Annotated in this window: 95 protein-coding genes, 2 tRNA genes and 3 pseudogenes (1 of these 100 only partly in view); 55 read left to right on the top strand and 45 right to left on the bottom strand. The window is 39.9% G+C overall.

What is annotated here, in order from left to right:
* Nucleotides 1-278 precede the first annotated feature (278 nt).
* The gene (proB, locus tag I2I13_RS09430; protein WP_195649312.1) at nt 279-1,361 is read right to left on the bottom strand and encodes a glutamate 5-kinase; all 1,083 of its coding nucleotides are present in this window, start codon (nt 1,359-1,361) and stop codon (nt 279-281) included.
* 105 nt (nt 1,362-1,466) lie between these two features.
* Between proB and I2I13_RS09425 the strand changes: the two genes are divergently transcribed.
* Nucleotides 1,467-2,615: a pyridoxal phosphate-dependent aminotransferase gene (locus I2I13_RS09425; protein ID WP_148363962.1), complete on the top strand. Its 1,149-nt coding sequence runs from the start codon at nt 1,467-1,469 to the stop codon at nt 2,613-2,615.
* Here I2I13_RS09425 and I2I13_RS09420 read toward each other — a convergent pair.
* The 8 genes from I2I13_RS09420 to ribD all read right to left on the bottom strand — a co-directional run bounded on the left by I2I13_RS09420 (nt 2,584) and on the right by ribD (nt 11,119).
* Nucleotides 2,584-2,817 carry a DUF2007-related protein gene (locus I2I13_RS09420; RefSeq protein WP_004299777.1) on the bottom strand — a complete coding sequence of 78 codons (234 nt, stop codon included), beginning with the start codon at nt 2,815-2,817 and terminating at the stop codon, nt 2,584-2,586. The two genes, I2I13_RS09425 and I2I13_RS09420, sit on opposite strands and share 32 nt — an antisense overlap.
* A gap of 76 nt (nt 2,818-2,893) precedes the next feature.
* Nucleotides 2,894-3,736, bottom strand: a complete 843-nt coding sequence (gene murI / locus I2I13_RS09415; RefSeq protein WP_148363961.1) for a glutamate racemase — start codon at nt 3,734-3,736, stop codon at nt 2,894-2,896.
* 108 nt (nt 3,737-3,844) lie between these two features.
* Nucleotides 3,845-4,360: an OmpH family outer membrane protein gene (locus tag I2I13_RS09410; protein ID WP_117935535.1), complete on the bottom strand. Its 516-nt coding sequence runs from the start codon at nt 4,358-4,360 to the stop codon at nt 3,845-3,847.
* Between the two features lie 56 nt (nt 4,361-4,416).
* Nucleotides 4,417-4,932 carry an OmpH family outer membrane protein gene (locus I2I13_RS09405; protein WP_074637331.1) on the bottom strand — a complete coding sequence of 172 codons (516 nt, stop codon included), beginning with the start codon at nt 4,930-4,932 and terminating at the stop codon, nt 4,417-4,419.
* A gap of 23 nt (nt 4,933-4,955) precedes the next feature.
* Nucleotides 4,956-7,610, bottom strand: a complete 2,655-nt coding sequence (bamA, locus tag I2I13_RS09400; protein WP_074556722.1) for an outer membrane protein assembly factor BamA — start codon at nt 7,608-7,610, stop codon at nt 4,956-4,958.
* A gap of 30 nt (nt 7,611-7,640) precedes the next feature.
* The gene (locus I2I13_RS09395) at nt 7,641-8,375 is read right to left on the bottom strand and encodes an isoprenyl transferase (protein ID WP_195649311.1); all 735 of its coding nucleotides are present in this window, start codon (nt 8,373-8,375) and stop codon (nt 7,641-7,643) included.
* Nucleotides 8,376-8,400: 25 nt separating this feature from the next.
* On the bottom strand, nt 8,401-9,921 hold the full coding sequence (locus I2I13_RS09390) for a DUF6242 domain-containing protein (RefSeq protein WP_195649310.1): 1,521 nt from the start codon (nt 9,919-9,921) through the stop codon (nt 8,401-8,403).
* Nucleotides 9,922-10,063: 142 nt separating this feature from the next.
* The gene (ribD, locus tag I2I13_RS09385) at nt 10,064-11,119 is read right to left on the bottom strand and encodes a bifunctional diaminohydroxyphosphoribosylaminopyrimidine deaminase/5-amino-6-(5-phosphoribosylamino)uracil reductase RibD (protein ID WP_195649309.1); all 1,056 of its coding nucleotides are present in this window, start codon (nt 11,117-11,119) and stop codon (nt 10,064-10,066) included.
* Between the two features lie 36 nt (nt 11,120-11,155).
* Here ribD and prmC point away from each other — a divergent pair, with 36 nt between their 5' ends.
* The 20 genes from prmC (at nt 11,156) to I2I13_RS09285 (ending at nt 35,015) form a co-directional block, all read left to right on the top strand.
* Nucleotides 11,156-11,992 carry a peptide chain release factor N(5)-glutamine methyltransferase gene (gene prmC / locus I2I13_RS09380; RefSeq protein WP_148363958.1) on the top strand — a complete coding sequence of 279 codons (837 nt, stop codon included), beginning with the start codon at nt 11,156-11,158 and terminating at the stop codon, nt 11,990-11,992.
* Nucleotides 11,989-12,471: a regulatory protein RecX gene (locus I2I13_RS09375; RefSeq protein WP_148363957.1), complete on the top strand. Its 483-nt coding sequence runs from the start codon at nt 11,989-11,991 to the stop codon at nt 12,469-12,471. The genes prmC and I2I13_RS09375 overlap by 4 nt, the downstream gene beginning before the upstream one ends.
* A gap of 78 nt (nt 12,472-12,549) precedes the next feature.
* A complete protein-coding gene (pyrE, locus tag I2I13_RS09370; protein ID WP_004299787.1) occupies nt 12,550-13,188 on the top strand; it encodes an orotate phosphoribosyltransferase in 639 nt (212 codons plus the stop codon).
* Between the two features lie 95 nt (nt 13,189-13,283).
* The gene (locus tag I2I13_RS09365; protein WP_148363956.1) at nt 13,284-13,694 is read left to right on the top strand and encodes an SRPBCC family protein; all 411 of its coding nucleotides are present in this window, start codon (nt 13,284-13,286) and stop codon (nt 13,692-13,694) included.
* A gap of 108 nt (nt 13,695-13,802) precedes the next feature.
* On the top strand, nt 13,803-15,143 hold the full coding sequence (gene argH, locus I2I13_RS09360) for an argininosuccinate lyase (RefSeq protein WP_148363955.1): 1,341 nt from the start codon (nt 13,803-13,805) through the stop codon (nt 15,141-15,143).
* A 93-nt stretch (nt 15,144-15,236) separates the two neighbouring features.
* A tRNA-Gly gene (locus tag I2I13_RS09355) sits at nt 15,237-15,309 on the top strand.
* 16 nt (nt 15,310-15,325) lie between these two features.
* A tRNA-Leu gene (locus I2I13_RS09350) sits at nt 15,326-15,409 on the top strand.
* A 277-nt stretch (nt 15,410-15,686) separates the two neighbouring features.
* Entirely contained in the window at nt 15,687-16,241 is a 555-nt protein-coding gene (locus tag I2I13_RS09345) for an RNA polymerase sigma-70 factor (protein WP_195649308.1), read from the top strand.
* A 57-nt stretch (nt 16,242-16,298) separates the two neighbouring features.
* The gene (locus tag I2I13_RS09340; RefSeq protein WP_195649307.1) at nt 16,299-17,285 is read left to right on the top strand and encodes a FecR family protein; all 987 of its coding nucleotides are present in this window, start codon (nt 16,299-16,301) and stop codon (nt 17,283-17,285) included.
* A gap of 163 nt (nt 17,286-17,448) precedes the next feature.
* On the top strand, nt 17,449-20,784 hold the full coding sequence (locus tag I2I13_RS09335; protein WP_195649306.1) for a TonB-dependent receptor: 3,336 nt from the start codon (nt 17,449-17,451) through the stop codon (nt 20,782-20,784).
* A 15-nt stretch (nt 20,785-20,799) separates the two neighbouring features.
* Complete coding sequence (locus tag I2I13_RS09330; protein WP_195649305.1) at nt 20,800-22,452, top strand: SusD/RagB family nutrient-binding outer membrane lipoprotein; 1,653 nt, start codon at nt 20,800-20,802, stop codon at nt 22,450-22,452.
* Nucleotides 22,453-22,519: 67 nt separating this feature from the next.
* Nucleotides 22,520-23,635 (top strand): glycoside hydrolase family 18, encoded by a 1,116-nt coding sequence (locus I2I13_RS09325; RefSeq protein ID WP_195649304.1) that lies wholly within the window; start codon nt 22,520-22,522, stop codon nt 23,633-23,635.
* A 29-nt stretch (nt 23,636-23,664) separates the two neighbouring features.
* The gene (locus tag I2I13_RS09320) at nt 23,665-24,798 is read left to right on the top strand and encodes a DUF1735 and LamG domain-containing protein (RefSeq protein ID WP_195649317.1); all 1,134 of its coding nucleotides are present in this window, start codon (nt 23,665-23,667) and stop codon (nt 24,796-24,798) included.
* A 353-nt stretch (nt 24,799-25,151) separates the two neighbouring features.
* The gene (locus I2I13_RS09315) at nt 25,152-25,694 is read left to right on the top strand and encodes an RNA polymerase sigma-70 factor (RefSeq protein ID WP_008997914.1); all 543 of its coding nucleotides are present in this window, start codon (nt 25,152-25,154) and stop codon (nt 25,692-25,694) included.
* A 149-nt stretch (nt 25,695-25,843) separates the two neighbouring features.
* Entirely contained in the window at nt 25,844-26,815 is a 972-nt protein-coding gene (locus tag I2I13_RS09310; protein ID WP_148363949.1) for a FecR family protein, read from the top strand.
* Nucleotides 26,816-27,077: 262 nt separating this feature from the next.
* Complete coding sequence (locus tag I2I13_RS09305; protein ID WP_229128600.1) at nt 27,078-30,332, top strand: SusC/RagA family TonB-linked outer membrane protein; 3,255 nt, start codon at nt 27,078-27,080, stop codon at nt 30,330-30,332.
* A 12-nt stretch (nt 30,333-30,344) separates the two neighbouring features.
* On the top strand, nt 30,345-31,910 hold the full coding sequence (locus I2I13_RS09300) for a SusD/RagB family nutrient-binding outer membrane lipoprotein (RefSeq protein ID WP_148363947.1): 1,566 nt from the start codon (nt 30,345-30,347) through the stop codon (nt 31,908-31,910).
* Between the two features lie 23 nt (nt 31,911-31,933).
* A complete protein-coding gene (locus tag I2I13_RS09295; protein ID WP_148363946.1) occupies nt 31,934-33,043 on the top strand; it encodes a glycoside hydrolase family 18 in 1,110 nt (369 codons plus the stop codon).
* Between the two features lie 23 nt (nt 33,044-33,066).
* Nucleotides 33,067-34,266, top strand: a complete 1,200-nt coding sequence (locus I2I13_RS09290; RefSeq protein ID WP_148363945.1) for a BT_3987 domain-containing protein — start codon at nt 33,067-33,069, stop codon at nt 34,264-34,266.
* A 104-nt stretch (nt 34,267-34,370) separates the two neighbouring features.
* Entirely contained in the window at nt 34,371-35,015 is a 645-nt protein-coding gene (locus tag I2I13_RS09285; protein ID WP_229128599.1) for a DUF3943 domain-containing protein, read from the top strand.
* 345 nt (nt 35,016-35,360) lie between these two features.
* Here the strand turns inward: I2I13_RS09285 and I2I13_RS09280 are convergent.
* The 5 genes and pseudogenes from I2I13_RS09280 to I2I13_RS09260 all read right to left on the bottom strand — a co-directional run.
* Nucleotides 35,361-36,110: pseudogene (locus I2I13_RS09280) on the bottom strand (VapE domain-containing protein); the annotation flags it as partial.
* Nucleotides 36,111-36,244: 134 nt separating this feature from the next.
* Nucleotides 36,245-36,898, bottom strand: coding sequence for a hypothetical protein (locus I2I13_RS09275; RefSeq protein ID WP_004321931.1), 654 nt, complete (start codon nt 36,896-36,898; stop codon nt 36,245-36,247).
* Between the two features lie 51 nt (nt 36,899-36,949).
* Nucleotides 36,950-37,243, bottom strand: coding sequence for a hypothetical protein (locus I2I13_RS09270; protein WP_004321934.1), 294 nt, complete (start codon nt 37,241-37,243; stop codon nt 36,950-36,952).
* A gap of 434 nt (nt 37,244-37,677) precedes the next feature.
* A complete protein-coding gene (locus tag I2I13_RS09265) occupies nt 37,678-38,376 on the bottom strand; it encodes a DUF4468 domain-containing protein (protein ID WP_229037622.1) in 699 nt (232 codons plus the stop codon).
* A gap of 377 nt (nt 38,377-38,753) precedes the next feature.
* Complete coding sequence (locus I2I13_RS09260) at nt 38,754-39,110, bottom strand: hypothetical protein (protein ID WP_002559021.1); 357 nt, start codon at nt 39,108-39,110, stop codon at nt 38,754-38,756.
* Nucleotides 39,111-39,322: 212 nt separating this feature from the next.
* Between I2I13_RS09260 and I2I13_RS09255 the strand changes: the two genes are divergently transcribed.
* Nucleotides 39,323-40,288 (top strand): IS110 family transposase, encoded by a 966-nt coding sequence (locus I2I13_RS09255; protein WP_032568652.1) that lies wholly within the window; start codon nt 39,323-39,325, stop codon nt 40,286-40,288.
* Between the two features lie 173 nt (nt 40,289-40,461).
* Here I2I13_RS09255 and I2I13_RS09250 read toward each other — a convergent pair whose 3' ends face one another.
* The 17 genes and pseudogenes from I2I13_RS09250 to I2I13_RS09175 form a co-directional block, all read right to left on the bottom strand.
* The gene (locus I2I13_RS09250; protein WP_002559020.1) at nt 40,462-40,758 is read right to left on the bottom strand and encodes a hypothetical protein; all 297 of its coding nucleotides are present in this window, start codon (nt 40,756-40,758) and stop codon (nt 40,462-40,464) included.
* Nucleotides 40,745-41,077, bottom strand: a complete 333-nt coding sequence (locus I2I13_RS09245; protein WP_002559019.1) for a hypothetical protein — start codon at nt 41,075-41,077, stop codon at nt 40,745-40,747. Before I2I13_RS09245 ends, I2I13_RS09250 begins: the two co-directional genes overlap by 14 nt.
* A 3-nt stretch (nt 41,078-41,080) precedes the next feature.
* Nucleotides 41,081-41,545, bottom strand: coding sequence for a hypothetical protein (locus I2I13_RS09240; protein WP_002559018.1), 465 nt, complete (start codon nt 41,543-41,545; stop codon nt 41,081-41,083).
* A 15-nt stretch (nt 41,546-41,560) separates the two neighbouring features.
* Entirely contained in the window at nt 41,561-41,920 is a 360-nt protein-coding gene (locus I2I13_RS09235) for a hypothetical protein (RefSeq protein ID WP_229128598.1), read from the bottom strand.
* A gap of 33 nt (nt 41,921-41,953) precedes the next feature.
* On the bottom strand, nt 41,954-42,166 hold the full coding sequence (locus I2I13_RS09230; protein WP_225483579.1) for a hypothetical protein: 213 nt from the start codon (nt 42,164-42,166) through the stop codon (nt 41,954-41,956).
* 455 nt (nt 42,167-42,621) lie between these two features.
* The gene (locus I2I13_RS09225; protein WP_004321943.1) at nt 42,622-43,296 is read right to left on the bottom strand and encodes a hypothetical protein; all 675 of its coding nucleotides are present in this window, start codon (nt 43,294-43,296) and stop codon (nt 42,622-42,624) included.
* Between the two features lie 25 nt (nt 43,297-43,321).
* Nucleotides 43,322-43,474 (bottom strand): hypothetical protein, encoded by a 153-nt coding sequence (locus I2I13_RS09220; RefSeq protein WP_004321945.1) that lies wholly within the window; start codon nt 43,472-43,474, stop codon nt 43,322-43,324.
* Nucleotides 43,475-43,483: 9 nt separating this feature from the next.
* On the bottom strand, nt 43,484-43,855 hold the full coding sequence (locus I2I13_RS09215; protein WP_004321947.1) for a hypothetical protein: 372 nt from the start codon (nt 43,853-43,855) through the stop codon (nt 43,484-43,486).
* A 12-nt stretch (nt 43,856-43,867) separates the two neighbouring features.
* Nucleotides 43,868-44,107: a hypothetical protein gene (locus I2I13_RS09210; RefSeq protein WP_004321949.1), complete on the bottom strand. Its 240-nt coding sequence runs from the start codon at nt 44,105-44,107 to the stop codon at nt 43,868-43,870.
* 12 nt (nt 44,108-44,119) lie between these two features.
* The gene (locus I2I13_RS09205) at nt 44,120-44,605 is read right to left on the bottom strand and encodes a hypothetical protein (protein WP_004321951.1); all 486 of its coding nucleotides are present in this window, start codon (nt 44,603-44,605) and stop codon (nt 44,120-44,122) included.
* A 576-nt stretch (nt 44,606-45,181) separates the two neighbouring features.
* The gene (locus I2I13_RS09200; protein ID WP_008777324.1) at nt 45,182-45,817 is read right to left on the bottom strand and encodes a recombinase family protein; all 636 of its coding nucleotides are present in this window, start codon (nt 45,815-45,817) and stop codon (nt 45,182-45,184) included.
* Nucleotides 45,818-46,109: 292 nt separating this feature from the next.
* Nucleotides 46,110-47,135 (bottom strand): DUF3871 family protein, encoded by a 1,026-nt coding sequence (locus tag I2I13_RS09195; RefSeq protein ID WP_195649302.1) that lies wholly within the window; start codon nt 47,133-47,135, stop codon nt 46,110-46,112.
* 999 nt (nt 47,136-48,134) lie between these two features.
* Nucleotides 48,135-48,761: a hypothetical protein gene (locus tag I2I13_RS09190; protein WP_195649301.1), complete on the bottom strand. Its 627-nt coding sequence runs from the start codon at nt 48,759-48,761 to the stop codon at nt 48,135-48,137.
* On the bottom strand, nt 48,700-48,900 hold the full coding sequence (locus I2I13_RS24470) for a hypothetical protein (RefSeq protein ID WP_008021249.1): 201 nt from the start codon (nt 48,898-48,900) through the stop codon (nt 48,700-48,702). The genes I2I13_RS09190 and I2I13_RS24470 overlap by 62 nt, the downstream gene beginning before the upstream one ends.
* Before the next feature lie 41 nt (nt 48,901-48,941).
* Nucleotides 48,942-49,106, bottom strand: a complete 165-nt coding sequence (locus I2I13_RS09185) for a hypothetical protein (protein WP_195649300.1) — start codon at nt 49,104-49,106, stop codon at nt 48,942-48,944.
* A gap of 214 nt (nt 49,107-49,320) precedes the next feature.
* Nucleotides 49,321-51,084 (bottom strand): recombinase family protein, encoded by a 1,764-nt coding sequence (locus tag I2I13_RS09180; protein ID WP_195649299.1) that lies wholly within the window; start codon nt 51,082-51,084, stop codon nt 49,321-49,323.
* Between the two features lie 29 nt (nt 51,085-51,113).
* Nucleotides 51,114-52,487, bottom strand: a pseudogene (locus I2I13_RS09175) (BT4734/BF3469 family protein); the annotation flags it as partial.
* A 787-nt stretch (nt 52,488-53,274) separates the two neighbouring features.
* Between I2I13_RS09175 and I2I13_RS09170 the strand changes: the two are divergent.
* The 8 genes from I2I13_RS09170 (at nt 53,275) to I2I13_RS09135 (ending at nt 66,318) form a co-directional block, all read left to right on the top strand.
* Nucleotides 53,275-53,844 carry an RNA polymerase sigma-70 factor gene (locus I2I13_RS09170; RefSeq protein ID WP_148363943.1) on the top strand — a complete coding sequence of 190 codons (570 nt, stop codon included), beginning with the start codon at nt 53,275-53,277 and terminating at the stop codon, nt 53,842-53,844.
* A 248-nt stretch (nt 53,845-54,092) separates the two neighbouring features.
* On the top strand, nt 54,093-55,199 hold the full coding sequence (locus I2I13_RS09165; protein ID WP_148363942.1) for a FecR family protein: 1,107 nt from the start codon (nt 54,093-54,095) through the stop codon (nt 55,197-55,199).
* A gap of 10 nt (nt 55,200-55,209) precedes the next feature.
* A complete protein-coding gene (locus I2I13_RS09160; RefSeq protein WP_195649297.1) occupies nt 55,210-58,614 on the top strand; it encodes a SusC/RagA family TonB-linked outer membrane protein in 3,405 nt (1,134 codons plus the stop codon).
* 22 nt (nt 58,615-58,636) lie between these two features.
* Nucleotides 58,637-60,151, top strand: coding sequence for a RagB/SusD family nutrient uptake outer membrane protein (locus tag I2I13_RS09155; protein WP_195649296.1), 1,515 nt, complete (start codon nt 58,637-58,639; stop codon nt 60,149-60,151).
* Between the two features lie 12 nt (nt 60,152-60,163).
* Nucleotides 60,164-60,967 carry a DUF4843 domain-containing protein gene (locus tag I2I13_RS09150; protein WP_148363939.1) on the top strand — a complete coding sequence of 268 codons (804 nt, stop codon included), beginning with the start codon at nt 60,164-60,166 and terminating at the stop codon, nt 60,965-60,967.
* Between the two features lie 31 nt (nt 60,968-60,998).
* A complete protein-coding gene (locus tag I2I13_RS09145) occupies nt 60,999-62,618 on the top strand; it encodes a PKD-like family lipoprotein (RefSeq protein ID WP_195649295.1) in 1,620 nt (539 codons plus the stop codon).
* Between the two features lie 21 nt (nt 62,619-62,639).
* Nucleotides 62,640-63,767: a thioredoxin family protein gene (locus I2I13_RS09140; protein ID WP_195649294.1), complete on the top strand. Its 1,128-nt coding sequence runs from the start codon at nt 62,640-62,642 to the stop codon at nt 63,765-63,767.
* A gap of 28 nt (nt 63,768-63,795) precedes the next feature.
* Nucleotides 63,796-66,318 (top strand): zinc-dependent metalloprotease, encoded by a 2,523-nt coding sequence (locus tag I2I13_RS09135; protein ID WP_148363936.1) that lies wholly within the window; start codon nt 63,796-63,798, stop codon nt 66,316-66,318.
* Nucleotides 66,319-66,408: 90 nt separating this feature from the next.
* On the opposite strand, the gene I2I13_RS09130 is transcribed toward I2I13_RS09135, so the two are convergent.
* From I2I13_RS09130 to I2I13_RS09070, 13 genes are all read right to left on the bottom strand, one after another.
* Complete coding sequence (locus I2I13_RS09130; RefSeq protein ID WP_195649293.1) at nt 66,409-68,064, bottom strand: AMP-binding protein; 1,656 nt, start codon at nt 68,062-68,064, stop codon at nt 66,409-66,411.
* Nucleotides 68,065-68,071: 7 nt separating this feature from the next.
* Nucleotides 68,072-68,626 (bottom strand): helix-turn-helix domain-containing protein, encoded by a 555-nt coding sequence (locus I2I13_RS09125; RefSeq protein ID WP_148363934.1) that lies wholly within the window; start codon nt 68,624-68,626, stop codon nt 68,072-68,074.
* 161 nt (nt 68,627-68,787) lie between these two features.
* Nucleotides 68,788-69,561, bottom strand: a complete 774-nt coding sequence (gene proC, locus I2I13_RS09120; protein WP_148363933.1) for a pyrroline-5-carboxylate reductase — start codon at nt 69,559-69,561, stop codon at nt 68,788-68,790.
* Between the two features lie 136 nt (nt 69,562-69,697).
* Entirely contained in the window at nt 69,698-70,819 is a 1,122-nt protein-coding gene (locus I2I13_RS09115) for an aspartate aminotransferase family protein (RefSeq protein WP_195649292.1), read from the bottom strand.
* Between the two features lie 14 nt (nt 70,820-70,833).
* The gene (gene argC / locus I2I13_RS09110; protein ID WP_195649291.1) at nt 70,834-71,802 is read right to left on the bottom strand and encodes an N-acetyl-gamma-glutamyl-phosphate reductase; all 969 of its coding nucleotides are present in this window, start codon (nt 71,800-71,802) and stop codon (nt 70,834-70,836) included.
* A complete protein-coding gene (locus I2I13_RS09105) occupies nt 71,799-73,007 on the bottom strand; it encodes an argininosuccinate synthase (RefSeq protein WP_004310468.1) in 1,209 nt (402 codons plus the stop codon). The genes argC and I2I13_RS09105 overlap by 4 nt, the downstream gene beginning before the upstream one ends.
* Before the next feature lie 13 nt (nt 73,008-73,020).
* Entirely contained in the window at nt 73,021-73,599 is a 579-nt protein-coding gene (locus I2I13_RS09100; RefSeq protein WP_143257045.1) for a GNAT family N-acetyltransferase, read from the bottom strand.
* A 27-nt stretch (nt 73,600-73,626) separates the two neighbouring features.
* The gene (locus I2I13_RS09095; protein WP_004299854.1) at nt 73,627-74,100 is read right to left on the bottom strand and encodes an arginine repressor; all 474 of its coding nucleotides are present in this window, start codon (nt 74,098-74,100) and stop codon (nt 73,627-73,629) included.
* Between the two features lie 616 nt (nt 74,101-74,716).
* Nucleotides 74,717-76,183 carry a thiol-activated cytolysin family protein gene (locus tag I2I13_RS09090; RefSeq protein ID WP_195649290.1) on the bottom strand — a complete coding sequence of 489 codons (1,467 nt, stop codon included), beginning with the start codon at nt 76,181-76,183 and terminating at the stop codon, nt 74,717-74,719.
* A 62-nt stretch (nt 76,184-76,245) separates the two neighbouring features.
* Nucleotides 76,246-77,304 carry a thiol-activated cytolysin family protein gene (locus I2I13_RS09085; protein WP_195649289.1) on the bottom strand — a complete coding sequence of 353 codons (1,059 nt, stop codon included), beginning with the start codon at nt 77,302-77,304 and terminating at the stop codon, nt 76,246-76,248.
* Between the two features lie 24 nt (nt 77,305-77,328).
* Nucleotides 77,329-78,576 (bottom strand): BACON domain-containing protein, encoded by a 1,248-nt coding sequence (locus I2I13_RS09080; RefSeq protein WP_195649288.1) that lies wholly within the window; start codon nt 78,574-78,576, stop codon nt 77,329-77,331.
* A 146-nt stretch (nt 78,577-78,722) separates the two neighbouring features.
* Complete coding sequence (locus tag I2I13_RS09075) at nt 78,723-79,103, bottom strand: DUF3244 domain-containing protein (RefSeq protein ID WP_195649287.1); 381 nt, start codon at nt 79,101-79,103, stop codon at nt 78,723-78,725.
* 133 nt (nt 79,104-79,236) lie between these two features.
* Nucleotides 79,237-81,144, bottom strand: a complete 1,908-nt coding sequence (locus I2I13_RS09070; protein WP_195649286.1) for a tetratricopeptide repeat protein — start codon at nt 81,142-81,144, stop codon at nt 79,237-79,239.
* Between the two features lie 357 nt (nt 81,145-81,501).
* Between I2I13_RS09070 and I2I13_RS24620 the strand changes: the two genes are divergently transcribed.
* The 19 genes from I2I13_RS24620 (at nt 81,502) to I2I13_RS08980 (ending at nt 111,310) form a co-directional block, all read left to right on the top strand.
* Nucleotides 81,502-81,636: a hypothetical protein gene (locus I2I13_RS24620; protein WP_255518808.1), complete on the top strand. Its 135-nt coding sequence runs from the start codon at nt 81,502-81,504 to the stop codon at nt 81,634-81,636.
* 274 nt (nt 81,637-81,910) lie between these two features.
* On the top strand, nt 81,911-82,195 hold the full coding sequence (locus tag I2I13_RS09065) for an AAA family ATPase (protein WP_229128597.1): 285 nt from the start codon (nt 81,911-81,913) through the stop codon (nt 82,193-82,195).
* Between the two features lie 165 nt (nt 82,196-82,360).
* Nucleotides 82,361-83,821: a rhamnulokinase gene (gene rhaB, locus I2I13_RS09060; protein WP_195649285.1), complete on the top strand. Its 1,461-nt coding sequence runs from the start codon at nt 82,361-82,363 to the stop codon at nt 83,819-83,821.
* A 46-nt stretch (nt 83,822-83,867) separates the two neighbouring features.
* On the top strand, nt 83,868-85,124 hold the full coding sequence (locus I2I13_RS09055) for an L-rhamnose isomerase (protein WP_195649284.1): 1,257 nt from the start codon (nt 83,868-83,870) through the stop codon (nt 85,122-85,124).
* Nucleotides 85,125-85,127: 3 nt separating this feature from the next.
* Complete coding sequence (gene rhaT, locus I2I13_RS09050; RefSeq protein WP_148363928.1) at nt 85,128-86,147, top strand: L-rhamnose/proton symporter RhaT; 1,020 nt, start codon at nt 85,128-85,130, stop codon at nt 86,145-86,147.
* A 94-nt stretch (nt 86,148-86,241) separates the two neighbouring features.
* Nucleotides 86,242-87,051 carry a rhamnulose-1-phosphate aldolase gene (rhaD, locus tag I2I13_RS09045; protein ID WP_195649283.1) on the top strand — a complete coding sequence of 270 codons (810 nt, stop codon included), beginning with the start codon at nt 86,242-86,244 and terminating at the stop codon, nt 87,049-87,051.
* Nucleotides 87,052-87,069: 18 nt separating this feature from the next.
* A complete protein-coding gene (gene fucO / locus I2I13_RS09040; protein ID WP_004304988.1) occupies nt 87,070-88,224 on the top strand; it encodes a lactaldehyde reductase in 1,155 nt (384 codons plus the stop codon).
* A 144-nt stretch (nt 88,225-88,368) separates the two neighbouring features.
* A complete protein-coding gene (locus tag I2I13_RS09035) occupies nt 88,369-89,268 on the top strand; it encodes an AraC family transcriptional regulator (protein WP_148363927.1) in 900 nt (299 codons plus the stop codon).
* Between the two features lie 111 nt (nt 89,269-89,379).
* A complete protein-coding gene (locus I2I13_RS09030; protein WP_195649282.1) occupies nt 89,380-93,405 on the top strand; it encodes a hybrid sensor histidine kinase/response regulator transcription factor in 4,026 nt (1,341 codons plus the stop codon).
* 335 nt (nt 93,406-93,740) lie between these two features.
* The gene (locus tag I2I13_RS09025; RefSeq protein WP_195649281.1) at nt 93,741-96,878 is read left to right on the top strand and encodes a TonB-dependent receptor; all 3,138 of its coding nucleotides are present in this window, start codon (nt 93,741-93,743) and stop codon (nt 96,876-96,878) included.
* A gap of 13 nt (nt 96,879-96,891) precedes the next feature.
* Nucleotides 96,892-98,361 carry a RagB/SusD family nutrient uptake outer membrane protein gene (locus tag I2I13_RS09020; RefSeq protein WP_195649280.1) on the top strand — a complete coding sequence of 490 codons (1,470 nt, stop codon included), beginning with the start codon at nt 96,892-96,894 and terminating at the stop codon, nt 98,359-98,361.
* A 13-nt stretch (nt 98,362-98,374) separates the two neighbouring features.
* Complete coding sequence (locus I2I13_RS09015) at nt 98,375-98,986, top strand: fasciclin domain-containing protein (protein WP_195649279.1); 612 nt, start codon at nt 98,375-98,377, stop codon at nt 98,984-98,986.
* 28 nt (nt 98,987-99,014) lie between these two features.
* Complete coding sequence (locus I2I13_RS09010) at nt 99,015-100,577, top strand: hypothetical protein (RefSeq protein ID WP_195649278.1); 1,563 nt, start codon at nt 99,015-99,017, stop codon at nt 100,575-100,577.
* 385 nt (nt 100,578-100,962) lie between these two features.
* Nucleotides 100,963-102,513, top strand: a complete 1,551-nt coding sequence (locus tag I2I13_RS09005) for a hypothetical protein (protein ID WP_195649277.1) — start codon at nt 100,963-100,965, stop codon at nt 102,511-102,513.
* A gap of 57 nt (nt 102,514-102,570) precedes the next feature.
* The gene (locus tag I2I13_RS09000) at nt 102,571-103,584 is read left to right on the top strand and encodes a DUF6528 family protein (RefSeq protein ID WP_195649276.1); all 1,014 of its coding nucleotides are present in this window, start codon (nt 102,571-102,573) and stop codon (nt 103,582-103,584) included.
* Between the two features lie 56 nt (nt 103,585-103,640).
* Nucleotides 103,641-105,434, top strand: a complete 1,794-nt coding sequence (locus I2I13_RS08995) for a glycoside hydrolase family 71/99-like protein (protein ID WP_148363919.1) — start codon at nt 103,641-103,643, stop codon at nt 105,432-105,434.
* An 8-nt stretch (nt 105,435-105,442) separates the two neighbouring features.
* The gene (locus tag I2I13_RS08990; protein ID WP_195649275.1) at nt 105,443-107,800 is read left to right on the top strand and encodes a TIM-barrel domain-containing protein; all 2,358 of its coding nucleotides are present in this window, start codon (nt 105,443-105,445) and stop codon (nt 107,798-107,800) included.
* 19 nt (nt 107,801-107,819) lie between these two features.
* On the top strand, nt 107,820-110,495 hold the full coding sequence (locus tag I2I13_RS08985; RefSeq protein ID WP_195649274.1) for a glycoside hydrolase family 2 TIM barrel-domain containing protein: 2,676 nt from the start codon (nt 107,820-107,822) through the stop codon (nt 110,493-110,495).
* Nucleotides 110,496-110,512: 17 nt separating this feature from the next.
* Complete coding sequence (locus tag I2I13_RS08980) at nt 110,513-111,310, top strand: sialate O-acetylesterase (protein ID WP_148363916.1); 798 nt, start codon at nt 110,513-110,515, stop codon at nt 111,308-111,310.
* A gap of 463 nt (nt 111,311-111,773) precedes the next feature.
* On the opposite strand, the gene I2I13_RS08975 is transcribed toward I2I13_RS08980, so the two are convergent.
* Nucleotides 111,774-112,151 (bottom strand): hypothetical protein, encoded by a 378-nt coding sequence (locus I2I13_RS08975; protein WP_055229973.1) that lies wholly within the window; start codon nt 112,149-112,151, stop codon nt 111,774-111,776.
* Between the two features lie 171 nt (nt 112,152-112,322).
* Between I2I13_RS08975 and I2I13_RS08970 the strand changes: the two genes are divergently transcribed.
* The 6 genes and pseudogenes from I2I13_RS08970 to I2I13_RS08945 form a co-directional block, all read left to right on the top strand.
* Complete coding sequence (locus I2I13_RS08970; protein WP_055229971.1) at nt 112,323-112,559, top strand: hypothetical protein; 237 nt, start codon at nt 112,323-112,325, stop codon at nt 112,557-112,559.
* Between the two features lie 3 nt (nt 112,560-112,562).
* Nucleotides 112,563-112,934 carry a hypothetical protein gene (locus tag I2I13_RS08965; protein ID WP_007209422.1) on the top strand — a complete coding sequence of 124 codons (372 nt, stop codon included), beginning with the start codon at nt 112,563-112,565 and terminating at the stop codon, nt 112,932-112,934.
* A 76-nt stretch (nt 112,935-113,010) separates the two neighbouring features.
* Nucleotides 113,011-113,090: pseudogene (locus I2I13_RS08960) on the top strand.
* Between the two features lie 100 nt (nt 113,091-113,190).
* A complete protein-coding gene (locus tag I2I13_RS08955; RefSeq protein WP_055229968.1) occupies nt 113,191-113,490 on the top strand; it encodes a hypothetical protein in 300 nt (99 codons plus the stop codon).
* Nucleotides 113,491-113,946: 456 nt separating this feature from the next.
* The gene (locus I2I13_RS08950) at nt 113,947-114,456 is read left to right on the top strand and encodes a hypothetical protein (RefSeq protein ID WP_055229966.1); all 510 of its coding nucleotides are present in this window, start codon (nt 113,947-113,949) and stop codon (nt 114,454-114,456) included.
* A gap of 14 nt (nt 114,457-114,470) precedes the next feature.
* On the top strand, nt 114,471-114,676 hold the 5' portion of the coding sequence (locus tag I2I13_RS08945) for a hypothetical protein (RefSeq protein WP_195649273.1). Its footprint extends 64 nt past the window's final position; the window shows 206 of its 270 coding nt (coding positions 1-206); it begins with the start codon at nt 114,471-114,473; the stop codon falls past the right edge of the window.

Raw genomic sequence — 114,676 nt, 5'->3', positions numbered from 1 at the left:
CTTATGCTTATTATAGAATATTTATACGGCTATTTTGTAGATGATAGATAACCCGTTTTTACTGGTAAAAGTATGATGGATACATTTTTTTAGAGCTATCTATCATACTTATTCTTTTGATAATTAGAATATTACTAAAATAAATGATAGCATGATAGATAGTTTTTTTATTATGTAATGTTTAGTTTAAACCCCTATACAATGAATTAGTTCAAATCCGTACAGAAACAAGCTAATTTTATTCTAAAATCGGATAAAACAGAAATTCTTATTATTAATTATTCAATGTATAGATAGTCATAATGTACTACTGGTTTCTTTCCATGCTTGCCAATCGCTTCTTGTGCCTGTTTCGAATCACAGTTCACTTTTCCAACACCGATCTGGTTTCCTTGAAAATCCATGATACGCACAATGTCATCTTTCTCAAATTCACCTTCAATATGAGTGATTCCGATTGGGAGGATGCTGACAGCTTTTTCAGAGTTTAGAACTTCTGTAGCGCATGCATTGATGTGAATTTCCCCTTTGGCAAAGCCTTCGCTATGGGCAATCCATTTTTTGACACTGGATACCGGTTCGTCTGATGGTATAAAACGTGTACAAAGAGTTTCTTCAGGATGCTGTAGCAAATCTACGAGAATATTATCCCGCTTCCCGTTGGCAATAATCACTGTAATTCCTTCATCGGCAACTTTACGGGCAATATTGGTTTTCGTCAACATCCCCCCCCGTCCGAAACTGGACTTAGTTGTCTGAATATAGTTGGATAAGTCTTTGCCGTGACCGATCTTCCGGATAACAGAAGAGTTAGGAACGGAAGGAGAACCATTGTAAATCCCGTCAATATTACTTAGGATAATGAGTGCCTGCGTATCCATCATCGAAGCGATGAGTCCGGACAACTCATCATTATCGGTGAACATCAGCTCACTGACGGAAATCGTATCGTTTTCGTTGACAATAGGAATGACATTATTTTCAAGCATTACCGTCATGCAATTTTTCTGATTCAGATAATGGCGGCGAGTTCCAAAACTTTCCTTCGTTGTCAGTACCTGGCCGACAGGGATATTGTGCTCACGGAAAAGTTCGTAGTAACGGTTGATTAGTTTGGCCTGACCCACAGCAGAAAATAACTGGCGCTGATCTACACTATCGAGTTTTTTCTGCGGATGCACTTCACTGCGTCCGGAAGCAACAGCTCCCGAAGAAATCAAAATGATTTCCACCCCGGACTTATGTAATTCCGCTATCTGGTCAACAAGTGCCGACATACGGGTAACGTCCAGCGTTCCGTCGCGGCGTGTCAATACATTGCTTCCTACTTTTACTGCGATTCGTGTAAATTCCTGTTTCATCCTTACTAACGATTTGAAAGCGCAAATATAGAGCTTTTTGCCGATATGTTACCAAAACAGGCTAAAAAGAATTATCTTTGCAGCCAGATAGAGAAAAGATTAACAATGAAACATACAAATCCACAAGTAGAACAGATGACCTCCTTCATTGTAATGGATGTGTTGGAGAGGGCAAACGAATTACAGAAACAAGGTGTTGATATTATTCATTTGGAAGTTGGTGAACCCGATTTTGATGTGCCGTCTTGTGTGTCGGAAGCAGCAAAAGCGGCTTATGATCGTCATCTTACTCACTATACGCATTCTTTGGGGGACCCGGAACTGCGGCGGGAAATTGCTGCTTTTTATCTACGGGAATATGGAGTGACGGTAGATCCGGATTGTATTGTAGTGACTTCCGGTTCTTCTCCATCCATTCTTCTTGCATTAATGTTGCTCTGCAATACGGATAGCGAAGTGATTCTTTCCAATCCGGGATATGCTTGTTACCGTAATTTTGTGTTGGCTACCCAGGCTAAACCCGTTTTGGTTCCTTTGTCTAAAGAATATCTGCAATACGACATAGAAGCTATTCGCAAATGTGTGAATCCACATACAGCGGCTATCTTTATCAATTCTCCGATGAATCCGACCGGAATGTTGCTGGATGAAAAATTCTTGAGAGAAGTGGCAGCACTGGGAGTTCCTGTTATTTCAGATGAGATTTATCACGGACTTGTCTATGAAGGACGTGCGCACAGCATTCTTGAATATACCGATCAGGCTTTTGTCCTGAACGGATTTTCTAAACGTTTTGCAATGACGGGTCTTCGGCTGGGTTATTTGATCGCACCTAAATCTTGTATGCGTTCTTTGCAGAAGTTGCAGCAGAATCTATTTATTTGTGCGTCCAGCGTTGCTCAACAGGCTGGGATTGCTGCATTACGGCAGGCTGATTCGGATGTGGAACGGATGAAGCAGATTTATGATGAGCGTCGCCGGTACATGATTGCTCGTCTTCGGGAAATGGGGTTTGAGATTAAAGTAGAACCTCAAGGAGCATTTTACATTTTTGCCAACGCACGTAAATTTACAACCGACTCTTATCGCTTTGCATTCGATGTACTCGAGCATGCGCATGTCGGCATTACTCCCGGGGTAGACTTTGGAACGGGAGGTGAAGGATATGTACGCTTCTCCTATGCAAACTCATTGGAGAATATCAAAGAAGGACTGGACCGTATCAATCGCTACCTTTCTCGTCCCGGCTTCTGATTAGCTCGGTGGCTGCTTCGTATTCTTCCTCTGTCACGAGGACGGATACGGAAGGAGCGATATAGGGTGCTAATGTCCCCATAATTCCATCTTTAATCACACAACGGATGTTGTTGCTTTCTAATAACCCTTTAATGATCTCGGCTTCCCAAGGGGATCCGGAGAATACTTCTATTGCCTTGCTGTAATCTTCTTCTTTCATGATCTTACTTATTAGGGGTTGTTATCTACAAATATAACAAAAAAGAGAGAGAAATAGTTATTTATTTTCTTAAAAATTATTCGAGTGTGATATGTTTTACGCTAATCTGCTGTTTCAGGAAAGTAGAGGCCGATTCTGAAAACTTTTCTTCCGCTTCGGTTGTGTAAAACTGGCAGTTGCCATTCTTGGTACATTTGGCATCCATTTCGGGATGTCTCTTCAGATAGTCTTTCAGGCTTTCTGCAACATACTCTCCTTGTGCAATTATACTGATATGATCCGGAATGTATTGCCGGATTTTAGGTAGGAGTATGGGGAAATGGGTACATCCGAGGATGACAGTATCTATTTGAGGATCCTTTGACAGTAATTGGTCGATGTACTTCCGGATAAAATAGTCGGCTCCTTCGTCTTGTGATTCGTTATTCTCAACTAAGGATACCCACATCGGACATGCCGTTCCACTTACCTGAATTTCAGGAAACAGTTTATGTATTTCTAATGGATACGATTCGGATTTGATGGTGCCTGCTGTTGCCAGTACACCGATATGCTGATTCTTGCTAATCTCTCCAATACATTCTACAGTGGGACGGATGACTCCGAGCACACGGCGGGCAGGATCGATTTGGGGTAAATCATTCATCTGAATGCTACGCAAAGCTTTGGCGGAAGCTGTATTGCAAGCTAATATAACCAGATGGCATCCCATATCAAACAGCTTGTTGACGGCTTGTCGGGTGAATTCGTATACGACTTCGAAAGAGCGCGTTCCGTAGGGGGCACGTGCATTATCTCCCAAATAGATATAATCATATTCCGGTAATACTTCTCTAATCTTGTCTAAGATGGTCAGACCTCCGTAGCCGGAGTCGAATACTCCGATTGGGCCGGGCGTATGGGATAGATGTTGCTTCATGACAAACCTGATTTATATATGCAAATGTACACCAAAAAAAGGGAAAGAGAAAGAAGATGATCCTTCTTTCTCTTTCCCTTTTGGTATTTCTTTATTCTTGGTCAGATCTTATTTGATACCAAGATTTGCTTTTACCTTGTTAGTCAAGTTGATGCTCTGTGATTCGTTCACGTAAGGAATCGAAGTTCTTGCCAGGTCGAAGATATAGATCACGCCTTCAGCAGCACCTACTGCTTTGATGGCATTGTCCAACTTCTGGTAGATAGGAGCCATTGCATCATTTTGGGCTTTCTGCATTTGTTGTTGAGCATCCTGTTGGAATTGCTCTTGTCTCTGCATCATATCCTGCAACTCTTTTTGTCTTCTTTCAGCGATGTTGGGAGGAAGAGAATCCTTAGCGATAGCTTGTTGGAATTCCTGATATTTCTTGTTGAATTCTTCCTGCGTTCTCTGTAGTTCGGCAGTAAGTTGTTTTTCTAAAGTCTGAATATCATTTTGGGCTTTGGTGAATTCCGGCATCACAGTGATGATTTCCTGTGCATTAATGTGGCCGAATTTCAGGTTCTGTGCAAATACACCCATTGGGAGTGCAAGCAACATTACAAGTGCAATTTTTTTTAGCATAGTTCTATAATTTATTTGAATGATTTTTAGTTATTTCCAGCTGCAAATGTATGAAATTAATTTGAATATCCTAATTTTCTTAGGATTTCATCACTAATATCTATGCGTGGATTTGCAAATATTATACCTGTAGCAGAGGCTCTGTCGATTACCAAATCATATCCATGTTGCTGTGATATAGCTTTTACAGCTTCATAGATATCGTCTTGGATCGGAGTAATCAACTTGTCTCTCATCTTGGCTAATTCGCCTTCCGGACCGAAGTAACTACGCTTCAGTTCGGCTGCTTCTTTTTCCTTTGCTACGATTGCATCTTCTGTCTTTGTTTTTTGTGTGGCAGAAAGAGTGGAAGATTTTGCCTGGTAATCCTGGAACATCTTCTGTGCTTCTTTAGCCAGAGCTTCTACTTCACTCTGGTATTTTTTCGTAGCTTCTTGCATTTGCTCATTAGCGCTTTGAGCTGCCGGAATATTCTTCATAATATATTCCGTATCGATCAGTGCAAATTTCTGTGCATTTGCTGCCATGCTGACAGTAAATAGCATCATAATTAATAGAACAGACTTTCTCATAACGTTTAGTTTTTGATGATACATTAGAATTCTTGTCCTAAGATAAAGTGGAACTGGCTTCCTCCATATTGTTTAGAACCAAATACTTTGTCGAAACCGTAACCCCAGTCAATACCCATCATACCAATCATCGGAAGGAAGATACGAACACCGACACCGGCAGAACGTTTCAACTCGAATGGATTGAATTTTTTGATATCATGCCATGCGTTACCTGCTTCAAGGAAACCTAACACATAAATGTTAGTACTTGTTTCCAGCATCAACGGATATCTTAATTCGATGCCGAGACGTGCATAGGCATAACCTTCAGAACCGTATGGTGTTAATGAGCTGTTTTCGTAACCACGCAAAGCGATACTTTCAGTTGCATAAGTTGAATAACCGGTCATACCGTCACCACCTACATCGAATGTACCGAACGGAGATTTCTTGTATTGGTTATAGTGACCCAACAGACCGAATTCCGTACGTGTCATTAATACCAGACATTTTGGATGAGCAACCGGATCCATCAGCGGAGTATATGTTTTGCCTTTGAATTTCCATTTGTGGTATTCTATCCATTTATGAAGTTTATTCATGTTGTCCTGGGTGATGCTACCTGTTTCAGGGTTGCTGTAATATCCCTTATAGTCTTTACCGTCCATCAACGAGTAAGGCGGTGTGAACTGAACTGACAGTGAGAAATCTGAACCCGAACGAGGGAAGATTGGGTTGTCAATAGAGTTACGAGCCAAAGTCAATGAAATGCTAAGGTCATTACATTTACCGTTGGTTACCGGGAAATACTGCCAGTCGCTCAAGTTATAGCGTTGGTAAGCTAATTCAGCGGAAAGAGTGAAGTAGTCATCCGGCCATTTCAGACGTTTACCCCAACCTACGGAAAGTCCCCACATCTTGATAGATTTATCCGGGTCATAATAGTTTTCGTAGTTGTTATAGTTACCATAGTTATACATACCATAACCACCGTAGCCGCTATACATACTGTTGTAGTAGTTGTTGAAGTAGCTGGAGTTATAGTAACGGCTGCTGATATCTGTTTGTACAGAGAAGAATGCCGATACGGAGAATGAGTTCGGACGTTTACCGCCAAACCATGGATCGAAGAATGAAATACTGTATGACTGGTAGTATTTAGCATTCGTCTGTCCGCTGATAGTCAATGTCTGACCGTCACCTTGTGGAAGGATACCACGGTAGTTTTCACCCGGGTGCAACAAGTTGGCTACGGAGAAGTTGGTGAACTTCAAGCTCAACTTACCGATAATACCTGTCTGTCCCCAACCAGCAGAGAATTCCACTTGGTCGTTGGCTTTGGAAGTCAAAGGCAAGCCTATGTCAACAGTTCCGTTCATCGGATCCGGTTGAATATCCGGTTGCAGCTTTTCCGGGTCAAAGTGTCCCATCTGCTGGATTTCACGCAAGGAACGCATCAAGTCTTCTTTGCTGAACAATTGTCCCGGACGAATACGAAGTTCCCGGCGAACAACGTTTTCATACAAACGGTCATTACCACTGATCTTGATCTTATTGATAGTAGCCTGACGGCCTTCATAGATTCTCATTTCGAGGTCGATAGAGTCGCCGACAATATTTACTTCTACCGGGTCGAGGTTATAGAACAGGTAGCCGTTGTTGTAATATAAGTTACCGATAGCGTCATCATCTGTAGAAACACGTTCGTTCAATAACTTCTGGTTGTATACGTCACCTTTCTTCATGCGAAGCAAGAAGTTCAACTGTTCTGACGGATAAAGAGTGTTACCCACCCATGTAACATTACGTAGATAATATTTCTGTCCTTCGTCTATATTCAAATAAACGTTTACAGTCTTTTCGTCATACTGTGAAACGCTGTCTTTTACAATCATTGCATCACGGTATCCCAACTCATTATACTTGTCGATAATCAGCTGCTTATCTGCTTCGAAGTTTTCCGGCACGAATTTTTTGGTGCGGAACAAATTGCGAAGTTTACCTTTCTCATTGGTTTTCTTCATTACTTTCTTCAGCTTGGAAGCCTTGATTGCATGATTACCAACGATTTGGATTTCGTGTACTTTGATTTTTTCTTTCTTGTCGATATCAATGTCAACGATCACCTGATTTTCGCTGGATGGATCGTCTTTCTGCGAGATAATAACTTCTGCATTTTTGAATCCTTTATCGTCGAAATAGCGTTTGATCAATGTCTTGGCACGGTCTACGGTATTCGGAGTGATTTGCATACCTTTTACCATCCCTAACTTGGCCTCAAGATCGGTGCGTTCCGACTTCTTCACACCGTGATAGCGCACATCTGCGATACGCGGGCGTTGTGTCAGACTGATTTTTAACCAGATTTTGTCGCCTTCAATTTTCTCGGCTGTGATTTGTACATTTGAGAACAAACCATGGCGCCAATAACGTTTGATTGCTCCAGTAATTTCGTCACCCGGCACAGTAATTGTTTGTCCTACCGATAGTCCGGATAGTCCAATCAATACATAGTCTTCATAATTCTTTACGCCTTCGACTTTAATATCTGCTATCTCATACTTTTTGGGTGTTCCAGAGTATAAGATGACAGGTTTCGAGTCTTCGTCAGTGTTAGCATTTTGCGCAATGCCTGTTGTCGCAAAGCAGCACAGGCAGACAAACGTTATGAATATAAAGGAAATACGATAATGCATTTATGTTATAATTTGATGTTTCGAGTTATATTAGCTGATCTGTTCACTGGTTTTGCCGAATCGGCGTTCCCTTTGTTGATATTCCCAAATGGCTTTGTAGAATTCTTCTTTGTCGAAGTCAGGCCAAAAAGTATCACAAAAATAAAGCTCCGAATAAGCGCATTGCCATAAGAGGTAATTGCTTAGCCGGATTTCTCCTCCCGTGCGGATCAGTAGATCCGGGTCGGGCATAAACTTAGTTTCCAGATGAGATGCGATGCATTCATCAGTTATTTGTTCGGGAGATATTTCTCCAGTTTTTATCAGTGTTGCTATTTGTCGTACAGCTTCGGTTATTTCCCAACGGGATGAATAACTAAGAGCTAATACCATACACATGCCACTATTTTGGGATGTGCGTTCTATGCATGATGCCAAACTTTTCTGAACTTCAACAGGTAACTTTTTGAAATCACCGATTACATTGAAGCGGATATTGTTTTTCATCAATGTCTCTTCTTCAATAGATTCTAGTAATAGATTCATCAGAGCCGCAATTTCGTCTTGCGGCCGATTCCAGTTCTCGGTTGAGAAGGTGTACAGTGTCAGGTACTTGATTCCCAAACGGGCGGCATCTTCGGTAATATTCTGTACCGTTTCTGCGCCAGCACGGTGACCATAAGTACGTTCTTCCCCTCGTTGTTTTGCCCATCGTCCGTTCCCATCCATAATGATGGCCACGTGTTGTGGTATCCGAGTTTTGTCTATTTGTTCTATATAGGACATCTTTTTATTTTAAACGTATACGTTTTTATTTGCCAGCTTTTGCCAAATCAAACCATAGCTGATTAAGACGGCCACGCCATACCTCTAAATCATGATTATAAGTACGTGTTTCAGTTGTAGTCGACTTAGTGCTTTCTTCTTTTTCTACCTCTTCTTTGAAGCTGGCACTTCCTTGACTAAATATAATCCATAGATTTTGAGTCGCAGGGTCTAGTACCATTGAGTAATTCGTTCTACCTCTGAATTCAGGATCTACGCTAGGGTTTGGAGTTCCTCCTTTGCTCCAATCTCTATGAGGGAATGCAAACTTGGGGTTAGCTTTTCTCCAGAATAATCCTTGATTGGAAACATAAATAGAACTGAAATTTTGGCCAAATATATATACTAAGTCATTGTAATATATGATAGATGGTTGAGTATATTTAGGACAGTATGCAACGGAGGAAGTTGTTGAGAACTCAACCCATTTACTTCCGTCATACGCCCATACAATGGTCGTTTCTAATTCGCTGTCATCAGCCAAAGTCACCGTCTCTGTATCTCCCACCAAAAGGACAGATTTGATATTTGTCGCAGACTTATATACTGTGTAGGATATATTTTTAGTTGGGAAATTAGCAGGTACTTTTCCTCCATTTTCTGCTTCATCCAAAGTCTCTTGTGGCATATCATTTGTTTGATAATAGAAATAGCGTTGGTTATCGGCTCCTTTCTTTGTATAACAAATTCTGCTGATATCGTTATTGGTCAATGTGGCTAGAAGTAACTCCACTCCTTCACCAAACATACTTGATTTACTCCAATTTATACCATCAGCAGATTCATATACATAACCATCACCTGCGGATGTAGCATATAACATAGGTAGGCTTCTGTTGAATTGGAATGTGACGATAGAAGTCGGAAGTTTGCCTTCCGGTAATCCCACAGTTTGTGCTTTGTCCCAGTTACCGAAGTTAGTTAAAGAATTCTTATGCCTATATAATTCTTTATTATCTTTATCTATAGAGTATGTAAAGACTTCATTACCAAAAATAATGGATTTTTGTTCTCCTGTAATTTGGATTTGGTTATTAATTTTATCCATATACTTCCATCTCAACGAATCAGGATCATGCCGATGTACATTTACCTTAATAGTATATTCCTTAGTCTGATTAGGAGATACTCCTGCTAAAGCTTCTGTCGACCATACCTTTATAATAAGTGGTTCTCGGAGATCAATAGAATCATTGATGTTTATGACAGAATCGTTACCGCTTTTGTCTTTCATTGTTACGACACCAGATGCCGTAGTTAATGTTTTGATTAAAATCTTGTCAATGATGGTGTCGGCATGAACAGGAAGAGAGTCTTCGTTATAAATTTCACGTGATAATTGATCAATAGTGAATTTATAACTCCCAAGGCCTGCTGTGTCAAGTTCAAACGCATGGATAGTTGCATCCGGGCTATATTCGATGTTATTATCGTCATCAAGACATGACGTTATAACAAATGACACCATGAAAAAACTCGCAATGAATGATAAAAACTTTATTCTCATTTGAAAGATTGTGTTTATTTACAAGTTGCAAAAATAGAAACATTTTTTCCGATAATGAACATTACAGGTAAGTTTTATATAAAATTATAGATAATAATACTGTTTTTATCGACGTAAAACCCCCTGAATAGAACTATCTTAGCTATATCCGGTGAACATAATGCCAAAATTGTCTTTCGAAGTGTTCTTCTATCGAATAACTATAATTATCGTTCATTTGGGGTGCTTTAACACCGGAATGTAGCCAGCTGGGGCACTTCTCGATATACGCCTCGTCCCATAGTTCATTATCGATGAATGATTGCAGCAATTGACTGCCTCCTTCTACCAGTAAGGATTGTATTTTCCGTTGATACAGTACCTCCATAATCTGCTCCAGTGGGTTATGATTGAAGTCGATGGAGATATATGTGATGTTGGTTCTTTCTGGCTGTTTCTTTTCAGTAAAGACTAATGTTGGCACATTTCCATCGAATATTTGTAAATCATTCGGAAGAGATAATGTGCGATCTAATACGATGCGTATTGGATGATGCCCATACCAGTTGCGTACCGTTAGCGACGGATTATCCAATAAAGCCGTTCGTCTGCCTACCATAATAGCATCGGCCTCCGCTCTTTTTTTATGTACTAGCATTGAAGTGAGAGGAGAGGAGAGTATCACAGGCATTCCACTTGTACGTTCTATGTCAATAAAATGATCGGCTGACTCTGCCCATTTTAACGTGATAAAAGGCCGATGAAGTGTATTGAAAGTAATAAAACGACGAATCAGCGATTGACATTCTTCCTCTAATATGCCGACTGTAACTTCCCGTCCGGCATCCAGTAATTTCTGAATTCCTCGTCCGGCTACTTCAGAAAAGGGGTCCTGACAGCCGATAACAATGCGTGGAATCTGTTTCTCTATAATCAGATCCGCACAAGGAGGCGTTTTCCCGTAGTGGGAGCAAGGTTCCAGACTGACATAAATCGTAGAATGTTTCAATAAAGACTCATCTTTGACAGAACGGATTGCATTGACCTCCGCATGTGCCTCTCCGCAACGAATGTGATAGCCTTCACCGATAATACGTCCGTTACATACGATAACAGCCCCTACCATCGGGTTTGGAGGCACATTGCATAACCCGTTCTTTGCAAGCTCAATGCAACGCCTCATGTATTTTTCTTCTTCCATTTTGGTGCTCTTCGCCATATTATTCTTACTTTTGCACTCCGAAATTGTGAAAATATGAATCGTATCACCGCTTACATTCGCCATTCTTTGCAGGAAATCTATCCGCCGGAAGAGATAAAAGCTCTTTCAATGCTGATTTGTTGCGACATGTTAGGCTTAGATGCGCTCGATATTTACATGGGCAAAGATATAATTTTATCCGAATGCAAACAGCGTGAATTAGAAAACATTATATTCCGTTTACAGAAAAATGAACCTATACAGTACATTCGCGGTTTTGCAGAGTTTTGTGGAAGGAATTTTAAGGTTGCTTCCGGCGTGTTAATCCCTCGGCCGGAGACCGCGGAACTCGTAGAGCTAATAGTAAAGGAGAACCCGAATGCACGTCGTTTGTTAGATATAGGTACAGGAAGCGGATGCATTGCGATCTCTCTGGATAAAAAACTTCCGGATGTAGCCGTAGAGGCTTGGGATATTTCGGAAGAAGCGTTGTCTATTGCCTGTAAAAACAATGAAAATTTAGAAGCCGGGGTGAGATTTCTGCAAAGAGATGTGCTGTCCGATGACTGGGAAAAAGTACCGTCTTTTGATGTGATCGTCAGTAATCCGCCTTATGTGACTGAAACGGAAAAGAACGAAATGGACGCTAATGTCCTTGAGTGGGAGCCGGGTTTGGCTTTGTTCGTTCCTGATGAGGACCCTTTACGGTTTTATAATCGTATAGCCTGTCTGGGAAGTGAATTGTTATTGCCGGGCGGAAAACTTTATTTTGAAATCAACCAGGCCTATGGCCGGGAAACAGCACACATACTTGAAATGAACCAATATCGTGATGTTCGTGTTATAAAAGACATATTTGGAAAAGATAGAATAGTTACAGCTAACCGATGAGTGCACAATTAACTGATGAAGAGGCTTTAAATCGCGTAGCCTCTTACTGCTCCACTGCCGAGCATTGCCGGGCAGAAATAAATGAGAAGTTACAACGTTGGGGGATTGCCTATGATACCATTGCGCGTATTCTTGACCGACTGGAATCAGAGAAGTTCATTGATGATGAACGTTTCTGCAGGGCTTTTGTGAATGACAAGTTCCGCTTTGCCAAGTGGGGGAAAATGAAAATAGCCCAAGGGCTTTACATGAAGAAAATCCCTTCTGATGTGGCATGGCGTTATCTGAATGAAATTGATGAAGAAGAATATCTTTCTATTCTGCGTGACTTGCTGACTTCCAAGCGGAAAAGTATCCATGCAGCAGACGATTACGAATTGAATGGAAAGCTGATGCGATTCGCTATGAGTCGTGGATTTGAATTGAAAGATATCAAGCGTTGTATTGACATTCCCGATGAAGAGGAACAAATTGACTGAAAAAATAAACGGATTCTTCTTTTTATTCTCATTCAATTTCTGTACTTTTGCGGCAAATAATTAATAGTTAGTTTAGTTATGAAAAACTTAGAGAGACTATTTGCGGAGAAACTGTTGAAGATTAAGGCTATTAAACTTCAACCCGCTAACCCTTTTACATGGGCTTCTGGATGGAAATCCCCCTTTTACTGTGACAACCGTAAAACTCTGTCCTATCCTTCTCTTCGTAATTTTGTGAAGATTGAAATTACACGTCTGATATTAGAACGATTCGGACAGGTGGATGCGATTGCTGGTGTGGCTACAGGCGCTATTCCGCAGGGAGCTTTGGTAGCTGATGCATTGAATCTGCCGTTCGTGTATGTTCGTTCTACCCCCAAAGATCATGGATTGGAAAACCTGATTGAAGGTGAACTTCGTCCGGGCATGAAAGTCGTAGTCGTAGAAGATTTGATTTCTACTGGTGGTAGTAGTTTGAAGGCTGTTGAAGCAATTCGTCGCGATGGTTGCGAAGTGATCGGTATGGTTGCAGCGTATACATACGGATTCCCGGTAGCTGAAGAGGCGTTCAAAAATGCGAAGGTGACTTTGGTAACATTGACCAATTATGAAGCAGTACTTGATGTCGCTCTTCGTACAGGCTATATTGAAGAAGAAGACATACAGACATTGAACGAATGGCGTAAAGACCCTGCTCATTGGGATGCTGGAAAATAAGATTCATTTTTTGATCAAACATATTTGGTAAAAAGAACTGTTCGGACAATACTTGGCCGGATTGTTCTTTTTTTGTTTTATACTAATAGAAATTTATGAGTAATTTTGAGAGTAGTGTCAAGGTAATACCTTACAGTCAGGAACGCGTATATAATAAACTTTCGGATTTGAGTAATCTGGAAGCTGTCAAAGATCGTTTACCGAAAGATAAGGTACAGGATTTGAGTTTTGATTCGGACACGTTAAGCTTTAGTGTCCCTCCTGTTGGGCAACTGACTTTGCAAATTGTAGAGCGTGATCCATGTAAATGTATAAAGTTGGCAACAACTAACTCTCCACTTCCCTTTAATATGTGGATTCAACTGGTTGAAACTGCAGAAGAAGAGTGCAAGGTGAAGGTGACTATCGGTATGGATCTTAATCCGTTTATGAAAGCAATGGTACAGAAACCTCTTCAGGAGGGTTTGGAGAAGATGGTTGATATGCTGGCAGTTATTGAATATTAAAAAACAAGTATTAAGTATTAGGTATTAAGTATTAACCGCAGTCACTTTGGCTCATGCTGTTGTGCTTAATACTTAATACTTAACACTTAATACTTAAACTTATTTTTTATGGCACAGAAACTTTGGGAGAAGTCCGTACAGGTGAATAAGGATATCGAACGTTTCACGGTAGGTCGTGATCGTGAGATGGATCTTTATTTGGCCAAGCATGATGTGCTCGGCTCTATGGCTCACATTACGATGCTTGAAAGTATCGGTTTGTTGACAAAAGAAGAACTGGAACAGTTGCTGGCAGAGTTGAAGAGTATTTATGCCTCGGCTGAAAAAGGTGAATTTATCATAGAAGACGGGGTGGAAGATGTACATTCACAGGTAGAACTGATGTTGACCCGTCGTTTGGGTGATATCGGAAAGAAAATACATAGTGGTCGTTCCAGAAATGATCAGGTCTTATTGGATTTGAAACTTTTTACCCGTACACAAATAAAAGAAGTTGCCGAAGCTGTAGAGCAACTTTTCCATGTACTGATTCGTCAGAGCGAACGATATAAAAACGTTTTGATGCCAGGGTATACCCACTTACAGATTGCAATGCCTTCTTCTTTTGGTTTGTGGTTTGGTGCCTATGCCGAGAGTCTCATGGACGATATGCTGTTTTTGCAGGCCGCATTTAAAATGTGTAATCGTAATCCATTAGGTTCTGCAGCAGGGTATGGTTCGTCCTTTCCTTTGAACCGGACAATGACAACCGACTTGCTTGGCTTTGATTCGATGAATTACAATGTTGTGTATGCTCAAATGGGGCGTGGGAAAATGGAACGTAATGTTGCTTTTGCATTGGCTACGATTGCCGGAACCATTTCCAAGTTAGCTTTTGATGCCTGCATGTTTAATAGCCAGAACTTTGGTTTCGTGAAATTGCCCGATGACTGTACCACGGGGTCCAGCATTATGCCCCATAAGAAGAATCCCGATGTTTTTGAACTGACACGTGCTAAATGTAATAAACTGCAATCGCTTCCTCAACAGATCATGATGATTGCGAATAATTTGCCTTCCGGCTATTTCCGTGATTTGCAGATTATAAAAGAAGTTTTCCTGCCTGCTTTTCAGGAATTGAAAGACTGTTTGCAGATGACAACTTACATCATGAATGAAATAAAGGTCAATGAGCATATCCTCGATGATGATAAATACCTCCTTATTTTTAGCGTGGAAGAAGTGAATCGTCTGGCACGTGAAGGTATGCCTTTCCGTGATGCATATAAGAAGGTTGGTTTGGATATTGAAGCTGGAAAATTCTCTCATACAAAAGAAGTACACCATACTCATGAAGGTAGTATTGGCAACCTTTGCAATGCGGAAATCTCAGCATTGATGCAGCAAGTGATCGATGGATTCAACTTTTGTGGAATGGAGAAAGCGGAGAAAGCACTGCTTGGAAGATAAAATAAACTTTCGGAGGATAGTTTTTTAAACTTTCCTCCGAAAAGATTTGGCAGAAACAAGTAAACTGCTTATCTTTGCACCCGTTGAAAAAACGCGGAAATAGCTCAGTTGGTAGAGCATAACCTTGCCAAGGTTAGGGTCGCGAGTTCGAGTCTCGTTTTCCGCTCTTTCTTTGAAAGGATGCTCGAATGGTGGAATGGTAGACACGAAGGACTTAAAATCCTTTGGCCATTGCGGCTGTGCGGGTTCAAGTCCCGCTTCGAGTACGAGTATTCTTTATAGGCTTTATGAATCATTGATTCATAAAGCCTTTTTTATTTTTATGGGTGTGTAATCTACATTTGTTTTGTACCCGAAAGCTCTGTATAAAAGCTGCTTGGAAAAAATAAACCAAAAAAAAGTGATAATATTTTTTTGTTGTGTTATTAATCTTTTATTTTGCTTTCAGATTATGAATCGATGATTAATATTATATTAATCATTTCTTTAACCTAACATATGTAATATTTGATTTAACCGTAAACACTGAAAAATACTAGAGAGATGGAAAATAACGACAAGCAGATTGAATTAAAATTTCAGAAGTTTTTTACTGTGAATTTTCCGAAAGTAAAGAACTTTGCTCAAATGCTGCTTAAATCTGAAAGTGATGCAGAAGATGTGGCTCAAGATGTTTTCTGTAAGCTTTGGCTGCAGCCGGAGTTATGGCTGAATAATGATAAAGAACTAGACAATTATATCTTTATAATGACTAGAAATATAGTTCTGAACATCTTTAAACATCAACAGGTAGAACAAGAATATCAGGCGGAGGTTATAGAAAAGACGTTTCTTTATGAATTGACAGAGAAGGAAGAGATCTTGGATAATGTATATTATAAGGAGATGCTATTAATTATTCAGTTGACCCTGGAAAAGATGCCGAAGCGTCGTCGGTTGATATTCGAACTTAGTCGTTTTCGGGGATTAAGCCATAAAGAAATAGCAGATAAACTCGATGTTTCTATCCGAACAATAGAGCATCAGGTTTATCTGGCATTGATCGAATTAAAGAAGGTACTCCTCTTTTTTATTTTTTTCTCCAATATTTTTAAGTAGTGTATCCGTAGTAGTTGTATTTAGTATATAAAGCCAAAAAAAGAAAGAAAAAGATTCATGAAAAATTATATTCAACAACTCATAGAATTGTTCGGCCATAATAACTATTCAGCCGATACACAGAAGAAAGTGCAACAGTGGTTGGCTGATGAGGAGCATGTTGATGAAAAGAATGAGGCTCTTCGTGAGCTTTGGAAACAAGCAGAAGGACAGAGAATACCTGACGGTATGCAGCAATCAATACAACGAATGCGGCAGAATTTGGGAATTCAGTTTGTCACTTCGCATAGAAATTACCAGTTGCTTATATGGAGAGTTGCAGCTATTTTCTTATTAGCCGTTTCATCAGTTTCTATTTATCTGATGTTGGAAAAGGAACGACCGGAAAAAGACTTGGTTGAATGTTACATACCGACAGCAGAAATTCATGAACTTACATTACCGGATGGCACACATGTTATGCTGAATTCAAAAAGTACATTACTATATCCGGAACAATTTACGGGAGAAACCAGAAGTGTATATTTGATTGGTGAGGCAAATTTCAAAGTAAAGCCGGATAAGAAACATCCTTTCATTGTAAAAGCTAATGATTATCAAGTCACAGCTTTGGGAACAGAGTTTAATGTAAATGCTTATCCTGAAAGTAATGAGTTAGTTGCCACCTTGTTGGAAGGCTGTGTGAAAGTGGAGTTCAATAATTTGATGTCAAATGTTATATTGAAGCCCAGCGAGCAATTAATATATAATAAACAAACTAAAGAACATAATTTACGATTGCCGGAGATTAGCGATGTGACAGCATGGCAACGTGGAGAGCTAGTCTTTAGTAATATGCATTTAGAGGATATTTTCACTAATCTCGAGCGTAAGTTCCCTTATGCTTTTGTATATAGTCTTCATAGTATGAAGAAGAACACATATAGTTTCCGTTTCCGAAATCAAGCAACGTTGGAAGAAGTGATGGAAATTATATCACAGGTGGTAGGAGATGTAAATTATGTAATTAAAGGAAATAAATGCTATGTAACGAATAAGAAATAAAACCTGTTGTAGAACCTATTAAAAATAAAATGCTATGCCAAAAAGTATCCGGAAGGAATGCCCGTTCCCTCCGGATGTGAAATCAATTCTCTTCAATATTAGCGCATATTGACGCTATTCTAAATGATCCCAGAATAATAACCAATTAACTAATACTAAAAAGATGCTACAAATTTACGAAAAAATAGCAGAACAAATAGCTCATAAGCGGGTCTTTCTCACTTTTTTAAGTCTATTATTACTTATACAGACCCAAGCTTTTGCTCAAAACGATAGTAAAATTACTATCCAACAAAAAAATATCACTGTTATTGATGCATTAAAAACTGTGGAAAAACAGTCTAAAATGTCGATAAACTATAGTGATTCCGAATTGAAAGGGAAGCAAATTGTTGATCTTAATTTGCAAAATGCATCGGTACTGGCAGCCCTTGATACAATCTTGAAAGGAACAGGTTTCGCTTATCAAATTCAGGGTAATTACATTATAATTACAGGAAAGAAGCCTACTGTTGTTGCACAGACGGTAAAAGATATTAAAGGAAAAGTAACTGATGAAAAGGGTGAACCATTGATTGGAGTAAATATAACTGTGGATGGCAGTTCTACAGGTACAATAACCGATCTTGATGGAAATTTCTCTATAAAAGCGCCGGATAATTCCCAGTTTAAAGTGTCCTATATAGGATATGCCACCCAAGTCATCCCTGTTTCAAAAAAAGATTTCTATCAGATTGTAATGAAACAAGATACAGAGGTCTTGGAGGAAGTTGTTGTAACGGCATTGGGTATCAAGCGTGCAGAAAAAGCATTGTCTTATAATGTACAACAGATTAAGGGTGATGATTTGACTACTGTGAAAGACGCGAACTTTGTGAATTCATTGAATGGTAAGGTTGCTGGTGTGAGCATTAATCGAAGTGCTACTGGTGTGGGGGGAGCTACACGTGTGGTAATGCGTGGTGCCAAATCTATTGAAGGTAACAACAATGCACTGTATGTTGTAGACGGTATTCCTCTGTTTAATACGGACATGGGAAATACAGATAGTGGTATTATGGGTGAGGGAAAGGCTGGTACGGAAGGTATCGCCGACTTTAATCCAGAAGATATCGAAAGCATCTCTGTGTTGAGCGGTCCTTCGGCTGCTGCACTTTATGGTAGTAGTGCAGCCAGCGGTGTTATCCTGATTACAACCAAGAAAGGTAAGGAAGGAAAACTCTCTGTGCAGTTCTCTTCTTCTTCTGAATTCAGCAAAGCTTATATGACTCCTGACTTTCAGAATACTTATGGAAATAAAAAAGACACTTACGAAAGCTGGGGTGAAAAATTACCCACTCCATCTAGTTATGATCCGAAAAATGACTTCTTCAATACCGGTACAAATTTCATCAACTCGGTGACATTGACCACAGGTACGCAAAAAAATCAGACTTTTGCTTCTTTCTCTTCTACAAACTCTAAAGGCATCGTTCCGAACAACAGTTATAATCGCCTGAACTTTACCATTCGGAACACTGCAACTTTCTTCGATGATAAACTGCAACTCGACTTGGGTGCATCGTACGTCAAGCAGGACGATACGAATATGGTTTCACAGGGACTCTACTGGAATCCGATTGTGGCTGCTTATCTTTTTCCGAGAGGTGAGGACTTTGAAGATATTAAGACTTTTGAACGTTTTGATGACAGTCGTAAGCTGCCAGTACAGTATTGGCCGGTTTCGGATGCAACTTATGCTTCACAAAACCCGTACTGGACTGCTTATCGCAATGTATCAACCAATGAGAAGAGCCGTTATATGTTCAATGTAGGTTTGACCTATAAGATTACAGACTGGTTGAACATTACAGCCCGTTACCGTATGGACGATACCTATGTATTGTTTGAACGCAAAATTTCTGCTTCTTCCGATCAGGTTTTTGCTGAAGGTAAGAAAGGACATTATGAATATATTAACTACAATGACCGTCAGGAATATGCTGATGCTATGTTGAATATCAATAAGCGTATTCAAGACTTCAGCGTTTCTGCCAACTTTGGATGGAACTACTCTAACTATTGGGCACTACAAAGAGGCTATAAAGGAACATTGTTGGGAGTTCCCAACAAGTTTGCAACTTCAAACATTGACCCGTCAAATGGTCGTATTTCAGAAAAGGGAGGTGATAGTCGTGTACGTAATCATGCTATCTTCGGCAACGTGGAACTGGGATGGAGAAGTATGCTCTACCTCACCTTGACCGGAAGAAACGACTGGAACTCACGACTGGTCAACACAAGTGAAGAATCATTCTTCTATCCTTCTGTCGGATTATCTGCAATTATTTCTGAAATGGTGAAACTTCCTGAATTTCTTTCTTATCTGAAGGTGCGTGGTTCATATACCGAAGTTGGTGCTCCGGTGTCACGTTCGGGGTTGACTCCGGGAACAGTCACTACTCCGATTGTGGGTGGTAACTTTAAACCTACCTACATTTATCCGTTCACCGACTTCAAAGCAGAGCGCACCAAGTCATATGAATTTGGTCTGAGTTTGCGTTTGTTTAGCAAGTTCAATGCAGAAGTGACTTATTATAAGTCGAACACTTACAACCAGACTTTCTTAGGAAACCTACCTGAATCTACCGGTTATAACTCCATTTATCTGCAGGCAGGTAATGTCGAGAATCGGGGTTGGGAAGCATCATTTGGCTATAGCGACCGTTTCAAGAATGGACTCTCGATTTCTTCTACGTTGACTTTCTCGAAGAATATTAACGAAATCAAGGAAATGGTGAAAGACTATAATACAGAAGTGATGGGAGTTCCTGTCTCCATTAATATTCCGGAAGTACTGAAAGACAAAGGACGCACTATCCTGAAGGAAGGTGGAAGCATTCACGACATCTATGCAACCCGCTTTTTCAAGAAAGATAGCCAAGGCTATGTGTTGGTAAGTAGTGACGGAAAATATGAAATGGAGGATGGTGATCCGGTGTATCTAGGCAAGACTGCTCCTGACTTCAACATGGGGTGGAATAATGCTATTTCTTATAAAGGGTTCGGACTCAGCTTCCTGATTAATGGACGTTTTGGAGGTGTGGTCACATCTTCAACAGAAGCAATTCTTGACCGTTACGGAGTGTCTCAGCGCACAGCCAATGCACGAGAGTCGGAAGGTGCATTATTCCCGGGACAAGGACGGGTAGATGCTAAGACATATTACCAAATGATTGGTACAGGTAACTATCAGACCTCAGGCTACTATGTATACAGCGCAACCAACATACGTCTACAGGAACTTACATTCAGTTATACTATGCCTAACAAATGGTTTGGTAACGTACTGAAAGATGTGTCAGTTTCTTTCATTGCCAACAATCCATGGATGCTGTACTGCAAAGCTCCGTTCGATCCGGAACTGACTCCTTCTACAGCAACTTATGGACAAGGAAATGACTACTTTATGCAGCCAAGCGTACGCAGCTTCGGTTTTGGATTGAAATTTAAACTTTAACAGATTCATTACATTATGAAAAGAATAAAACAATATAAATTTTTTGCCGTTGCTTTCGCCGTTTTGGCACTAGCATCGTGTAATTATGAAGAGATTAACACCAATCCCTTCGAGATGACTGACGGAGAAGGTGTCATGGATGGTATCGTCGTTGGAGGATACATCACGGCTATGCAGAAATCTGTGTTTCCTACTGGAACGCAGGCTGATGATACAGGTCCGGTTAATGCATATCAAACCGCATACAATCTGTCTGCTGATGCATGGAGCGGCTATATTGGAATAAACAACACTTTTGAGGGAGGGAATTGTCACCTGAATTACGTGATAGTCAATAGCTGGGTTTCAACAACTTTTTCTAACTCCTATACTAATTTGCTTGATCCTTGGAAGAAGCTGACAGCTTCAGCCAAAGAGAATGATACTCCTGAAATAGCTGCTTTGGCGCAGATCCTGAAAATTTCAGGATGGCATAAAGTGCTGGAAAGCTTTGGCCCGATTCCCTATACGGCTGCCGGAAAGGGAGCTATAGACGTTCCTTTCGACTCTGAAGAAACGGTTTATACGGAAATGCTCAAGGATCTGGCAGGAGCGGTAGAGGTATTGACCCCGAAAGCGGTAAACAACGTAAAGGTGATGTCAGATTATGACTTGGTGTTCAACGGTGATGTAACCAAATGGGTGAAATATGCCAACTCGCTGATGCTTCGTTTGGCAATACGTCTTCGTAGCGTTAAACCGGAATTGGCAAAACAGTATGCCAAACAAGCTGTAGAACATTCCATCGGTGTGATGACCGAAGCTGGTGATGCAGCTGGTGCTGGCCCGGGCCCGGTAATCGCTCTTCGTAACCCGCTGTACTGGATAGCTGATAATTACAATGATGCACGTGTAGGTACATCCATACTCGCTTATTTGATGGGATATAAAGATCCTCGTCTGAGCGCATATTGCGAGCCTGCCAATAGCCAATGTACGGTTGCAGTAACAGCTTTTGATAATAATAAGTATCAAGGTGTTCCTCTTGGTCATACTAATACTCGTTCGAAGGATACAGATCCAACGGATAGCTACTACTTTTATTCCAAACCGAAAATTCAGGGAAATACTCCACTGTACTGGATGCGTGCATCCGAAGTGTACTTCTTGCGTGCTGAAGCTGCCTTGTTTTGGGGTACGGAATACGGAAAAGGTGATCCTGAAACACTTTACAAACAAGGTATAGAAACTTCATTCCAGGAAAACGGTGCGACAGGTTCCGTAGATGCCTATATGGCTTCCGGCAACAAGCCTGCTGCAAATAAAGTCACTAGTAGCAAGTTTGGTTTCGACTATCAAGCTCCCAGCCAAGCTACCGCAAAGTTTGAAGGAACCCAAGAACAGAAACTGGAGAAGATTATCATTCAGAAGTACATTGCTCTCTACCCTAACGGTCAGGAGGCATGGACGGAATTCAGACGTACCGGTTATCCCAAATTGAATCCTATTATATCAGGGGGAAATCACAATTCAACTCAGATCACTGCAGCCAGAGGTATGCGTCGTATGACTTATCCGAACAGCTTTAATGGAACGGGGCAATCTCATGAGATTTATTTGGATGCAGTGCAAAAACTTGGTGGAGTAGATAATGCTGCAACCGACTTGTGGTGGGCTAAGAAAAACTAATAATCGTACGGACTTTTTCCATATGAAAAACTTTAAACTAAAACAAAATCTTGATACATAAATAAATATGAAAGCATTAAGAAAACTATTATATTTCCTTTCTCTGGCAGGATTGATGACAACAATTTCTTGTACTGATGTGGAGAATATGGAAGTGGAGCATATCGGAGGCTATAACACGCTGGGTGATGGTGAATATTATGCCAACTTGCGTGCCTATAAGGCAACCGCTTGGAACTACGGACGTCCCGTAGCTTTCGGATGGTATTCCAACTGGTCTCCTGCCGGAGCTTATCGAAGAGGATATCTGACCTCCATGCCAGATAGTATGGACATTGTTTCTATGTGGAGTGGTGCTCCCGGACGCTACGAGATTACTCCCGAACAGAAAGCAGATAAAGAATTTGTGCAAAAAGTGAAAGGTACGAAGTTGTTGCAAGTGAGTCTACTTTCGTATATCGGTAAAGGAGCAACTCCGGGATCGGTATATGCTGATGCGGAAAAGCAGGCAGAGGCAGAAGGTTGGACTGATAAACAATTAGAAGAAGCTAAAAAGCAAGCCCGCTGGAAATACTGGGGATTTGAAGGTCAATTCGAAAGTGAAAATCACTATCAATGTCTGGCTAAGTTTGCCAAGGCCCTCTGTGACTCTCTATATGCAAACGAATGGGACGGTTATGACGTTGACTGGGAAATCGGAAGCGGTGTATTCGATATGGACGGAACATTGAGTGCTAATAAACATTTGATTTATTTGGTCAAGGAGATGAATAATTACATTGGTCCGAAGAGTGATCCGGAAGGCAAAGGACATAAGATGATTTGTATTGATGGTAGTATTGGTGGTCTTACCAGAGAATTGGATGAGTATGTCGATTATTGGATTATACAGAGCTATGGTTCTTCCAGACCTAGTCTTGAAGGTTACGGAGTTGATCCTAAGAAAATAATTTGTACAGAAAATTTCGAGGCCTATGCTCCAACCGGTGGCGGACTATTGGGACAGGCTGCTACTATGCCGTCAAAAGGCTATAAAGGTGGAGTGGGGGCTTACCGCTTCGAAAAAGACTATGACAACACTCCTGATTACAAGTTTATGCGTCAGGCTATTCAGATAAACCAACAGGTTTTCAATGAATGGAAAGCTAAACAAAATGAGGCAGAAAATAAGCCGCAAGAATAGGGCAATTTGTAAATTAGTAAAACAGAAGAATTATGAATAAACATATATTCAATTATTTGATATTAGGAGGCATAGCACTGCTGCTGGGTGCTTGCAACGACAGTGAAAGTAAGCTGCTGGAACCTAAGGTTTATTTCGAAAGTAAGGAATATAATCTCTCAGTGGAAGATGACGATGTAATGACTTTTGACTTGACTTCAAGACTTTCTACCATGACCTCTTCGCAGGTTGATGTATCGTATACCATAGCTGATCCAAGCGTAGTGGACGAATACAATGCGAAGTACGGAACAGTTTACGAGATGTTTGATGTATCAAACGTAAAAATGAGTAGCACAACTTCAGCAATCCCAAGTGGAAAGTTGTATGCGGATAACGTAACAATGGAACTTTCCGGTCTGAAAACATTGAAAGAGGGGAAATCGTATGTTTTGCCAGTGCGTGTACAGTCGGCTTCTGTTCCAACTCTTTCCGGAACAAGTATTGCATATTTCTTTCTCTCTAAACCGATAAAGATTACCAAGGTTGGAAAATTTAGTAATACGTACATTTCAATCAAATACCCCGTCGGGACCTATTTCTCATCGTTCACTTACGAAGCGCTGATTTATGTCAATAGCTTTGCTAGTAACAATACAATTATGGGAACTGAAGGTGTGATGATTTTCCGTATCGGTGATGCACCTGGTGTCCCTAAAGATGTTTTGGAAGCCGCAGGAACACAGAACTATCATACCACGGAAGCGTTGAAGACAGGCCGTTGGTATCATGTAGCTTTGACCTATGATCAACCTTCGGGAAAAACGGTTATTTATGTCAATGGTTCGAAATGGGCCGGATCAGATTGGGGGCTTCCTGGTTTCGATCCGAATTCGGATGTCGGTTTCAATATCGGTAGGATTCCGAAATTCCCATGGGGAGAACGTCCGTTGAATGGTAAGATGAGTGAAGTCCGTGTTTGGAGTGTAGCTCGTACTGAAAATCAGCTTAAGCAGAATATGCTGGGCGTTGATCCGACATCGGAAGGTCTGGCACTCTATTATAAACTGGACGGATCAGAAACTCAAGAAGGTGGAGTCATTAAAGATGCTACCGGTCGTTTAAACGGTACAACTAGTGGGGTAACAATTGAAACATTGACAACTCCGATAGCCATTAATTAACGGCAAACATCAGTTTATGAAATAATAACTGATCTGAATCAATCAGCATAAAATAATAGCTGAACTTGAATAAACCAGGATTAGTTTTTTAGGTAAAAAAGAGAAGGGAACCTGCGAATCAAGTAATACTTATTCGCAGGTTTTCCATTTCTCCTATGTGAGTACTTACTCGTATTATAAACTGAGATGCATGGAGAAAGCGTTCCGCTTCCGGCAAGCAATTCGAAGCACCCCTTTTCTTCTTTATATGAAAAAGGAATTTTAGCCAAATTTAAATTTTCTCTAAAAAGTTTTCTTATTATAAGTAAAATGCATTCCTTTGCAGCGTTTAATACTTATGGATATACTGGCGAATGGCTCAAATCAACTTCAACTCGATATATACTGCATATTATAGGAAAGCCTTCCTATTTACCTTGTCCTATGTCCATAATGACTTAGTAGCAGAAGATATTGTATCAGAAGCCATTATCCATTTATGGGAACTAAGTAAAGAACGGGAAATCCCAAGTGTTGAAGCGATCCTAATCACTTATATTCGTAGCAAATCACTCAATTACCTGAAACATATACAAGCACAGGAGAATGTTTTTCAGACTTTGCTTGATAAGGGACAGCGTGAATTGGAAATTCGTATATCAACATTGGAAGCCTGTGATCCGAAGGAAATATTATCAGAGGAATTACGGGCAAAAGTGCATGCATTATTGGAGAGTATGCCAGAAAAAACTCGTACTGCTTTCATCCGCGATCGCCTGGATGGAAAATCCCATAAAGAAATAGCCGAAGAACTGGGCATTAGTGTAAAAGGAGTAGAATATCATATCAGCAGAGCAGTTAAAATACTGCGTGATAATCTAAAAGACTATGCTCCGTTCCTTTTCTTTTTCATCTGAAAAGAAGGAAAATACCTCCTTGCTTGCTATTTTTTTTAAGCAATAATAAAAAAATCACATTTCTTACTAGGGAATCTCTTTAGTGAGTGGTATTCTTAATGAAAGGGGAATAATACTCCTATTCTCATTACTCATAAATTATTTATTGTATGGATAAGGAATTACTATTAAAATATATTGCAGGCAAGGCATCCCAAAAGGAAAAGGAAGACGTTGCTACATGGATTGATGCAGATGCAGCCAATCTTAAAGAATTCATTTCTCTTCGTAAGAGTTATGATGCATTCATCTGGCAAGACACAGGCGCATTCTCAAAGAAGACAAAAAAGACAATTTCATTGCATCCTGTTACACAACGAATCTTGCGGATTGCGGCAGTGTTTGTTGTAGCTTTCGGATTAAGTTATGCAATGATACAGGTTCTCCAAAAAGAGGATATAGAAATGCAGACTGTTTATGTGCCAGCCGGACAACGCACATTCGTGACACTTGCTGACGGAACTACAGTATGGGTAAATGGAAAAAGTACATTGACTTTCCCGAGCCATTTCTCTTCCCGTACACGTACTGTGGAACTTGATGGAGAAGCCTATTTTGATGTCCGGAAAAATCCGGAAAAACAGTTCATAGTCTCTACCGCTCACCAGTCTGCCATAAAAGTTCTGGGTACAAAATTCAATGTAAAGGCATACAAAGAAGCAGATGAGGTAATTACTACTTTAGTTGAAGGGAAAGTTAATTTTGAATTCAACAATGCTAGTCAACAACCGCAGTATATTGTGATGGCTCCGGGACAGAAACTGGTCTATTATTCCCAGAATGGAAAGACGGAACTCTATACGACTTCCGGCGAGAGAGAACTTTCATGGAAAGATGGCAAAATAATTTTCCGTCAAACGTCATTACGGGATGCACTGGATATCTTGGAAGATAGATACAATGCCGAATTTGTCATACAGGAGAATGTACCTCATGACGACTCATTCTCCGGGACATTTACTAACCGGAATCTGGAACAGGTACTTAATTTTATCAGTGCCTCCTCGAAAGTTCGTTGGCGTTATCTGAATAATAACGCAGATGCCGGTAAAGAGAAAATAAAGATAGAGATATTTATTTAGTACTAAAAGATAAAAACCTTAATTCCCAAAAACTTATTGCCATGAAAAACAAAGATCCCTAGCAACCAAAAAAATACGGGATGATATTGGCCGTATCCTCCCGTATGAGCTTCAGTAATTGTGAACCTACTTGTTTCCCGACAAGTATAACTACCAATTTTCTAATTAAACTCGTTACAAATTTATGCAAAATTATTGTATCGTCCAATTTCTTGGAGGATTAAAGTCCTTTGAACGAACCTTTAAAGAAATATCATTGACTATGAAATTACTGTTTATACTTTTGATTTGTTCTGTTGGATTAGCATATGCGTCAGACGGATATGCACAAAAGACTTCTATTACTTTGCAAGTAAACGATTGCGCAATAGAAGAAGTGCTGCACAGGATTGAGCGTGAATCCGGATTCAGCTTTTTTATAAATAGCAAGAATCTAAATCTTAATCGCCGGGTATCGGTTTCTGTATCAAAAAAGAATATTTTTAAAGTGTTAGAGCAAGTCTTCGCAGGTGTGAATATCGAATATAAAATATTGGATAATAAGATTGTGTTGGCTGCAAAAGCAACAGAAAGCGTGCAACAGAAAAAAGAACGGCTTATTGTAGGCACGGTAAGCGACAAAAATGGCGAGCCATTAATCGGGGTTTCCATCATTGAAAAAAGTTCTGATAATGGAACTATTACCAATCTTGATGGTAGCTATCAGATTGTGACACAATCAGCTTCTCCCATTCTTGTATTTTCTTATGTAGGTTATAAAACAAAAGAAGTTCCTGTAAAAGAAAAAAATGTAAATGTAATTTTGGAAGACGCAACGCAAGAGTTGAATGAAGTAGTTGTTACGGCATTGGGCATTAAACGGTCAGAGAAAGCATTATCCTATAATGTGCAGCAATTGAACGGCGATGAACTAACTGCTGTAAAAGACGCCAACTTTATTTCTTCCCTGAATGGTAAAGTGGCAGGTGTTACTATCAATTCATCTAATACTACCGGTGGTGCTTCCCGCGTCGTGATGCGTGGTGTTAAGTCTATCACTTCGTCTAATCTTGCTCTTTACGTAATTGATGGGGTACCTATGTACAACATGATGAATGGTGGTGGCGGAGGTATCTATGACCAACAAGGTACAGACGGTGCCGCTGATATTAACCCGGAAGATATCGAATCTATCTCTATGTTGACAGGTCCTTCTGCAGCAGCCCTTTATGGAAATGCCGCTGCTGCCGGTGTTGTGCTGATAACTACAAAGAAAGGTTCTGTAGATAAGACCTCTGTTACAGTTTCTAACAACACTACTTTCTCAAAAGTGACTATGATGCCCGAGATGCAAAGTAAATATGGAAACTTACCTAACAGTTTGGACAGCTGGGGACCAGTGGTAAACAGTAGTTATAATCCACGCGATTTCTTCCGGACAGGAGCTAATGTTATCAATTCGTTTGCTTTGTCAACCGGTAATCAGAAGAACCAGTCTTATCTGTCGGCTTCTACTACTAACACGACAAATATCTTACCTAATAGTGGGTATAACCGTTATAACTTTACGGTGCGCAATACGACTAGTTTTTTGAAAGACAAGATGACGCTTGATGCAAGTGCAAGCTATATTCTTCAAAATGACAAGAATATGATGTCGCAAGGGTATAATTATAACCCTTTACCGGGACTTTACCGTTTCCCACGTAGTGAGAATTTTGATGATGTGCGTATGTTTGAACGCTACAATTCCGGTATGGACTTGATGGAACAATATTGGCCTTATGGAGGTATTTCAAGTGGACTTGCCAATCCTTATTGGATACAGAACCGCCAATTGCGTGAGAATAAAAAGACCCGCTACATGGTTAATGCTTCTCTTAAATATCAGATACTTGATTGGTTGGATGTTGTCGGACGTGTGAAAGTTGATAATTATGAGAATCGTAGTACTTACAAAGCGTATGCTTCTACAGGCAGCTTGGTGTCAGGTGACCGTGGAACATATAGTGACACATCTTCACAATCAAAGAACACCTATGCTGATGCGATTGCTACGATGAATAAGAATTTCAATGACTGGTCTGTAAATGTCAATCTAGGTGTTTCACTGAATGACAGCCGTTATGAAATGATTGGATATGATGGTGGCTTGAAGCTTATTAATTTCTTTGCTGTTCATAATCTTGATTTCAATAAAGCTTGGAAAGCCAAACAGGATGGATGGCATGACCAGACACGCGCTATATTCGCTAATGCAGAAATTGGTTGGAAATCGATGATTTATCTTACTGCTACTGGTCGTAATGACTGGGATTCAAGACTTGCTTTCTCCGATTACAAATCATTCTTCTACCCATCTATAGGTTTATCTGCCATCTTGACGAGCATGTTCAATGCTCCTGATTGGTTGTCATTCTTGAAAGTTCGTGGTTCGTATACAGAGGTTGGCAACTCATATGGACGTTTCATGACTACTATTACTTATCCGTATGATGAACAGACACAGAATTGGACCAGTGCTTCTTCTTATCCGAATACCAAACTAAAACCGGAACGTACTAAATCATGGGAAATAGGTTTGGATGCCCGGTTCCTCAATGACATTAGTTTTAATTTGACTTATTATCGTTCTAATACTTATAATCAGACATTCTATGCAGACTTGTCACTTTCTTCTGGATATTCTAATATTCCTATTCAGAGCGGAAATATAATGAATGAAGGTGTTGAGATGTCATTGGGCTATGACAAGCATTGGGGAGATTTCTCTTTCAATACTAACTATACACTGACTTGGAATAGGAATGAAGTGAAACGTCTGGCCGATGGTGCATATAACTATGCTACTGGTCAACCTATTCAGATGCCAGAATTGTCTCCGCTTACTTATGGAAATACAGATGCGCGTCTTATCTTGCGTGTCGGCGGCTCAATGGGAGACGTATATGGTCAACGCGTTCTTAAACGTGATTTGAATGGCTACATTCTCAATGAAGAAGGTACAGGTTTGTCTATGGAGAACAAAGAAACTTATCTGGGGTCTATTCTACCTAAGATGAACATGGGATGGAATCTTGGCTTTGGTTATAAAGGTATTAATTTGGGCATGACTTTCACAGGACGTTTTGGAGGTATTGTTATCAGTGAAACCCAATCTGTTCTTGATGCTGCGGGGGTATCTAAAGTTAGTGCAGATGTACGTGATGCAGGTGGTATACAAATCAATCAGACTAAAGTAGATGCACAAACCTATTTCCAGACTATTCAAGGTACTTCTGCTTACTATACATATAGTGCTACTAACGTACGACTCAGCGAACTCTCACTCAGTTATACATTACCTAAGAAATGGTTCAATAACAAAGTGGGAATGACTGTTGGTTTTGTAGGAAAGAATTTGTGGATGATTTACTGTAAGGCTCCTTTCGATCCGGAACTGACTACTTCGGCCTCGTCTAACTTCTATCAAGGATTTGATGCTTATATGCTTCCGAACACAAGAAATATCGGATTCAATGTAAAATTTCAGTTTTAAATAATAATAGGTATGAACAAGATAATAAAATATATTGGAGCAAGTGCAGTCGTATGCATAATGGCAGGGTGTACTACCAATTTTGAAGATTTTAATACGAATCCTTATCAACCGTCAAAAGTGCCGGCAAGTAACTTACTGTCAACGATGTTTAATGTATATGCTTGTCCACAGCAGAATGCTTGTCAGGAGATTAATTGTATGTGGGCTAGTTTTAGCGGACAAGTAACGGCAACGGCCAACTGGAGTTTTGGAACCAATATCTTTGCCTATTACAATGCATTAGATAAGCACAATGATAGCTCATGGGGAAGAATCTATGGCTATGTTTATCCTTCTTTCTTCCTAGTTGAAAACTCTACAGAAAAGAAAGGTGTTATTTATGCTATAGCACAGCTGACTCGTGTTTATGGTATGCAATTACTTGCTTCTCTGCAAGGTCCTATTCCTTATACACAGATGAAAGCTGGTGATACGGAAGCGCCTTATGATAACGAACAAACAGTTTGGCATGCCATGTTCGATGATTTGGACAATGCGATTACAATTTTGAAGTCTGCGGCTTCACTCGGCACCAATCAGGATTTAGCTGCTGTAGATCAATTCTACAAAGGGGACTGTACTAAATGGCTAAAATTTGCTAACACATTGAAACTAAGAATGGCTATTCGCATTTCGGGAAAAGAATCGGGCTATGCTCAAACGAAAGCGCAGGAAGCCGTACTTGATGGTGTGTTGGAAAGTGTGAGTGAAAGTTCTTATGATACCACTAACGGAGGTATTAATGAGAATGGATATGCTATTGTTAGTGGATGGCCTGAAGTTAGAGCTAATGCTTGTCTGGTATCCTATATGAATGGTTATAATGACCCACGTCGTCCTGCTTATTTTACTCCGCAAACTCAGACTGCTGTTGGTGGATATGTAGGTGTGCGTTCAGGATCGGCGGAAATTCCAGAACCTACCACATATTCAAACTATAGTAAGCTTTTTATTGCTACTGATAAAACATTGCCGCAACCGGTTATGTATGCTGCTGAAGCTGCCTTTCTGCGTGCAGAAGGTGCTTTGAAAGGATGGAGTATGGGGGGCGATGCAAAGACTTTCTATGAAAAGGGGATAAGACTCTCTTTTGAAGAGTTTGGTATATCAGGTGTAGATGCTTATTTGGCTGATGACACATCCGTTCCGGGGAATTATGAGGATAATTTAGTTAGTGGACACACTGGAAATAATTATACTAACCAATCGTCTGTCACTATTAAGTGGGATGAAAGTGCTGATCCTACGGAAAAACTAGAGAGGGTACTTACGCAGAAATGGATTGCTTGTTATCCGGATCCAATGAATGGTTGGGCTGATTTTCGTCGCACAGGGTATCCTAAGATTTTCCCGGCTACTAAATCTATGAATCCTGATTGTACTACGACACGTGGACAGCGTCGTATCCATTTCACCCTTAGTGAATACAATAATAATAAAGCGAATGTGGAAGCTGCTGTCGGTATGCTTAGTAATGGAAAAGACTCTAACGGAACCGATCTTTGGTGGGCTATGAAAGAGGATGGAACTTATTAACTGTTAAACTTAAAAAATACATTATGAAGAAATTACTATATGTCATTCTTGCGTCAATGGGTGCACTGATGTTCATCCAATGCAGTGATTGGACGGAAATGGAACCTAAATTCACAGAACCTGTAAATATCAATGGTGAAGACTATTATAAAGCATTGAGAGAATATAAGAAAAGTGACCATCAGGTTGTTTTTGGTTGGTATAGTGAATGGACAGGAACCGGTACCAATATGAATAATCAACTGAGAGGGATTCCTGATTCGATGGATATAGTCTCTTTGTGGGGAAATGCTTTCAATTTGACTGAGGCTCAGAAAAGTGATCTAAAGGAAGTGCGTGAGAAAAAAGGTACAAGAGTATTGTATTGCCAGCATATTATGGATATCGGTAGAGCACATACCCCTGCATCTGTTGAAAATGATTTTATAGTGGATGGAGTGCAGTATGCTTCAAAAGGCGAAGCTATGGCTGCTTATTGGGGCTGGTATGAAGGTTGGCCGAATAGAAACGGTTATGGTGATACTTCACCTGAAGGCATTGAAAAAGCTATTCGTAAATATGCACGTGTTATTGCGGATTCTATCATTAAATATGGATATGATGGTTTTGATATTGACTTTGAGCCGAATTATACTTTCCCAGGAGATATTTGCAGCTATTCTGATCGTATGCACATTCTCCTTGATGAATTATCGAAAGACTTTGGTCCTAAATCAGGAACAGGACGTTTGCTTATGCTTGATGGGGAACCACAGACTTTGATAACTGCATCCGGTCCTTTGTTGGATTATTATGTAGTTCAGTCTTATTATTGTTCGGGAGATGCAAATTTAGATTATCGTTTTGGCTTATTGTTAAACAAGTTCGGTTCTGTAGAAGATGAAGCTACCATTCTTAAGAAAACGATATGGTGCGAAGATTTTGAAAAGCATAAGGGTGATGGGGGACCAGTATTTACGACTCGTGATGGTGTCGTGACTTATTCATTGAAAGGAATGGCTATGTATTATCGTCCGGGAGTGGATGCACGTCTTGGCGGAGTCGGTGCTTACCGTTTTAATTTATGCCGTCCGGTAAACGACTATTTATTTATGCGCGAGGCTATTCAGGTATTAAATCCGGCCAAGCATTAAAAACATGATTAAAAAAGAAGACTATGAAGATGATTAAATATTCCAAATATCTTGCGTTGGTGGCAGTCTTAATATCTGCTGCCGGATGCGATGATGCCAAACTGTCAACCATTGATAACGGTTTATATATTCAGGAAGCTGCTCCATCCAATACTTTTGGGCAACAAATAGAAGCACAACTGGTAGATGATGGTGATGTGACGAAGACGCTAACTGTTCGTTTGGTTCGTGCCATAACAGAAGACGTGACAGTAACTTTAGATATAGACCAACAACTTATTAATGACTATAATCAAAAGCATGAGGCTGCTTATGAACTTTTGCCTGAAGAGTTTTGGAGCTTTCAACGTACGGTTACAATTCCTGCAGGAGAAGTGTCTGCTCCGGTTATAAATCTTACGATCAAGCCATTTACTACTCCTAATAATGAAGCTTATGCCATTCCAGTACGGATTACTTCTGTAACAGGAACAGTAGGAATAGTAGGAAATGCTAACCATATTCTTTATCTGCTTACTTCCCCCAATAAGCAGAAAACATTGGTTCTGAAATCGGGAAATAAAACGACTACGGTTTTTAACAGTGAAATGCCTGCTGCTCAATGGACAATAGAATATTGGATAAGGTTTGATAACACCACAGGACAACCTACTGGAGCTTGGGTAGGGCCGGCTAACATCGGCTTTAGAAGAAATATCTTTGCTGATAATGCTGCTCCTATATACTTCAATGATATCTTGCTACGTTATTGGGCGGATGGAGCAAAGAAGATAGCTCCTACTTTACAATGTCAATTGAATGGAAACTATTTTGATAGTGAAGAATTTTGGTATCCTGATACATGGTATCATATCGCTTATACTTATGATGGATCTACTATTCGTTTGTATAAAGATGGTACATTGAATAACTACAAGGCTGATACAAGGGACTTTGTGTTTAAAAACATTAGCTTTGCCGAAAGCTTTGGATGGAGAATGCAGGTAGAATATGCTCAGATTCGCCTTTGGAAGAAATGTTTGACGGATAATGCTATTCAGGAAGGAATGTCACGCCAGATACCAGGAGATGCAGAAGGTTTGATTGGTTATTGGAAGTGCGACGAAGGAGAAGGTAATGTTTTGAAGGATAGTAGTCCAAGTGGCAATAACATCACTCTTAACGGAATCCCTAGTTGGAGTAAACAGTATAATTTTTATCATCCTAATGATGATGAAGACTAGTTGATCTTTTTTAAGAGAGGGAATCCTTGTGAGGTCCCTCTCTTTTTTGATAATGCAGAACTTTCCGAGCTGTTCTACAAAAGAAAGGATTGCGGGCGGCAACGATGACATTCGGCATTAACATGGGAGTATGGGCATTCGATCGCTATATTCGGAAAGCGGATTTTGCCTATATTGACTTTCATACAATTAAAGACAATATCAAGCACGGTTTCGTTTGGGATAATGATGCAATGGGAACAAACATGTTTATGCATCCTTATCATGGCAGTTTGTATTTTAATTCGGCCCGGTCAAATGGATATAATTATTGGCAATCCGGGCTATATGCCTTTGGAGGAAGTTTCATGTGGGAGATGTTCGTGGAAAATGAATATCCATCTACCAATGATATTATAGCAACACCGATTGGAGGGATGGCGTTGGGAGAAGTGTTCTACCGTGCATTCGATTTAATCCTTGATGACAGGAAAACAGGAGCATCCCGTTTCGGGTTAGAGTTTGCTTCGTTTGTTGTTTCTCCTATGCGTGGACTCACTCCTCAAGATATGGATTGGGAACATTATAACTCAAAGACGCTGAATGCACAGGGAGATCGTTCAATGGCAATTCTTCATGCAACAGGGCTGCGGTTGGATATCAAACTGCGAAAAGGATTGTATCTCACCGGAGATTATATGAACTATACCCATCATACGCGGTATAAACATTATGAGAATATTTTTCCAGTACATCAGAAGGGAGATTAATGTTGACATGTAAATTATGAGACAGAGGCTGAATTTCTTAGAGGGAGATGTCGATATACATACCATTAATGAATATTTGAGAAATATATATTCATAAAGAGAAGTAGATAAGGATGCAACTATCCGGAAAAAACTGATAGTTTAAAAAGAAGATAATCGGAATATTTCTCGTGAAGTTTAATTTCAAATCCTACAATTACTATGATTTGTACCTGTTTTATTGTCATACTGTCAGAATTCTATTCAAGTAGATGAATATCAGTACTCTATCACCTGACAATAACCATTGATAATAGGCTGACAATAAAATATCTCTACTTTTATTGTCAGCCTTACTTTTATCTCTTATGATACCTTTATTACCTGATAAACAGTACCTTTATAAGTGTGTTTCGAGGTAATTCCGCATTTTTGCAGTAATCTCCCGAAGTGATATACTTTATTGTCGGACAATGAAATACCGCTTTTTTTCTTCAGATAATTCAGAATTTCGACCGGAGTAAGAAATTCTCCTTCCTCTTTCGTTTGCGCAGCCTTAAAATATTGATAAAACAATTGCAGCATAGCCGGTGTTTGCTCAAACTCACGGTTGTTTTCAGTCATAATCTGCTCATCTTCGCTATCAAACCAATAACGCTCACCATGATAAATCTCGTGCATGGCTTGTGCATAAAGTTGTTCATAATCTATCGGTTGTGTAGTGTCGATGTTTCCCGTCACTTCAATGCAGATAAAACGACGGCTTCCCGAAGGATCAGTCAGCAAATCCTTCTGATTGCTTGTGCCGATAAATGAAGCATATCGTTGCAATTCAAGTACCGAGCGACCATGCGGTTTCCGAAGATTGACCACGGGCTTTTGGAGAATATGTTTCAGAAATCCCTGTTGCGTCAGAGTAATCTGGTCGAACTCATCAATGTTGATGAGCGCGAACCGATTCAGATACAGTTCCGCATCCCGTTTCTGGCTGAAATCAATGCTGTCCGTATAGTAAGCTCGAAGTGCAGGCGGAATCATTTCACGGCAGAAAGTTGATTTATGAGTTCCCTGTGCCCCTACTAATATGGGTGATGTACTATTCGCGTGCATTTTATCCTATTTTCACTTACACATAATACTACCATATCGCGTTTTAATATTAATTTACAATAAAATAGCTAATTACCATTTCTGATAATCAGCTTTATTATAATAATACCGCTTATAAAAACATAGTAGATTCTATCTCACTATTCATAAAACTGAAATCTCATTTTCTTCTTCGACTTAAAAAACTTCCCTATTTTTAGTTCTTTACTATGTGCCATTTTATAAGGTGCCACTAACTCCTTTAGTAATTCATATAGTATTTGATTTACTAATAACATATCTTTATATATATCCCTTAATTGTTCTTCATCGTCATAATAGTGCTTATCTTTATAACCTATAAAAAACATATCAGACTTAGTCTGGTCATATTGAGGAGCTGTAAATCTAAACATAACTTTACTAGGATGAACCCACTTGCAGCCCTCTTTGTATATTTCTGATATTCCGGAATATCTCTTATTTAATTCTCCGCAAAGATAGCCGGCAGTAAGATATTGTTTACCTATACAAAGTTTATTAGTAGGTTTGCCGTCCATGAAATATTTAAAGAAACGTTCTTTATCTCTATATAAGAGACAAGCATAAACTTCCAAACAGCAATCTACCTGCATCCTAATAAAGTGTATAGCAGATAATTTATGTTTTGATAAAGCATTAAAAGCCGAATTATTCTCTAAAGCATACATTATAATGATATACATAAACATATATAAAGGATAGTGATTGTCTGGATTAATACTACCTAATACTTTACCATACCGTTTTGAAAATTTAATAATAGGTCTACCCATAGTATAATTGGAATAAAAAAGGCTAGCCGAAGCTAGCCTAAATTTAATGCATTAGTTCAATAGTGCCTTTATATCTTCTTTTTCATTCTCATCAAGAGCTGAATATAGACGTTTAACCCTAGCTTTTCTCATTTCAGAAGCAAGTTCATCCCCCGAATTAATGATTACATTCAAGTTAGCTATATAAGTCTCAAATCTTGCGACAAAGCTCTTACATTTAGCTTTAACTTGCTCGGGAGTATCTGTTTCTGAAACAAACATACCGACACCAAAAGTTTTGCCCAGTTCACTACGGTTGTTAGACACTAATGCTTCCAATACATTTGTTGAATTTGTTAATTCCATAATTATTATAATTTTAATTATGCCAGCACTATTACTGGCTATTCAGAAGATAGTGCTATCTACAAATTCCGCCACAAATGTAGTATATTATTATAATAACACAAACAAATTCCAACAAAATTTGAACACTCTATGTAAAAAAAGCTATGATAGTATAGCTTTTTAAGAAAAAGCTCTCCATATTAATACCCAACATTATTATACTAATCCTATTAATACTAGAACTAGTATATCTATTATTATAGTATAAAATATAACTGTAATAATAGCCAACTTATTAGTGACCATATTAATACTGATTGATGTATTAGTATTGAATTTCTGTAAAAATAAAAATAGCAAATGAATTTCTTCAAATGGTGATAACCATGTTAGTTTCCACCATACCAAAGAGATATTTAATTCAAAATGTCAAAGTTACATTTATAGGGTAATTACCAATCATCATCACTTGTTTGCAATGGCTTCTTTAGAACTGTATCAATTTTGTCTACAAGGATTTTATAACATGATAGTGAATAAACAAAAGCTCGTGATGAGGTCACTTTAGGATGTTGTCTGTTTTCTGCAAATGGAAAGCAATCAGAAAGTGCCCATATTTGGGTATCTTTAGTAACGCCATTACCTGTTACCCCAAAACCACCACCAAACATTATGACATATCCACTATCGTCATTTATCTTCAATACCTCATAATTCTGTAAGGTATATGTCATTCGAATACGTTCTTCTTTAAAATCAAATTTAATAAGTGGTCGAATGCTTACTCTATATGAGTTATCTCCCATAGTCCGTTTGGCAATATTAGGCAAATAACAACGTGCTATGATTGTTCCTTCTTCCTCATTTGAAACTTGTATAGCTGACTTTGCATCAGAAGACATAGATATGACCCAATCTATAATTTTGCGATATAATTGAGATTTGGACTGACCTTTATACTCTTTTATAACCGATAATGATAGTTCACCCAATTCATTCAACTTATATTCATTGGATAGCTCCTTAGCTTTAGCTGACCAAGACATATCCCCTATATTAGTATATTCTTCTAATTCTTGTTTAGTTACAATTTGGGCATTAATTGTATTACAGACTAATCCTAATAACATTATAAAAATAATCTTTTTCATGTTGACTTGAAGCTTACTATTAGTATGATGTATTTTTGTGTTCAAATGTACAAAAAACAAATTAATTAATCAGATTTTATTATATATATTCTCTAACAAGCCTTGTTGTAAAAGATGTGTTGTAATAATTAATAGAACAATAAAAAACAGCAAATGAATTTCTTCAAATGCTGTTTTGCTTAATATTCACCAATAATTCATTCTATTTAAAGTATAATATATTTAATGGTCCTAATAATATCATCTTAGTTACAGTATAACCTCTACCTTCCCATGTAATTTTGGTAGATTCTTTAACAAAGAAAGCGTAGTCTATTAGAAGCATACTCGATATAGCTAAATGTATTATTAGATACCATTTAACAATCTTGATAATTTTATTCTTCATTTGTATCTAATTTGATAGAATATGTATCTCCCTTTATCAAATAAAGATTTCCATAATTTTGTATGTAACTGTTGATATATTGCAAAAATGAATCTGTGTTGTATTTCTCATAAAATATACTCTTGAAATCTACCTCTTTCAAATTTTTATATGCATAAATACGACCATGTATATACGGATAAATTTCCTCTAAAGACTCAAATTTGAATACGTATTTATGATGTATTCCCATATTATCAAATATTCCTTTGATAATCATTTTTTCATCAACATATAAATCCTCGTAGGCATCAGTTGGGTCAAAAAACTCCATCCAAAATTCATCAGTCCTATTTATTATTTCCATTGTATAATTTTTAATCGTTATATATTTGCATAAAGTTTCAACATCAAAGTGTGGAATAAGACCGATGTTTCCTTGGTCATAAAGGCCGTGAGTTATGTTTCGTCCCCACACTTTTACATCAGAAACCGGATAGTTCAATGGGCTTTCGACCCCGTATTCGCAATGATGGCTCACGATGTACAGATGTTGTCGTTCAATAAATCATTAAGACTATGACCTACGTTGGAATTGATGTCAGCAAGGCGACTTTCGTAGTTGCTTATTCTTCTGCCAAGAGCAGCAAGACCAAAACATTCAAGAACACTACCAAAGGCGTTCATGAGTTCATTCAAACCTTGTCAGCCAGTGAGCATCATTGCGTGCTGGAAGCAACCGGCAATTACAGTTCCCTGCTCGTCTATCTTCTTTCGCAAGTGGGAATCACTGTCAGTTTGGAGAATCCTCTCAAGATAAAGAATTTCGCCCGTGTGATGCTTTCCGTCACCAAGACGGATGAAACGGATGCACGTCTGATAGCTCTTTACGGAGAGAAGATGCAGCCTGCCCCTTATAGGCTTCGTAGCGATGCCATTCTCACCTTGAAGCAGAAACGGACAGTCATACGTCAACTCAAGAAGCAACTTATAGCCACCCGTAACTTGAAAGGTTCCATGGAAGCACTTCCCTTCTTCGACCCCAAGTGCAAGAAAGCTATTGAAAAGACAATCGCTTTCCTTGAAAAGCAAGTCAAGAACTTGGAGGAGGAACTGGCGGTTTTGGCACAATGCGAGTACAAGAAACAGATGGACTTGCTCATCTCTATCAAAGGTATCGGTGTCACGCTGGCGGCAGCCTTGATAATGGCTACGGGAGGCTTCACGTACTTTGATAATGCCAAGCAACTCACCCGATACTTGGGCTTATCTCCTACTTACCAACAATCCGGTACGTCAGTCAATGTCAAAGGTCACATCAACCGCAACGGTGATTCTTCCTTACGTGGTCAGCTTTATATAGCTGCCATGGCATCTCTGCGATGCAATGCCGAATGCAAGGAATGTTTTGACCGATTGCGTTCTAACGGCAAGCCGGGAAAAGTGGCGGTTGTTGCAGTCGCCAACAAACTCGTAAGGCAAGCCTTTGCGGTAGTCTCTCAAGAAAAGCCATATGTCGATGGATTCAAGTCTGAAAAGCCATAATAGCTCCTGCGGAGGGAACGCCATGCGGCAAGGGGCTACGCAGTCAGCCCCGACGAGCTTCCGTGAATGAGATAATTGCATATTTATGCTAATTATCGTTAACCGTAGTCAGTTTTCGTATTATAGTTCATAACTCATTTTATCATACCAATCTTTTAGTCTTATTGGTTCATTTAAAATAGTTTACTTAGCTCCTCTAAAATACAAGGAGTATCTTTCACATCATCGGGCACTGGAAGATTATCTACGGTTCTACTCTTCATAAATGCAAGATGAAATCTAAATAAAAGAGCCTCTTCTATACTACCTTCAACAAGTTTTCCGTCTATAAAATCTTCGACGGAAGATATAAAACCATGTTTGCGTAATCTACTATATGTTGCTTCTATTATTTCAAACTCTCGTTTACTACGCAATCTATCTACCAATTCACAAAATATTGATAAAGTTTGTTCCCTATTTATTTCCATACTCTTTTATCAATGCATTTATTTTCCTTAAAAACTCTTGCTTGTTTAAGCTATTGTATATTTCTTTGAAATCTTTGCTTCTCCATTGTTGATGCTTGAATACACACACTCCATATATATCCTCTTCTATTTCCTCTAATGAGTTGTACAGATTAATAGAATATATTCCTCTCTCACTTCGATTAGCAAGTATTTGCAAATAATATGAGAACATATTTAATTCTGACAAATCAACTTGTGGGGGTTGATAGTGAGATTTCATATCCCATATTTCCCAATGTGTGATTAGATATTTCTTAAGTTTACTTGCCTTTGTCATTTCTTACTTATATCTTGGATTAGCATTTATCACTAGCGTAGGCTTCCAATAGTATTTATTGAGCAATTGTCTAAATATTTCTTTATCTTTAATGATTCCATAATATATCTTTCTAGGGCAATCAAGTACATCCCAATCATCCCAAAGATTAAATGAAAATAAAATCTCTTCAATCTCTTGCAAAAAATTAAATGGTTTGCCATTATTTTCCTCTCTTAATATATGTATTGCAGATTTAAAAACCATTTCATCTGTATACTCTGCATATTTCCTACTACTATAATCTTTAGTTAGCTCATAAGAAGGATTATCTTTTTTATATCTCTCATAAAATTCCTCTACTGATACAAAATTACTAGTGTTATGATAAGGGTGATATATTGGATTGTGAGCGTCAAAGGGATTACGAACACACATTGTTTCTATTTTTAGAGGAAATTCTCTAGTTGCATAATTCTCATTTTCCATAGTTCATTTGTTTAATTATTCGTTTTCATTTATAAAGTACTCTATTGTATCCCAATACTTATCTACTTGTTGCTTTACATAGTAAACAGGCAAATGAGGGCAGGATGCAAAGTTTTCATCTGCCATATTTAAAATTTTATCCCCAATAGTAAGCTCTCTATTGTCAGAATAATATATAGTGATATTTAACACTCTATCTTCTAAGAAATCATCTAACAGCTTAGATTTGGAATAGGGAGTTTCAATAAAATTCCCGTTAGTATCACATTTACTTAATGTAGTAACTAAAAATTCTTTAATCGCATCTTTATCAGTGTTCTTATCTACCATTACAAGTCTATTACCATTATCATTTATTGCATTTATTATTATCATAATCATTTTATTTTAAATCCGTTTTAGATACCGTTAGTCTAGTTGCCATAATTTATCAAGTTCTTCCCTTAGTTTTTTAGGGCAATCTTTTAACCAATTGTCCTTACTTGCTGGATTTATATGCCTATAAGGTTCTTCTTGAACATCCCAGCCCTTTATGTTTTTGCATTTTTCATGCAAGCTTGATAATTCTTCCTCGGTAAAGGAATTACTAGTAAACTTCTCGAAAAGTTCTTCTGTTGTCATAACCTCGTATTTATTCGTTTTATAAGTAGACAAAATAGCGTTGCTATAATTATCAATAAAAGTATGTTCTCTATATTTATGAGCCAACATCTAATATTCATATAATAATATTGAAGTACTCGTGTTTTGCTTAGCAATCCTAGTATGTAATCAATGCACACAAAAATTATAATTTCTGCTAAAGCTATTCTAACTATTTTGTCCATTCTGTACTTGTATCTTTCCATGTGTATTCATCTGATATACCATCCGTTTTATAAGTAGATAGAATAGTATTATAGCAATGACTATTAGTAATATATTCTCTGTTTGACATAATATATGGTATAGCATACTTTTTTTAATAACTAAATTATAATATGCTCCACTTTTGTATTTGTACCACCAATACGTTAATATCCCTTGTACAAAGCATTCTACTATAATTAATACAAATAATACTATTCTAGTCATTTTCATCTCTTATCTAAATTAATGCGAATAAATTTATCATTATTATACAAACAAATAATGGTTTTCACTTCTTCCTTTCTTGAATCTGTATATTCCAACTTCACTGTTATGATAACCTCACGTTCATAAGCCTTTTTACAAATAGCTTTACAGAAAAAACATCTACCACTCTTAGTATTGCCTTCAATAGTATAACTATAGTCTGTAATATCTTTCTTGATAATTCTATTGCCTTGTTCTACTTCTGAATCAATCATCATATCGAACCATTCACGAAGCGAATAATCATCTTTAAAAACATCGAAGTAAGTAGCATACACATTCAAACAGATTGTACTATCTTCATTTACGAAATGATTGCCATTACTTAAATCTGATTCTTCTCCATGTGTAAAGTTAGAGGGATATATCAAGAAATAATCAAAAGTCCTATTCCAATAAAACCTTGTATCATCGTATTGGTATATCCTATTTCTGTAATCAATCAGTTTCACACCTTTTACTCTTAATACAGAATCTACCCATTGCAAATGCTTAGCTTCTGATATATCCAAAGTAGGATGATTATCATATATAGATAAGCTAGCAATAGTAGCCTGTATATTACTATCCTTTTTACTAGTACAAGATAGTAATAGCATTAATAGTAATATGTAAATCGCATATATATTCTTCATGAAGAATACCATTCTCTATAAAATATCAATTATTACATATAAGATAAATCGCCAAAACCACAACAGGAACGATAATATACATTACTACCGCACCCTCTTCAAAACTCCCATTTTCTTTACGTGGACAGGTAATATATGCTATTATTGCATAAATTACAATTCCTATTACTACTCCCATAAGATTTAGTTAATATTTACTAGTATAAAAAGTATCTTTTGTGCAAACGTACTGTCCCTCCTTAATTTTTTTATATTGAATCCAAAGTTTCTTAGCAATATCATTACAAGGGTCAACGACTTCTACCCAAACATTATATTTCATATCAACAGCTACTGAAGTAGTATAATTTATAATCTTATACTTCTTTTTTTGAATTGCTCCATTATTAAAACAAGCAACTTCTTTCTGTTTAACTCTTTCCAATGCAAGGTTAATGACTTCTTGCGGAACTTTAGGCGTAAAATCTAAGACAGTTCTTTTAGGGGACTGTGGAGATTGAGCCATTATTCCAATATTCGTAAATAGTGCAAAGACAAATAAAAATATATATTTTACCATATAAAGAACGAATTAATCATTAAAAATTTTCATTTCAACATAGAATGTTCCCAATAAAACCAATATCCAGTATAGCCATGATTCATCCCATATAAACATATTGAATCCCGCAAGTTCTTCTGCATCATATTGAAAAGATGGTTCTATAAACGCAATACCAAAAATAGGAAGTGCCAATACAAAAAGTGCTATTCTCATTGCCAATGCAACAAGTGCAGGTGCAAATATTGCTAATACTATTTTTCTTTCCATATTGTCTTGTATTTATAAATCTAGAGCTTTACTTTTTATAGTAATTATGTATGGCTTTCCACCTTTGTTTACATCAATCAACTGCCTTTTGGTATTTCCTGCTAAAAAAGTTTCGGTCAATACTTGTACATTTCCTTCTGTATCAACATATTCCATGACAACCTTATCTATAGTAAAATCCGAATAATTCTTCAAAACCCAATATGTGGGTGGTTTAACTCCCCATTGTGCTAACAATGCAGAGAAAACGGAAATATCAAAAAAAGTAGCTTGAAAAACATTCTCTTTCTTGTTGTTCAATCTTACTGCGCTTCCAACAGGCTGAGGCTCTTCACGTTCAATCACAAGATATTTTGCTATATTATTACGCACTTCTTCTTTTGTTGTCGTTTGTTTTTGTTCTTCCTTATCATCTACTCTTTGATTACTTTGGATGTTATTACAGGAAAATAGTATAAACGAAAATATAAAGGATAATCCAATAAATAGTTTTTTCATATTGCTTTTTATTTTTTGATTAATAATTTAATTTGTAGTATAAGCTGCTCAAAAAATGAGTTGGCTACTTAAAAGATAGTAGCAAAAGTTGTTTCTTAATGTCTGATTCGTAGTTATATATCGTTTTATCTACCCTGTTCCCTTTGGATAGTATTACACAATGAGAAAAGCGTGGGAACTATCGAATATTATCATATTGAGGCTCTGGACTGCCCAAGGTTGAATAATAAACAATAGCCCACGCCAAACGATATATAGACTATCTTAACAAGATAGGTATATAACATTGACGTGAGCGTTCTTGCCTATTATCTTCAACCTTCGAAATTGTCCAGATTCCAATATGAGATAATATCTTAAACGCTCTTCGTTAACTAATATGTCCTTTCAGCCCCAACACATTAGGTATCTGAAATTGGTACAAAGTTACGAAAAGCGTTTGTAATAGCAAGAACTATTGTTTATTAAAAGTTGAGGGCTATTTCTGCTTTATAAATTTATGGTAGTGGAAAAATTCAAGACTCCCCATATAAAAACTAAATTTCTGAATTTTTCCACCCCACCGATATTTCATGCTTATGGCTTTATAAACTGATTTTTAATCCGTTGAACGGTGGAAATACCAATACTTTGTAGCTTAGCTATATTTCTGATTGAATAGCCTTTTCTTAGTAAAGCTATGACTTCTTTATATTCTTCTTTCTTCTTATCATTCGTTTTGATTGAACCTGTCTTTCTGCCAAGTTTACCACCTTTGGCAATATAATTTGCCCTACCACTATTCAAACGGTATTGGATATTGCTTCTTTCGATATTTGCCATTTCTGCAAGTACTGTCACCATGATAGACGCTATTGGATTAACTTCCCCATTTGGTTGCAAAGTATATAAGCCCAAGTTCTGTATGTAAACCGATACTTTCGATTCATGCAATATATCCAAAGAGCGAAGAACCTGTAATGTACTTCTTCCCAATCTTGACAATTCAGATAAAAGTAGGATATTCACAGATTCACGTTTACAGTATTCCAAACATTCTCCTAAAATCTGTCTTTCCTCTATTTTCTTTGCACCTGAAATATGCTCCTGGAATATATTCACAATTTCTATATCCTGTGAGATAGCATATTTCTTTAAATCCTCTATTTGTCTGCTCGTGTCCTGTCTGTCATTACTTGACGAAACACGAGCGTATATTACGGCTGTTTTCATTTTATTCTTTGATTAGATTGATAACATGAAAGAATGTGTTCAAACCACCTTTGCAGATTTATTTGAACACATTTCTATTTTGAACACATAAATAACTAATTACGTTTGCCTGCTTCCTCAACATTCCACAAGCCAACACATAGAATAAGCCATATCAATGGAACACAACCACTGACAACAGCTAATACCAACCAAAAGAGCCAAACGAGTATTTTACAATAGAACATAATTCTTTGTTTTACACAGTTAATAAAAAAGGAGAATACCCATTACTGAATATTCCCCTGTTTAATCAATCAATAAACCACTTATATTTGGTGTCTCCATGCAAAGCGGCATTTATTCCCGTTGCTATTTCGGTTGCATTTACCGCTCTATCCAAGAATGAATCTATATAACTGCTCTTATTTGCTCCTGTCAATAGATTATACAATTTCCACATACTAATATCATTCCCCAAGCTCCCAAAGTTCTTATCATTGATATATGCTTTTGCAACTGTATTTATTTGCGAATCAGTAATAAGCATTTTAGGAATATCTTTTTGATAACCTTGTGGTAATGATTGATAAAGTCTCATTCTCCCAAGTAATTGGCAAAATTGATGTTCTGTGAGATATGAGTTACCAAGTGTTTGCAACAAATGTAGATGTTTTGCAGGTTGATAACTCTGAAACATTTCCAATACTGCCCGATATAAATCTTTGGTATTAGTAACTTCCAAGCAACTAAGAAAACCGTCTGTTGATACACACAAATTTGTGCATACTTTACAGGTAAAGCCTGCAAATACTTTAAAGCGTTCTGCTCCCTTTTTACTATACAAATTTGTGTGATTATAAGCTCTCACACCACCAATAGTAAGAGTTAGCTTATTTCCGTTCACCGTTTCGTAAATCGTAGGAATCTGAATAATAAAAGCACATCTTTCGTAGTAGATAGTCTTATCACTTTCAAGAAGTTGATTTGCAGGTTTGTGTATTGCTTCGGGTATTCTCCCCTTGATAATGTGACTTACACGAATATCGGGCTTATCAACGCTTTCACCACTGAAAAATGCATTTGCAGCGTCATAAACAGTATCAATAAATGCAGGGTGAGGAATTGTAAGCTCATTGTCTTTGGCAAATACGGGTGTAATACAATCTTCTTTTAAATGTTGCATTGTTACCTCTAGTGTATTAGCTTCCAAGAAATGAGGATTCTCTTTTTTAACTTTTGGTTGTTCTTCGATTATTGTTGCTTCTTCTGCATATTCACCAAAGTTACTTTCTCTTCTTACCTGTGGCACATTGCCAATAATTTGTAGATTTCTCATAACGAATAAAATTTTAAATGATTTATAAATTGATTACGTGGAGAATAGATATTTCACTTTTCTTCCAACTACCCTAGGGGGACGTTAGAGCTACTCTGCTCATTCGTACGTAACTTTCAATTCAGTAAATCATAGGAGAAGTAAGCTGATATATATTTAGGCTCTTATTTTAACAGGTAGGGGGGATTATATATAAAGTACCTATACTTTATTGCGTGCCTATGTATTACTATGCACTATAATAGAAAGGAGAGTATTATACTGTCATATAAAGATATGCTAAGTAGTAATATCAGAAATTGAGTATTGTTTATTTTTTTACCTTGTTTATTATGACTAACTTTGAGTATTCTTAAAAATCAAGAACTACCTGTTTGGCAATGGTTCAACTCCTTGAATTATATGTAAATCAAACAGGTCATATTTGCATTTTCCCACACTTCCATTGGGAAAATTAACTCCCATATTTAAAATTGCGAACTGCTATATTCCTTGTATTAGACAAGAATTTAGAAGTTCCACAAAAAAAGCCGCAATTGAGCACATTTGTAAGTGTACTCGCTTGCGGCTATTTTTGTTTTTAGTTGGATAGTAGACTAATTTATTCGTCAAAGTCTCTATAATGAGCTTATTTGTAGGCATTGACATATTTTTCAGTGTTTCATACTTCAAATACAGAGTTAGCCTATATAACTCTTAATCTTTAAAAATCAAAACAGATACTCTGTCACACTAAAAAATGAAGTTCATGCGCACATAAAGTTTAAATTCTTTAGTAGTAGGGGAAAATGTGTGTTATAATATATAATTAATATCAGATACTTTTTCCCCACTACCTTACCTATGTAAAGCTAAGGATAACTTATAGTATTAATAATCACATTTCTCTTTGCCGTACACAGAAAAAATCACTTTTATTGCATCCTATTCTGTAAAACAGGTAGGTACAAGGGAAAAAGTACTGTATATTCATATATTAATAAAGAACACTTTTTCTCCTTACTTGGGAATTATGATATTTCCATTATCATCTATCTCTACTATTTTATTTACTTTCTTCGTGGGTAGTTTTTTCTGCTTGGAAAAATCATTTTCTAATAGAATATTTTCAGTATGTAAAGTTAAGGGAGTAGTGATTGATACTAAATCAGCACCAACAAGTTTTATTATATACTTGTCATAAGTCTTTTTATCTATTCCGATTGCTTTGATTATATTTTTCTTAATCAGCTCTATATTGCCATATTGGGATAATAGAAGTAATTGGATAAAGAAACCCTTTATCGCTGCATCCAGTTCGATTAATGCAAACTTATTGGAGATAGTGATACATTGTTCTTCCATTGCAGGAATATGATAAATATTCCGTCTAGTTAGATAATAAAAACCATTATCCACAAAATAAGGCTTTATATCCAAGTACTCCTCAAATTTCTTATTAAAACTGCTTACTGATTTACCTCCACTTGTTCTTTTTAATTCATCTAAAGTGATTCTCACATTATACCAATCATCTCTTGAAAGAGACAAACAGAAAAATCTATAAATATTGGCAGGTTTGAATCTATTTAGAATAGAATAGTTGACGGTTGCATTGCTTCTGCAAAATTTGGGTAGAATATTCATTAGTAGCGGATTGAATATTGTTTATAAATAGTAAATCTTTCTTCTCTTTTTCTATCTTGTAGTAATAAGCACTACCAAAGTAAATCTTTGCTTCTTTTCGATTATTGAATCGCTTTCCCGTGGGAATATGAATAATCATAGGTCATTGGTTTATTTTATAAATGATGTATCTTAATCTAATTAACGTTGTGGCGCAAAATAAATCGTATATACTTTCCCTTGTATCTTCCTTTTGCTTTTAATATAGCCATTTGAGCTAGCCCATAAGCCAACTCTAAGCCTGTTATCTGTTACTCCTTGTTTTAGTGCTTTTTCTCTGATTTCTTCATAGGTGAATGTTTGCATGGTACTGTTTTATAATAAAAATGGTGATAAAATAGTGTATCTTTTATGCTTGTGTTATCTTATATACTATTTGTAATATATTGATACAAAGGTACTAGGTTTTTAGGGAGTGACCTAATACTAGTACCACAAATTGAAAAATTCGACTAGAAGCATTAATAAAGTGTGATTACTGAATATCAAACCGATAAAAAGTCTGTACCTTAAAAAGATGTTACTTTTTGTTTCTCCTATTGATTGCTCTCTTTGTGTAATCTGGTTTCCACTCTCTAAGGACTTCTGTTTTATTGTATTTTTCTAGCAACTCCCACACTTCTTGAAAACTATAGTCACCACACACATCATTATCAAACATATCATTATTTCCAGCAGTTATAGAAAAATCAGGTAATATATCCCTTACAGAAGAATAGAGCTTGTTTATCAACAATTTATCTTTCTTATTAAAAGTAATAGTTTCATCACTGACAAAAGCATATTCTATTCTAAACTTGGGTTTGTTCACATTATAAAGAACATTATATTCAAGCCCACTGGCAAATAATACCGTGAATACCTTTTGATTCGTTTTTACAGAATAAATCTTGATAGCTTCAATTACTTTATGAAGTATGTCATATTTTTCCGATTCATCCGTAATATCTATGTCTTTAATTTCCTCAATGGCTTTTATCCTTCTTTGAATTGCCTGTTTTTTACTTTCAATAATGTCTATTTCTTTTTGATAATCATTAGCTTCCGTACTCATTTTGTTAAAATCCTCCATTTTGCTAGTAAACACTGTAGGGTTAGTGTCTCTAATTAAAAGAAGGGTATCAAATAGCTTAGCTGCATCTTTATTGATTTTATCTCTTTGCATCTCAAAATTGTTTTTCGACTCTGACAATTTAGATAATTGCTCTTGATAGGGTTCAATCCGTTCTTGTGCCTTGCTGGATGCAATAGTACTCTTAAATAGTCTCTCAACTAAATTCCAAATTATAGGTTCAATATTGGTTGCACTAATACCTGCACTATGACAATCTGCAACATAATTAGCTCTAATGTTATCAAACCTCGTTTGGCAGGCATATATATTTCTACCACTGTTGCATATATACCTTCTACCACAATCTGTACAAAATATCAATGCTCTTAACAATGGTTTATTAACCATTTCAGACTTACTTCTATTCCTTCTTTCAGTCAATTCCTTTTCAGATTGTTCAAATACTTCTTCACTTACTATTGGTGGTGCTGAAACTAACTCAACAACTTTTTTATTTCTAATAGTCATTGTATATTTCGGCACTCCTTTATATACAGGATTATGCAATATATCTCTTACTGTTGCTAAACTCCAATTAGGATTGCCCTTCTTTGTTTTTATACCCTCACTAGTTAAAATCTTACTAATCCTATTGGTTGATACTCCGTCTATAGATAGTTGATACATTCTTCTAACAACTTTTGCTTCATCTTCATTTATTGTTAATTGTTTTGTTATCGAATTATAATTATAGCCATAGGGAGCTATAGGAGTATAACTATGACCTTCTTTTAGAATATATCTTCTTTTACTGGAAATTGTTCGTTCTTTCAAAGTCTCTATTTCTTGCTCTGCTATCATTGATATTACTCCAATGGTAAACATTGCGTTCTTATTTTCCGTGCCGTCATCATTCAAAGTATAGAGACCTTCTTTTTTAGTAAAGATACAGATTCCCTTATTAGCGAAATTCTTCACCGTTTGCTGAATGAAGATAGACCTTCGAGAAAGCCTGGATAATTCCCACACTAAAATAATATCAATATCATTTTTAGTTAATTTCTCTAGTTTCTTAAATTCTGTTCTATCATCTTTAAAACCAGAAACTTTCTCTTCAAAAATATATTTTACCTCAATATTATTACGGGCAGCATAATCCTTCAATTCATCCGTTTGCTTACCATAATCTTGTATTTCTGTAGATACTCTACTGTAAATTGCACCTCTCATAAATCTTGGCTATTTTAATATAGTACAAAGATAATAAATGGTAGTATTATGTGCAAATGTTTATTGTCTACCCCTCTCCAATGCGAAACCATATTCAGGAACCAACGATGGAAAAGCAATTCCCAATGTGGATTGTTGCAAGGAACCCTGTTTGCCAAAGCATGAATGCGGTCTTTACCGTCCCAATGCGGCAAATGAAACAGAAATTCTTCCAATGGATTATAGATAGGCACACGGTTGGAATGTAAGTAACGGTCTATATCCCTGTCCCATACCCCGATTCCTTCAGATTGGGCGTCCAGCATAATACTGTTTTGCGCCCGTTTGTCGATGGGATGGAAATAGAACTGAAATGAGAAACGCTCCCGGTATTCCACCTCCCCGATCTGCGTATTGTAGCGAAACTCATAACGACGATTCATAAATTCGTCCATTTGCAGGCTAAGGCGTTGTTCTTTAGTCAGGCAGTTGCCTTTGGGCACTCCCTTACATTCCTTATACACGTTTCTTATCATTTCGCGTACCAGCATCGGATTTTTTCTTTTGTAATAACGCATGATGGTGCGTCTGGTTGCCTCCTCTTCCGGGATGCCTGAATAGTAGCAGTTTTCGGCAAGCGGGACTACTAAAGTTTGCAAATCATGATCGTTCCGGTGCCAATCTGTTTCCATTTCTTCGAATGTTTTCCGCAATGCCGCTTCATAGAGTAATGCTACAGTATCTTCCGTATCATATCCCGGCAAGGCACGATTCAATGGAGATGTTTCAGTGCTCGATTTCTCATGATAAGTCATCTCGCCGGGCATACCGATAGGTTGTGAAAGATAGAAAGGGACAGGGGTGGAACGATAAATCAGGTCCGGATCATAGCTAAGACGTGAGAATTGTTCCAGTTTCGGCTCTTTTAGCAGAATATTGAAAGGGAGTTGAGGCTGATAACATTTGATGGCGAGGCGATAGGCATGCGCTTGAAACACTTCGGCCTCTTCCGTTGTTTGTGGCAAAGTGCCGTCCGGTCGGGTGAAGCAAGTCCATATCTTGACACTTTTACCGCTTGCCCCCATGAAGGCCAACATTGTCTGGGGAAGTTCGGCAGCCTTTTGCTTCACAATATCCACTTCTGCTTTTCCGGCTAACGGACCAATGGTCAGTTCTACAATACCATTGTAGGTTTTCATTCGTTTCACTCCGTTCACTCGCCCGAAAGCTGCGGCAGGAATCACTCGTGGTAGTTTGCTGGCGAGGGAACAAGGTTCATCGGGCAGAACAAAATGCAGGGCCTGACGTAGTCCGGATACCGGGCGGAGCTTGGTTTCTTTCTTCATTTTCTCTATCAGCAGGTCAATGTCCATCACGCTTAGTGCTTCCGTATCTCCGTTTTCCCTGATTTGTGTAATCTTCATTTCTTTTTATCTTGAATTTTATAGACCTGTAAGTGTTTGTTATAGGTTTCAAAGGTACGGATAAGGTGCTTGTAAAACAAACTATTTAGGATTTATCATGATAAAGAATAGACTTTCTTAATTCAGTTTTTTTTTAATTTGCAACTAATGACGTTCGGAACTAATGATGCTGGGACTGATACATTGGAAAGTGGGTATGGATGTGCTGTCTACCGTGTATTGTTATGATAAGAAGCAGGTATACTTCCATTCACCTGTCGGTATAGTTCCGCTAAAGTGTTGGTATCTTTAGTTCGTCACGGCCATGACGAGATCTTCCCACGGCCGTGGTAGGAACTTGTCACGGCTGTGGAAAGAAGTCACCACGGCCGTGGGAAGGTAAAGATACCGTTACTCTAGCCGAACAATACCTACTTGTTAAGTGAAAGATACTTATGGTGCTACTTCTATCTGACTCAGTTTCTTCATTGCTACCATAATATCCGGTTTTAGGAAGTATAATAGTATTATTTGTGATTGTTGAAGTTATCATCCATGTCTCCACATCCTCTACGTAATAAGATTCACCTGTTTCATGATTATACCGGCGAATTTCTTAGCTTCCAGCAACTTTTTTACTCACCTGCAGGATATTACCTTCCCCCGGGAAACGAAATAGCCAATAGGACAATGCCTGCCACAAATTCTCCCCAACATACCGAACGGAAGATTGCAAAAGAAGAATATGCAGCATTCATTTGGATATGTGTTGAAATATATGTTAATTTGCGGTCTAAGTCATAATAAAATGGATACTTCTCACATCAACGCCGATATCCTGCATAAAAATATAAAAGATATATACAACGAATATCATGACTCTTTATTGGCATTCGCCAAGAGTTATGTTATGCGGGAGGATATTGCGCAAGATTTAGTACAAGAAGCATTCATAAGACTATGGGAAAAAGACCATGACTTTTTCTCGGAGGTGGCTTTGCGTTCTTATCTGTTTGCTTCAGTCAAAAATCTTTCTCTCGACTATTTGAAGCATTTGGATGTAGAGACCCGCTATGCAGAAGCGTATATGGAAAAAACATCCCAAGAAGATGTGATTGATGAACAGTTCGACAAAGAAGTAATGGAGCTCCTTTTTAAGACAATCGACTGCCTGCCCAAACGTTGTCGGGAAATCTTTTTATTGCATCTGGACGGATTAAGCAGCACAGAGATTGCTGATAAACTCTCCCTTTCGATTGATACCGTACGGACACAAAAGAAACGCGCCATGAAATTTCTAAGAGAACATTTTCAAAGCCAGTCTTCTCCCAATATTTCATTTACTTTTATCTTTTTTAAATTACTCTGCTCCATTTAAGAAGCAACTGACAGCTATACATCGTTGTCTTTCAGGTCTTTCAGTTTTCTTCTAGTTATCTGAACAATAGCGGATTGCACTGGAACCCTGATTCCATGTCTTTACTGATGGAAAGTCTCTGTATTACTCAATGACTATCAGATGATTGCCGGATAAACCTAAAAAACATCACCATTCTTCATTTTTTTTTAAATTCTTGTACCCAATTTAAGGAAGTTTGTCGTTTTAATAATAAAACGATAGTCAACATGAGAAAAAAAGAACTTTTAGTTAAGTATATCTTAGGAATACTTAGCACAAAAGAACGACAGTTATTGGACTTGTGGATGAAAGAATCTCCGAACAATGCTCTTTATTTGGAAAAACTTAAAAAGAGAAACTATAGCGAACGATATCAAGAATATAAGCGCTCCCATCGGAATTTCAGCGTCCGGCAATCCGGTTGGAAACACGTGCTTGTGCAAGCGGCTTGCTGGACGATCCCTGTGCTAGTAGCATTCAGCCTATATCTCGGACTGCGCTCGGACAAAGAGATACAAATAGAACCGGGCACCTCAAAGGCGATTCTTTATCTCGACCCAACTACCAAGATTGAGTTGGGAAACTCTAAGGAATTTGAATGGATACGCTTGAACCGGCTGGATATGGTTGCTGAGAAACAAGGCATTCTGGATTACCACCAAACTTCTTCCCGACAAGACATACACCAGAACAACCTTTTGGAAACACCGCGCGGAGGCGAATATCGTGTCATTCTGGAAGACGGAACCCGGATACACCTGAATTCACAATCCACCCTTTCTTATCCGGTCTGTTTTGAAGCGGACAATCGAACCGTAGAGCTTACCGGAGAGGCCTATTTTGAGGTAGCCAAAGATCCGAAACGTCCTTTCATGGTGAAAGTGAATGGAGTGACCGTACGGCAATATGGAACAAAATTCAGCATCAACGCGCGTTCTCCCCAAAATACGATGATTGTTTTGGAAGAAGGTTCCATCGGAATGATTTCTCCCGATGAAGATGTAAGAATGCTCAATGCCGGCGATGTGGCTGTTTGGGATCGAGTTCACTCTACAATTTCAATTACTGCTCCCGAAAGCTTTGAGGCTTACGTGGCATGGCATCGCTCCCGTTTTGTCTTTGACGATCAATCATTGGGAGAAATCATGGAAAACCTTTCACTTTGGTATGACATGAACGTACAATTCGAAGATGAGGCTCTCTCTAAAATACATTTCACCGGTAGCGTGGGACGCTACGAGAACGTCAACATTCTTTTGAACGCGATTGAAGCAACGTCTAGCGTCAAATTCCACATAGACGAGCACCAAATAACCGTTATGAATAAATATTAAAGAATACACAATGAAAAAAACAGCGAGAAAGAAGAAGCTAATGTGGATAGCTACATTAGTTTCAGGACTTTTATTATGTCAACCGACAAGCGTATGTGCACGGGAGGTGAAAACAGACGTGCATGAGACGGATTGGTCATGGGATAAGGAAAGGACGGTGACTCTAAATTTGAAAAGAGCGACAGTCAAACAATTTTTTGATGCTGTGCATCAACAGACCGGATTGGATTTTGTGTACAACACGAAGCAGATGGCTGCTATGGAACCTATCAGCATTTCGGTAAAGAACGAACCGATAGAGAAACTGCTGAACTTGGTCTTCGGAAAGAAAGGATTCACTTTCAAAAGAAACGGGAACATGGTGACTGTCGGTCTGGAAACGCAAAGTCAGAAAACCCCTGTTCCGTCGGGGGCAAGGCTGCAGAAACAAAAAGTGACAGGGCGAATCTATGACCAGCAAGGAGAGCCTCTAGTCGGAGCGAGTGTCCGCATAAAAGGGACTAACATCGGCAGTGTAGCGGATATCAATGGAGTGTACGAAATAGAAGCGGAACCCAATGCCGTATTGCAATTCAGCTATATCGGAATGGAAGCTCAGGAAATCACCTATAAAGGAGGGAATAAACTGGATGTATCGCTCAAAGCTGATAATAAAACCGAATTGGAAGCGGTTGTCGTAACCGGTATTTTCCAAAAACCGAAAGAGAGTTTTACAGGAGCTGTCTCTACCATCACTTCTGAACAACTGAAAATGTACAAGGGACAGAATATGCTGCAAACATTACGCAATGTAGACGCTTCCATCAATCTGGCTGTCGATAATATTTCGGGTAGTAACCCTAACAACCTGCCCAATATCAATATCCGCGGTACCTCCTCCCTGCCTATGAGCGTAAAGGAATTTAACGAAGGTGTAAAGGGAGAAGTCAATACTCCGCTGATCATCATGGATGGTTTTGAGATTTCACTCACCAAACTGATGGACTATAATGACAATGATATCGAATCCATCAATATCTTGAAAGACGCATCGGCTACAGCCTTGTATGGCTCACGCGGAGCCAACGGAGTCATTGTAATTGTTTCAAAACGCCCGGTTTCCGGTCGGCTGAAAGTGACAGGTACGATAGGACTCAACCTCGAAATGCCCGATCTTACTTCATACGATCTGCTGCATGCCGCAGACAAACTAGAGCTGGAACGCCTGACGGGACTTTATGTATTGGAAGGTTATCCTACGACAACGATAGAGCGACAGGAAATCTACAACGGACGTTTACGAAAAGTCCTTTCCGGTGTAGACACTGACTGGTTGAGCAAACCGCTACGTACAGGAGTCGGGCAGCGTTATAATCTGCGAATGGAAGGCGGCAATGAAGAATTTCGCTGGAGCACTTCCGCTGACTATAACGACACGCAAGGAGCTATGAAAGGTTCTTCACGTAAAGTTTTCAATGGAAGCATTACCTTAATGTATTCCATTAAGAATCTAATTTTCAAAAATCAGACCAACATAGGGATAACTAACAGTAGAGAAAGTAATTACGGTTCATTCAGCAATTATGCCAATCAACAACCTTACAATGCTCCCTATGATGAGAATGGTAATATTGTGCGTTATTTCGACGACTTCTATGCCAATCCGAACTCAAGGACGCAGAATCCGCTTTATGACGCGACTCTCAACTCATTTGATAAAAGTAAATATCAGGATATAAGCAATAATTTCTCTATTGAATGGAATATCTTTGACGGTCTGAAATTACGTGGACAATTAGGAATCAGCGGTCAGACACACTCCAGTGATTATTTTTTGCCGGCAGAACATTCCAAATTCAATACCGATGAATACAAGAGCGCCAGTGGATATTTTCGCCGGGGACTTTACCGCTACGGTACAGGAGAGAACCAGAATTACGATGGTGCCCTCACCCTGTCTTATACCAAAATTATTGCCGACAAACATCAGTTATATACAGGTCTGGACTATTCCATTACCGAATATAAGTCACACTCGTATGGATTTGAAGCGGAAGGTTTCAGCAATGAGAATATGAATTACATAAACAATGCATTGCAATATAAGAAAGACGCGACTCCTTCAGGTTCTAAAAGCACCAATCGCCGCATTGGTCTGACAGCCAATGTGAACTACACTTATGACAACCGTTATTTCCTCGATTTATCTCTGCGTATGGACGGAAGTTCCAATTATGGGACCGACAAGAAGTACGCTCCTTTCTGGAGTACCGGTATCGGATGGAACCTGCATCATGAGTCATTTCTGAAAGAAAACGATGTGCTCACCCAACTGCGTTTAAAAGCCTCCTATGGAGAAACCGGTTCCATGAATTTCTCAAGTCTGGCGACGGAGACCTCCTACAAGTATGTAACCAACAACAAATACCTGAACTGGACGGGAGCTTACCTCGTTGGTTTAGGAAATCCCGACCTGACATGGCAAAAGACGGCTCAATACAATGTCGGTCTTGAGGTCGGTCTGTGGAACGGAAGATTTTCAGGAACCTTCGATTACTATGTGAAACAGACCAACAATCTGCTGTCTTCTATGAATATTCCTCTTTCAATGGGCTTTTCTTCGTATGCCGCCAATGTGGGGGAGGTGAAAAATAACGGGTTCGAAATAGGATTGAACGGTATCATACTCCGTAATCCTGCGCATCACTTTTCATGGTCAGGACGCGCCCAATTGGTATACAACAAGAACCGTATTGTCAAGGTATCCGAAGCTATCAAAGCTCAAAATGAAGAATACTTGAAACAAAATGTAGATGTAAGCAGTCTTTTCTATGAAGGACGCCCGCAAAACGGTATCTATGCCGTGCGATCATTGGGCATTGATCCCAGCTCGGGTAAAGAAATCTTTTTGGATAAAAATGGGAAGATCACTAGCACATGGAATCCGTCGGATAAAGTGTATCTTGGTTCCGGTGAACCACTCTATCGTGGCATAGCCGGGACGATGGTCAGTTGGAAAGGGTTGAGCGTTAATCTCTCATTTGCTTATCATTGGGGTGGAAAAGTCTATAATCAAACATTACTCGATAAAGTGGAAGTGAGTACCTACACCATTGCTTCACAAAATGTAGACTCACGCGTATTAAGTCAAAGATGGATCAAAGAAGGTGATTTGACCTTCTTCAAGGGATTCTCAAACCAAGCCACTCGTGCCACGTCTCGTTATGTGATGGACGACAATGTTTTTGAATTGCAATCACTTGATATACAATATCGTTGGGACTCTGCCGCCTTTCAGAAAGCTACCAGATTTAGTTATTTGATATTCGGAATCAATATGTCCGACTTACTTTATATCTCATCCGTCAAACGTGAGCGTGGAACTGGTTATCCTTATGCCAGAGGCATCAGAGGTACTCTTTCCTTTGCTTTTTAGTTCAAATTAAATAAGAAAAGATATGAAAATAAATAAGAAACTGATAATCATACTGTCCGGCATTACTTTCATGTGTACATCTTGCCGCGATTGGCTGGACATCAAACCGGAGGACGAGGTGTATGGAAAAGACCTATTCTCTTCGTACCAGGGTTTCAAAGATGCTTTGAACGGCTGCTATATGGCATTAGCCGACTGTAACGCTTATGGTGAGAGATTGACAATGAGCAATGTTGAAAGTCTTGCCGCACAATGGAATCTGACCAGTGACTACTATCGTAAAGCTGACTACTATTTTTTACATCACAATTATACCCAGGATGATGCAAAGAATGCCATTAAAACGATATACAGTCAATTATTCAATGTGATTACCCAGGCGAATATGATTATCGGAGCTTGCGAGCAATATGGCAACAACATTGCGGATCCGGCGAGTCGTGCCATGATAGAAGGAGAAGCGTATGGCATACGCGCGTTTTGCCAATTGGATATACTGCGTCTCTTCGGGCAGCTTCCGCAAAATGCGACGCTCACAGTGTCGCTCCCTTATTCAGAAAGTGCTGATATAAAGATTATGCCGGTGTATTATTCTTTTGAGGATTACGTGAAGAAGTTGGATGAAGATCTGGACAAAGCTTGTTCTCTACTAAAAGACTATGATCTGATCTTTAAATACACATTCGACCAACTGAATACTCCTTCAAACATTAATTTGAACGATGATTATCTGGCTTATCGCCAATTACACTTCAACTACTGGGGAGTGAAAGCCTTAAAAGCGCGTCTCTATTTATATATCGGAGATGTGACAAAAGCACATGATAACGCAATGGAAATTATCAACGCAAAAGGAGCGGATGGCAAGTCTCTAATGAAATTAAGCGGAAGAGAAGATCTCCTCAAAGGTCTTTATGCCTGCCCGTCAGAATGTCTGCTTGCTATACACAAGTACAATTTACGGGACTATTCTCCTACTGTACTAGGCGGTGACGCAGACCGTAAGATAAATCCATCGGAACAACTTTGTCTGAACGGCACATGGAATTTGCAAAGGCTCTTCACAGGCTTTTCTATCACGTCACACAACAGATACATTTACCAATGGGAATTGAATACGGAGTCAAGTTCCAATGGACAAAAGTTTCCAACACTTAAGAAGTATTATAGCAAATACAGCAGCGATAATGATATGGTGAAAGGACAAATTATCCCTTTGCTTCGTATTTCCGAACTGTACTTGATTGCTATGGAAACTACCACTAGTCTGGAGGAAGCCAATGCGTTATATAAAGAATATATGGCTTCTCATGACATATCTATCTCTGCGGAGGACAGTTTTACTTCTTTGGATGCTGTGGCGAATTTCATGTTGGCAGAGTATCAGCGTGAATTTTATGCGGAAGGTGTTATGTTCTATCAGTACAAGCGTCGTAACTCAACGTCTATGACTTTTCTTTTGGGTGAAACCATGAATGAAGGACTGTACGTCTTACCATTACCGGAAACAGAATACAATCCAAATGCAATTCAATAAAAAACAGAATTTATGAAACATTATAATCATGCATTCCTATCATTGCTTTTAGGGGGTATATTTGCCATGCTAATGAGTGGATGCGAGAAAGAACTACCTGTATACAGTGATCCGAATAACCGTCTGATCTTTGATTATTCCAATCCGGCGGACACACTGAAGCGATACTCGTTTGTCTACGAGAAAGCCACTACCACAACAGATACTCTGTGGTATAAAGTACATACTATGGGTTTTGTCACCCCCTATGACCGTCCTTTCCAGTTAGAGCAAGTAACTTATGGAGTGTCAGATAACGCTGTACCGGGTAAACATTACGTAGCTTTCGATGACCCTGAATTGCTAAAGAAATATTATTATATTCCTGCAAACTCTGCCGGTACTACTATTCCAATAGTACTTAAACGGGATGCTTCTCTAAAATCACAAGGCTTCATGCTTGTATTTACCATCAAAACCACAGATGAGTTTTCTGCCGGATACACCAACAAGAGCTTCATGAGCATTTATATTGCGGACTTTTTGGCTAAACCTTCCGGATGGAAAACTTTATCAACCTATTATTTCGGCGAATACGGAGTAGCAAAACATCAATTTTTGATAGACACGACAGGAGATAAGTGGGATGATGACTTCCTTGCCAACGAACTGTCTATTGAAGATGCCGCTGTTTGTGATAAATATTATATTGCTTATTTGGAAAGTGTTTTACGCGAGGCTCTTGACAAACTGAATGCGGAACGTGAAGCGCAAGGACTAGGAAAACTGAAAGAGGCAGATGGGACGGAAGTCTCCATTCCCCTGATATCACTATAGAAAAAATGAAATGAATCAAAATAGTAAAGATATGAAAAGGCATTACTTTATAACATACATGATTATAATGATGGCGATACTCTCTGCCTGCTATAGCGACAATAGCGAGGAGGCTTCCGTTGAAGTGGGAAACATTTCCATCAGCGGGATAAAAGAGAAATATTCAGCCATGTCCGATAATGGTGAAGTACTACAGATCAATCCCGTTATCAAAAGTGACTATCCAAAAAAAGACTTGGAATACCATTGGTTCTTATATGAAAAATCGAAAGAAAATGCATCTACAGATAATGATGGAAACCATTACGAAGAAGTCCTTATCAGTGAAGATGAGAATCTGTCCTATCCTGTCAATTTGGGGGTAGGCGACTACACCATTGTGCTTCGGGTTAAATCCCTAAGCAATGGCTGTGTGGCCTACCAATGTACATCACTGAATGTATCTACCCGTTATACAGAGGGATTCTATATACTGAAAGAAGTGAACGGAAACACGGAATTGGATTTCCTGTCCCCTTCGAATGAAAAGATAGACAATGTCTTTACTCGACTGCACCAAGCACCGGTAAGCGGAAAGCCTAAAAGCTTGTCGGTCGTATATAATCATGCGTACATTGATCCGGAGACTAACAAAGCGTCTTACGACCATTCATTGTGTGTCATTACTGATGACAGAAAAGTACGCTTTCTGCGTGCACCGGATTTAGCGGTAGTACATGATGAGAAAACCATGTTTTATGCATCGGATGGAATAGACGAGGTTCCTTATACAAGTGTGAACACCACTTTTAAAAATCTCTATCTTTCCAGCAAGGGAGCATATATTACCGCTTGCGGCGACGCCACTGCAAAACCCATGCCTATTGGTAAATTCAGTCATCCGGAAGAACCGGCGGGCGCCAGTCCCTTTGTGGTAAAAACCGGAACATACGAAACTGTCTTCTGGAATGAAAAGAACCATACGATTTATCGTATAGACATGAATGGAGGTATAAAGACTCCTAGTCCAAAAAAGAATGCATATCAAGAAGTTGCAGTAGAAAACCTGACCAATTATGAATGTGTTTCTGCCGGACAGACTTACATTAACTATGATACCAAACTCTTTTTCTTGTTTAATGAAACATCTACCGGCGATAAGATTTTCTACCGCATGACAGCCAATTGGAGTAATTGCACTCCGGATACCATGCTCACCGTGAATCCCGATATGCATTTCGCCAAAGCGACTTATCGTTCTTACAATGCTCGTTGGGCATCTATAGCCTACTGTGTAGATGGTGGAAAACTTTATGCCTATTCGTTAAATTATCAACAAGATCCTAAGAAATCGATAGAAGAGATAGAGAAAGAGGCTGAATGGGAATTAAAGCCGGAAGGCATTCCTGCAGGTGAAGAAATTGTATATGCAGAAACAATCTATTGGGAACAATTCAATCAAGACAGGTATGGAGACAGTTTCAGATACCTTGCAATAGGAACTCAAACGGGGGATAGCTATCAATTATATTTATATAATATGTTAGGTGGTTCTCCCGATGGGGAACCGGTAAAAACGATTAGCGGAACCGGTAAACTGAAACGCGCCGTATATCTTGCACCAAAATATCCGGGAAATGATTCCGGTCCATTCATGGGATATCCCTACTAATATTGATTTATCAAAAGAATTATGAACCGACTGTTAAAGCATATCATAGTAACATTACTTGCTTGCTGGACTACCATCACGTACGCCCAGCAAGGAGAAGGGGTTTCTTTCCTCGACAATCCCGCATGGCAATCCCTGCTGACGCAAGCGCAGGCTGCCAACAAACCGATTCTGGTAGATTGCTACACCGCTTGGTGCGGACCATGTAAAATGATGGTAAGCCAGGTTTTCACCCAGAAGAAGTTGGGAGACTATCTGAACGGGCGCTTCGTATGCGCCAAGATAGACATGGAAAAAGGAGAGGGGCCGGAACTTGCCAAAAAGTTCAGCGTAAAAGCCTTTCCTACTTTTCTCTATCTGACCAAAGAGGGGACGTTGATGAATTCCGCCGTGGGCGGTTGTACAGCCGACGAATTTATAGAACGTACGGAACGCACCCTATCCGGCAAAACGCTGGAAGTCCTGCAAACGAAGTATGAGGGAGGGGAACGCAGTGAAGAATTTATGGTGCAGTATATTGTGACTCTCGATGAACACATGAAACGTAAAGAGGCTATGCAACTTGCATTGGAGCTGCTGGAAGGGAAAGAGAAGGAATTGTTGGAGAGCAAAGGTCTTTACGACCTTTTCTTCCGCTATATCCGCGAACCGTTTCATCCTCTTTTCCGCTACGTGCAGGAACATCAGGACGAATTTAAAGCCCAATATGATCCGCAACAGTTAGACGATAAGTTGTATCAAGTGTGGTCGGCACATGCAAGCGACTTCTTTAAACAGGAAGGCTCTGTATATAAGATTGATGAAGAAGGGTTAAACCGCTATTTCGAAGAGATGACCCGCTTCCCACTCTTCAAAGGAGACGAAATAATGTTGCGCAACCATCTGCTGGTGGCGGAATACCAAAGAGACTGGAACAAATATGCGCAAATTTGCAACGAAGCAATCCGCAAACAAGACGTCTCGGATGGGATTCTTTATAACTGGGCTTCACGCATAGGAAACGGAACAATCACCTCCGCCACCCGAAAAATGATAACGGGCTGGGTGAAGAAACGCCTTTCCGAGATTCGCAAAAATACGACGGCGGAAAACTACCGATACATAGCATACTATGAACAACTACTGGCAAGCTTCAATCCAAAGAAATAATATTCAAACTTAAAAGAAAGTATATCGTATGAGAAAATTACTACTAGTGTCATTGGCGGCATTTTGCATCCCCATGCTTGTATTTGCCGGACCTAAGTCTGACAAGAAAACGACCAAAAAGAAAAAAGGTAAAACAGAAGCCGTAACGCCTCCCGCCGACCCTAAAAAAACGGAATATGACAAACTGATAGAGGGCATGAAAAGGCAGGAAGGCATGCTCTGCGCTTATACCAAAGAGGGAAAGCTTCTGCTGGAACTCGGTTCCGAAGCCTTTAAGCATGATTATCTGTTGGCTACCCGATTGGCGGAGACCAGTAATACTGGGGTAGGAGTGGCGGGACAAATGCAGTGTGAACCACTTTGCTTTTATTTCTCTACTGACAGCATCAATGTGTACATACATCAGCGCCAACTTGTATTCGCTGTACCGGAAGGGGACCCTGTACTTCCATCGTTCCATAAGAACTTTACCAATCCCGTGGTAGCTGCCTTCAAAGTGAAAAGCAAATATCAAGGGAACTTGACGATTGATGTTACCGATTTCTTCACCACCGACCAACGCATCATCTCTCCCATACACGACGGTATACGCAAGTCCTACTCCTTTGCACCGGACGCTTCCATTATCAAAGGAGTCAAACTGTTTCCGTCCAATATGGAAGTACGCACACAAATGAATCTCCGCAACAATCAAAACGGCCAGTGCATCACGCTGATGCTCAACCGCTCGATACTCCAATTGCCGGATACGCTGATGGAACAGCGCTTTCAGGACAATCGTGTGGGATATTTCCATTCATTCCGTAACCTATTCGACACCCAGGAAGATAAAGTAACCACCTATAATTTTATCCATCGCTGGAGGCTGGAACCTAAAGACAGGGAAGCCTATTTCCGTGGAGAACTGGTAGAGCCCATAAAACCCATCGTATTTTACGTAGATACAGCATTCCCTCAAAAATGGCGTGAAACAATCATACAAGGTATCTTAGACTGGAACACTGCCTTTGAAGCTGCCGGATTTAAAAATGCCGTCCAAGCCAAGATGTATCCGAACGACCCTAACTTCGATCCGGATGATATGCGCTATAGTTGTGTGAAATATGCCACATACGCGATACCGAACGCGATGGGCCCCAGTTACGTAGACCCCCGTTCGGGAGAGATCCTTACAGCCGATGTCATTTGGTATCACAATGTCATCCAACTTGTACACAACTGGCGGTTTGTACAAACCGGTGCCGTAGATAAACGGGTACGTGCCAATGTGTTTCCTGACGATGTAATGTGCGAATCACTGCGTTATGTCATCTCTCATGAAATAGGACATACGTTAGGTTTGCTCCACAACATGGGAGCTAGCCATTCCTACCCCGTGGAGAAATTGCGCGATCCGGCTTTCACACAGAAATACGGTACGACTCCCAGCATCATGGACTATGCCCGCAACAACTACGTTGCCCAACCCGGCGACTTTGAGAAAGGCGTGAGACTGACGCCTCCTATTTTAGGAGTGTATGACATATATGCCATCAATTGGGGATATCGCCTTATTCCGGGCAATAAGACTCCCAAAGAGCAATCTAAGGTTCTAGCCAAATGGATTGAAGAGAAAGCCGGTGACCCGATGTACCAATTCGGATTACAGCAAATGGGGATTATTGAAGACCCGACCGCCCAAACGGAAGACTTAGGCAATGACCCGATAAAGGCGGGTGATTACGGTATCAGCAATCTGAAAATCGTCTATAAGAACTTGGAAGACTGGATGGGCGTGAAGGGAGATACTTATCAGGATTTAAAAGATTACTTTGCCAGCATTGTCGGACAGTATTCTAATTATTTGGGACATACACTGGGGTATGTGGGAGGAGTTGTATATACTTACAATCGTGTAGGAGAAAAAGACGGCGTACGTGTATTCGTACCCAAAAGTCAACAGTCCGCATCCATGAAATGGGTTGTCAGCCAACTGCGGGAAGCAAACAATTGGCTGATTATACCGGAGAAAATAATCCGCTTCGGATTTGACTTGAATGGTGCCGACGGTCTGATTCAAGGAGGTGCGGCAACACTTTACGATGCCCGTCGGTTGCAACGTATTTATGAAGGAGGCGTAGTAGACGCAAAGAACAACTATACACTCACGTCTTATTTGGATGACGTCTATCGTACTATATTCCAATCTACCATTGCCGGACAGGCACTCAATTATACTGAGATGAAAATGCAGGCGGCAGCCATCGAAGCACTGGCTACCAATGCGGGATTTATACAACCACCCATGGGGGGACTTCGAATCGGATTGGCCGATTCATTCTATTCGGAGAAATGGCGCTGCTGCTGTTCCGCCGCATCCGAGGAACAGTCAGCCACCATGCGTATGCCTGTCATTCCTCCTTTGAATCAGAAGTTGTTGCAATCTTCCTCTTTCGGGCAATTGCAGAAAATACTTCAGCTCTATAAGGCGAATAGTTCCGTAGGCAATCAGGAAAGCCGTGATTTTTATCGTTTCCAGATACAATATATCGAACGCTTGATGAAAAAATAGGCGGATGAGGGATCATTCTCTTTAAACTGAGAAAGCGATATTACAGTTCATATAATATCGCTTTCTTATTGATTAGAAACTATTTTCTACTTACTTGTTGTCATTCTCGCGAATCTCTACCCGGCGAATCTTGCCGCTGATCGTCTTCGGAAGTTCTTCCACGAACTCAATCACACGCGGATATTTATAAGGAGCAGTCACTTTCTTCACATGATTCTGTAACTCCTTAATCAGTTCTTCGCCGGCACGTGCTTTATAATCTTTAGATAGAACAATTGTGGCTTTTACTACCTGACCGCGAATCTCATCGGGTACTCCGGTGATGGCACATTCCACAACAGCCGGATGAGTCATCAATGCACTTTCCACTTCGAATGGGCCGATGCGGTAACCGGAGCTCTTGATAACGTCATCTGCGCGACCGACAAACCACAGGTATCCGTCTTCGTCTTTCCAGGCAACATCACCGGTATAATAAATACCGTCGTGCCAAGCTTCGTGAGTGCGTTCCGCATCCCGGTAGTATTCTTTGAAAAGTCCGAGAGGTTTGCCTTTGCTGGTGCGGATTACAATTTGTCCCTGCTCACCGGCTTCAACAGAGCGACCTTCATGGTCGATCAGGTCTACATCATATTGAGGATTCGGCAGTCCCATGCTTCCCGGTTTCGGTTCCATCCACGGCATGGTAGCGATGGTAAGGGTTGTTTCCGTTTGTCCGAAACCTTCCATCAGTTTGATACCAGTCAATTTCTTGAACGTTTCAAATACGGCAGGGTTCAATGCTTCTCCGGCAATGGTGCAGTATTTGAGTGAAGATAAATCGAACTTCGTCAGGTCTTCGTGAATCAGGAAACGGAAGATGGTAGGAGGTGCACAAAGGGAAGTGACATGATATTCCTGGATTTTTTCAAGAATAGCTGCCGGGGTAAACTTCTCGTGGTCGTAGACGAAGATATTGGCTCCGGCAATCCATTGTCCGTAAAGTTTGCCCCATACCGCTTTCCCCCAGCCGGTATCGGCAATGGTGAGGTGAAGGCTGTTCTCATCCAGATTATGCCAGAAGCTACCGGTAACGATATGTCCTAGCGGATAAGTGAAGTCGTGTGCCACCATCTTAGGCTCACCGGTAGTGCCGGAAGTAAAATACATCAGTGAGATGTCGTCGTTAGTGTTCGCATGGCGGGGACGTACAAACGGGGCGGCATGTTCGATACCCTGATGGAAGTCCTCGAAACCTTCCGGAATATCCGGACCGACACTGATTAACTTTTCTACAGTAGGACATTCGGGAAGAGCATCTATGATATGTTGCAGGATGATTCCTTCACCGGCAGCTACAATCATTTTGATATCGGCAGCATTGCAGCGGTAGATAATATCCTTTTTAGTCAGCAGGTGGGTAGCCGGAATGACGGTTGCTCCCAGTTTGTGGAGGGCGATGGTGCTATACCAGAACTCATAACGCCGTTTCAGAATCAGCATCACCATGTCGCCACGGCCGATACCCAGACTCTGGAAGTAAGAAGCGGTCATGTCTGTATAGCGTTTCATATCGGCAAATGAGAACTGGCGGCTTTCGCCTTTGTCATTTGTCCAAAGCAAAGCGTTCTTGTCGGGTTGTTCGGCAGCCCAGGTATCTACTACGTCGTAGCCGAAGTTGAAATTCTCCGGAACGTTTATTTTTAAGTTTTTGATAAAGTCCTCTTGTGAACTGAAAGAGGTCTGTGATAAAAATCTTTCTACCATGATGTTATTACATAATTACTGCCAGAAAACGTACCGTTTTGCCATCGAGCGCTTTCATGCCATGTGGAAGTTTAGAGTTAAAATAAATGCTGTCGCCTTGGTTGAGGATGATTTCTTTGCCTTCGATGTTGATAAGCATACGTCCTTCGATGACAAGGTTGAATTCCTGTCCGTTATGTTTGTTATAATGGATCGGCTCGTCGATTGCTTTCGGTTCAACGGTAACGATGAACGGGTCGGCGGTACGGTTCATGAATCCTGAAGCCAGCGATTGGTATTTATAAGCTTTGGTACGTTCGATGCTGACACCTTTGCCGGCACGGGTCACGAAGTAGCTGCTCATTTTGGGCTCTTCGCCAAACATCAGGGCGTCGAGAGCTACATTGTACGTACGGGCTATTTTTTGTAACATACTGACGGAGATATCGTACTCTCCAGTTTCCGCAAGCCGGTATTCCTCAGCAGAAATGTCGCTGTCGCGGGCAATGTCTTCAGAAGTCAATTCGAGTACATCACGTAGTCCGCGAAGGCGTTCTGCTATCTGTTTAATTTGGTCATTCATATTGTTGAAGTTATAAGTGATTAGTTATAGTAATTTTGCGAAATGATTTCATTTTATTCAGGCACGGATTACACGGATTTCACGGTTTTTAGTATTATAATTGTATAAAGCAACAGCGTAATCCGTGTAATCCGTGCCTGAACTTACTGACAGTCTTATTGTTATTTCGACGCTTTCATCGCTCGGATGATAGCGGAAGTGAAGCCGTTATGCTCCAGTTCGTTGATTCCCTTGATGGTGATTCCGCCCGGAGTAGTCACCTTGTCGATTTCTACGCTGGGGTGGGTGTCATTGTTCTGAATCAGTGCGGCCGCTCCTTTTAAGGATTGGGCTATCATCTGCATGGCATCTTTAGGACGGAGTCCCATTTCAATTCCGGCTTGCATGGCTGCCTGAATGTATTTCAGAACGTAAGCGATACCGCAGGATGCCAATGCAGTGGCTGCCGCTATTTTATCTTCGGGAATCAGCATCACTGTTCCCATCTCGCTGAATAGCCGGAGGACGAATTTGTCTTGTTCATCATTCGTGTTGCGGGCAGCGACAAGCGTCATGCTTTCCAGTTCGCTGATAGCGGTATTCGGAATCAGACGGAACATCGGCATTTCCGGTGCAACGACACAATGAGCCAATTCTTCAAAGCTGATGCCGGCGGCTACAGAAATTAGTATCTGTTTGCTTTTCAGTTTCAATTCGCGCATCACAGGTTCCATAAACCACGGTTTGACGGCGAGGATGACAATATCTGCTCCTGCGGCAGCTTCCGCATTATTGTTCGTGATAGAGATACCCGGAAATTCATTCTTCAGTTTCTCTAGTTTTCCGGCACTGGGATTGGATACAATGATATCCGAATCGTCTATCAGACTTCCTTTTGCCAGGCCACGGGCTATTGAACCGCCCATGTTTCCTGCACCGATAATGGCTATTTTCATATACGCTTGTTTTTAATGAGTTGTTACAGACAAAGGTAACGGTTAATTACGAAAAAACAAAAAGCAGCCAGAATAAGAACTAAATTTCTAATAGAGGCTGCTTTTATCGTTGGCTGTTTATTAATCAAATGAGCGGTTAGAGTACTTTCTTGAACCGGGCAAGGAACTCTTTTGCTTCCTCCATGCTAAGACAAAGAGGGGGCAACAGGCGAAGTACATTCGTGCCGCTTGCTCCGGTGAATACGTGCTCGTCGTAAATGAGTCGGCTGCGCAGTTCCTTGATTGGTTCTTCAAATTCAAGTCCGATCATGAGTCCGCGTCCGCGCACTTCCTTAATTTGCGGGAATTTCTTTAGTTCTTCCAGTAAATAGTCACCTACAGCTTTTGCATTCTCTACCAGATTTTCCTGTTCAATGACATCCATCACGGCGAGAGCTGCCGCACATGCCAGATGGTTTCCACCGAAGGTAGTTCCCAGCTGACCGTATACCGGTTTGAACATCGGGCTGATTAGGACACCTGCCATCGGGAAGCCGTTACCGATTCCTTTGGCTACAGTGATGATGTCCGGTTTGATGTCGTTATATTGATGAGCGAAGAATTTGCCGCTACGTCCGTATCCGCTCTGAATCTCATCCAGAATCAGGATGGTTCCCGTCTCGCTACAAGTTTTGCGGAGTTCCTGCATAAATTCGGTGGTCGGTATTTTGATACCGCCTACACCTTGAATTCCTTCAATGATAACAGCACAGGTGTCTCCTTTAGACAATTCCTGCTTCATCGCGTCAATGTCGTTGAGCGGAAGGTAGGTGACATGACCGTTATTGTTGATAGGAGCGATAATGGAAGGATTGTGAGTTGCTTCTACTGCAAGAGACGTACGTCCGTGAAACGCTTTGCTGAAAGATACGATTTTGGTACGTCCGTTGTGGAAAGATGCCAGCTTCATGGCATTTTCGTTTGCTTCGGCACCACTGTTAATCAGAAACAGGCTGTAGTCTTCGTAACCGGAAATCTTTCCCAGTCGTTCGGCTACCTCTTGTTGAAGCTTATTGATGACGGAGTTCGAGTAGAAACCAAGTTTTGATACTTGATTGCTGATCATCGCTACATAGTGGGGATGCGCGTGTCCGATGGAGATAACGGCGTGACCTCCGTAGAGATCCAGATATTCTATTCCGTTCTCATCCCATACCTTGCAGCCATCACCTTTGACAATGTTGATATTGTATAAAGGATATACATCGAATAAATTCATAATTCTTCTGTTTTTTAGAAAGCTGAAGGCTTCAAACGTAGTCCTATGGTTTCTTCCAGGTTGAACATCAGGTTCATGTTATGAACGGCTTGTCCGCTGGCGCCTTTCAGCAAGTTGTCGATACAAGAGATAATCAATAGCTTGTCGCCATGCTTTTCCAGATGTATCAGGCATTTATTAGTATTAACGACTTGTTTTAAGTCAATATTCTTATCTACGATGTGTACGAAGGAGTCTTTGGCATAATATTCCTCATACATACGAACGATTTCTTCCTGTGCTACTTTGGTCTTGACTACCAGCGTTGCAAAGATACCACGAGGGAAGTCTCCACGGTATGGAATGAAGTCAATATCTGCATCGAAGCTGTTTTGCAGTTGCTTCAGCGATTGCTTGATTTCCGGAACGTGTTGGTGTTCGAATGCTTTGTACACACTCATATTGTTGTTTCTCCAACTGAAATGACTGGTAGCACCCGGTTTCACTCCGGCGCCCGTACTTCCTGTAATGGCATTTACCATCACATCATCCGTCAGCATCAGGTTCTTGGCGAGCGGAAGCAAACCAAGTTGTATGCAGGTTGCAAAACAACCGGGATTGGCTACGTGCTTCGCCGTGCAAGTGGCCCGGCGGTTCAGTTCCGGCAGACCGTAGATAAAGTCATGGTCATCGCTTTTGATACGGTAGTCCATGGAGAGGTCGATAATCTTCAGGTCTTCCGGTATGTTGTGGCTTTCCATGAATTTCTTTGTGTCGCCGTGGGCGGTACAGAAGAAAAGAACGTCGATTTCGTCCAAAGGTAACTGGTCGGTGAATCTTAAATCTGTTTCTCCATACAAGCCTTCGTGTACGTCGGTAATTTTGTTTCCGGCATTACTGCTGCTGTTGATAAATACGATTTCAGTTTCCGGATGGTTGAGCAGCAGACGGATTAATTCGCCTGCTGTATATCCTGCGCCACCAATGATTCCTGCTTTAATCATATCTCTTCGTCTTTGTGGTTATTATAGTAAACGCGGAGCGGAGTGGAGGTCACTTTGATAAAGCCTTTTGCATCTTCGGCTGTCCAGCCTTTCTGCATTTCACCGTATTCTCCGAATTTAGTCTTCACCAGATCATCTTCCGATTCTACACCTACGGTAGAGAAAGAAAGCGGGCGAAGTTCGAGGATCGCTGTACCGTTCACATTGCGCTGGCTTTCCTGCAACATGGCTTCGATGTCACGCATGACCGGTTCCAGATATTGACTTTCGTGGAGGAACATACCGTACCAGTTAGCTACTTGGTCTTTCCAGTATTGTTGCCATTTGCTCAATGTATACTTTTCAAGGAAACGGTGAGCGCCGATAATCAACATCGGGGCAGCTGCTTCGAATCCTACACGGCCTTTGATACCGATAATTGTATCGCCTACGTGCATATCACGGCCGATACCGTATGCTGCACCAATCTCTTCCACTTTCTGGATAGCTTTGATCGGGTCGTCAAACTTCTCGTCGTTGACAGCTTTCAGTTCCCCTTTTTCAAAAGTCAGGCGGAGCTGTTCGCTACCTTCTTTTTCAACATGTTTGAGGTAGGCTGTTTCCGGGAGTCCTTGCGCGGAGTCGAGAATTTCGCCGCCACAGATAGAAGTACCCCACAAACCAACGTTATAAGAGTATTTCAGCTTAGTAAAGTCTGCGCTGAAACCATGCTTGTTCAGATAATCAATTTCTTCCTGACGGCTCAATGCCATGTCACGGGTCAATGTGATGATTTCCACATTGGGAGCCAGTACGAGGAAAGTCATATCGAAACGGATCTGGTCGTTACCGGCTCCGGTAGAACCGTGTGCGATGGCGTCTGCACCAATCTCGTTGGCATAGCGTGCGATAGCCAATGCCTGGAAGATACGTTCGGAACTGACTGAAATAGGATAAGTACCGTTGCGCAGCACATTTCCGAAAACCATGTATTTCAGACTCTTTTCGTAGTATTCTTGGGTAACGTCCAGTGTTACGTATTTCACTGCTCCCAGTTTATAAGCATTTTCTTCGTTTGTCTTCAGTTGTTCTTCACTGAAACCACCCGTATTGGCACAAGCTGCATATACTTCGTAACCTTTTTCTTTGGCGAGGTACATGACGGTGAACGATGTGTCCAGTCCGCCGCTGAATGCCACCACTACTTTTTTCTTCTTTTCTTCCATAGTGCTGTATCTTTTAAATGTTATTTCTTTCTTGTTCTTTTTTTATGTTCCGCGGGTCTGTCGGATCGTACAGCATGGCTGTGCAGATGCAGAACTTACGGTTCTTCGCTACCAGAATGTCATGGTTGATACATCCTTCGCATCCTTTCCAGAAAGCTTCATCGTCTGTCAGTTCATTGAAAGTGACAGGTACGTAACCCAGTTCGGTGTTCATCTTCATGACTGCTGCTCCGGAGGTCAGACTGAATATTTTTGCTTTCGGCCATCGGAGACGTGCGAGTTGGAAAGAAGCCTGTTTGATACGTTTTGCCAACCCTAATCCACGAAAATCGGGATGAACGATCAGACCGGAAGTAGCTACGTACTGCTTGTTTCCCCATGATTCGATATAGGTGAATCCGGCGAAAGTGTCACCGCAAAGAGCAATAATCGCCTTACCTTCTTTCATCTTTGTCGCTACGTATTCGTGTGTGCGTTCCGCAATTCCTGTTCCTCGTACGGCGGCAGCATTTCTGATAGTTTCCAAAATAGTGTCAACGTAAACCTCATGTGAGGCGTCGGCTACCATAACATCTATTTGTTGAGTGTCCATTTCTTTATTATATAATAATAGGTATAATTATTCGATATTGGGAATGATGAGTGACAAAAGCTGGCGTATCTTGCTGGTTGCAACTCCTTCACGCAATACCAGCATAATCGTGTCATCACCGGCAATGGTTCCCAGGATTTCACTGAATTCATTGTTGTCGATGTCATAAGCCATGCTGCTGGCATAACCGGGACGGGTGCGGATAACGGCAATGTTACCGGAAAACTGCAAAGAGATAAATCCGTTGTTGCGTAACATTTCACCGGCACTCTGGTCGGTAGAACGTTTATACATAATGTTGTTCGGCAGTACATATACGTACTTTCCGTTCATACTGGCAGCCTTGGCTACTTTCAGTTGTTTCAAGTCGCGGGAGAGGGTGGCCTGTGTCAGTTCGAAGCCTTCGCGGTTCAGCTCTTGCAGCAGTTCTTCCTGCGAACCGACCTCCTTGCTTGAGATAATCATTTTGATGGCGTCTAACCGATTTGCTTTCTTCTTCATTGTATAATTATTCTAAGAATGGCGCAAAAGTATGCATTATTTCGGAGAAAATATGCATAAAACCAAAGTTTTTTTGCATAAAATACAAAAAACATCATTAAACGTGTAGTCATTGTCTTAATTTGCTTTCTGTGTTTACGTTGTATATGCCTTACCACTAATGCCACGTCACTCGTAAACGAGCGGTGTCATTCAAAGGTAATATTCAGAGAATTCCTTTGTGAGTGATGTGAGCGAAGAGGCCAACCTTTATATGTGAAGGCGGTGCAGGATGGTGTACATCCTGTAAATTCATGTATTCGTCTTCGCTGCATTTCACTATATAGTAAGGCATATAGTGAAAGTTGCTCCATTCCAGTTACTGGCATCGGAGTATTTAACCAGCACTGGTCAATGATCAAGCTGGTATTTGTCCGATTCCGAAGCATCCTTTTTATTTTTTGCATCGGGTTCATCTTTAGCGATAGTTTACTAATTTATGTTATTATAGGTATGAAATAAAGTCGGCATACATTATAAAATATATGCCGACTAATACACCTATTGGTTGAAGTCTGAGATATGAGCATTATTCCGTATCACTTTCAAAACAAAATCAATCCTGAAATGAATGAAGTTAATTGAAGGTATTAGATTTATCTATAGGATTCAACCCCATAATAACAAAATTATCGCTATTCACAAGATGATAACTCCATTGTTTGTGGTATCCATAATCATATTCTTTATCCCATGGTGGTCCGGTTATTGATAGCGGTTTATCTTGATAAGTCCAAATGTTAAATTTTATTGGTATAAATGTTTGATAGCCAGAATTGTTAAGTATTACATTTGAAGTCGTTTTACTTACTGGAGTCCCTGGTCTACGATCTGCATAAATATATTCAGATTCAATCTTAAAAGATATCGATGGATCTGCAATTGTAGGCATCTTGGCTTGATTCTTATAGAAATATAAATATAAATCTCCGTAACCTTTAATTCGACTATCCATATTAGGTTTGGGCTTATGAACTAGTTCAACATAAAGAGGCTCTCTTTTAATGTTATATTTAAATCTAATCTTAAAAGGACTATTATCTTTAACGTTATTAAAAGTGCAAAATAGTGGTACGCCAGGCTCATTCTTGCTAAACACTCCTTTCTTAATATGCTGAATAAAACCATCATAACCAGTAAAAGATTCAACCACAGTGCTACTATTACCACCAATGAAGTAGATTTTAAAATCACAACCATTTAAAAAGTCCTTTTCCTCGACAGTCAAACTAGAAGAACCGCTTGAAAACAACTTGTTAAAGGTCCTATTCACAGTTTCTTTTGAATATTGTACAGCAGAGTTTGTCTCTAAGGTCATTATACCTAACCTCCCAAAGGAGATAGAGTTAATATAGACGGCCGAATCAACAAGATTTTCAGGAATAGAAGCAATTTGCCCTATCGGATAATCCATTATTGCCTTAAAGCTTGTTTGATAAAATTTTATATATAATCCAGTGGCTTTAGTAATAAATTGATCTTCTTTTTGAGTCCCTGATTGTGATCCCCAAAATAATACTTGAGTATTAACATTGCTTCCAAATGCAACTTTTAATTCATTATATGAGCTAAATTGTTCTATCGTAAAATTAAACTCACTGTTCTGTGAAAACGTTCCCTTCGAAGTTTGTTCTTGAATATATTGCATAAATGTGGAAAAAGAAGGAGCAACGATCTTTTTAGAATCAGTTCCCGGTAATGTAAGTGTTATATTAATTGGCGTTCTTGGATATATTAAGGGTTTATAATTACAATCTGCGACAGAACTTCCCGTTAGTAAATTGCCAATCCATATATGTGGCATTAGTTCGGGCAAAACTACCGATTCTGAACTTTCTGTTTCTCGTATTTCAGTAAATGGGTCACTATTTCTAGTTTTCATACCTGTGAAACCAAGTGTATTACAAGGATTTCTAGTCGTATTTATATCAATTACAATTTCAGCAGGAGCCGGTTTTACGGACTCCTTCATTATCTCAAGGGATTGTTCTCCAGTACATCCTACTAATGATATATAGAGGAATATGTGTATGTATTTTTTCATTATTCTATATTTTTATTTAGCAACAGTGGGTTCATACTAATTACTCTTAGTGGGAAACAAAGCTATGGTGTGACAATAAAGGAAGTATTAAATACAGAATTATCTTGAGCATAGTTTGCCGTAAAGAATATTGGCACACCCGGAACTTCTTTAGTAAATTCCCCCCCTTCAATTATAAAATTCTTGAATTCATTATATCCTTCTAGAATTTTCGCAACTTGTTGATTATCTCCTCCAGAAACCATCAATTTCATCTGAGCATCTTGAAGTATCTTTTTATATTCCGCTGAAATATCTAACTCTACTCCTACTTTGCCAGCTGTCAAAGCAGCTTGAAAAGCAGCTTTGAGTTCATGATACTCGTAATTACTCTCAATAGCTATTATTGCCATTCTACCAAAAATAATAGAATTTACATAGACCGGATTCTTTGATGCGACAGCCTTTAAATCATTCTCATTTTGAAATATATTACCACCTATCGGATAATCCATAATGACTGAAAAATTCTTTTGAACAACACGTGCAAATAATCCGGATTTACTCTTTATTTTCTGGTTACTAAGTGACGCATCTAACTTAAAAAGCCCTAGAATATTCACATTCGCACCAAATGCTAATTTTAATTCCCTATAGTATGAAAATTCCTTGTAATCATATTCGAATGAAAGCGATTGTTTACCTATGAAATAAGGAGACTCTATCGCTTTACTTAAAGAACGATACATTCCAGTTACCGAAGGATGCAAAATATTATCAAAATAATATCTTGGAAATGTAAATGCAACATCAATAGGCTTTACTGTATTGGGAATCCATGAATAAGTCAAATCCTCAATGGATTGTGCTGTATAAACTGCCCCAACAAATACATTATCACTCGTTACCGCCATTTCATTACTATGATTCACATCTGCACGGGTAATCCATTCAGGAGTAAAAGGGTGATATGATACATCCCACTCTAGCGAATGGCAAGGTAACTCTATTGGCTTAGGTACATAACTTTGTTGTGTGCCTTCACTAGAGATCAGATCTGTATCAGCATTGCAAGAATAGAATAATACTCCCAGTAATGCTATCGGAAAAATACACATAAATCTGAAATTTTTCTTTTTCATAAGCAGACATTTTTTAATTAAGACCTATTTTAAATTCAAATTAAACGTCAGATGAGAAACTGAATTATCATCATACTTATTTAAGGAAAAACTTAAGGGAATAATTTCATTTTCCTTAATACTGTTCTTGTATTTCAAGACAAGTTCACTTCCAGCTTTAATTTTTTTGATATTACCTTGAGCATCAAAAAATAGATAATAGAAATCCATATTATTCTTTAACTCTTCTTCATGCCTATCTAATGGCAAACTAAACATAAGTTTTTTTACTATCTTTGCTGAAGCTTCAACATCATAATCAGTTTCGACTATAAGAAAGGCGGTTTTCCCATATGTGATTTGAGATATGTAAGACAAGTTCAAATAGTTGTCTTCTTTTTCAATTTCGGAATTATTCAGTTTACTTGGATAATCCATTATTAAATGAAAAAACTCATGACAATAAGTGTACATCATTCCCCATTGTTTTTTCATTTCAGAGTCTAGGTAAGATTGTTCTGATATCAATTCATCCAATTCTATTCCTAAATTTCCAACTCCCCAAAGATTTAACTCCTTATATGAGTCATAAATAAGTGGTTCATCATTATAATTGAATTTTTCATTTTGAAATGCTACCGTATTTATAATTTTTTCTGCTATTGAATCAGAACTTAATTTGGAAGGATGTTCTAATACATAAATGAACGATTTACCATCAATAAAGGTACCAATAGTTATATTTGAAAAAGAGTATTGAGCATAATTCGAAATATCATAAATAGATTCGGATTCATTATTGATTAAATTTCCATAATATATTTCTTTGTAAATATGAGGATTGACAAATATTTTACTTCCCTTTATCGTATAAATAATCTCTCCATTATCTTTTTTTTTATGTTTGATATCTATATAGTTATTAATAGGGAACGTTCTCCAATATATTTTTTTGTCTTTATTTCCTTCTTGAAATACTTCTATATACCGTTTCAGTCCACATATCTCAATAACTATACTTCCCTCTCTATGGATATATATTTCATTAGGATGAACAGTTATAGTTAATACTTCTTTTGAATCTTTCTTTTTTCTTTCAATACTACACCATTCAGGAGATGAAACAACACTCCATTGAAAGTTTGTTGAAACTACAATATCCATACTTATTCCTAAATAACCAGAGGTTATTTTTGACTCACTAAGTTCTAAATAGCAATTTTGAGTGTTATTTTCACTGTTACATGCTAGTAACGCAAAACAACTTATTACATAAAGTATTTTTCTTCGCATAAAATAGTCAGTTTGTCCAGTATTTGAAGGTTGTCATTCAAAACAACTATTCAGCTACTTATCATTCCAGTAAAATGAGTCGGATTAATATATAATAATGTTGTTATGTATATTTATAATAGTGCAAGATGAATTATATCATTTTTTCACAAGAGAAAAATCCCATATAATAGCCAGCTTGTTGATGACAGTTCAATTTTGTAATCTCCTATTTCTTCTGTTCCTAAATTAATAGTTATATACTTTGTGCTTGCATTATAAGTTTGTTCATGCACCACTTTGCCCGTTGACATATTCGTTATGGTTATTTTAAAATTGGATTCGAAGTTTAATGACTCGGCCGTTAATAAATGATCCACGAGAAATACTTGTGCTGGGAATAAACTACGTTGTGCAGTATGTTGTCCCGAACCACGTATTATAATAGTTTGGCGTGTTGAATAAGTCTCAATCTCACTATTGGCAAAACTCGGTAATTGTGCGAATAGCATGCTGCATAGTAAAAGAGTAAATAGGTCTTTTTTCATGTGTTCTAAATTTAAATTCGGTTTTTTATTTTTGATGCTGTAAACATAGAGCTTAATATTGATTTAGTTTGTGTAGTGTTTTGTTAAAAAGTTGTTAACATGTTGGTTTTTAATGATAATCAATGTTTTATGGTTATATTTCTTCTAATAGAAATTCAAACTTTATGGATGGTTCTACGTTCATCCTATTTAAAATAGCATTTCTTCTTTTATATATAGCATTGGAAGTACAGCCGAATACATATGCAATATCGGCATATTTCATGCCAATTTTTACTAAACAACAGAAGTAGACATCTTCTTTTAATAGTCGTTCATATTGTCCTGTTAGTCGCCTAATGAATCCGTGCGTTAATTGGTCTATTTCAGAAAGCAATGTTTCCCATATTTCGGTCGGTATTTTTTTATTTTCATCCGGATTTTCGTAATTATGCTGTTTTATGGTTAATAAAATCTTGTAGGCGGCAGATCGACTTGTTAATAAGCTATCAAACAAATAACTCTTCTCTTTTTTTATATTAATTAATTGCTCTACAAAATGTATATTTTTGGGGAGGGCATCTGAAGATTGTATTTGTTGCATAAGTTGTTCTATCGCCTTCTCTTTATCGGCAATAGCGTTTTCCATATCTATGCATATCTTGTCTTTTTCTTTTAATAATTCATTGAGACAGCTATTCAGTTGATCTAAATATTGTTTATCTTCATTATACTCACTACATTTTTGTCTCAACTCCGCTATTTCAGCATCTTTATTCTCCACATCTTTTTTCATTTGGATGGATTGTGTAGATATGGTCTGTAATAGAGATTCCTGTTCCAATTTTAATTGTTGTGTCTTCTGACGGTATTTGATTCGTTTGTATGCGAAAAAGACAATGAGTATTATCATGAAACTACCCCCAGCATAGATGTAATTCAAGTATAATGATAGGTTACTTCTGTGTTTTTGCTCACTCTGTTGAAGAAGGGTTTCTTCTTCAACCGCTAAAATTTCCTTTGTACGTTCAATGTGTTTTGTGCTATCTATATATGCTTCATACTTATCTTTGAAATGTAATGCTTCGGCAAAGTTTCCTTTTTTTCGTGCCACATCTTCAAATATAATACAAGCGCTAGCTTTAGTGTAAAAACTGGGAGCAGATAGGCATTTATGAGCATAATAAACAGCTGAGTCATTCTGGTTACTTTTGTAATAGGCATCGCCTAGACTTAGGTATATGCCATATAGTTGAGCGGTGTCTTTTTGTAACATAAGTTCACGTCTGATATATGAAATTGCTTTTTGGGGTTCTCCCATTTCGTTATAAAGAATTCTTAGCGAACTAAGAACCTCTATCTCTACATGTGGATTATTTAGTTTTTCAGCAATGGGTAGGGCGCGGTTTAACAATTCTTTGGCTTTGTCATGAAATGCCTCTCCTTTCATAATACAAATATCTGCCCGTTGTACAAGTAACGTTGCTAAATGGGCGGAGTCAGCCTCTTGTTTGAGAAGTTCTTCCTCGCATACATAAAGGGAATCCGCTTTGTCCAGTAAATCCTGTTGGAAGTATACATATCCAAGGTTTCCATATAGCATACACAATAGTTTGTGGTCTTTGGATTGTTTCACTAATGGCATTGCTTTGAGAAATTCACGTATAGTAGCAGGATTATTTCCTGATTCTTGATACACTCTTCCGAGATAATAATGGGCTTTTGCCTGCATTTCTATATCATTATCTATCGAATCATAATACTCAGTGGCTATGCGGATTAATGAATCCGTGGTTGGTGTGATGTAGTTTTTGTCCTGTGCCTGGGTTAGCAACAAGGCATATTTAGCTTTATGGGCAGATGTTTTTATCTCCGAAACACAGATATTTTCCAGTAGATGCAATGCGCTGTCGGGACGGGTGGACATCAATGAATCTGCAGTAGATAAAAGTAAGTCTCCATTTTCTTTTTGTTGGCAGGCAAAGGTTACAAATATCAGATTAAATAAACAGAGGTAATATATTAGTCTGTTACGTTTTGTTTGGTGCTTGACGTTTTTCATAATACGGCTTTATATATATTACAATTGTGGATATTATATTGCCTATCTTATCATCTTCATTTTATATTTAATTAAGTAATCATGAAAAAATAACTTGGGGCAGATCGGTCTAGGAATTAAACACCATTCTTTCTGCTTTTGCTTCTTCTTCTTCTGCAAATGATTTCTAAATAGGTATTTCTCATCTTATTCCTATGCAATGGTATCTTGCAAACAGTTTATTGCTTATCTGTATGGAATATACCAATTAATCATTTGTGAATCATTAAGCTATACTGTTTTATATAAGGAGGAGCTCATTCGTTCCACTCCAGTGAACAGATAGTTGCACTCTAGTAGAAAGAACCGTTCACTATAGTGCAACGATCTATTCACTGGAGTGGAACGAACCGGATAGTGGTAAGAAAAAACGGTAATGATGGAGGAAAAACAGATAGGTATACGGTGAATGATGCACAAAAAAGCAGTAAACAGCAGAAAGTAGCCAATTAAACTGAAGAAGGAAAAGAGTATGAGAATAAGATGAGAAATGACTTGGAATCTATGAGAAATACACCGTTTTTAGCTATAAATGATGAAAATTCTATGAGAAATGCCATTTTATGTTTTATTTCTCATAGAATTATATAAATGATTTACAATAGATTAACCCGTTCCTATGAGAACATGAGAAATGAAAATGAAAAATCATTTGCAGAAGAAGGGAAGAAAGTTAGAATAGAAATTCTTAAGATATACTTGATGCTCATAATAAATATAATTGAAGATGAAAACCTATATTCCCCGTCCTTTATATACTAAGAGAATAGAACCCTTTATTGATAAAGAACTGATAAAAGTGATAACCGGTCAACGCGGAACAGGTAAAAGCTACATCCTTTTGCAAATATCAGATATGATAAAAAAAGAAAAGCCGGAAGCTAATATAATCTTTGTGGATAAAGAACAACTCGCCTTTCCAGATATTAGGAACTACATGGATCTCTATCAGTATGTATTGAAAATGGCGGAAGATAAGGAAAGCATAAAAAGCTCTCTCACATTCCTGTGAACGGTCATCTGAATATTGTCTTATTGGTATTCTAAAAAATCCGAAACGGATTTTTGTGTCAAAATGTATACCCTTTCAATCAAAATACATAAGGAAAGGGAGGAGGGAATCGCCTATCTTTGCCATGTAGGTAAATGTATACCTTAAACATATAGACAGAATACCATGAAACAAAACTTTTTTGCAGTCGACCTGGGCGCAACGAGCGGTCGTACAATCTTGGGAACTTTCATTGAAGGCGGATTAAATCTGGAAGAGATTAATCGTTTTCCTAACCACCTGATTGAAGTGGGTGGACATTTCTATTGGGATATTTATGCATTATATCGTCACATTATTGACGGATTGAAGTTGGTTGCTCACCGTGGCGAATCCATTGCTTCTATCGGCATCGATACTTGGGGAGTGGATTTTGTATGTGTCGGAAAAGACGGTAACTTGCTCCGTCAACCTTATGCATATCGTGACCCGCATACGGTAGGAGCACCGGAGGCTCTTTTCTCCCGTATCTCCCGTAGCGAAGTGTATGGCAAAACGGGTATTCAGATTATGAATTTTAATTCACTTTTCCAATTAGATACTTTACGTCGCAATCACGACAGCGCATTGGAGGCGGCAGATAAAATTCTGTTTATGCCGGATGCGTTGAGCTATATGGTCACTGGAGAGATGGTGACGGAATATACGATTGCTTCGACAGCCCAGCTGGTGAATGCACAAACACGACGTTTGGAGCCGGAGTTGCTGAAGGCGGTAGGATTGAGTGAGAAGAATTTCGGCCGTTTTGTATTCCCGGGTGAAACGGTGGGAGTATTGACGGAAGAAGTGCAAAAGATTACCGGACTGGGGGCGATTCCTGTGATTGCGGTAGCCGGACACGATACCGGTTCTGCTGTTGCTGCTGTTCCGGCATTGGATCACAATTTTGCTTATTTGAGTAGCGGAACCTGGTCGCTGATGGGAGTTGAAACGGATGCTCCGGTGATTAATGCCGAAACAGAAGCGTTGAACTTTACCAATGAAGGCGGTGTAGAAGGAACCATCCGTCTGTTGAAGAATATCTGTGGAATGTGGCTGCTGGAACGTTGCCGTCTGAATTGGGGAGATACAAGTTATCCTGAATTAATCAGTGAGGCGGATGCTTGTGAACCATTCCGTAGTCTGATTAATCCGGATGATGATTGTTTCGCGAATCCTGCGGATATGGAAAAAGCCATTGCTGAATATTGCCGGGCTACCGGACAATCGGTTCCCGAGAAACGAGGACAAGTGGTGCGCTGTATCTTTGAAAGTCTGGCTTTGCGTTATCGTCAGGTGTTGGAGAATTTACGTTCACTTTCTCCCCGTCCGATTGATACATTGCACGTGATTGGCGGAGGTAGCCGGAATGATTTGCTGAACCAGTTTACTGCCAATGCAATAGGCATTCCTGTGGTAGCCGGCCCGTCTGAAGCGACAGCCATCGGTAATGTGATGATTCAGGCCATGGCAGCAGGCGAAGCAACGGATGTTGCCGGTATGCGCCAGTTAATTAACCGTTCTATCCCGTTGAAGACTTATCAACCGCAAGACACGGAAGCTTGGGATACGGCTTATATCCATTTTAAGAACTGTGTTCGGAAATAAATGGAACAACCGACAGAATAATCATTTTTAAAACTAATAGAATATCATGAAAAAAGAAGAACTGATTCAGAAAGCGTATGAAATTGCTGTGGAACGTTATGCAGCAGTAGGTGTAGACACCGAAAAAGTATTGAAAACTATGCAGGATTTTCATCTGTCACTTCACTGCTGGCAGGCTGATGACGTTGCAGGATTTGAAGTACAGGCCGGTTCGTTGACCGGAGGTATTCAGGCAACCGGTAATTATCCGGGCAAAGCTCGTAACATTGAAGAACTGCGTGCCGACATCTTGAAAGCTGCTTCTTATATCCCGGGTACTCATCGTTTGAACTTGCATGAAATCTACGGAGATTTCCAAGGTAAAGTGGTAGACCGTGACCAAGTAGAACCGGAACATTTCAAGAGCTGGATTGAATGGGGTAAAGAACATAACATGAAGCTCGACTTCAACTCTACTTCTTTCTCTCATCCGAAATCAGGTGATTTATCACTTTCTAATCCTGATGAAGGCATCCGTCAGTTCTGGATTGAGCATACCAAACGTTGTCGTGCAGTTGCGGAAGAAATGGGTAAGGCACAGGGCGATCCGTGTATCATGAATCTTTGGGTACATGACGGAAGCAAGGACATTACCGTAAACCGTATGAAATATCGTGCATTGTTGAAAGATTCTTTGGATCAGATTTTCGCTACCGAATATAAGAATATGAAAGATTGCATCGAATCTAAGGTGTTCGGTATCGGTCTGGAAAGCTACACGGTAGGTTCTAACGACTTCTATATCGGTTACGGTGCTTCTCGTAATAAGATGATTACGTTGGATACCGGTCACTTCCACCCGACAGAAAGTGTAGCTGATAAAGTTTCTTCACTGTTGCTTTATGTTCCTGAATTGATGTTGCACGTAAGCCGTCCGGTTCGTTGGGATTCAGACCACGTTACTATCATGGATGACCCGACTATGGAACTGTTCAGCGAAATCGTTCGTTGTGGTGCTTTGGATCGTGTACACTATGGCCTTGACTATTTCGACGCATCTATCAACCGTATCGGTGCTTATGTGATCGGTAGCCGTGCAGCACAGAAATGTATGACTCGTGCTTTGCTCGAACCGATTGCGAAGTTGCGTGAATACGAAGCAAACGGACAGGGATTCCAGCGTCTGGCTCTGCTTGAAGAAGAAAAAGCGCTGCCTTGGAATGCTGTTTGGGATATGTTCTGTTTGAAGAACAATGTTCCTGTAGGTGAAGATTTCATTGCAGAAATCGAAAAGTACGAAGCTGAAGTAACTTCTAAACGATAAGTTATGGATATTTTAATCGGCTTATTGATTATAGCCATCGGTAGCTTTTGCCAGTCCAGTTCTTATGTGCCTATTAAAAAGGTAAAGGAATGGAGCTGGGAAAGCTTCTGGTTAATACAAGGTGTATTTGCCTGGTTAGTGTTCCCGTTCCTGGGTTCACTACTGGGTGTACCCCAGGAAAGTAGTTTGTTCGACTTATGGGGAGCGGGAGGTGCTGGAATGAGCATCTTTTATGGTATATTATGGGGAGTGGGAGGTTTGACTTTCGGGCTTTCCATGCGTTATCTGGGGGTTGCGCTGGGACAGAGTATCTCATTGGGTACTTGTGCCGGTTTCGGAACTCTTCTTCCGGCTCTTTTTGCAGGTACAAACTTGTTTGAAGGTAACGGGTTGATTCTTTTGTTGGGTGTTTGCATCACATTGGCGGGTATTGCCGTTATCGGGTATGCCGGTAGCTTGCGTGCACAAAACATGAGTGAAGAAGAAAAACGTGCTGCCGTAAAGGACTTCGCATTGACAAAAGGTTTGCTGGTTGCACTTCTAGCCGGTGTCATGAGTGCTTGTTTTGCTTTGGGACTGGATGCGGGAACACCTATCAAGGAAGCTGCCTTAGCCGGTGGAGTAGAAGGGCTTTATGCCGGACTTCCGGTGATCTTTCTGGTTACATTGGGGGGATTCCTGACAAATGCAGTTTACTGCCTGCAGCAGAATGTAGCGAATAAATCGATGGGTGACTATGCTAAAGGAAAAGTATGGGGCAATAATTTAGTTTTCTGTGCGTTGGCTGGTGTACTATGGTACATGCAGTTCTTCGGACTGGAAATGGGTAAGAGTTTCCTTACGGAAAGTCCGGTATTGCTGGCTTTCTCCTGGTGTATTTTGATGGCATTGAATGTCACATTTAGTAATGTTTGGGGAATTATTCTGAAAGAATGGAAAGGTGTGTCAAACAAGACCATAACTGTGCTGATAGCTGGTCTGATCGTACTTATCTTCTCATTAGTGTTCCCAAATTTGTTTTAAAAAAATCAGGCACGGATTACACGGATTACACAGTTTTTTTATAACTTGCGACAAAATCAGTGTAATCCGTGCCTAATTAAAAAATATATATAGAATGAAATCAATCTTAGAGAATCGTCCGGGACTTGCCAAAGAAGTAAACAAGGTAGCGGAAGTTGCCGGATACTTGTGGCAGAAAGGATGGGCTGAACGTAACGGTGGTAATATCACTGTTAATATCACAGAGTTTGTAGACGATGAAATCCGTCAGATGAAACCGATCAGTGAAGTTAAACCTATCGGTGTAACTCTTCCTTATCTGAAAGGATGTTATTTCTACTGCAAGGGAACTAATAAGCGCATGCGCGATTTGGCCCGTTGGCCAATGGAGAATGGTTCGGTGATCCGTATTCAGGATGACTGTGCCAGCTACGTAATTATTGCGGACGAGGCTGTGGCTCCGACATCGGAATTGCCTTCTCACTTGAGCGTGCATAATGACCTGTTGAGTAAAAACTCTCCTTATAAAGCATCTGTGCATACACACCCGATCGAACTGATTGCCATGACGCATTGCCCGAAGTTTCTGGAAAAAGATGTAGCTACCAATCTGTTGTGGAGTATGATTCCCGAAACAAAGGCATTCTGTCCGCGTGGTTTGGGTATCATTCCTTATAAATTGCCTAGTTCTGTTGAGTTGGCGGAAGCTACCATCAAGGAATTGCAGGATTACGATGTTGTGATGTGGGAGAAACATGGTGTATTTGCAGTAGATTGCGATGCGATGCAGGCGTTCGACCAGATTGATGTACTTAATAAATCGGCTCTCATCTATATTGCGGCGAAAAATATGGGCTTCGAGCCGGATGGTATGAGTCAGGAACAGATGAAAGAAATGACAGTTGCTTTTAATCTCCCTAAATAAAAAAACAATAGCACAACCATGAATCGCATTATTTTAAACGAAACTTCTTACTTCGGTGCCGGATGCCGGAGTGTGATTGCTGTGGAAGCAGCCAGACGTGGCTTTAAGAAAGCCTTTTTTGTAACGGATAAAGACTTGATTAAGTTTGGAGTAGCTGCCGAAATCATTAAAGTATTTGATGAGAACCAGATACCTTACGAACTTTATAGTGATGTAAAAGCTAATCCTACTATTGCAAATGTCCAAAACGGTGTGGCGGCCTACAAAGCTTCCGGAGCCGATTTTATCGTTGCTTTGGGTGGTGGTTCTTCTATCGATACTGCCAAAGGGATCGGTATTGTTGTGAACAACCCTGACTTTGCAGATGTGAAATCTTTGGAAGGTGTGGCTGATACCAAACATAAAGCTGTACCTACCTTTGCACTGCCTACTACTGCCGGAACGGCTGCCGAGGTAACGATCAATTATGTAATTATTGATGAAGATGCCCGTAAGAAGATGGTTTGTGTAGACCCGAACGACATCCCTGCCGTGGCTATCGTAGACCCTGAACTGATGTACTCAATGCCGAAGGGACTGACTGCTGCTACCGGTATGGATGCTCTGACGCATGCCATCGAAAGTTATATTACTCCGGGTGCTTGGGTAATGAGCGATATGTTCGAATTGAAGGCTATTGAGATGATTGCACAAAATCTGAAAGCAGCCGTAGATAATGGTAAAGATGTGGCAGCCCGCGAAGCAATGTCGCAGGCACAATATATTGCCGGTATGGGATTCTCGAATGTCGGTTTGGGAATAGTTCACTCAATGGCTCATCCGCTGGGTGCATTCTATGATACTCCTCATGGGGTAGCCAATGCTTTGTTGTTACCGTATGTGATGGAATACAATGCTGAATCTCCGGCAGCTCCGAAATATATCCATATTGCGAAAGCAATGGGAGTGGATACTACCGGAATGAGTGAAGCAGAGGGCGTTAAAGCTGCTATCGAAGCTGTGAAAGCACTTTCTATCAGCATTAATATCCCACAGAAATTGCATGAAATCAATGTGAAAGAAGAAGATATTCCTGCATTGGCTGTAGCTGCTTTCAATGATGTTTGTACAGGTGGAAATCCTCGTCCTACTTCGGTAGCGGATATTGAAGCCTTGTATCATAAAGCATTCTAAATCTCGTCATAGTAAAGTTTGTTTTTATATAAACATCCGGAGATACTTGAAAGTACGCTCCGGATGTTTTTTTATACCCTTGCGTGTGTTTTCTGAAAATAATTCCTATTTTTGTCTGGTTCAATTGCATGAAAACACACTGATATGATCGAGGATAATAGTTTGGGATTAGAATTTAAATATCTGATTGTAAATGACATGGACCGTAAATTCGGCCTGTGGGTAAATACTGTCGGCTATCAGTCTATCCCTCCCGATTCACCTTATCCGTTGAAAGAACATCCCTCCGGTTACTTTTTTAATGCGGAAAAAGGAAGGGTACTTCGCGAATATCAGTTGGTTTATATCACCAAAGGGCGTGGTTTGTTTTCATCCGATTCCACTTCCGAAAAGCAGGTTTGTAAAGGTCGGCTGATGGTGCTGTTTCCCGGTCAATGGCATACTTACCGCCCGTTACGGCAGACTGGTTGGACGGAGTATTATATTGGTTTTGAAGGACCAATGATAGACGCCATCGTGAACGATGCTTTTTTGTCGCAGGAACAGCAAATACTCGAAATTGGTATTAATGAAGAGTTGGTTTCCTTGTTCTCCCGTGCCCTTGCTGTGGCAGAAGCGGATAAGATTTCCGCGCAACAATATCTTTCCGGCATTGTGCTCCACATGATAGGAATGATTCTTTCCGTTTCTAAGAATAAGTTTTTTGAGATGAGTGATGTGGACCAGAAGATAGAGCAGGCCAAAATTATCATGAATGAAAATGTTTCCGGTAATGTGGATCCGGAAGAGTTGGCTATGCGGCTCAACATCAGTTATTCATGGTTTCGACGTGTTTTCAAGGAGTATACAGGTTATGCCCCCGCCAAATATTTCCAGGAATTGAAACTACGTAAGGCCAAACAAATGCTGGTCGGAACTTCCCAATCCGTGAAAGAGATTTCTTTTTTCCTGGGTTTCCAGTCTACCGAATACTTTTTCTCTTTTTTCAAGAAGCGTACAGGGCTGACTCCGTTGGAATATCGTTCGTTCGGACGGGAAGAATGAATAGGGTGAAAGTCTATATCTATCAGTAATTTTGCTCTGATTTTGGGAATATCATAAAAACTGTTACTTTTGTGACGAGATTAATGTGTGCTATAAACCATCATTCTTGATATGCGCGGACAAAGACTATCTAATATCCATTTTTTTATTCTGCTATCTCTTTTTGGATTTGTATTTCCACTCCGGTCACAGGAATACAAGTTCAGAACATTGGGTGTGGAAGATGGATTGTCGCAAATAACGGTGAGTGATATTTGCCAGGATGAGAAATCGCGTATATGGATTGCCACTCTGGACGGGCTGAATTGTTTCGATGGCAATCACATCAAAGTCTTCAACCACTTTCATAACGACTCTATCAGTTATGGTAATTTATATGTGACTCAAATGGTGGAAGACGGTCAGGGAAGTCTTTTCCTGTTGGCTTCTACCGGACTTTTCCAGTTCGACCTTGAAACGGAGAAATATTATATCCTTCCGGTGACTTCTCCCTCCACTCTTGCCAAAGGAAAGACGGGAGTGTGGATTGCAGAAGGAGGGAAACTGTTCTTATACGATAAGAATACCCGCCTCTTGAAACCGATGTATGCCGATTTGCAGCTGCCGGACAGTGCCCCGACGATGGTGGAAGGTTCCGAGGGAAGCCTCTGGATTGCTTTGAAAGAGGGTGGGGTGATGCGTGTAGACACTTGCGGAGCGATGTCACTTCACTTGCCCGGAATTAAAGTGATGAAACTGATAAAAAGTAACGACCAGAATATCTGGATAGGTTCGCAGGATCAGGGCGTTTTCTGTTTTTCACCTCAAGGTGCCATCATACATCACTATGAATACAATGATAAGAGTGTTTACACGGTTCGGGATGATATGGCGAGAGCGTTATGTCAGGACTTGGAAGGGAATATATGGGTAGGCTACAGAAGTGGATTGAGTAAGATTGAAGTGGCTACCGGGAAAATATTCCATTATCAGGCAGATCCTAACCGGGTGGGTGCCATGTCCAATCGTTCGGTGACGTCTCTTTATACAGACAATCAGGGAACTGTTTGGGTGGGGACTTATTGGGGAGGGGTAAATTTCTTCTCTCCGGAATATCAGCATTTTGTGCATTATCATGCTTCGGACACCGGATTGTCTTTTCCCGTGGTCGGTGCTATGGCGGAAGATAAAGCCGGAAATATCTGGATTTGTACGGAAGGAGGCGGATTGGATTTATATCAACCGGAGCAAGGGAAGTTCAAGCATTTTAATACGCATACGGGATATCATTTCAGTACGGACTATCTGAAAGATGTTGTTTTCGATGAGGCTAATAATTGCTTATGGATTGCCGCTGACTTTACCAATAAGGTGAATTGTTTTCATCTTGATAACTATCGGAATGATATCTATAATCTCGAACCGCTTGGAGAAGAAAGTGTAGGAGAAGCTCTGTTTGCTTTGGCAGATACGCCTCGTAAATTGTATGTCGGGACAACATCCGCTATTGTGAGTTTGGATAAACAGACCTTGAAACCGGAGGTGTTGTTTCATCAGAAGGAATTGTTTACACATAACTACAACACCCTATTGCTTGATTCGAAAAACAGATTATGGTTTGCTTCCGATGACGGTTGTGTAGCTTATGTGATTGAGGAAAAGCGGTTTGAAACCTATAGGATAAGTCTGAAGAAACGGGTCAGATCTCAAAAAGAGCTGGTCAATGTTATCTATGAAGATCGGAAAGGAAATATTTGGGTAGGGACACATGGAAACGGACTTTTCTTGTTGGATAAGAAAGACCGTTCATTTCATTTGCATACTCCTGAAAGTGCATTGTCAGGAGAAAATATCAGGGTATTGGGTGAAACTCCTTCCGGAAATTTGCTGATTGGTACCGGGCATGGATTGTCAATGCTGGAGCAGAAAGAGGGAAAAGTGATTAACTTCAATTCGAAAACAGGGTTTCCTCTGACTCTTGTGAACCGGAAATCCATGCATGTATCGCGCAATCATGATATTTATATGGGAGGGGCCACCGGACTGGTTACCATTCGTGAAAGTAGTCTGTATTATCCTCCGAAAATATACGATCTGGAGTTGGCGCATTTGTATGTCAACAACAAAGAGATAACAACAGGCGATCAAACCGGTATTTTAAATAAATCCTTTGCCTATACCGACCGGATCAAATTGAATTACTTGCAGAATGTGTTTTCTATCGGCTTCTCGACAGATAATTTTTTGCATATAGGCGGGGGTGAGGTAGAATACCGGTTGATGGGGTATAATGATGAATGGAGCGAGAACCGTTTGGGAAATGATATTACTTATACGAACATCTCTCCGGGCGATTATGTCTTTGAGATCAGGCTGAAGAACTTCCCGGAAGTAATCAGATCGCTGAATATAACGATTACGCCACCTTTCTATGCCACTTGGTGGGCTTATACGATTTATGTATGCGTGATTCTTACTATGCTATTCTTTATCGTGAGAGAATATAGAATCCGTCTGTTCCTGAAAACTTCATTGGATTTTGAACTTCGCGAGAAGCAATACATTGAAGAGATGAATCAATCCAAACTGCGTTTCTTCACGAATATCTCGCATGAAATCAGAACTCCTATTACTCTTATCCTGGGGCAGGTTGATCTGTTGCTGAATTCCGGCAAATTGTCTACCTATGCTTATTCGAAACTGTTGAATATACATAAAAATGCAGGTAACCTGAAATCATTGATTACTGAATTGCTTGATTTCCGGAAACAAGAACAGGGACTTTTGAAACTGAAAGTTTCTCAATTTGACTTATATTCTTTGCTCAAAGAGCATTATGTATTGTTCAAGGAGTTGGCTGCTAACAGGAATATTTCGTTTGTTTTGCATGCCGACTGCGAGCAATGCCTCGTGTGGGGAGACCGGATGCAAATACAGAAGGTGGTTAATAACTTGCTGTCTAATGCTTTTAAATATACTTCAGACGGTGGAACTATCCGTATGGAATTGGCTGATGGAACGGAGGAATGTATGTTTTCCGTTTCCGATAATGGTGCGGGAATATCCGAGGAAGACTACGTTAAGATATTCGAGCGGTTCTATCAGGTTGAGAATATAGGACAGTATGGAGGAACAGGTATCGGACTGGCTTTGAGTCAGGGTATTGTGAAAGCCCATCAGGGGGATATAACAGTAGAAAGTCAGTTGGGAAAAGGCTCTTGTTTTAAGGTCATTTTGAAAAAAGGGGATGCTCACTTTGATTCTTCTGTTGCCCGGGTTGAACCGGAGCGGGATAAGGAATATATTTATTATTCGGAAGATAAAGAACTGTTGGTTAAGGAGGTGCGGTCAGCCCAGAGTGAAAGCGGGACTACTGACTGTAAGTTACTGGTAATTGATGATAATGAAGAGATCAGAAATATCCTTGTGGATATTTTCTCTCCATTGTACACGGTTGAAACTGCAAGTGATGGCAAGGAAGGATACGAGAAAGTAAAGGTGATGCAGCCCGATCTGGTTATTTCGGATATCATGATGCCCGGAATGCCCGGAACAGAGTTATGTGCCAAGATCAAGAACAATATAGAAACCTGCCATATACCTGTCGTTCTTCTGACTGCCCTTAGTGCTCCCGAACGTGAGTTGGAAGGATTGAGAATTGGAGCGGATATTTATGTGGTGAAGCCATTTAATATGCGGCGGCTGGTGATGCAATGCAATAATCTCATTAATACCCGCAGACTTTTACAGAATAAATATGCCCATCAATTGGATAGCAAGGCGGAGAAGATTGCAACGAACGAACTCGACCAGAAGTTTATCGAACAAGCTACTCAAGTGGTGGAAGATAATATGGAAAATCCCGAATTCAGTGTAGATGCTTTCTCACGGGAGATGGGGGTGGGGCGTACTGTCTTATTTCAGAAGATAAAAGGTATCACGGGAAGTACACCAAATAATTTTATCATGAATCTCCGTCTGAAAAAGGCTGCGTATTTTCTGCTGAATGCTCCGGAGATGAACATTTCGGATATTGCTTACCGGTTAGGATTTGGAAATCCTCAATACTTCAACAAATGTTTTAAAGAACTTTTTGATATAGCTCCTACACAGTATAGGAAATCTCATGATGCCCCTTCCGATCCCTCTGTAAGGTGATTAAAATAAGTCATCTGAATTTTTAGACTAGATAAAACGAACAATTCGATAGGGTGCAATATGCTCAAATGCGATACTTTTGTGGCGTTGGATCATGCCAGCTTGTACTTGAGTTTTCTTTAATTAGGTGTGTCCGCACACACTTTTATTTAGCAGACCGGGTATTGTATAATCTTTATTCTAATATAATAATTATTGTATAGTATTATGAAAGACGATTACTTATGTAATAAATAAAAGATAACATCTTACGGGAGAGAGCCAATGTATTTCTCCTAATTAATTAAGTAGTGAGTAAAACCTTGATAATTAACCAATTTAATTTTATTCTAGTTATGAAAAATTTGCAGAGTAGGACAAAAGTGCGATTGTTGCAGTCGTTTCTTTTGATTTCCTTGAGTCTCCTTTTCCTTGTCCATCCGGCTTATGCTCAAGGCGGGTTTGCAGTAAAAGGAGTTGTTGTGGATAAAACAGGATTTCCTTTGCCTGGCGCTAATGTGATGGAGAAAGGAACATCTAATGGGACAATTACGGATTTAGATGGTAATTTCTCATTGAATGTTTCAAAGAAGGGAGTTACTTTGACTGTATCATTCATGGGATATACCCCTAAAGAGGTAGTAGTGAAAGATAAAACAATGAATATTACGCTTGAAGAGAACTCTAAGTTACTGGACGAAGTAGTGGTAGTGGGTTACGGTACGATGAAAAAGCGTGATGTGACGGGAGCTATTACTTCCATCTCAAGTGAGGCTATTGAGCAGAAAATGGCTACTAATGTTTTTGAAGCACTGCAAGGTACTACTGCCGGTGTACAGGTAGTGTCAGGTTCGGGACAGCCCGGTGAGTCTTCTTCTATTAAAATTCGTGGTACTTCCACTTTCTCCGCCGAAGGAGTGACTCCTCTTTATATTGTAGATGGTGTGCCTTTGGAAAGTATCGACGGTATCAATACCAATGATATTACTTCTATGGAGATTTTGAAAGATGCTGCTTCTGCAGCTATCTACGGTTCCCGTTCGGCTAACGGTGTGATTATTATCACTACCAAGAGCGGTCAGGAAGGTAAAGCCCGTATTGATATCAAGTATAATCACTCATGGGGTACATTGTCTCATAAGGTGCCACAGGCAAATCGCAAAGAGCGTCTGTTGTACGACCAGTACCGCAAAGAGTATTTTGAAACATACGGCGGAGGTAATCCTGACGAAAGTAGTGATATACTGAATGATCCGTTGAACTCTTTCTTCAATGTAGACAATGATTATCTGGATATGATTACGAGCACTGCGCAGAAAGATCAGGTGGATATCAGCGTAGGTGGCGGTACGAAGAAACTGAAATATTTCATCAATACCGGTTATTATAACGAGAAAGGTATTATTTCCAATACCGGTTTTCAAAGATTAAATACTCGTATCAACTCCGATTATTCACCGACAGACTGGATGAATATGGGTAGCCGTATTTCTTTGACTTATTCTAAGAAGAAAGGTCTGAATGAAGGTACATTATTGAGTGCGGTATTGACTCGTCGCCCTTATTTCAATACTTATTATCCGGATGGCTCTTTGGTTGGAGTGTTTAATGGTCAGAAGAACCCTATTGCACAGGTTAATTATACAACTGACTTTACAGACTCTTATAAGGCGAACTTTTTCCAGTTCTTTGAAATCAAATTCAACAAATATCTGAAGTTCAGAGCCAATATCAATGCCAACTTCTATCTGGACAAGCGCAAAAAACTCGAACCGAGTCTTATCACCGATGAATGGCAGAAACAGAATAAGGGCTATTCTTATAATTACTTGAACTGGAACTGGATGAATGAAGATTTCATCACTTATGCACGTAAGATCAAGGGACATAATTTCAGCGCAATGGTGGGTGTCAGTGCTCAACAATGGCGTTATGAAAATGAAACCTTTGTAGGTTTGAATTCATCCACCGACTTTATTTATACGATGAATGCCTTTGCTGCTAATTTGGATTTGTCTTCTACGGGATCTACCTTGAGCAATCACTCCATGGCTTCTGTCTTTGCACGTGTGACGTATGATTATCTGGGAAAATATCTGTTTACAGCGAATATGCGTCGTGACGGTTCTTCCCGTTTCGCGAAAGAAAACAAATGGGGAAATTTCCCGTCAGTGTCAGTGGGATGGCGTTTCTCTGATGAGAAGTTCATGAAGTTCTCGAAGAAATTCCTGGAAGATGGTAAGATACGTGTAAGTTATGGTATTACGGGTAATGAAGCGATCGGAAACTATGACTATATTTATTCTTATTCTCCGAATTCTATCTATGACGGAGTGGGTGGTGTTATTCCGACCCGTATCGGTAAAGACAACCTGAAATGGGAGGAAACCAAACAGTTCAACCTTGGTTTGGACTTGAATTTCTGGAATAGCCGTTTGACGATTACTGCCGATTACTACGATAAATATACAGACGGTCTGTTGGCAAACTACCAATTGCCTAAAGAATCCGGTTTTGCATATATGAAGACAAACGTCGGTGAGATGAGTAACCGCGGTTTTGAAATTGCCGTTACCGGTGATATTATCCGCACAAAGGACTGGAAGTGGAATGCTTCTTTCAATATCTCCAGAAATATCAACCGCATTGAGAAACTGTCTGAAGGTAAGGCATATATGGAAGGTGATATCTGGTGGATGCAAGAAGGCGGCCGTGTAGGTGACTTCTATGGATTTAAAAGCGCCGGTATCTTTGCTTACGACGAATCGAACGCTTTTACAGATAAATGGGAACAACTGACTCCGGTATTTGAAAATGGTGTATTCCAATACAAGTATTTATTGAATGGAAAGGAATATGCAGGTGATATCCGCCAGAAAACGTTACCGAACGGCAAACCGTTCCGTGGTGGAGATTACAACTGGGAAGAGCCGGAAGGAACTCGTGATGGTGTGATTGATGATAATGACCGTATGGTGATTGGTAATGCCATGCCTGATGTGACCGGTGGTTTGAATACAACCGTGACTTGGAAAAGCGTAAGCTTGTATTTGGGATTCTATTATTCTTTGGGAGGACAGATTTATAACGCTGCCGAACATAATCGTAATATGTTCAAATATACCGGAACCACTCCTTCACCGGAAGTCATTCATAATATGTGGTTGCATCCGGGCGATCAGGCCATCTATCCGCGTCCGTATAACGATGATTTCAACAATGCGCGTATGGGTAACTCGTTCTATTTGGAAGATGCTTCATTTATCCGTTTGCAGAACGTACGTATAGCCTATGATCTTCCTGAAAACTGGATAAAGAAGCTGATGTTGAAGAATATAAACATCTACGCTTTTATAAATAATGCATTGACATGGACCAACTATTCGGGATTCGATCCTGAATTTTCTACAAGTAATCCTTTGCAGGTAGGTAAAGACTCTTACCGTTATCCGAGAAAGAGAGAATATGGTATTGGTTTTTCTGCTAACTTTTAATTGAAAATATCGTATGAAGAATATAAAATATTTTGTTGGAGCTGTATGCCTGGCTCTATCATTGAATAGCTGTTCAGACTTTCTGAATGAGGAACCGGTGAGTGAAATCCCGGCAGGTGACATGTGGCAGACTGCTCGTGATGCTAAGGCAGGTATAAATGAAATCTACGGATTGCTGCGTTCCACTCTACGCGAGAATTATTTTTATTGGGGTGAATTCCGTTCGGATAACGTAGCTCCCGGAGCACCGGTGATGGCCGATCAGGCACGTGTGATTAATAACCTGATGTCTACGGACGAGAAATGTGCGAAATGGACAACCTTGTATCAGATGATTAACCAGACCAATCTGGCCATCAAATATGTTCCTAATATCAGTATGCCCGACGTGGCAGACCGCAACGATTACCTCGGACAAGCGTATGCGCTACGTGCTTTGGCCTACTTCTATGCTATCCGTGTCTGGGGAGACGTACCTTTGTTTATAGAACCTACTGAAAAGTATTCGGAGGCTATTTACAAGGACCGTACAGATAAGAATTATATTCTGGAACATGTTATTCTTCCGGATCTGAAGAAAGCGGAGAGTCTGATTAACCGTAACAAGAATTTTGAACGCAAACGTATTTCTATCTGTGGCGTATGGGCTATCATGGCAGACGCCTATATGTGGGCTGAAGAATATAATCTGGCCGATCAGACCATTGATAAGATGGCAACTATTGCTTCCAAGAAAGGCGGTCGCTTTGTGGACTTCGAACCTAACATTGCTACTTGGCATACCATGTTCACGGAAGAGCTGACCAATAAACCGTCTGATGATACACCGGAAAATGATGAATATAACTCCAGAGAGTTTATTTTCCTAGTTCATTTCAACATGGATGAAGTCGGCACGAATGGTTATAGTTATATGTATCAATGGTTCTCCGGTTCAGGAAACCGTGCGGCGGTTATGTCCGACAAGTTTATGAGCATCTTTGATGAAAAGGACATGAAAGGTGATTTGCGCAAAGATTATATGGTGAAGTATTACCAGAATGGAAATGAATTGCGTAAATATATGGCGGGTGATATTAGTAATTCTTTGAATAAGACTTGCGAGGTTGCTTATCCGATCTATCGCTATACAGATATGATGTTGCTTCAAGCAGAAGCTCGTGCTCATCAGGGTAAATGGGGTGAGGCTTTGGAACTGGTGAAATCTGTACGTGACCGTGCCGGATTGAACACGCTGACTGAAAATGATTTTGCTTCAGAAGAAGAAGTCGTTAATTATATTTTGCGTGAACGCCAAGTGGAATTAGCTGGTGAAGGACGTCGCTGGTTTGACTTGGTACGTACCGGAAAGTGGAAAGAAGTGATGAAACCTATCAACGGAATGGAGCAGGACGGTAATGAACTTTTCCCGATCCACTATTCACATATTCTGGAAAATCCGAAGATTGTGCAGAATACGTATTATGGCAATACTAACAACTAAAAAGATAGAAACGATGAAAAAGACAATATTATATAAGGCTCTTTTCTTTTGTTGGGCCATTCTGGCGTTGACCGGTTGTGATCTGGACTTACAAAAGAACTATGACTATGAACCGTCGGTGGATGATCCGTATGTAAAAGTGACAGCGTGGGAATATTTCCAAGATCACAAAGATATGTTCTCGGAGTTGATAGCAGCTATTGAGTATACAGGTCTGAAGGATTATTATACCCAGACTGATAATAAATATACTTTTCTGGCTTTGAATAATACAGGTATGCAGCTGTATCGGGAGAATGAATTTGCAGGTGCGGCATCCATTACAGATTGTGATAAAGAGAAAGTAACGAACATGTTGCTTTATCACATTGTAGACGGTGAATATAGTTCTTATGGACAGTTGCAGGTGGAACCTATGTTCGTATTGACGATGCTGAAAGGAGAGAATGGGCTGATGACAATGTCTGTATGGAAAAATCCCTGGCAGGCTGCAGTCGGTAAGATTCTGGTGAATCAGACCGGAAGCAACGGGAAATCTCCACAGCGTCAGGCTAAGACCAGCAACATTCTGCCAACGAATGGTGTGATTCATATATTTGAGAACTATTGCAAATATTCCAAATAACCACAGTTAATTAAAAAGAGAACTAATTATGATTCGTAAAATATATACCTTATTAATATTAGGACTTTGCCTGGGCTTTGCTGCCTGTAGCGATGATAATGATGGTCTGGATCCTAATGCGGCTGCTCCTGTGATTAAATTCCCGATGGAACAACTGGATGTGGATTTAAATAAAGTGGATAATTTGCCGGTAGTGGCTGTCATTAAGTCGCAGGCCGGACTCCGGAGTGTGACAATGAAATTGCAGACGGTAGAGGGAGTGACCGAATATAAAACGGTGACTGAATTCTTTAATCCCAATTCTTACAGCTTGTCTGAGAACTTGGAATATAATGCTAACTACGAAGCCTTTATCATTGAGGCTACGGACAAATTGAACCATGTGACGAGTGGAACTTTGCCAATTGCTGTTACCGATGTAATGGCACGTCCTGTCATAACATTCGATCCGGAAGAGATTGTATATGATGAGATGGATGAAAATCCGGTAATTCCCCGTACCACTTTCAAGGTTGTTTCGGAAGCAGGTTTGAAAGTAGTGGAAGTATATCTGGTATCTGCAACCGGACAAGAATCGAAAGGAAGTGTGGAACTGAATGGTAAGAAGGATTTCTCGTATGACGAGATGATTAATTACAAAGAAGGTGATAAAGGTTTCAAGGTAAAAGCAGTGGATATATATGATAATGTTACTATTTCAACTTTACCAGTGGAATACAAAACAGTTCCAATACCTGTATTGACTTTGTCAGAGAAACCTATTATAGCTAGTACGGATGCAAAACAAGAAGTACCTGTAAAAGTAGAGTCTGTACGTGGTATTCATGAAGTGATAATTTATCGCATTGAAAACGGACAGGAGATTGAAGCTTTACGTGAACAAAAGAATGGTGAAACGCATCTGGATTATGCTCCGAAAATAACTTTTACCGAAACGACGTCTAAAATTAAAGTGGTGGTTTCTGATGGAAGAATTGGAAAAGAAGCAACCGGAACAGTGAAAGCATATGTAAATATGGATGTTGCTACAGTGAATATATCTAGTAAGACTTTTGCAAATAGTGCACACGAAAAATATCCGGATGCCTATGGTCTGTTGTCCTTCAAAGATTTGAAAACTTATTCTATTGATTATGCATTAACCGGTGCAGACAATGCAAAGAATGTCGATTTGAAATTCTATTGTATGGGAAAAGGTTCAAATGTTGATTCAGAACCTCGTCTGTATTCTATAAATGCTGCAAAATCGGAAGAATATAAAGGGTCTGGTGGAGCAGCTTTGAATACCGCAGCTGTAAAGAATAAGACTACGATGGCCAAATTGCCTAATTTTGATTTTGACAATGCAACTGTTGCTTCCATAGCTTCTGAAATATCAGCCAGTTTGATTGTGAAAGAAGATCTGATGCCGATAGCAGAAGGGGATATTATCGCCTTTAAAACTGCATCGACTTCTGCAGCAGGAGGAAATAGAATCGGAGTAATGCGAGTTGTTAGCATGACGCCATCTACCGGTGAAGGTGTATTGAAGCCCGGAGATACAACAGCTCGTGTATTGACCGTTGAAATCAAATTTCCCCAAAAGAAATAATGCTGGGTAATGCTACTTACCGCCTGAAGTATGAATAGAAAATTTCTTTTCGATTAAGACTAAACTTTCATTTCATTAGAAGTAAAGTTATTGTCTATCGGATACAAACTATAAACGAAGCTTCCGTTTTTATAAATGCAAGTTGCGTTTTTAAAAACAAAGCTTGCAATTATAAAAACAAAGCTTTCGTTTATAGTTTATAATAAGGGTAAAGGAAGTTTGCAACAAGGGTAAAGGAAGTTCTCTCCTAGTAGAGAATAACTTTTCTATTAATAGCCAATGCGAGAGTTAGTAATAACTATCCGGTGAACCGTAGAGTATACGAAAGATGCGACTGATAACAAGCACGATGGTTAATAAGTAGTGTGTAATAGCTGAAAGTGATATGAGAAAACAGATATATGGGTATTTCCTCTTTTTATCTTTAGTCGGATGGATGTGTTTGGCGGCTGGCTGTTCCTCCTCTGACGAAATAGAACCTTTGACACCGGAAGGAGGGGACACTCCTCCGAAAAAAGAGGAATATACTTTTGTGAACGTGGAATACCGGAAATGGCAGAACGGAACTTTCCAAGCATGGACAATGGCAGACTCGAGGGAAACCCGAACCATTGATCATATGAATTGGTATGCTCCCTCTTCGGATTATAGCCGGACTGCCTGGGGAGGACGGATAGGCCTGCAACCATCTTCTGTGGTTGGAAAAGAAGGCTTTTTTCGAGTGGCTAGTTGCGCAGGACGTTCTTATTTGCTCGACCCGGATAATGGAGCTGTTGTTATTCATGGAATTCAGCATGTCCGTCCGGGAGAATCTACTGCACATAAGAAGGCTTTCAGCACTCGATATGGTAGTGAAGCACGATGGAGTGAAGAGACAGGTAAACTGATTGCGGACAATCATATAAACTATATTTCGTATGGATCGAACCGCATCGAAGCATTTCCTGCAGCAGTACGCAATAACCTGCTGACACCTAAGACGCAAAAGATTGCTTATGCGGAGAATCTGTATCTGCTTCGTTCGTTTATGTGGGATATGAGTAAGAATTTAGGCTATACGTTTGATGATGACAAGTACAATCGCCTGGTTCTTCTTTTCGAACCGACGTTTGCTGCTTACATAGATCATCTTGTACAGGAAAAGACTGCTTTATTTGCCGGTGATAAGCATTTTATCGGTTTCTATCTCGACAATGAACTACCGTTTGCCAGCTATCAGAATGCTGATCCCTTACGAGGGATCGATCTGAAACATTTCCTATCCTTACCCGAACGCTATAAAGCAGCCCGGGAGTATGCAGAAAAGTTTATGCGGGATAACGGCATAGCCTCTGCCGGAGCGATAACCAAGAAAGATCAGGAAGACTTTCGGGGGATGGTTGCCGATCATTATTATCAATTGACTACCGCAGCCGTCAGGAAATATGATAAAGAGCATTTGATTTTGGGAACACGTCTGCACGATTGGAGTAAATATAATCAGAAAGTAGTGGAAGCGTGTGCCCGTCATTGCGATCTTGTTTCCATTAACTATTATGCGCGTTGGCAACCGGAAACCGATTTTCTGGCAAACCTGAAAACCTGGTGTGGAGCGAAACCTTTTTTAGTTTCGGAATTCTATACGAAAGCAGAAGATGCCAGTTATCAGGGAACTGGATATGCCAATACCGAAGGAGGTGGATGGCTGGTGCATACACAAAAAAATAGAGGTGAGTTTTATCAGAACTTTTGCCTTCGTTTGCTGGAAACCCGAAACTGTGTGGGCTGGGTACACTTTGAGTATAATGACGGCTACGATTCTGATGGAAAAGCTTCCAATAAAGGAGTGGTGTCCATCGAATATGAACCTTATGGATCTTTCCTGTCGCAGATGCGGCAGTTGAATCTTGCAGTTTATTCATTGATCGATTATTATGATAAAAAATCGGTTCAATAGATTAATGGAAACTTTAAAAAGACAAATTGAATATTTAGAATTAAAATAGTTATGACCATGAAGAAGTTTAGTTTATTGGCAATCCTTTTAGGATTTAATATAGCTTTGGGAGCATGTTCCGATGATGATGCCGCTCCTGTAGTACAAGATGAAATCTTTCAACTTCCGGAAAAAGCTTATGTGCTGGCGGAGCAATCCAGACGGGCTATTGTCATCAGAGATGCGGAAACGCATCGCAATATTTGGAGTTGGGATCCTTATACTGCCTGTGTGCCTGCTGCCCAACAGGGTTGGTTTGTCAATCCGAGCGAAGTAAAACCGGTTTTCAATAGACGCTATATTTTAATGACTGCCTCCGGCGGAGCTGTGGCTTTAATCCGTTTGTCGGATCATAAATTAATGTTCTATGCAAATTGCGGACAGAATCCTCACTCCGCGGAGGTATTACCCGATGGAAATATTGTGACGGCAGAATCAAAATCCGGTGAAATCAATACCTTTGTGGTTGACACGGTTAAGGTATTGGGAGCAAAGGCTAATACGGTGAAATTGGGTAATGCGCATAATGTAGTCTGGGATAAGAAGAGATCATATCTTTATGCAACAGCTACCATGACGGGAGGAGTGACTGCATTATTCCGTTTTAAGTATGATGGTAACCGGAGTAATCCGAAGCTGACCAATCAGACTCGTATCTATACATTCAGCAATGAATCGGGCGGGCATGATTTATTTCCGGTATATGGCGAAGAAGATAAATTATGGCTTACTGCGGCTTCGGCTGTTTATAAGTTTGATCTGACTGGTGTTACGGATGCCACGACCAATGAGTCGGCCGAACCGACCTGCGAGAAAGTGTATAGCATAGCCGATATAAAAAGTATCTGCAACGGACCGGATGGAATCCTGATGTTGAAACCGACTGAAGAGTGGTGGGCAGAAGGACTTGTAAATGAGAAGGGAGAAGAACTTTTCAGAATGGACGGAGCCAAGATTTATAAAGGCCGTTGGATGATAGACAATACCTTCAGTTATCCGGAAAAGCATGATTTCGTGTTGGGTGAGGATTGATTAAGTATCACGGAAGATTGATAGAGTATATAAGTTGAATAATTAAGTTTGGAACAATGAGGAAGCTTCTTCTATTTTTATTGGTATCTATCGCATTGCCGGCTTTGGCGCAGAATGGAAAGAAAGTGTATGCCGACTTTCACGGTGTACGCTATACCCGGCAGCATGACGGAAAGTTGGGCCGTTGGGAGATGTATGCCAATACGGAGAAATCAAGTACCGGAAGAAAGTCGCTGTGTTATAATGCCGACCTGATAGACAGTGAAGGGCGGCATGAAATAGCGGCAGTGGCTTATCCGCAAGTCGGAATGCAGTCCAATCTCGATCCCGATTATATCGAATATCAGATTTTGTCTGCGAAAGCAGCCAAGATAGATGGATTCTTTATTGAATGGGGATTCAAGCCTCACGAAAATGACATCTTGTTGCGTGAGATGCAGAAAGTGGCGGCGAAGTATGACTTTGAGATCGGGGTAAACTGGTGTGACGGTTGGTTGTATTATGACTGGATTACTAAACTTTATCCGGAAATCAATACCCGTGAGGCAAAGACTGAATACATGGCTAAATGTTACCAATATTTGGTAGATAGCGTCTTTACTGGTCCTACAGCTCCTATGGTGAAGGGAATGCCTGTTTTTTATCATTTCGGTCCCGGAGCGAAGGTGGATGAATATAAGAAAGTATTATCACTGGCGAAGTTACCGCAAGGAATGAAGCAACCGGTTGCTTTACGCCGTTGGGCGGATTGGGGAAAACTGGAAAACGATAAATATATCCCCGTCACTCGTAGCGATGAAATGGATGCTTGGAAAGAAGTGGGAGAAATTCCGACTGCATGGCTTCCTGCCCGTGTCCGTACAAGAGATCAGGCACATGCCGAATGGGATAATTACGCCACACAGGATGATGTTATCGAGTTTATGAAACCTTTCCGCGATTCTATCTGGCATAGTAACAATCCTGCATATACAATAAAGTCGGGATTTGCCATGCCGGGGATGGATAACCGGGGGTGTGCAGGCTGGGGACGCGGACACTTCTATTATATTCCTCGCAACAATGGAGAAACCTACCAAAGTATGTGGAAGTTCTGTATGGCGGAGAAAGACAGCTTGGATATGATGTTTATTGCTTCGTGGAGCGACTATACCGAAGGACACGAAATAGAGCCAACCATTGAAAACGGCGACCGCGAATTGCGTACTACTTTAAAATATGCGGCAGAGTTCAAAGGTGAACAGGCGGATGAACGTGGATTAACCTTGCCTTTGATGCTTTTCCGTTTGCGAAAAGAAGCCCGTTTCTTGGAAAAGACAAAGATGGACGTATCCGGTTGTCATCGTTCCCTCGATAAAGCAGCATTGTTAATCAGTCAGGGACGTTATCCGGTGGCGATAGGTTTGTTGTCGCAAATAGAAAATGATGTCAAGACGGCAAAGTCGGCTTTAACGGTTGAGATGATGCGTTTGCGTGAGTCGGACATGAAGATTCAGGGAAAGCGGAAATCCGGTGGCTACAGTGCCGAAGAGACTCTCTCTATCTCTTTGCCTAAAGAGTTGGTTTCCAAACTACAAATGAATAACTATGTAGGATATCTCTATTTTGAGTATCTGGATAAAGGAAATGAATCTCTTTTTATACGTTCGTCTACGCTGCGTGAACCGAAAGAGCCGTTTAAAATTGTATCCCGGATACGTACCGACAATACGGGCGAGTGGAAAAGCGCAAAAGTAGAATTGTATAAGGATAATATCGTGAATGGATTCAATATGCCTACTTTTTATTTAAAAGGAAATGTCGTAGTCCGTAATTTGTCATTGGGTTATACGATCTACACAGTCAAATAAATGCATGGATGAAGAGCTTAAATAATTGGTTATTAGTTTTATTGGTACTATCCTGCTTCGGCTGTTCCTCTCCGGTTCATGAGGATGGCAGAGGATGTGCTTTCGTATCTGACAGTATTCAATATCGGGTTGAGTTTATGTCGGCGGGATGCGTACGGATTTTGTCTTTTCCCCAAGGTGATACGTTGATAACAAAAAGATTGGTGGTCGATGCGGAAAAGCCGGCTTTCAAAGACTATAAATGGGAAGATACGGGACAGAAGCTGGTTTTTCGCACCCGTGAACTTTCCGTAGCTTTTGATAAGGCAGATGCGGCTTTCACTTTTCAGGAAATATCCACAGGTAAGTTGTTACTAAAAGAGAAAGGGGATGGAAAGGCACGGAACTTTAAACGTTCGGTTGCCGGAGGTGAACAATGTCTCGAAGTCACTCAATGCTTTGTTCCTACCGAGGATGAGGCTATTTACGGGTTGGGACAGTATCAGAACGGAATCATGAACTATCGGGGGAAATCCGTACTTCTGTTGCAGGCCAATATGGATATTGTCAATCCGTTCCTTATTTCGACCAACGGATACGGTGTCTTATGGGATAATTATTCTTCTACGAAGTTTGAAGATACGAAGGAAGGCTACTCGTTTACTTCCGAAGTAGGTGATGCTTCCGACTATTATTTTGTCTATGGCAAGAATATGGACGAAGTCGTTGCCGGTTATCGGGAATTGACGGGGGACGTGCCGATGTTTGGAAAATGGGTATATGGCTTCTGGCAGTCCAAAGAGCGTTATAAGTCGTTCGATGAATTGAAGGCAGTCGTTAAAGAATACCGTAAACGGGGAATTCCGTTGGATAACATTGTGCAGGACTGGGAATATTGGGGAGACAAACCTCATTGGAACAGCCTGACTTTCCATCCGGCAAACTTTAATCATCCCCGTCAGGTTATTGATGAACTGCATCAACAGGACCATGTTCATTTTATGCTTTCCGTATGGCCAGGATTCGGACCGGAAACGGCTGTCTATCAGTCTTTGGATTCTATCGGTGCATTGTTTAGTGAACCTACATGGGCAGGCTATAAGGTTTTTGATGCCTATAATCCTGTTGCACGGGATATCTTCTGGCAATACCTCAAGAAAGGACTCTATGATATGGGCGTGGATGCCTGGTGGATGGATGCAACGGAACCTTCTTTCCGGGACGGATTCACACAGTTGAAACAGGAAGAAAAGACCAAATCGGCAGGTAATACTTATCTGGGTAGCTTCCACCGTTATCTGAACACCTATTCTTTAGAGATGCTGAAAGATTTCTATCAACGCCTACGAGCCGAAAGCGATCAGAAACGAATATTTATCCTGACTCGCTCCGCCTTTGCCTCGCAACAACATTATGGTACGGCTGTCTGGTCGGGTGACGTTTCGGCTTCATGGGAGAATATGCACAAACAACTGGTTGCCGGCTTAAACTTGTCTATGTCTGGTATTCCGTATTGGACTTCCGATACGGGAGGATTCTTCGTCACAGAACGGGATGCGAAATATCCCGACGGACTGAAAAGTAATGATTATAAAGAGTTGTATTCCCGTTGGTTCCAGTTTAGCGCATTTACTCCTATCTTCCGTGCTCACGGTACGAACGTGCCGCGTGAAATTTGGCAATTCGGTGAAAAGGGGACATTATTCTATGATAATCAGGTGAAATATATCCATCTGCGCTACCGTCTGTTGCCTTACATTTACTCAATGTCTCATCAGGTAACCGCCAATAACTATACCATGTTGAGAGGCTTGGCAATGGATTTCACAACAGATACCCGGACTTTTGATATTGATAATGCCTATATGTTCGGTACTTCCTTATTGGTGCGTCCGGTATTTCGTCCGCAATCGGAAGAAAAGAACGTCAGCATTTATCTGCCGGAACACAGCGGTAAATATTGGTATGACTTCTGGACCGGAGAAGCTTTTGAAGGAGGAAGAGAACAAATGCAGACAAGTATCCTCGATATACTTCCGCTCTATGTGAAGGCAGGTTCTATCTTGCCTTTGGCAGAAGTAAAACAATATGCGATGGAATATCCCGACCGTGAATTGGAACTGCGTATCTATGGAGGAGCGGACGCTTCTTTTTTATGGTATGAGGATGAAGGTGATTCCTACCGCTATGAAGAGGGTGTATGTTCGAAAGTGCCGGTGCAATGGAAAGATTCGGAACGGACATTGACTATTGGCCTGCGTGAGGGAACTTATCCCGGTATGCCGGAACAAATAAAAGTGCATATGAAATTATATCTGCCTGAAGGTGCTGCTTTTGAGAGTAAAGAGTGTGTCTACACAGGTAGAGAGGTAAAAATAAAGTTTTAATTAGATGCATATATCGATTATGAAGAAGTTTTTCTATATCTTTATTCTATTGCTTATTGTGGGATGGGCGCAGGCGCAACAACGCGTGGTATACACAATCAACGACGGATGGAAATTTACAAAAGGATCTCCGTTTGAAGCGCAGCTGGCCGGCTGTGACGACTCTTCTTGGGAGACGGTCAATATTCCTCATACATGGAATGATAAAGATGCCGACGACGAAACTCCGGGATTTTATCGGGGGCCGGCTTGGTATCGGAAACAATTATTTGTAGACAAAAGCCAGGAAGGACGTCAGGCAGTAATCTATTTTGAAGGAGCCAATCAGGAAGTGCAATGCTATCTGAACGGTCAGTTCGTGGGAGAGCACAAAGGAGGGTATACCCGTTTCTGTTTTGACATTACTTCCCATTTGCGTTATGGACAGGAAAACCTGTTTGCCATTTATGTGAACAATGTCTATAACCCGAATATCCCGCCTCTGTCTGCCGATTTTACTTTCTTTGGCGGTATCTACCGGGATGTCTATCTGCAGTTTATGAATCCGGTGCACATTGCAACGAATGATTATGCTTCGTCAGGAGTTTATATCCGTACCCCCGAAGTGAACAACTCCGCAGCCTCGATAGAAATCACTACGTTACTGACGAATAATACACTCCAACCTGCTGAAATCAGGGTGGAAAATATAATCTGCGATGCGGATGGCAGGGAAGTGAAAAAGACTCATGCGGAAGTAAAGCTGGCATCCGGCGAAACAAAGACGGACATCTCTAAAAAGATAAAAATAGATTCTCCCCGTTTGTGGGATATAGACGATCCCTATCGGTATATGGTATATACGCGTATTCTTGATAAGAAAAAGGGCGCTTTACTGGATGAAGTGGTGAATCCGTTAGGTTTGCGCTGGTTCAAGTTTGATTCGGAAAAAGGCTTTTTCCTGAATGGCAAAGGACGTAAACTGATCGGAACTGCCCGGCATCAGGATTATTTTCAGAAAGGAAATGCCTTGCGCGACGAGTTGCATGTACAGGATGTATTGCTGTTGAAAGAGATGGGAGGGAATTTCCTGCGTGTGTCACATTATCCCCAAGATCCTGTAATCATGGAAATGTGCGATAAACTGGGTATTGTGACTTCGGTTGAAATCCCCGTTGTCAATGCTGTTACGGAAACCGAAGAGTTTCTGCAGAACTCCGTTGAGATGGCTAAAGAAATGGTGCGTCAGGACTTTAATCGCCCTTCTGTTATGATTTGGGGTTATATGAATGAGATTTTCCTGCGTCGCCCTTATACCGAAGGCAAGCAATTGGAAAATTATTACCGCTTTACTGAAAAAGTAGCCCGTGCCTTGGAGGCGATCATCCGAGAAGAAGATCCTTCCAGATATACCATGATGGCTTATCATAATATGCCTCAATATTACGAAGACGCCCATCTGACCGAGATACCGATGATTCAGGGATGGAACCTGTATCAAGGCTGGTATGAACCGGATATCAATGAGTTTCAGCGTTTGCTCGATCGTGCCCATAAAGTATACAAAGGAAAAGTACTGATGGTTACGGAATATGGACCGGGAGTAGATCCGAGACTTCATTCCTACCAGTCGGAACGTTTCGACTTCTCACAGGAATACGGTCTGGTATATCATAAACATTATCTCCGTGAAATGATGAAACGTCCGTTTATAGCCGGTTCCAGTCTGTGGAATCTGAATGATTTTTATTCCGAATCCCGTGTAGATGCTGTTCCTCATGTAAACAATAAAGGAGTTGTCGGATTAGACAGGGAGAAGAAAGATGTCTATTGGTTCTATAAGACAGCTTTGTCACGTCGTCCGATACTTGTTATAGGTAATCGGGAGTGGAAAAGCCGTGGGGGAGTGGTGAATACTGCACAGAAAGAGTGTATTCAGTCTGTCCCTGTATTCTCTAATGCGGAAGAAGTTGAGCTGTTTGTGAACAACAAGAGTCTGGGAAAGAAAAAGGTAGAAGATAATTATGCTTTGTTCGACGTGCCGTTCGTTGGTGGAGAGAATCTGCTGGAAGCTGTTGCTGTGGCTAGTGGTCATAAATTGCGTGATATGCTCCGGATTCAGTTCCAATTGGTAGGTTCACAATTGAAAGATGAAGCTGTGTCATTCACGGAAATCAATGTAATGTTAGGTTCTCCAAGATATTTTGAAGACCGTTCGGCAAATGTAGCATGGATTCCCGAACAGGAGTATAAGCCCGGTAGCTGGGGATTTGTTGGCGGAACTTCTTATCGCCGCAAAACAGGGTTCGGCAGTATGCTTGGCTCGGATATTGATATTCACGGAACAGACATGAATCCGGTTTTCCAGACCCAACGTGTCGGAATAAAATCTTTTAAAGCTGATGTACCGGATGGAGAATATTCCGTATATTTGTACTGGGCAGAACTGGAGTCGGACAAAGAGCGGGAAGCATTGGTTTATAACTTGGGAGCTGACTCGGAACAGACATTTGCCGGAAACCGCAGCTTCGGAATTTCAATCAATGGAACAACCGTTTCAGATGATTTTAACGTAGCCCGCGATTACGGATATGCCCGTGCTGTTATCAAGAAGTTTGTGATAACAGTAAAGGATGGAAAAGGATTGAGTGTCGATTTCCATAAAAAGGAGGGAGAACCAATTCTGAATGCTATCCGTATTTATAGAAACTATTAATTATAAATGCTATCAATATGCTTAGGTCTATTTATTTACTGTCTTTTCTCCTCCTGCAATCCTTGTTTGCTTTTGCCGGGAATGTAAAGGAGAGTGTTCCGTCCTCTTTTGATTTGTATGTATGCATCGGACAATCCAACATGGCGGGGCGTGCAACATTAACTCCGGAAGTCATGGATACCCTTCAAAATGTGTATCTGTTGAATGATAAGGGGAATTTTGAACCGGCAGTAAATCCCCTCAATCGTTATTCAACAGTCCGGAAAGATTTGTCTATGCAACGCTTAGGACCAGCTTATGGTTTTGCCAAAGAATTGACGCGGAAAACGAAACGCCCTATCGGACTGGTAGTAAATGCACGTGGTGGTTCTTCTATCAACTCTTGGTTAAAAGGAAGTAAAGACGGATATTATGAAGAAGCACTCTCCCGGATTCGGATTGCGATGAAACAGGGAGGTGCTTTAAAAGCAATCCTTTGGCATCAGGGAGAAGCCGACTGCTCCAATCCGGAAGCGTATAAACAAAAACTGATTTCTTTGGTGAAAGACCTGCGGGAAGATTTGAATCTGCCGGAACTGCCGATTGTTGTAGGACAGATTTCTCAATGGAACTGGACGAAAAGAGAAGCAGGTACAGTCCCCTTTAATCAGATGATTAAAAAAGTTTCTTCTTTTATTCCCCATTCCGATTGGGTATCATCGAAAGGATTGGGATGGTATAAAGATGAGAAGGACCCTCATTTTAATACGGAAGCACAATTGTTATTAGGGAAACGTTATGCAAAAAAGGTACTGAAGTTCTATAAGCATCCATAGAATACCCTTTTTCGAAAGAATACAAAAGCCGGCTAATTCCTCATGAATCAGCCGGCTTTTGTATGGTGAATAACTAAATACTGCCTTGTTGATAGAAAATGACTATATGTAGTTAATTATCTTGTTATAAACAAATTAACCTGTTAATAACTTTGTTAATATCCTTGTTGATAACTGAAATGAGGTTGTGAATAAAGTCTGTAGAGAAGAGTCGTCATAAAAAAGAAGAACCGCATTTTGCGATTCTTCTTTTCTTTAGTTGCGGAGATCCGATTTGAATACTCTTTTCTTCGCTTCTATAAGGATCAGATTATCAGCTTCCTACATTATTCGTAATACGGTTATTTTATATTATATTGTCCCGATTTAGTCCCGGTAAACGTCTTAAAACATAATTACAACTTACTGATATTCATGTTTGTGTGTGTTTACCGATCTTTCCATTTCCCGCCTTTTATAATCGTCATCCGGCAGCTTCGGCCCTGTTGCCGTGGTATAACTCCAATCTAGCCGATAGAGTCGCATTTTCTTGTATAAGACGCTTAACCTCTTCTTTCAATTCTTTATTTTCTTCCTTTAAATAATTTGTTAAATTATCATCATTTGATGTTTTATCATCCGATGAAAGAAATTTTTCTCCCTCCCCTGTGATTATCCACATAATATTTACGTTGGGATAAGTGCGATAAATTTGTCGTAAAGAGTCACTTCCGATCTCTCCCGTGATTTTCCTTACAAACTCTCTGTTCTTACCTATTTCTTGCGAAAACGCATTTGTTGTAATGCCTAATGCGCTGCATAATTCAAAGAGTCTTTCTCTTACTTGACTGTCTTTTCCCATATATTTTTAATATAACGGATAAATTTATCCGATAAAATTTTGTTTATAGATAAATTTATCGCATATTTGCACCATGAATAACAAATTACTGCATCAAATATAACAAAAAGTTGCAGTACACACAATAGGGAAAATACCCTATGTCTATGTAAAATCTAAATATAAAATATTATGGCTGTAACTAAAAAGCATTACTCATTTACGCCTGGTACATTAAAAGTATCCAGAGAAGACTATCCGAAATTGAAAGATCAGCTTTATAGCTTCCTTGGTTGTTCGTCGGATCCTGAATATTATAGGAAAAAGAAAGACTATCTGAATATACCGGCCCATATCAAAGAAGGAATAGAAAAGATCTTCTCTGAATTTGGGGTAGATGTTTCTGATATCTGGGAAATAAAAGGATAAGCTATGAATATACAGGCAGAATTAACCGAACGGGAAGAGGAAATCGCGGAAGTTATGGGACTAGGCGCTATTTCCCAGAAAGAAGCTGCTAACATTTTGGGTATTTCAATTAAGACGGTAGACAATACCTTGCAGAAGATCAAAGAAAAGGCCGGTATTAGCAAAGCTGCTGAATTGACAAAGTTCTGTTTTTGCCGGAAATTTAATATTCCCTTGTCTATGTGTGAACCGGTAAAACGGTTTGTGGCCGCTTGTTTTCTTTCCGTATTCATATTTGGCGAATATGTACATGCTAGTGATTTGTACCGTAGAACCACCAATACACGACGGGTACAGACGGAAGAAGTGGTAAGGTTAAGACGGACTGAAACTTAATACTCTGCCTAGTAGAGAAGCCAACGGACAATAATAAGGCATTAAACCGGTGACAGCCGAGAATAGATCGGCACCCCCTGGAATAGTTCAGCGGTAGAACAAAAATGCAGATGATATCGGGTGTTTACGTCGGTGGTTCGATCCCACCTTCCAGGACGTTACATAAAAGTGTAGAAGGCCAACGGACAATAACAAGGCATTAAACCGGTGACAGCCGGGAACAGACCGGTTATGTTTAACATTAAAAAATTCTATTATGGCAGGAAAAGCAAGTATTACAGCAAAAAAAGCGAAACTAGAAGTCTATAAAGATGGAAGTTTCCACAGAATCGACACTCTTAATTTTAGGCCGGGTGAATACCCGGAGTTTACAAAGTTCTTGGAACAAAATTTTTCCTTAGAGCAAGTACATAGTAACACTAGAAAGAAATCAGGTTTTTATCTGGTAAAAGTTGATCCAGATAAAAGAGAAGATCTTCTTAATATTCTTAGTAATGGCCTGGGAAGTACAGTAGATCTTAATTCGCCGTGTATTTATACTGGCACAAAAGATTAGCTATGGCACGGCATAGATGGACTTTATTACAGCCGACACCAGATCGAATACCGGGAGTCTATAAGGCTGAAATTTGCGTCAAATGTGGATGCGTTAAGCTCCACTTGTATTTAGGCCGGATCTACACTTCTTCTTATCTCCTTAATGGGAAAGAATTATCAAAACTACCTGAATGTAAATAGTGAAATTATGGAAACAAAAAAAATGTACAGCATGTGGCAGCGTATTGCCTATAAGTGAGTTTTCACACCACCCTAAGACAGCAGACGGATTATGTAACGTTTGCATGAGTTGTCGTTCTGCGAAGATCTCTAAAGGGAAAAAGAAACAGCAACCAGGGAGTAATCCCCAATTAGCGCAATTTAAACCGCGTGAATTGATGGATGAACTTAGGGCCAGGGGCTACAAGGGGACATTAACCTACGTGCAAGAGATCAAACTTTAAAAACTGGTTTTATGGAAAATGAAGTAGTAAAAAATAAGCTGGAAAAGCTTAAAGCGCTGAATAGCTCTTTTGTTGAAAAGAGAGATTTTCATAATAAAAAGATGATGCGGGCTAGAAAGTTTGAAACGAGCGATTTCCATTTGGAAAAATACAAGCTATATGATTCATTAAGCAGTAGAGCATCCGATATAGCTTATAATATTCGTAGGCATTTTTTATATGAAAAAAGAATTACAGATTGGGGGGATGCCGAAAGTATTAAGATGGATTATCGTATTCGGTTGAGTAAAAAAGCCGAAGGGCGAGAGAATTATCTAAATAAGCATAAATACGGGCTTTGGTTTTTGGGTAGCTCTTTAGGTGCTGATTATGGAGAATTTACTTGTGATAAATGCGGATGCACATTTTATCATTCACCTTCTGAAATAACACTGGCCGGTAAGGTTGTGTACAAATGTTGTTGCGGGCACTGCACCAATAGTATAATAAACAGAGATTGGGGGGAAGAACCTTATTTTTAATCAATCATTGAGCTATGGACGTACAGTTTAAAAGAACGATTAATACGGAAGAAGCTAGATCATATATGAAGCTAGCAGTTACAACCGAGTCAAAGGACAGGTTAAAGTACTATCTTGATTTATTAGGCTATCATCATATTACTTACAAGGTCGAGAAAATTAAACTTATGGGTGATACTTTTTCGGAAGTATGTGTATTGCCACATCATTATAAAGTTGC

Source organism: Bacteroides sp. D55t1_190419_B8, assembly GCF_015558905.1.
Taxonomy (GTDB): domain Bacteria; phylum Bacteroidota; class Bacteroidia; order Bacteroidales; family Bacteroidaceae; genus Bacteroides; species Bacteroides vicugnae.
Note: the sequence above shows the minus strand (reverse complement) of the source record. Positions and strands in the feature narration are given on the sequence as shown.

Coding starts and splice junctions, on each gene's coding strand:
- I2I13_RS09135 (WP_148363936.1), top strand. CDS start 63,796: ATGAGAAAATTACTACTAGTGTCATTGGCGGCATTTTGCATCCCCATG.
- rhaD (WP_195649283.1), top strand. CDS start 86,242: ATGAAATCAATCTTAGAGAATCGTCCGGGACTTGCCAAAGAAGTAAAC.
- prmC (WP_148363958.1), top strand. CDS start 11,156: ATGAATCGTATCACCGCTTACATTCGCCATTCTTTGCAGGAAATCTAT.
- rhaB (WP_195649285.1), top strand. CDS start 82,361: ATGAAACAAAACTTTTTTGCAGTCGACCTGGGCGCAACGAGCGGTCGT.
- I2I13_RS09030 (WP_195649282.1), top strand. CDS start 89,380: ATGCGCGGACAAAGACTATCTAATATCCATTTTTTTATTCTGCTATCT.
- I2I13_RS09215 (WP_004321947.1), bottom strand. CDS start 43,855: ATGGTAAAATATATATTTTTATTTGTCTTTGCACTATTTACGAATATT.
- I2I13_RS09255 (WP_032568652.1), top strand. CDS start 39,323: ATGACCTACGTTGGAATTGATGTCAGCAAGGCGACTTTCGTAGTTGCT.
- I2I13_RS08975 (WP_055229973.1), bottom strand. CDS start 112,151: ATGGGAAAAGACAGTCAAGTAAGAGAAAGACTCTTTGAATTATGCAGC.
- murI (WP_148363961.1), bottom strand. CDS start 3,736: ATGAAGCAACATCTATCCCATACGCCCGGCCCAATCGGAGTATTCGAC.
- I2I13_RS09230 (WP_225483579.1), bottom strand. CDS start 42,166: ATGACAACAGAAGAACTTTTCGAGAAGTTTACTAGTAATTCCTTTACC.
- I2I13_RS09140 (WP_195649294.1), top strand. CDS start 62,640: ATGAACCGACTGTTAAAGCATATCATAGTAACATTACTTGCTTGCTGG.
- I2I13_RS09285 (WP_229128599.1), top strand. CDS start 34,371: ATGACATTCGGCATTAACATGGGAGTATGGGCATTCGATCGCTATATT.
- I2I13_RS09335 (WP_195649306.1), top strand. CDS start 17,449: ATGCTACAAATTTACGAAAAAATAGCAGAACAAATAGCTCATAAGCGG.
- rhaT (WP_148363928.1), top strand. CDS start 85,128: ATGGATATTTTAATCGGCTTATTGATTATAGCCATCGGTAGCTTTTGC.
- I2I13_RS09340 (WP_195649307.1), top strand. CDS start 16,299: ATGAAAAATTATATTCAACAACTCATAGAATTGTTCGGCCATAATAAC.
- ribD (WP_195649309.1), bottom strand. CDS start 11,119: ATGGCGAAGAGCACCAAAATGGAAGAAGAAAAATACATGAGGCGTTGC.
- I2I13_RS09180 (WP_195649299.1), bottom strand. CDS start 51,084: ATGAGAGGTGCAATTTACAGTAGAGTATCTACAGAAATACAAGATTAT.
- I2I13_RS09240 (WP_002559018.1), bottom strand. CDS start 41,545: ATGGAAAATGAGAATTATGCAACTAGAGAATTTCCTCTAAAAATAGAA.
- I2I13_RS08970 (WP_055229971.1), top strand. CDS start 112,323: ATGGCTGTAACTAAAAAGCATTACTCATTTACGCCTGGTACATTAAAA.
- I2I13_RS09020 (WP_195649280.1), top strand. CDS start 96,892: ATGAAGAATATAAAATATTTTGTTGGAGCTGTATGCCTGGCTCTATCA.
- I2I13_RS09080 (WP_195649288.1), bottom strand. CDS start 78,576: ATGCGAAGAAAAATACTTTATGTAATAAGTTGTTTTGCGTTACTAGCA.
- I2I13_RS09115 (WP_195649292.1), bottom strand. CDS start 70,819: ATGAATTTATTCGATGTATATCCTTTATACAATATCAACATTGTCAAA.
- I2I13_RS09105 (WP_004310468.1), bottom strand. CDS start 73,007: ATGGAAGAAAAGAAGAAAAAAGTAGTGGTGGCATTCAGCGGCGGACTG.
- I2I13_RS09010 (WP_195649278.1), top strand. CDS start 99,015: ATGATTCGTAAAATATATACCTTATTAATATTAGGACTTTGCCTGGGC.
- I2I13_RS09165 (WP_148363942.1), top strand. CDS start 54,093: ATGAGAAAAAAAGAACTTTTAGTTAAGTATATCTTAGGAATACTTAGC.
- I2I13_RS09260 (WP_002559021.1), bottom strand. CDS start 39,110: ATGGAAATAATAAATAGGACTGATGAATTTTGGATGGAGTTTTTTGAC.
- I2I13_RS09190 (WP_195649301.1), bottom strand. CDS start 48,761: ATGAATATTCTACCCAAATTTTGCAGAAGCAATGCAACCGTCAACTAT.
- I2I13_RS09225 (WP_004321943.1), bottom strand. CDS start 43,296: ATGAAGAATATATATGCGATTTACATATTACTATTAATGCTATTACTA.
- I2I13_RS08990 (WP_195649275.1), top strand. CDS start 105,443: ATGAAGAGCTTAAATAATTGGTTATTAGTTTTATTGGTACTATCCTGC.
- I2I13_RS08995 (WP_148363919.1), top strand. CDS start 103,641: ATGAGGAAGCTTCTTCTATTTTTATTGGTATCTATCGCATTGCCGGCT.
- I2I13_RS24470 (WP_008021249.1), bottom strand. CDS start 48,900: ATGATTATTCATATTCCCACGGGAAAGCGATTCAATAATCGAAAAGAA.
- I2I13_RS09365 (WP_148363956.1), top strand. CDS start 13,284: ATGAGTAATTTTGAGAGTAGTGTCAAGGTAATACCTTACAGTCAGGAA.
- I2I13_RS09100 (WP_143257045.1), bottom strand. CDS start 73,599: ATGGACACTCAACAAATAGATGTTATGGTAGCCGACGCCTCACATGAG.
- I2I13_RS09155 (WP_195649296.1), top strand. CDS start 58,637: ATGAAAATAAATAAGAAACTGATAATCATACTGTCCGGCATTACTTTC.
- I2I13_RS09070 (WP_195649286.1), bottom strand. CDS start 81,144: ATGAAAAACGTCAAGCACCAAACAAAACGTAACAGACTAATATATTAC.
- I2I13_RS09265 (WP_229037622.1), bottom strand. CDS start 38,376: ATGAAAAAGATTATTTTTATAATGTTATTAGGATTAGTCTGTAATACA.
- I2I13_RS09345 (WP_195649308.1), top strand. CDS start 15,687: ATGGAAAATAACGACAAGCAGATTGAATTAAAATTTCAGAAGTTTTTT.
- proB (WP_195649312.1), bottom strand. CDS start 1,361: ATGAAACAGGAATTTACACGAATCGCAGTAAAAGTAGGAAGCAATGTA.
- I2I13_RS09325 (WP_195649304.1), top strand. CDS start 22,520: ATGAAAGCATTAAGAAAACTATTATATTTCCTTTCTCTGGCAGGATTG.
- proC (WP_148363933.1), bottom strand. CDS start 69,561: ATGAAAATAGCCATTATCGGTGCAGGAAACATGGGCGGTTCAATAGCC.
- I2I13_RS09160 (WP_195649297.1), top strand. CDS start 55,210: ATGAAAAAAACAGCGAGAAAGAAGAAGCTAATGTGGATAGCTACATTA.
- pyrE (WP_004299787.1), top strand. CDS start 12,550: ATGAAAAACTTAGAGAGACTATTTGCGGAGAAACTGTTGAAGATTAAG.
- I2I13_RS09290 (WP_148363945.1), top strand. CDS start 33,067: ATGAAGATGATTAAATATTCCAAATATCTTGCGTTGGTGGCAGTCTTA.
- I2I13_RS09025 (WP_195649281.1), top strand. CDS start 93,741: ATGAAAAATTTGCAGAGTAGGACAAAAGTGCGATTGTTGCAGTCGTTT.
- I2I13_RS09210 (WP_004321949.1), bottom strand. CDS start 44,107: ATGGAAAGAAAAATAGTATTAGCAATATTTGCACCTGCACTTGTTGCA.
- I2I13_RS09275 (WP_004321931.1), bottom strand. CDS start 36,898: ATGGGTAGACCTATTATTAAATTTTCAAAACGGTATGGTAAAGTATTA.
- I2I13_RS09295 (WP_148363946.1), top strand. CDS start 31,934: ATGAAGAAATTACTATATGTCATTCTTGCGTCAATGGGTGCACTGATG.
- I2I13_RS09245 (WP_002559019.1), bottom strand. CDS start 41,077: ATGACAAAGGCAAGTAAACTTAAGAAATATCTAATCACACATTGGGAA.
- I2I13_RS09200 (WP_008777324.1), bottom strand. CDS start 45,817: ATGAAAACAGCCGTAATATACGCTCGTGTTTCGTCAAGTAATGACAGA.
- I2I13_RS09145 (WP_195649295.1), top strand. CDS start 60,999: ATGAAAAGGCATTACTTTATAACATACATGATTATAATGATGGCGATA.
- I2I13_RS09150 (WP_148363939.1), top strand. CDS start 60,164: ATGAAACATTATAATCATGCATTCCTATCATTGCTTTTAGGGGGTATA.
- I2I13_RS08955 (WP_055229968.1), top strand. CDS start 113,191: ATGGCAGGAAAAGCAAGTATTACAGCAAAAAAAGCGAAACTAGAAGTC.
- I2I13_RS09055 (WP_195649284.1), top strand. CDS start 83,868: ATGAAAAAAGAAGAACTGATTCAGAAAGCGTATGAAATTGCTGTGGAA.
- I2I13_RS09425 (WP_148363962.1), top strand. CDS start 1,467: ATGAAACATACAAATCCACAAGTAGAACAGATGACCTCCTTCATTGTA.
- I2I13_RS09405 (WP_074637331.1), bottom strand. CDS start 4,932: ATGAGAAAGTCTGTTCTATTAATTATGATGCTATTTACTGTCAGCATG.
- I2I13_RS09220 (WP_004321945.1), bottom strand. CDS start 43,474: ATGGGAGTAGTAATAGGAATTGTAATTTATGCAATAATAGCATATATT.
- I2I13_RS09315 (WP_008997914.1), top strand. CDS start 25,152: ATGGCTCAAATCAACTTCAACTCGATATATACTGCATATTATAGGAAA.
- argH (WP_148363955.1), top strand. CDS start 13,803: ATGGCACAGAAACTTTGGGAGAAGTCCGTACAGGTGAATAAGGATATC.
- I2I13_RS09375 (WP_148363957.1), top strand. CDS start 11,989: ATGAGTGCACAATTAACTGATGAAGAGGCTTTAAATCGCGTAGCCTCT.
- I2I13_RS09065 (WP_229128597.1), top strand. CDS start 81,911: ATGAAAACCTATATTCCCCGTCCTTTATATACTAAGAGAATAGAACCC.
- I2I13_RS09390 (WP_195649310.1), bottom strand. CDS start 9,921: ATGAGAATAAAGTTTTTATCATTCATTGCGAGTTTTTTCATGGTGTCA.
- bamA (WP_074556722.1), bottom strand. CDS start 7,610: ATGCATTATCGTATTTCCTTTATATTCATAACGTTTGTCTGCCTGTGC.
- I2I13_RS09095 (WP_004299854.1), bottom strand. CDS start 74,100: ATGAAGAAGAAAGCAAATCGGTTAGACGCCATCAAAATGATTATCTCA.
- I2I13_RS09420 (WP_004299777.1), bottom strand. CDS start 2,817: ATGAAAGAAGAAGATTACAGCAAGGCAATAGAAGTATTCTCCGGATCC.
- I2I13_RS08980 (WP_148363916.1), top strand. CDS start 110,513: ATGCTTAGGTCTATTTATTTACTGTCTTTTCTCCTCCTGCAATCCTTG.
- I2I13_RS09035 (WP_148363927.1), top strand. CDS start 88,369: ATGATCGAGGATAATAGTTTGGGATTAGAATTTAAATATCTGATTGTA.
- I2I13_RS09270 (WP_004321934.1), bottom strand. CDS start 37,243: ATGGAATTAACAAATTCAACAAATGTATTGGAAGCATTAGTGTCTAAC.
- I2I13_RS09085 (WP_195649289.1), bottom strand. CDS start 77,304: ATGAAAAAGAAAAATTTCAGATTTATGTGTATTTTTCCGATAGCATTA.
- I2I13_RS09075 (WP_195649287.1), bottom strand. CDS start 79,103: ATGAAAAAAGACCTATTTACTCTTTTACTATGCAGCATGCTATTCGCA.
- I2I13_RS09130 (WP_195649293.1), bottom strand. CDS start 68,064: ATGGTAGAAAGATTTTTATCACAGACCTCTTTCAGTTCACAAGAGGAC.
- I2I13_RS09205 (WP_004321951.1), bottom strand. CDS start 44,605: ATGAAAAAACTATTTATTGGATTATCCTTTATATTTTCGTTTATACTA.
- I2I13_RS09410 (WP_117935535.1), bottom strand. CDS start 4,360: ATGCTAAAAAAAATTGCACTTGTAATGTTGCTTGCACTCCCAATGGGT.
- I2I13_RS09250 (WP_002559020.1), bottom strand. CDS start 40,758: ATGGAAATAAATAGGGAACAAACTTTATCAATATTTTGTGAATTGGTA.
- I2I13_RS09015 (WP_195649279.1), top strand. CDS start 98,375: ATGAAAAAGACAATATTATATAAGGCTCTTTTCTTTTGTTGGGCCATT.
- I2I13_RS09005 (WP_195649277.1), top strand. CDS start 100,963: ATGAGAAAACAGATATATGGGTATTTCCTCTTTTTATCTTTAGTCGGA.
- I2I13_RS09305 (WP_229128600.1), top strand. CDS start 27,078: ATGAAATTACTGTTTATACTTTTGATTTGTTCTGTTGGATTAGCATAT.
- I2I13_RS09195 (WP_195649302.1), bottom strand. CDS start 47,135: ATGAGAAATCTACAAATTATTGGCAATGTGCCACAGGTAAGAAGAGAA.
- I2I13_RS08985 (WP_195649274.1), top strand. CDS start 107,820: ATGAAGAAGTTTTTCTATATCTTTATTCTATTGCTTATTGTGGGATGG.
- I2I13_RS09185 (WP_195649300.1), bottom strand. CDS start 49,106: ATGCAAACATTCACCTATGAAGAAATCAGAGAAAAAGCACTAAAACAA.
- I2I13_RS09330 (WP_195649305.1), top strand. CDS start 20,800: ATGAAAAGAATAAAACAATATAAATTTTTTGCCGTTGCTTTCGCCGTT.
- fucO (WP_004304988.1), top strand. CDS start 87,070: ATGAATCGCATTATTTTAAACGAAACTTCTTACTTCGGTGCCGGATGC.
- I2I13_RS08950 (WP_055229966.1), top strand. CDS start 113,947: ATGGAAAATGAAGTAGTAAAAAATAAGCTGGAAAAGCTTAAAGCGCTG.
- I2I13_RS09300 (WP_148363947.1), top strand. CDS start 30,345: ATGAACAAGATAATAAAATATATTGGAGCAAGTGCAGTCGTATGCATA.
- I2I13_RS09310 (WP_148363949.1), top strand. CDS start 25,844: ATGGATAAGGAATTACTATTAAAATATATTGCAGGCAAGGCATCCCAA.
- argC (WP_195649291.1), bottom strand. CDS start 71,802: ATGATTAAAGCAGGAATCATTGGTGGCGCAGGATATACAGCAGGCGAA.
- I2I13_RS09170 (WP_148363943.1), top strand. CDS start 53,275: ATGGATACTTCTCACATCAACGCCGATATCCTGCATAAAAATATAAAA.
- I2I13_RS09090 (WP_195649290.1), bottom strand. CDS start 76,183: ATGAAAAAATACATACACATATTCCTCTATATATCATTAGTAGGATGT.
- I2I13_RS09395 (WP_195649311.1), bottom strand. CDS start 8,375: ATGTCCTATATAGAACAAATAGACAAAACTCGGATACCACAACACGTG.
- I2I13_RS09125 (WP_148363934.1), bottom strand. CDS start 68,626: ATGAATGACCAAATTAAACAGATAGCAGAACGCCTTCGCGGACTACGT.
- I2I13_RS09000 (WP_195649276.1), top strand. CDS start 102,571: ATGAAGAAGTTTAGTTTATTGGCAATCCTTTTAGGATTTAATATAGCT.
- I2I13_RS08965 (WP_007209422.1), top strand. CDS start 112,563: ATGAATATACAGGCAGAATTAACCGAACGGGAAGAGGAAATCGCGGAA.
- I2I13_RS09235 (WP_229128598.1), bottom strand. CDS start 41,920: ATGATAATAATAAATGCAATAAATGATAATGGTAATAGACTTGTAATG.